General features: G+C 67.2%; 105 protein-coding genes and 4 pseudogenes (1 of these 109 running past the window's edge). 55 read left to right on the forward strand and 54 right to left on the reverse strand.

The window, feature by feature from the left end; all coding sequences use genetic code 11:
• Window positions 1-62: 62 nt before the first annotated feature.
• Window positions 63-1,136 carry an alpha/beta hydrolase-fold protein gene (locus MBA17_RS06890; RefSeq protein WP_238495435.1) on the reverse strand — a complete coding sequence of 358 codons (1,074 nt, stop codon included), beginning with the start codon at window positions 1,134-1,136 and terminating at the stop codon, window positions 63-65.
• A 337-nt stretch (window positions 1,137-1,473) separates the two neighbouring features.
• On the opposite strand from MBA17_RS06890, the gene MBA17_RS06895 reads away from it, so the two are divergent.
• The 10 genes from MBA17_RS06895 to MBA17_RS06940 all read left to right on the forward strand — a co-directional run bounded on the left by MBA17_RS06895 (window position 1,474) and on the right by MBA17_RS06940 (window position 21,441).
• Window positions 1,474-2,529, forward strand: a complete 1,056-nt coding sequence (locus MBA17_RS06895; protein ID WP_238495436.1) for a FecCD family ABC transporter permease — start codon at window positions 1,474-1,476, stop codon at window positions 2,527-2,529.
• 74 nt (window positions 2,530-2,603) lie between these two features.
• Window positions 2,604-3,596 (forward strand): FecCD family ABC transporter permease, encoded by a 993-nt coding sequence (locus MBA17_RS06900; RefSeq protein WP_238495437.1) that lies wholly within the window; start codon window positions 2,604-2,606, stop codon window positions 3,594-3,596.
• Between the two features lie 304 nt (window positions 3,597-3,900).
• Window positions 3,901-4,917, forward strand: a complete 1,017-nt coding sequence (locus MBA17_RS06905) for an iron-siderophore ABC transporter substrate-binding protein (RefSeq protein WP_238495438.1) — start codon at window positions 3,901-3,903, stop codon at window positions 4,915-4,917.
• Window positions 4,918-4,963: 46 nt separating this feature from the next.
• Window positions 4,964-6,751: an ABC transporter ATP-binding protein gene (locus tag MBA17_RS06910; RefSeq protein ID WP_238495439.1), complete on the forward strand. Its 1,788-nt coding sequence runs from the start codon at window positions 4,964-4,966 to the stop codon at window positions 6,749-6,751.
• Between the two features lie 56 nt (window positions 6,752-6,807).
• Window positions 6,808-17,727: a non-ribosomal peptide synthetase gene (locus tag MBA17_RS06915; RefSeq protein WP_238495440.1), complete on the forward strand. Its 10,920-nt coding sequence runs from the start codon at window positions 6,808-6,810 to the stop codon at window positions 17,725-17,727.
• Entirely contained in the window at window positions 17,714-19,414 is a 1,701-nt protein-coding gene (locus MBA17_RS06920) for an ABC transporter ATP-binding protein (protein WP_238495441.1), read from the forward strand. The genes MBA17_RS06915 and MBA17_RS06920 overlap by 14 nt, the downstream gene beginning before the upstream one ends.
• Window positions 19,415-19,497: 83 nt before the next feature.
• Complete coding sequence (locus MBA17_RS06925) at window positions 19,498-19,710, forward strand: MbtH family protein (protein ID WP_238495442.1); 213 nt, start codon at window positions 19,498-19,500, stop codon at window positions 19,708-19,710.
• Between the two features lie 113 nt (window positions 19,711-19,823).
• Complete coding sequence (locus MBA17_RS06930; protein ID WP_238495443.1) at window positions 19,824-20,114, forward strand: hypothetical protein; 291 nt, start codon at window positions 19,824-19,826, stop codon at window positions 20,112-20,114.
• 329 nt (window positions 20,115-20,443) lie between these two features.
• Entirely contained in the window at window positions 20,444-21,013 is a 570-nt protein-coding gene (locus tag MBA17_RS06935; RefSeq protein WP_238495444.1) for a hypothetical protein, read from the forward strand.
• Between the two features lie 128 nt (window positions 21,014-21,141).
• Window positions 21,142-21,441, forward strand: a complete 300-nt coding sequence (locus MBA17_RS06940; protein WP_238495445.1) for a UTRA domain-containing protein — start codon at window positions 21,142-21,144, stop codon at window positions 21,439-21,441.
• 178 nt (window positions 21,442-21,619) lie between these two features.
• Here MBA17_RS06940 and MBA17_RS06945 read toward each other — a convergent pair whose 3' ends face one another.
• Window positions 21,620-22,216, reverse strand: coding sequence for a TetR/AcrR family transcriptional regulator (locus tag MBA17_RS06945; protein WP_238495446.1), 597 nt, complete (start codon window positions 22,214-22,216; stop codon window positions 21,620-21,622).
• Between the two features lie 83 nt (window positions 22,217-22,299).
• On the opposite strand from MBA17_RS06945, the gene MBA17_RS06950 reads away from it, so the two are divergent.
• Window positions 22,300-22,707, forward strand: coding sequence for a RidA family protein (locus tag MBA17_RS06950; protein WP_238495447.1), 408 nt, complete (start codon window positions 22,300-22,302; stop codon window positions 22,705-22,707).
• Between the two features lie 115 nt (window positions 22,708-22,822).
• On the opposite strand, the gene MBA17_RS06955 is transcribed toward MBA17_RS06950, so the two are convergent.
• From MBA17_RS06955 to MBA17_RS06975, 5 genes are all read right to left on the reverse strand, one after another.
• Entirely contained in the window at window positions 22,823-23,638 is an 816-nt protein-coding gene (locus MBA17_RS06955) for a polysaccharide lyase family 20 protein (RefSeq protein ID WP_238495448.1), read from the reverse strand.
• A gap of 292 nt (window positions 23,639-23,930) precedes the next feature.
• Window positions 23,931-25,955: an AfsR/SARP family transcriptional regulator gene (locus MBA17_RS06960; RefSeq protein WP_238495449.1), complete on the reverse strand. Its 2,025-nt coding sequence runs from the start codon at window positions 25,953-25,955 to the stop codon at window positions 23,931-23,933.
• A 438-nt stretch (window positions 25,956-26,393) separates the two neighbouring features.
• Window positions 26,394-27,083 (reverse strand): response regulator, encoded by a 690-nt coding sequence (locus MBA17_RS06965; protein ID WP_238495450.1) that lies wholly within the window; start codon window positions 27,081-27,083, stop codon window positions 26,394-26,396.
• Window positions 27,053-28,174 carry a hypothetical protein gene (locus MBA17_RS06970; RefSeq protein WP_238495451.1) on the reverse strand — a complete coding sequence of 374 codons (1,122 nt, stop codon included), beginning with the start codon at window positions 28,172-28,174 and terminating at the stop codon, window positions 27,053-27,055. The genes MBA17_RS06965 and MBA17_RS06970 overlap by 31 nt, the downstream gene beginning before the upstream one ends.
• Window positions 28,167-29,294 carry a sensor histidine kinase gene (locus MBA17_RS06975; protein WP_238495452.1) on the reverse strand — a complete coding sequence of 376 codons (1,128 nt, stop codon included), beginning with the start codon at window positions 29,292-29,294 and terminating at the stop codon, window positions 28,167-28,169. Before MBA17_RS06975 ends, MBA17_RS06970 begins: the two co-directional genes overlap by 8 nt.
• A gap of 271 nt (window positions 29,295-29,565) precedes the next feature.
• Here MBA17_RS06975 and MBA17_RS06980 point away from each other — a divergent pair, with 271 nt between their 5' ends.
• The 3 genes from MBA17_RS06980 to MBA17_RS06990 all read left to right on the forward strand — a co-directional run bounded on the left by MBA17_RS06980 (window position 29,566) and on the right by MBA17_RS06990 (window position 32,042).
• Window positions 29,566-30,123, forward strand: coding sequence for an MFS transporter (locus tag MBA17_RS06980; protein WP_238495453.1), 558 nt, complete (start codon window positions 29,566-29,568; stop codon window positions 30,121-30,123).
• A 159-nt stretch (window positions 30,124-30,282) separates the two neighbouring features.
• Complete coding sequence (locus MBA17_RS06985; RefSeq protein ID WP_238495454.1) at window positions 30,283-30,852, forward strand: copper chaperone PCu(A)C; 570 nt, start codon at window positions 30,283-30,285, stop codon at window positions 30,850-30,852.
• Window positions 30,852-32,042, forward strand: a complete 1,191-nt coding sequence (locus tag MBA17_RS06990) for a Dyp-type peroxidase (protein ID WP_238495455.1) — start codon at window positions 30,852-30,854, stop codon at window positions 32,040-32,042. The genes MBA17_RS06985 and MBA17_RS06990 overlap by 1 nt, the downstream gene beginning before the upstream one ends.
• Before the next feature lie 111 nt (window positions 32,043-32,153).
• On the opposite strand, the gene MBA17_RS06995 is transcribed toward MBA17_RS06990, so the two are convergent.
• The 3 genes from MBA17_RS06995 to MBA17_RS07005 form a co-directional block, all read right to left on the reverse strand.
• Window positions 32,154-33,542, reverse strand: coding sequence for a PepSY-associated TM helix domain-containing protein (locus MBA17_RS06995; RefSeq protein ID WP_238495456.1), 1,389 nt, complete (start codon window positions 33,540-33,542; stop codon window positions 32,154-32,156).
• A 144-nt stretch (window positions 33,543-33,686) separates the two neighbouring features.
• The gene (locus MBA17_RS07000; protein WP_238495457.1) at window positions 33,687-34,382 is read right to left on the reverse strand and encodes a hypothetical protein; all 696 of its coding nucleotides are present in this window, start codon (window positions 34,380-34,382) and stop codon (window positions 33,687-33,689) included.
• A 413-nt stretch (window positions 34,383-34,795) separates the two neighbouring features.
• Window positions 34,796-35,806: a helix-turn-helix domain-containing protein gene (locus MBA17_RS07005; RefSeq protein ID WP_238495458.1), complete on the reverse strand. Its 1,011-nt coding sequence runs from the start codon at window positions 35,804-35,806 to the stop codon at window positions 34,796-34,798.
• Between the two features lie 169 nt (window positions 35,807-35,975).
• Between MBA17_RS07005 and MBA17_RS07010 the strand changes: the two genes are divergently transcribed.
• A complete protein-coding gene (locus tag MBA17_RS07010) occupies window positions 35,976-39,800 on the forward strand; it encodes a S8 family peptidase (RefSeq protein ID WP_238495459.1) in 3,825 nt (1,274 codons plus the stop codon).
• A gap of 307 nt (window positions 39,801-40,107) precedes the next feature.
• Here the strand turns inward: MBA17_RS07010 and MBA17_RS07015 are convergent, their stop codons facing one another.
• Window positions 40,108-41,046 (reverse strand): aldo/keto reductase, encoded by a 939-nt coding sequence (locus MBA17_RS07015; protein ID WP_238495460.1) that lies wholly within the window; start codon window positions 41,044-41,046, stop codon window positions 40,108-40,110.
• 401 nt (window positions 41,047-41,447) lie between these two features.
• Between MBA17_RS07015 and MBA17_RS07020 the strand changes: the two genes are divergently transcribed.
• The 6 genes from MBA17_RS07020 to MBA17_RS07045 all read left to right on the forward strand — a co-directional run bounded on the left by MBA17_RS07020 (window position 41,448) and on the right by MBA17_RS07045 (window position 47,070).
• Window positions 41,448-41,651, forward strand: a complete 204-nt coding sequence (locus MBA17_RS07020; RefSeq protein WP_238495461.1) for a hypothetical protein — start codon at window positions 41,448-41,450, stop codon at window positions 41,649-41,651.
• A 44-nt stretch (window positions 41,652-41,695) separates the two neighbouring features.
• Entirely contained in the window at window positions 41,696-43,219 is a 1,524-nt protein-coding gene (locus tag MBA17_RS07025; RefSeq protein ID WP_238495462.1) for a class III lanthionine synthetase LanKC N-terminal domain-containing protein, read from the forward strand.
• Window positions 43,220-43,236: 17 nt separating this feature from the next.
• On the forward strand, window positions 43,237-44,373 hold the full coding sequence (locus MBA17_RS07030; protein WP_238495463.1) for a lanthionine synthetase C family protein: 1,137 nt from the start codon (window positions 43,237-43,239) through the stop codon (window positions 44,371-44,373).
• 106 nt (window positions 44,374-44,479) lie between these two features.
• Entirely contained in the window at window positions 44,480-44,926 is a 447-nt protein-coding gene (locus MBA17_RS07035) for a DUF1801 domain-containing protein (protein WP_238495464.1), read from the forward strand.
• Window positions 44,927-45,232: 306 nt separating this feature from the next.
• Window positions 45,233-46,273: a hypothetical protein gene (locus tag MBA17_RS07040; protein ID WP_238495465.1), complete on the forward strand. Its 1,041-nt coding sequence runs from the start codon at window positions 45,233-45,235 to the stop codon at window positions 46,271-46,273.
• Window positions 46,274-46,311: 38 nt separating this feature from the next.
• Complete coding sequence (locus MBA17_RS07045) at window positions 46,312-47,070, forward strand: GntR family transcriptional regulator (RefSeq protein WP_238495466.1); 759 nt, start codon at window positions 46,312-46,314, stop codon at window positions 47,068-47,070.
• 46 nt (window positions 47,071-47,116) lie between these two features.
• Here MBA17_RS07045 and MBA17_RS07050 read toward each other — a convergent pair whose 3' ends face one another.
• Both MBA17_RS07050 and MBA17_RS07055 read right to left on the reverse strand, forming a co-directional pair.
• Complete coding sequence (locus tag MBA17_RS07050; protein WP_238495467.1) at window positions 47,117-47,548, reverse strand: cupin domain-containing protein; 432 nt, start codon at window positions 47,546-47,548, stop codon at window positions 47,117-47,119.
• Between the two features lie 13 nt (window positions 47,549-47,561).
• Window positions 47,562-48,116, reverse strand: coding sequence for an EF-hand domain-containing protein (locus tag MBA17_RS07055; RefSeq protein WP_238495468.1), 555 nt, complete (start codon window positions 48,114-48,116; stop codon window positions 47,562-47,564).
• Between the two features lie 242 nt (window positions 48,117-48,358).
• Here MBA17_RS07055 and MBA17_RS07060 point away from each other — a divergent pair, with 242 nt between their 5' ends.
• Together MBA17_RS07060 and MBA17_RS07065 are read left to right on the forward strand one after the other, a co-directional pair.
• Window positions 48,359-48,760: a WXG100 family type VII secretion target gene (locus MBA17_RS07060; RefSeq protein WP_238495469.1), complete on the forward strand. Its 402-nt coding sequence runs from the start codon at window positions 48,359-48,361 to the stop codon at window positions 48,758-48,760.
• Between the two features lie 12 nt (window positions 48,761-48,772).
• Window positions 48,773-49,726, forward strand: a complete 954-nt coding sequence (locus MBA17_RS07065; RefSeq protein ID WP_238495470.1) for a WXG100-like domain-containing protein — start codon at window positions 48,773-48,775, stop codon at window positions 49,724-49,726.
• A 38-nt stretch (window positions 49,727-49,764) separates the two neighbouring features.
• Here MBA17_RS07065 and MBA17_RS07070 read toward each other — a convergent pair whose 3' ends face one another.
• Together MBA17_RS07070 and MBA17_RS07075 are read right to left on the reverse strand one after the other, a co-directional pair.
• A complete protein-coding gene (locus MBA17_RS07070; protein ID WP_238495471.1) occupies window positions 49,765-50,109 on the reverse strand; it encodes a YbaB/EbfC family nucleoid-associated protein in 345 nt (114 codons plus the stop codon).
• Between the two features lie 140 nt (window positions 50,110-50,249).
• Window positions 50,250-51,119 (reverse strand): alpha/beta fold hydrolase, encoded by an 870-nt coding sequence (locus MBA17_RS07075; protein ID WP_238495472.1) that lies wholly within the window; start codon window positions 51,117-51,119, stop codon window positions 50,250-50,252.
• Between the two features lie 294 nt (window positions 51,120-51,413).
• Here MBA17_RS07075 and MBA17_RS07080 point away from each other — a divergent pair, with 294 nt between their 5' ends.
• Window positions 51,414-52,442 (forward strand): WD40 repeat domain-containing protein, encoded by a 1,029-nt coding sequence (locus tag MBA17_RS07080; protein WP_238495473.1) that lies wholly within the window; start codon window positions 51,414-51,416, stop codon window positions 52,440-52,442.
• Window positions 52,443-52,459: 17 nt separating this feature from the next.
• Complete coding sequence (locus MBA17_RS07085) at window positions 52,460-53,941, forward strand: WD40 repeat domain-containing protein (RefSeq protein ID WP_238495474.1); 1,482 nt, start codon at window positions 52,460-52,462, stop codon at window positions 53,939-53,941.
• Between the two features lie 123 nt (window positions 53,942-54,064).
• On the opposite strand, the gene MBA17_RS07090 is transcribed toward MBA17_RS07085, so the two are convergent.
• The 4 genes from MBA17_RS07090 to MBA17_RS07105 form a co-directional block, all read right to left on the reverse strand.
• Complete coding sequence (locus MBA17_RS07090; RefSeq protein WP_238495475.1) at window positions 54,065-54,997, reverse strand: hypothetical protein; 933 nt, start codon at window positions 54,995-54,997, stop codon at window positions 54,065-54,067.
• A 183-nt stretch (window positions 54,998-55,180) separates the two neighbouring features.
• Entirely contained in the window at window positions 55,181-56,371 is a 1,191-nt protein-coding gene (locus MBA17_RS07095) for a hypothetical protein (RefSeq protein WP_238495476.1), read from the reverse strand.
• A gap of 179 nt (window positions 56,372-56,550) precedes the next feature.
• On the reverse strand, window positions 56,551-57,006 hold the full coding sequence (locus tag MBA17_RS07100; RefSeq protein WP_238495477.1) for a hypothetical protein: 456 nt from the start codon (window positions 57,004-57,006) through the stop codon (window positions 56,551-56,553).
• A gap of 137 nt (window positions 57,007-57,143) precedes the next feature.
• Window positions 57,144-58,376 (reverse strand): alpha/beta hydrolase fold domain-containing protein, encoded by a 1,233-nt coding sequence (locus tag MBA17_RS07105; protein WP_238495478.1) that lies wholly within the window; start codon window positions 58,374-58,376, stop codon window positions 57,144-57,146.
• A 372-nt stretch (window positions 58,377-58,748) separates the two neighbouring features.
• On the opposite strand from MBA17_RS07105, the gene MBA17_RS07110 reads away from it, so the two are divergent.
• Window positions 58,749-60,164: an MFS transporter gene (locus MBA17_RS07110; protein ID WP_238495479.1), complete on the forward strand. Its 1,416-nt coding sequence runs from the start codon at window positions 58,749-58,751 to the stop codon at window positions 60,162-60,164.
• A 26-nt stretch (window positions 60,165-60,190) separates the two neighbouring features.
• Here the strand turns inward: MBA17_RS07110 and MBA17_RS07115 are convergent, their stop codons facing one another.
• Window positions 60,191-61,804 (reverse strand): MFS transporter, encoded by a 1,614-nt coding sequence (locus MBA17_RS07115; RefSeq protein ID WP_238495480.1) that lies wholly within the window; start codon window positions 61,802-61,804, stop codon window positions 60,191-60,193.
• A gap of 81 nt (window positions 61,805-61,885) precedes the next feature.
• Window positions 61,886-62,647 carry an SDR family oxidoreductase gene (locus MBA17_RS07120; protein WP_238495481.1) on the reverse strand — a complete coding sequence of 254 codons (762 nt, stop codon included), beginning with the start codon at window positions 62,645-62,647 and terminating at the stop codon, window positions 61,886-61,888.
• A gap of 503 nt (window positions 62,648-63,150) precedes the next feature.
• Here MBA17_RS07120 and MBA17_RS07125 point away from each other — a divergent pair.
• Genes MBA17_RS07125 through MBA17_RS07135 form a run of 3 tightly spaced genes read left to right on the forward strand, consistent with a single transcriptional unit; the run spans window position 63,151 to window position 64,751 of the window.
• Window positions 63,151-63,366 carry a hypothetical protein gene (locus MBA17_RS07125; protein ID WP_238495482.1) on the forward strand — a complete coding sequence of 72 codons (216 nt, stop codon included), beginning with the start codon at window positions 63,151-63,153 and terminating at the stop codon, window positions 63,364-63,366.
• Window positions 63,367-63,401: 35 nt separating this feature from the next.
• On the forward strand, window positions 63,402-64,547 hold the full coding sequence (locus MBA17_RS07130) for a hypothetical protein (RefSeq protein WP_238495483.1): 1,146 nt from the start codon (window positions 63,402-63,404) through the stop codon (window positions 64,545-64,547).
• 18 nt (window positions 64,548-64,565) lie between these two features.
• Window positions 64,566-64,751: a hypothetical protein gene (locus MBA17_RS07135; protein WP_274385023.1), complete on the forward strand. Its 186-nt coding sequence runs from the start codon at window positions 64,566-64,568 to the stop codon at window positions 64,749-64,751.
• 720 nt (window positions 64,752-65,471) lie between these two features.
• Here the strand turns inward: MBA17_RS07135 and MBA17_RS07140 are convergent.
• A complete protein-coding gene (locus MBA17_RS07140; protein WP_238495484.1) occupies window positions 65,472-66,209 on the reverse strand; it encodes an aminoglycoside phosphotransferase family protein in 738 nt (245 codons plus the stop codon).
• A 317-nt stretch (window positions 66,210-66,526) separates the two neighbouring features.
• Complete coding sequence (locus MBA17_RS07145) at window positions 66,527-67,252, reverse strand: dienelactone hydrolase family protein (protein WP_238495485.1); 726 nt, start codon at window positions 67,250-67,252, stop codon at window positions 66,527-66,529.
• A 411-nt stretch (window positions 67,253-67,663) separates the two neighbouring features.
• Here MBA17_RS07145 and MBA17_RS07150 point away from each other — a divergent pair, with 411 nt between their 5' ends.
• From MBA17_RS07150 to MBA17_RS07160, 3 genes are all read left to right on the forward strand, one after another.
• Complete coding sequence (locus tag MBA17_RS07150; protein WP_238495486.1) at window positions 67,664-67,873, forward strand: DUF4180 domain-containing protein; 210 nt, start codon at window positions 67,664-67,666, stop codon at window positions 67,871-67,873.
• Window positions 67,870-68,709, forward strand: coding sequence for an alpha/beta fold hydrolase (locus MBA17_RS07155; protein WP_238495487.1), 840 nt, complete (start codon window positions 67,870-67,872; stop codon window positions 68,707-68,709). Before MBA17_RS07150 ends, MBA17_RS07155 begins: the two co-directional genes overlap by 4 nt.
• Window positions 68,710-69,581: 872 nt before the next feature.
• Window positions 69,582-70,052 carry a hypothetical protein gene (locus tag MBA17_RS07160; RefSeq protein ID WP_238495488.1) on the forward strand — a complete coding sequence of 157 codons (471 nt, stop codon included), beginning with the start codon at window positions 69,582-69,584 and terminating at the stop codon, window positions 70,050-70,052.
• Window positions 70,053-70,336: 284 nt separating this feature from the next.
• On the opposite strand, the gene MBA17_RS07165 is transcribed toward MBA17_RS07160, so the two are convergent.
• From MBA17_RS07165 to MBA17_RS07180, 5 genes are all read right to left on the reverse strand, one after another.
• Window positions 70,337-70,816: a hypothetical protein gene (locus MBA17_RS07165; protein ID WP_238495489.1), complete on the reverse strand. Its 480-nt coding sequence runs from the start codon at window positions 70,814-70,816 to the stop codon at window positions 70,337-70,339.
• Between the two features lie 361 nt (window positions 70,817-71,177).
• Window positions 71,178-71,543 (reverse strand): hypothetical protein, encoded by a 366-nt coding sequence (locus MBA17_RS07170; protein ID WP_238495490.1) that lies wholly within the window; start codon window positions 71,541-71,543, stop codon window positions 71,178-71,180.
• 38 nt (window positions 71,544-71,581) lie between these two features.
• Entirely contained in the window at window positions 71,582-71,962 is a 381-nt protein-coding gene (locus MBA17_RS07175; RefSeq protein WP_238495491.1) for a transposase, read from the reverse strand.
• Window positions 71,869-72,102 carry a transposase gene (locus tag MBA17_RS50260; protein WP_455432715.1) on the reverse strand — a complete coding sequence of 78 codons (234 nt, stop codon included), beginning with the start codon at window positions 72,100-72,102 and terminating at the stop codon, window positions 71,869-71,871. The genes MBA17_RS07175 and MBA17_RS50260 overlap by 94 nt, the downstream gene beginning before the upstream one ends.
• Before the next feature lie 265 nt (window positions 72,103-72,367).
• Window positions 72,368-72,970, reverse strand: a complete 603-nt coding sequence (locus MBA17_RS07180) for a hypothetical protein (RefSeq protein ID WP_238495492.1) — start codon at window positions 72,968-72,970, stop codon at window positions 72,368-72,370.
• A 499-nt stretch (window positions 72,971-73,469) separates the two neighbouring features.
• Here MBA17_RS07180 and MBA17_RS07185 point away from each other — a divergent pair, with 499 nt between their 5' ends.
• Window positions 73,470-73,616, forward strand: a complete 147-nt coding sequence (locus tag MBA17_RS07185; protein WP_238495493.1) for a hypothetical protein — start codon at window positions 73,470-73,472, stop codon at window positions 73,614-73,616.
• On the opposite strand, the gene MBA17_RS07190 is transcribed toward MBA17_RS07185, so the two are convergent.
• A complete protein-coding gene (locus MBA17_RS07190; protein WP_238495494.1) occupies window positions 73,600-74,520 on the reverse strand; it encodes a serine protein kinase RIO in 921 nt (306 codons plus the stop codon). The genes MBA17_RS07185 and MBA17_RS07190 overlap by 17 nt on opposite strands.
• A 574-nt stretch (window positions 74,521-75,094) precedes the next feature.
• Between MBA17_RS07190 and MBA17_RS50265 the strand changes: the two are divergent.
• Both MBA17_RS50265 and MBA17_RS07200 read left to right on the forward strand, forming a co-directional pair.
• Window positions 75,095-75,463: pseudogene (locus tag MBA17_RS50265) on the forward strand (nuclease-related domain-containing protein); the annotation flags it as partial.
• Window positions 75,464-75,637: 174 nt separating this feature from the next.
• Window positions 75,638-77,185: a UvrD-helicase domain-containing protein gene (locus tag MBA17_RS07200; protein ID WP_238495634.1), complete on the forward strand. Its 1,548-nt coding sequence runs from the start codon at window positions 75,638-75,640 to the stop codon at window positions 77,183-77,185.
• 21 nt (window positions 77,186-77,206) lie between these two features.
• Here MBA17_RS07200 and MBA17_RS50270 read toward each other — a convergent pair whose 3' ends face one another.
• The 8 genes from MBA17_RS50270 to MBA17_RS07235 all read right to left on the reverse strand — a co-directional run bounded on the left by MBA17_RS50270 (window position 77,207) and on the right by MBA17_RS07235 (window position 86,571).
• Window positions 77,207-77,422 carry a gamma-glutamyltransferase gene (locus MBA17_RS50270; protein WP_455432708.1) on the reverse strand — a complete coding sequence of 72 codons (216 nt, stop codon included), beginning with the start codon at window positions 77,420-77,422 and terminating at the stop codon, window positions 77,207-77,209.
• The gene (locus tag MBA17_RS07205) at window positions 77,382-78,443 is read right to left on the reverse strand and encodes an ABC transporter substrate-binding protein (protein WP_238495495.1); all 1,062 of its coding nucleotides are present in this window, start codon (window positions 78,441-78,443) and stop codon (window positions 77,382-77,384) included. Before MBA17_RS07205 ends, MBA17_RS50270 begins: the two co-directional genes overlap by 41 nt.
• Window positions 78,440-79,324, reverse strand: coding sequence for an ABC transporter permease (locus MBA17_RS07210; RefSeq protein WP_238495496.1), 885 nt, complete (start codon window positions 79,322-79,324; stop codon window positions 78,440-78,442). Before MBA17_RS07210 ends, MBA17_RS07205 begins: the two co-directional genes overlap by 4 nt.
• Entirely contained in the window at window positions 79,302-80,123 is an 822-nt protein-coding gene (locus MBA17_RS07215; protein ID WP_238495497.1) for an ABC transporter ATP-binding protein, read from the reverse strand. Before MBA17_RS07215 ends, MBA17_RS07210 begins: the two co-directional genes overlap by 23 nt.
• A 247-nt stretch (window positions 80,124-80,370) precedes the next feature.
• Window positions 80,371-81,630 (reverse strand): amidohydrolase, encoded by a 1,260-nt coding sequence (locus tag MBA17_RS07220; RefSeq protein ID WP_238495498.1) that lies wholly within the window; start codon window positions 81,628-81,630, stop codon window positions 80,371-80,373.
• A 138-nt stretch (window positions 81,631-81,768) separates the two neighbouring features.
• Window positions 81,769-83,562, reverse strand: coding sequence for a gamma-glutamyltransferase family protein (locus tag MBA17_RS07225; protein ID WP_238495499.1), 1,794 nt, complete (start codon window positions 83,560-83,562; stop codon window positions 81,769-81,771).
• A gap of 73 nt (window positions 83,563-83,635) precedes the next feature.
• The gene (locus tag MBA17_RS07230; RefSeq protein ID WP_238495500.1) at window positions 83,636-84,694 is read right to left on the reverse strand and encodes an LLM class flavin-dependent oxidoreductase; all 1,059 of its coding nucleotides are present in this window, start codon (window positions 84,692-84,694) and stop codon (window positions 83,636-83,638) included.
• Window positions 84,695-86,199: 1,505 nt separating this feature from the next.
• Window positions 86,200-86,571, reverse strand: coding sequence for a hypothetical protein (locus MBA17_RS07235; RefSeq protein WP_238495501.1), 372 nt, complete (start codon window positions 86,569-86,571; stop codon window positions 86,200-86,202).
• Between the two features lie 581 nt (window positions 86,572-87,152).
• On the opposite strand from MBA17_RS07235, the gene MBA17_RS07240 reads away from it, so the two are divergent.
• Window positions 87,153-87,533: a hypothetical protein gene (locus MBA17_RS07240; RefSeq protein WP_238495502.1), complete on the forward strand. Its 381-nt coding sequence runs from the start codon at window positions 87,153-87,155 to the stop codon at window positions 87,531-87,533.
• On the opposite strand, the gene MBA17_RS07245 is transcribed toward MBA17_RS07240, so the two are convergent.
• Together MBA17_RS07245 and MBA17_RS07250 are read right to left on the reverse strand one after the other, a co-directional pair.
• Window positions 87,500-87,973: a DUF4333 domain-containing protein gene (locus MBA17_RS07245; protein WP_238495503.1), complete on the reverse strand. Its 474-nt coding sequence runs from the start codon at window positions 87,971-87,973 to the stop codon at window positions 87,500-87,502. The two genes, MBA17_RS07240 and MBA17_RS07245, sit on opposite strands and share 34 nt — an antisense overlap.
• Window positions 87,974-88,168: 195 nt before the next feature.
• The gene (locus MBA17_RS07250) at window positions 88,169-88,393 is read right to left on the reverse strand and encodes a transposase (RefSeq protein ID WP_238495639.1); all 225 of its coding nucleotides are present in this window, start codon (window positions 88,391-88,393) and stop codon (window positions 88,169-88,171) included.
• On the opposite strand from MBA17_RS07250, the pseudogene MBA17_RS07255 reads away from it, so the two are divergent.
• The 4 genes and pseudogenes from MBA17_RS07255 to MBA17_RS07270 all read left to right on the forward strand — a co-directional run.
• Window positions 88,355-88,816 (forward strand): annotated as a pseudogene (locus tag MBA17_RS07255) (ISAs1 family transposase); the annotation flags it as partial. The gene MBA17_RS07250 and the pseudogene MBA17_RS07255 overlap by 39 nt on opposite strands.
• Window positions 88,817-89,094: 278 nt before the next feature.
• Window positions 89,095-90,078: an AraC-like ligand-binding domain-containing protein gene (locus tag MBA17_RS07260; RefSeq protein ID WP_238495504.1), complete on the forward strand. Its 984-nt coding sequence runs from the start codon at window positions 89,095-89,097 to the stop codon at window positions 90,076-90,078.
• 45 nt (window positions 90,079-90,123) lie between these two features.
• Window positions 90,124-90,408, forward strand: a complete 285-nt coding sequence (locus tag MBA17_RS07265) for a hypothetical protein (protein ID WP_238495505.1) — start codon at window positions 90,124-90,126, stop codon at window positions 90,406-90,408.
• Window positions 90,409-90,693: 285 nt separating this feature from the next.
• Window positions 90,694-91,767, forward strand: a complete 1,074-nt coding sequence (locus MBA17_RS07270; RefSeq protein ID WP_238495506.1) for a hypothetical protein — start codon at window positions 90,694-90,696, stop codon at window positions 91,765-91,767.
• Window positions 91,768-91,784: 17 nt separating this feature from the next.
• Here the strand turns inward: MBA17_RS07270 and MBA17_RS07275 are convergent, their stop codons facing one another.
• The 4 genes from MBA17_RS07275 to MBA17_RS07290 all read right to left on the reverse strand — a co-directional run bounded on the left by MBA17_RS07275 (window position 91,785) and on the right by MBA17_RS07290 (window position 95,507).
• A complete protein-coding gene (locus MBA17_RS07275; RefSeq protein ID WP_238495507.1) occupies window positions 91,785-92,471 on the reverse strand; it encodes a hypothetical protein in 687 nt (228 codons plus the stop codon).
• 231 nt (window positions 92,472-92,702) lie between these two features.
• Window positions 92,703-94,034, reverse strand: a complete 1,332-nt coding sequence (locus MBA17_RS07280; RefSeq protein ID WP_238495508.1) for a WD40 repeat domain-containing protein — start codon at window positions 94,032-94,034, stop codon at window positions 92,703-92,705.
• Window positions 94,035-94,279: 245 nt separating this feature from the next.
• Complete coding sequence (locus MBA17_RS07285; RefSeq protein ID WP_455432716.1) at window positions 94,280-94,510, reverse strand: NADAR domain-containing protein; 231 nt, start codon at window positions 94,508-94,510, stop codon at window positions 94,280-94,282.
• Window positions 94,511-94,640: 130 nt separating this feature from the next.
• Entirely contained in the window at window positions 94,641-95,507 is an 867-nt protein-coding gene (locus MBA17_RS07290) for a helix-turn-helix domain-containing protein (protein ID WP_238495509.1), read from the reverse strand.
• Window positions 95,508-95,900: 393 nt separating this feature from the next.
• On the opposite strand from MBA17_RS07290, the gene MBA17_RS07295 reads away from it, so the two are divergent.
• Both MBA17_RS07295 and MBA17_RS07300 read left to right on the forward strand, forming a co-directional pair.
• Window positions 95,901-96,389, forward strand: coding sequence for a cupredoxin domain-containing protein (locus MBA17_RS07295; RefSeq protein ID WP_238495510.1), 489 nt, complete (start codon window positions 95,901-95,903; stop codon window positions 96,387-96,389).
• 33 nt (window positions 96,390-96,422) lie between these two features.
• Window positions 96,423-96,794 (forward strand): Atu4866 domain-containing protein, encoded by a 372-nt coding sequence (locus MBA17_RS07300; protein WP_238495511.1) that lies wholly within the window; start codon window positions 96,423-96,425, stop codon window positions 96,792-96,794.
• A 545-nt stretch (window positions 96,795-97,339) separates the two neighbouring features.
• Here the strand turns inward: MBA17_RS07300 and MBA17_RS07305 are convergent.
• Window positions 97,340-99,082, reverse strand: a complete 1,743-nt coding sequence (locus tag MBA17_RS07305; protein ID WP_238495512.1) for a helix-turn-helix domain-containing protein — start codon at window positions 99,080-99,082, stop codon at window positions 97,340-97,342.
• A 554-nt stretch (window positions 99,083-99,636) separates the two neighbouring features.
• On the opposite strand from MBA17_RS07305, the gene MBA17_RS07310 reads away from it, so the two are divergent.
• A complete protein-coding gene (locus MBA17_RS07310) occupies window positions 99,637-99,855 on the forward strand; it encodes a hypothetical protein (RefSeq protein WP_238495513.1) in 219 nt (72 codons plus the stop codon).
• 336 nt (window positions 99,856-100,191) lie between these two features.
• The gene (locus MBA17_RS07315; RefSeq protein ID WP_238495514.1) at window positions 100,192-100,653 is read left to right on the forward strand and encodes a hypothetical protein; all 462 of its coding nucleotides are present in this window, start codon (window positions 100,192-100,194) and stop codon (window positions 100,651-100,653) included.
• A gap of 752 nt (window positions 100,654-101,405) precedes the next feature.
• Here MBA17_RS07315 and MBA17_RS07320 read toward each other — a convergent pair.
• Window positions 101,406-101,786 carry a hypothetical protein gene (locus MBA17_RS07320; protein WP_238495515.1) on the reverse strand — a complete coding sequence of 127 codons (381 nt, stop codon included), beginning with the start codon at window positions 101,784-101,786 and terminating at the stop codon, window positions 101,406-101,408.
• Between the two features lie 127 nt (window positions 101,787-101,913).
• Here MBA17_RS07320 and MBA17_RS07325 point away from each other — a divergent pair, with 127 nt between their 5' ends.
• From MBA17_RS07325 to MBA17_RS07335, 3 genes are all read left to right on the forward strand, one after another.
• Window positions 101,914-102,294 carry a hypothetical protein gene (locus MBA17_RS07325; RefSeq protein WP_238495516.1) on the forward strand — a complete coding sequence of 127 codons (381 nt, stop codon included), beginning with the start codon at window positions 101,914-101,916 and terminating at the stop codon, window positions 102,292-102,294.
• Between the two features lie 4 nt (window positions 102,295-102,298).
• Window positions 102,299-102,577 carry a hypothetical protein gene (locus tag MBA17_RS07330; RefSeq protein WP_238495517.1) on the forward strand — a complete coding sequence of 93 codons (279 nt, stop codon included), beginning with the start codon at window positions 102,299-102,301 and terminating at the stop codon, window positions 102,575-102,577.
• 393 nt (window positions 102,578-102,970) lie between these two features.
• Window positions 102,971-103,465: a hypothetical protein gene (locus tag MBA17_RS07335; RefSeq protein WP_238495518.1), complete on the forward strand. Its 495-nt coding sequence runs from the start codon at window positions 102,971-102,973 to the stop codon at window positions 103,463-103,465.
• 440 nt (window positions 103,466-103,905) lie between these two features.
• Here the strand turns inward: MBA17_RS07335 and MBA17_RS07340 are convergent, their stop codons facing one another.
• Window positions 103,906-104,616, reverse strand: coding sequence for an AAA family ATPase (locus tag MBA17_RS07340; protein WP_238495519.1), 711 nt, complete (start codon window positions 104,614-104,616; stop codon window positions 103,906-103,908).
• A 98-nt stretch (window positions 104,617-104,714) separates the two neighbouring features.
• Here MBA17_RS07340 and MBA17_RS07345 point away from each other — a divergent pair, with 98 nt between their 5' ends.
• The gene (locus MBA17_RS07345; RefSeq protein ID WP_238495520.1) at window positions 104,715-105,197 is read left to right on the forward strand and encodes a hypothetical protein; all 483 of its coding nucleotides are present in this window, start codon (window positions 104,715-104,717) and stop codon (window positions 105,195-105,197) included.
• A gap of 69 nt (window positions 105,198-105,266) precedes the next feature.
• Here MBA17_RS07345 and MBA17_RS50275 read toward each other — a convergent pair whose 3' ends face one another.
• The 3 genes from MBA17_RS50275 to MBA17_RS07360 form a co-directional block, all read right to left on the reverse strand.
• Entirely contained in the window at window positions 105,267-105,455 is a 189-nt protein-coding gene (locus MBA17_RS50275; RefSeq protein ID WP_455432709.1) for an NADAR domain-containing protein, read from the reverse strand.
• Window positions 105,456-105,496: 41 nt separating this feature from the next.
• Window positions 105,497-105,763: a DUF7660 family protein gene (locus tag MBA17_RS07355; protein ID WP_238495521.1), complete on the reverse strand. Its 267-nt coding sequence runs from the start codon at window positions 105,761-105,763 to the stop codon at window positions 105,497-105,499.
• A gap of 257 nt (window positions 105,764-106,020) precedes the next feature.
• Complete coding sequence (locus MBA17_RS07360; protein ID WP_238495522.1) at window positions 106,021-106,176, reverse strand: hypothetical protein; 156 nt, start codon at window positions 106,174-106,176, stop codon at window positions 106,021-106,023.
• Window positions 106,177-106,347: 171 nt separating this feature from the next.
• On the opposite strand from MBA17_RS07360, the gene MBA17_RS07365 reads away from it, so the two are divergent.
• The 6 genes and pseudogenes from MBA17_RS07365 to MBA17_RS07385 all read left to right on the forward strand — a co-directional run bounded on the left by MBA17_RS07365 (window position 106,348) and on the right by MBA17_RS07385 (window position 110,697).
• On the forward strand, window positions 106,348-107,337 hold the full coding sequence (locus tag MBA17_RS07365; protein ID WP_238495523.1) for a hypothetical protein: 990 nt from the start codon (window positions 106,348-106,350) through the stop codon (window positions 107,335-107,337).
• Between the two features lie 87 nt (window positions 107,338-107,424).
• Window positions 107,425-108,174 (forward strand): class I SAM-dependent methyltransferase, encoded by a 750-nt coding sequence (locus tag MBA17_RS07370; protein WP_238495524.1) that lies wholly within the window; start codon window positions 107,425-107,427, stop codon window positions 108,172-108,174.
• Window positions 108,175-108,327: 153 nt separating this feature from the next.
• Window positions 108,328-108,579 carry a hypothetical protein gene (locus tag MBA17_RS07375; RefSeq protein ID WP_238495525.1) on the forward strand — a complete coding sequence of 84 codons (252 nt, stop codon included), beginning with the start codon at window positions 108,328-108,330 and terminating at the stop codon, window positions 108,577-108,579.
• A 48-nt stretch (window positions 108,580-108,627) separates the two neighbouring features.
• Window positions 108,628-108,762: pseudogene (locus MBA17_RS50280) on the forward strand (hypothetical protein); the annotation flags it as partial.
• A complete protein-coding gene (locus MBA17_RS07380) occupies window positions 108,760-109,419 on the forward strand; it encodes an integrase core domain-containing protein (RefSeq protein WP_455432717.1) in 660 nt (219 codons plus the stop codon). The pseudogene MBA17_RS50280 and the gene MBA17_RS07380, both read left to right, overlap by 3 nt.
• Window positions 109,420-109,512: 93 nt before the next feature.
• Window positions 109,513-110,697, forward strand: a complete 1,185-nt coding sequence (locus tag MBA17_RS07385; RefSeq protein ID WP_238495527.1) for a DUF6004 family protein — start codon at window positions 109,513-109,515, stop codon at window positions 110,695-110,697.
• A gap of 787 nt (window positions 110,698-111,484) precedes the next feature.
• Here the strand turns inward: MBA17_RS07385 and MBA17_RS07390 are convergent.
• Window positions 111,485-111,652, reverse strand: a pseudogene (locus MBA17_RS07390) (ISNCY family transposase); the annotation flags it as partial.
• Between the two features lie 301 nt (window positions 111,653-111,953).
• Here MBA17_RS07390 and MBA17_RS07395 point away from each other — a divergent pair.
• Window positions 111,954-112,475: a DUF4240 domain-containing protein gene (locus MBA17_RS07395; protein WP_238495528.1), complete on the forward strand. Its 522-nt coding sequence runs from the start codon at window positions 111,954-111,956 to the stop codon at window positions 112,473-112,475.
• A gap of 210 nt (window positions 112,476-112,685) precedes the next feature.
• Here the strand turns inward: MBA17_RS07395 and MBA17_RS50285 are convergent, their stop codons facing one another.
• The 4 genes from MBA17_RS50285 to MBA17_RS50295 form a co-directional block, all read right to left on the reverse strand.
• Complete coding sequence (locus MBA17_RS50285) at window positions 112,686-112,949, reverse strand: NADAR family protein (RefSeq protein ID WP_455432710.1); 264 nt, start codon at window positions 112,947-112,949, stop codon at window positions 112,686-112,688.
• Between the two features lie 24 nt (window positions 112,950-112,973).
• Window positions 112,974-113,156, reverse strand: a complete 183-nt coding sequence (locus MBA17_RS50290; protein WP_455432711.1) for a hypothetical protein — start codon at window positions 113,154-113,156, stop codon at window positions 112,974-112,976.
• A 445-nt stretch (window positions 113,157-113,601) separates the two neighbouring features.
• Window positions 113,602-114,069 (reverse strand): Imm26 family immunity protein, encoded by a 468-nt coding sequence (locus tag MBA17_RS07405; protein ID WP_274385029.1) that lies wholly within the window; start codon window positions 114,067-114,069, stop codon window positions 113,602-113,604.
• Window positions 114,063-115,343, reverse strand: partial view of a polymorphic toxin-type HINT domain-containing protein gene (locus tag MBA17_RS50295; RefSeq protein ID WP_238495530.1) — the end only. It continues 5,814 nt past the right edge of the window; only the last 1,281 of its 7,095 coding nucleotides appear in the window; its start codon lies off the right edge, out of view; its stop codon occupies window positions 114,063-114,065. Before MBA17_RS50295 ends, MBA17_RS07405 begins: the two co-directional genes overlap by 7 nt.

A 115,343-nucleotide genomic window follows, 5' to 3' on the forward strand; every position in this document is an offset into this window, starting at 1 on the left:
GCGCCGGGAAGCCTGCGCGCCTGTCACGCTTCCACCTGATCAAGCGGCGACCTGCCGTACATCTAGGCGAGCGCCCAGGCGACATCCCTGAGCAGGGCGTGTCGCCAGCCCGCTCGGTCGTGGCCCGAGGCCGACCGCGAAACCCGCACGGTCGCACCGGCCTGCTCGGCCAGGGTCTCGACCAGTTCGCAGTGCGGCAGCATCCGTGTCTCGTGTTCCCCCACGTCGAACGCGACCCGCAGACCGGACAGGTCGGGGCGCTCCCGCAGACGCGCGGCGATGGCACCGCCGACCGGACCGCCCAGGGGGTCGGCCAGGTCCACGTCGGCTGTCCACCAGAACGACGCCGACTGGCAGGCGACGCCGGACACCAGATCCGGGAACTCCAGCGCCGCGTACATCGCGCTCAGCCCGCCGAGGCTCTGCCCGGCGACCACCAGCCGGTCCCGGTCGGCGGGTACGCCGCTTTCGGCTACCAGCGGCAGCAGTTCGTCCCGGATCGCCTCCCACAGCTCGGGCCTGCACCCGAACTCGGCGTCCCTGGCCTGGGTGGGCAGGAAGACGAGCGTGACGGCGGGCATCTCGCCATGGGCGACGGCCGAGTCGAACGCGGTCACGGCCGGGTGCAGGTACAGCCAGTCGTCCCCGTCGAGCAGCAGGACCATCGGTCCGCCACCGCCCGCCGGGTGGACTCGCACGGTGCGCCGTCCGCCGAGCCGTTCGCTGGTCCAGCGGAAACGGGCGCGCGGGAGGGGCAGGACGTCGGCGGCGCCGATGACGGGCCAGTACGGCTGGGCGGGGGCGTCCGGGGTCGCGGCGATGGACCGGTCACCGCCCGCACCGACCGGGTTGAACGGGTCGCCGTACGCCGCGTCGTCCGTTAGGAACTGGTAGGTCACCCGCAGCCGCGCGGGCATGACCACCTCGGCGTACCAGCAGTCCGTATCGCCCCATCGGCGTAGGGGGACCGGCTCCGACCAGCTCTCGAAGCCGATGCTCGCCGGGGACCCGCGCCACAGGAACAGGGTCACCCAGCCCCCGCCGGCGGGTACCGACGCGGGCGTCCCCGCCGCCGCCCAGAACTCGTCGGTACCGGGTTCACCGGGGAACCCGAACTTGGCGAAGGTGTTCTCCATGACCCCGTCTCTACCATCGACCCAGAAGCTAAGGATAGACTTACCTAAGTTTGGCGGATCGAAAATGGCGAGGTTCGGAGAACACGCGAGCCGCAGCCGCTCGCGTGTCCCGACCGTCCGCTGTCGGCCTGGTCGTTCCCGGTCGAGGTGGCCCCGGGAGAGCGGCCGGCGGATCGCGCGGTGTCTGGACGTGAAGTCGTCTCCTCGGGATGGCCCGAGGCGATGGCGGGTGTGGTTTCTTCTCGGATGGGCGACCTGCGCTCAGGCGGAGCATGGGGTTCTTCATGAGGCTCGCGATGGTCCCTCTGGCCGTGCGATCAAGGGATAACTTACGTCGATGAGCACGACTGTGGGGATACGTCCCGCGTCCGAGGCCATAGAGGCCCGCGGGCGGCGGGTTGTGGGCTTGGGCACGCTGATGGCGATTCTCCTGGTCGCGGGGGCGGTGTCGTTGGCTGTCGGTACCCGCGCGTTGAGTCCCGTGGAGGTCTGGCACGGGTTGTTCACGGTGCCGGGCTCCGACCAACGGCTCACCGAGATCACGCTCATCATGCAGACCGTGCGGGTGCCCCGGACCGTGCTCGCGATCGTGGCGGGTCTCGCCTTGGGGGTCAGCGGGGCGTTGATCCAGGGGTACACGCGTAACCCGATCGCCGACACGGGTTTGCTGGGGGTGAACTCCGGCGCCTCGTTCGCCGTCGTAACGGTGATCCTCCTGTTCGGGCTCGCCAATCCGTACCAATACGTCTGGTTCGCCTTCCTGGGGGCAGCGGTCGCCGGTGTCATCGTGTTCGGGCTGGCGAGCCTCGGCCGGGGGGCGGGCAGCCCGTTGACGCTCGCGCTGGCCGGTCAGGGGATCGCGGTGTTCCTGACAGCGATGACCACGGCGGTCGCGCTGACCGACCAGGCGTCGCTGAACGCGCTGCGGTTCTGGAACGCGGGCTCGGTGGCCGGTGTCGGATTCGACGTCATCTGGCCGGTGGTCACGTTCATCGTGGTCGGGTTGGTGCTGGCGTTGACCACACTGCCCACCATCAACCTGCTCAACCTGGGTGACGATGTGGCGCGAGGGCTGGGGGTGAACATCACGCTGAGCCGTACCGTCGGTATCGTCGCCATCACCCTGCTGGCGGGCGCGACGACGGCGGCCTGCGGCCCCATCGCTTTTCTCGGGCTCATGGTGGCCCATGTGGCCCGCTATCTCACCGGGCCGGACTATCGCTGGCTGGTGCCGTGCGCGGGTCTGCTCGGCGCCGTCGTCCTGCTGGTCTGTGACATCGTGGGGCGCGTGGTGACGCGACCGGGCGAGTTGCAGGCAGGCGTCGTCGTCGCTCTCGTCGGCGCCCCGTTCTTCGCGGCGCTGGTGTGGCGCGGAAAGTTCAAGACAGTATGAACGAGACAGCGGTGAAGCGGTCGGTGACACCGGGCCTGCGACTCGGCCGTGCGTCGTTCGTGTGGCGACCCTGGATGGTATTCGTCACGCTGCTGCTGGCGGCGGCGACCTTTCTGGTGTTCTGCCTGTCCATCGGCGTCGGCGACTTCCCCCTCGGCCTGCCCCAGGTGATCGCCACGCTCTTCGGCCAGGGTGAACGCGTCGACGAATTCGTGATCATGGATCTGCGGATGCCCCGCGCCCTGGCCGGGCTCATCGTGGGGGTCGCGCTGGGGGTGTCCGGGGCGATCACGCAGTCCATCGCGCGCAACCCGTTGGCCAGCCCGGACATTCTGGGGATCACCGGGGGCGCGAGCGCGGTCGCGGTGTTCCTGGTGACGGTGTCGGGTGGGGCCGCCACGGCGATCGTCGACTCCGTGGGCCTGTCCGCGGCGGCGCTCGCGGGCGGTCTCGGCACCGGCCTGCTGGTGTATTTCCTGGCGTGGCGGCGGGGGATCGACGGCCTCCGGCTCATCCTCATCGGCATCTCGGTGAGCGCCGTGATGCAGGCGATCACGATCTGGCTGCTGGCCACGGCCGACATCCGGGACGTGGCCCGCGCCCAGGCGTGGCTGGTCGGCTCGCTGGACAACCGATCGTGGGGCGAGGTCTGGGTGGCGCTGTGGTGCGCGCTCGCCCTCATAGCCGTCGTGTCGTGTGTGGCGTTCCAGCTCAGGCCGCTGCACTTCGGTGACGAGGTCGCGGCGGGCCTGGGTGTCCGGTACTCCATGGTGCGGGCCGTCCTGCTGTTGTGCGCGGTGCTGCTGGCCGGCGTGGCGGTGAGCGCGGCGGGCCCGGTCCCGTTCGTCGCACTGGTGGCGCCGCAGGTGGCGCTGCGTCTGTCGCGGTACCCGACGCCGCCGCTGGTGGCCTCCGGGCTGGTGGGCGCGCTGCTGTTGATCGGTGCGGACCTGGTGGCGCGTACGGCGCTGCCGATCACTCTCCCGGTCGGCGTGGTCACCGCCGCGATCGGCGGCCCTTTCCTCGTCTACCTGCTGGTGCGGGCCAACCTCAGAAAGGGGCGATGAGGATAGGACGTTGCTGGACGAGCCGACCGCCTACCTGGACCTGGCGCACGCGATCGATGGGATCGACCTGCACGAGTCGGGGTGCACGGTGGTCCTGATGCTGCAAGGGTCGTCGACGACCGGGTGAGCGACCGGCCACTCACCGTGCTGATCGATTGCATCATTTCCAGCTCAACACAAGCAAGGTTAGGCTCACCTAATTCCTGCGTGTTACGGTTTCCCTGCTCCTCGTCAGGGTTGCAGCGGATTGCACGAAAGCAAGGGATTCTGGATGCCCCTCCAACTAACAACGGTTCCGACGACCTTGCGTCGTTTCGCAGCGGTGCTGTCCGCTGCGGCCCTCAGCGCCGGCCTCCTCGCGGGATGCGGCTCCGCCCCGGCGGAGAAGCCGGCCGCCGACACCGCGGCCACCACGGGTGGCGCGTTCCCGGTCACCGTGGAGCACGCCTTCGGGTCCACGCAGATCGCCAAGGCCCCCCAGCGGGTCGTCTCCGTCGGCTACACCGACGACCAGGCCATCCTGGCCTTCGGCATCAAGCCGGTCGGCATGGTCGACCAGTACCCGAACCCGCCGGGCAAGACTCCCGACATCAACACCCAGTGGCCCTGGGTGAAGGACAAGTGGGGCGACACCCGTCCCGAGGTCATCATGACCAACGGCGACTCCGGCCCGAACTACGAGAAGATCGCCGCCCTGCGGCCCGACCTGATCGTCGCGGTCTACTCCGAGATCGACCAGGCCGCCTACGACCGGCTCACCAAGATCGCCCCGACGGTGGGCCGCACCAAGGGTGAGAAGGAGCCGTTCAGCGCGCCGTGGCAGGACAACGCGGTGCACATCGCCAAGGCGCTCGGCAAGGCGGACGAGGGTGCCAAGCTGGTGCAGGGCATCCAGGACAAGCTCGACGCGGCCCGTGAGGCGAACCCGGAGTTCGCGGACCGAACCGCCGTCGCGGTGTCCTGGTACAAGAACTCGGTCGCGCCGTTCACCACCACCGACGTGCGCGGGCGGCTGGTGTCGGGCATCGGCTTCAAGGGCGCGACGGAGATCGACAAGATCGCGGGTGGCAGCTTCTACACCGTGCTGTCCCCCGAGCGCATCGACCTGATCGATGTCGACCGCATCTTCGTCATCGCCGACCAGGCGGACCAGGAGGCGCTGAAGAAGTTCAAGTTGTTCGCCAACCTGCCCGCGGTCAAGGACGGCAAGGTGTCATACCTGCTGGACAGTGAGGGCCCGGCGATCGGCGCGGCCATGTCGCAGGGCACCCTGCTGTCCCTGCCGTACGCGATCGACGAGCTCGTCAAGTCGGCCGGCTAGAGAGGCCCGTGAACGTGTCCTATCCCCGAACTGTCGTGGTCCGGGCGTGAGCGCTACCGACACGCGCGCCGCCTCGGCCATCCTGCGCACGGCGACCGGACGCGAGGCCACCCGATGGGTCGCAGCGCACTCCCGCGAGGTGCCCTGGCTGACGACCGCCACCGTGCTCACCACGGTGGCGGGGGCGGCGCTCCAGGTGCTGCCGGTGTTCCTGCTCGGCCAGGTGGTCGACGGGGTGGTCGGGGGCGAACCGCAGTCGATCATGATCACGATCGGGATCCTGATGGTGGCCGCCGCGCTGCTCGGCTCGGCGGCCACCGCGGCGTCGACGTACCTGATCGGGCGGCTGGGCGCGGATCTGCTCGCGCGGCTGCGGGAGGGCGCCGTCCAGGCGGTGCTGGGCATGCCGAGCGCGCGGATCGAGCAGGTCGGCCGGGGCGACGTGCTGTCCAGGGTCGGTGACGATGTGGCCGTGGTGTCCAAGGGCATCCGGACGGCCGTCCCCACGGTGTTCTCGGCGGGGGTGCTGGTCGTCATCGCCACGGCCGGCATGTTCGGGCTGGACTGGCGGCTCGGCCTGGCGGGCGCCGGCGCGCTGCCCGCGTACGCTCTGGCCCTCCGCTGGTATCTCCCGCGGTCCGCACCGCTCTACAAGCAGCAGCGGGAGGCCCAGGCCGATCGCGCGCAGGCGTTGATCAGTGGCCTGAACGGGATCGACACCGTCCGGGCGTACCGCCTTGAGGGCGCCTTCCGCGAGCAGGTCACCCGCGAGTCGTGGCGGGTGCGCGATCTCGGCGTCGAGGTGTTCCGGTTCTTCGGCCGGTTCGTAGGCAGGGAGAACCGCGCCGAGTTCATCGGGCTGGTCCTGATCATCGTGGTGGGGTACGTCCTGCTGGAGGCCGATGCCGTCACCCTGGGTGAGGCGTCGGTGGCCCCGCTGCTGTTCCACCGGCTGTTCACTCCGCTGGGCGCCGTCATGTTCACCTTCGACGAGGCGCAGAAGTCGGGCGCGAGTCTGACCCGGCTGGTCGGGGTGCTGGGCGAGGCCACGGAGGAAAGGCTGGTGGGTCGGGTTGCCGTCGCGGCGCCGGACGCCGAGCCGTACGCGGTGACGGTGGAGGGGCTGACGTTCAGCTATCCCGACTCCGAGCAGCCGGTCCTGCGGGACGTCAACCTGGTGATCCCGGCGAGCGGTTCGCTCGCGCTGGTGGGGGCGACGGGCGCGGGCAAGACGACCCTGGCCGCGCTGATCGCGGGCATCGGAACCCCGCAGGCCGGGTCGGTGCGCATCGGGTCGACCGATCTCGCCGGTCTGGACGAGGCCGGGGCGCGGGCCTTGGTGAGCATCCTGACGCAGGAGACGCACGTGTTCTCCGGTCCGCTCGCCGAGGACCTGCGACTTGCCGCGCCGAAGGCGACCGACGCCGAGCTGATGGACGCGTTGCGCACGGTCGGCGCCGATACGTGGGTCGCGGCGCTGCCCGATGGGCTGAACACCATGGTCGGCGAGAGCGGCGAACGCCTGGACGTCACCAAGGTCGCCCAGATCGCCCTGGCCCGGCTGGTACTGGGGCGATCGCCGGTAGTGGTGCTGGACGAGTCGACCGCGGAGGCGGGCAGCCAGGGTGCCGCCGAGTTGGAGCGGGCCGTGTCGGCCGCGTGCCTGGGCCGGACCACGCTGTTCGTGGCGCACCGGCTGACCCAGGCGATGGCGGCGGACCGGATCGCCGTGCTGGACGCGGGACGCGTTGTGGAGCATGGGACCCACGAGGAACTGGTGGCTCTGGGCGGCCGGTACGCGCGACTGTGGCGTGCGTGGCAAGAAGGCAGCTAGGGAATGTTAGGTTAGGCTAACCTTCATAGTTGAAAGGGACGGCTGAGTCTTCGATGATGGAACCGAGCACTCGTCTCGTACTGCTTTCTCCCGTGCACCTCGCCGACGTACGCCGGCGGACCGGCGACTATTCCGATCGGACCATCACCAAAGCGTGCGCCGTCGGGCTGGCCTACTGGGCGACCGGCCAGAGCCCCGGCGGCCTCGACCTCACCCCCGGCACGCTGTTCGCCGACGTCCTCGGATGGGTCGACAACGGCGGGGACGGGGTCGGCGGCTGGGAGGTCGGCGCGGACGACCGGACCATCACCGTCCCCGAGGGCGTCGTGCTGACCGACGCGCAGCTCGCGCTGGACGACCTGGCCGACTTCCCGGATCGGCCCATAGGCACCATCGGCCCGTCCAGCGTGACGGCACGGCTCGAAGCCCTGGCCGAGTGGAACGACAACAAGGCCGACCGGGTCCGCCCGACCATCGTGGAGATGTTCCGCGAGCAGGTTCGGGCCAGGCCGGACGCCGTCGTCATCGTCGACGAACATCGGTCGCTGACCTACCGTGAGGCGGCCGAGCTGTCCAACCAGCTGGCCCACCACCTGATCGAACGCGGACTCACCGCCGAACAGGTCGTCGGCATCTCGCTGGGTCGCTCCGCCGAGATGGTGATCGGTCTGCTCGGCGTGCTGCAGGCGGGGTGCGCGTTCGTGCCGCTCGATCCGCAGTGGCCCGCCGCGCGCAGAGCGGTCGTCATCGACGACGCCCGGGTCGTGGTGCAGCTCAACGACTCCGGCGAGCACGACGCGGGTGAACCGGAAGCCGTGGCCGTCGACCTCGACGCCTGGCGGTTCGGTTCGTATCCCATCGAGAGCACCGAGACCGTCATCCCCGGCCCCGCCCTGGCGTACGTGATCTTCACCTCCGGTTCGACCGGGCGGCCCAAGGGCGCGATGATCCGGCACGAGGCGATCAGCGAGCGCCTGCTGTGGCAGGTCAACGAGATCCTGGGCTTCGGCCCCGACGACGCGTCGCTGTTCAAGGCGCCGCTGTCGTTCGACATCTCCATCAACGAGATCTTCCTGCCGCTGGTGTGCGGCGGCAGGCTGGTGATCCTGCGGCCCGGCGGTGAACGCGACCCGCATCACCTGCTGAGCGTGATCACCGAGCAGCGCGTCACCTTCACCTACCTGGTGTCGTCCATGCTGGACGTGCTGCTGGAGATCGCGAGCGACTCCGGGCAGTTGGACAGCCTGCGGCACGTGTGGTGCGGCGGCGAGGTGCTGACCGCAGAGCTGTACGAGCGGTTCCGTGCCCGGCTCGACATCCCCATGTACCACGGGTACGGCCCGGCCGAGACGACGATCGGCGTATCGCACGTCATCTACCGGGGCGCGGCGGAACGCCTGTCGACGTCGATCGGCAAGGCCAACCCCAACACCGAGTTGTACGTGCTGGACGAGGAGTTGCGCCCGGTCCCGGTCGGTGTCGGCGGCGAACTGTACGTGGGCGGGTTCCTCCTGGGACGCGGGTACGTCAACGCGCCCGGCCTGACGGCATCCCGGTTCGTGGCGAATCCGTTCGCCGGGGACGGGTCCCGGCTGTACCGGACCGGTGACCTCGCGCGGTTCGCCCCGGACGGGTCGCTGGACTTCCTCGGCCGGGCCGACAACCAGATCAAGATCCGCGGCATGCGGCTGGAGATCGAGGACGTCGAGATCGGTCTCGCGGAGCACCCCCGGGTACGGCATACCTGCGTGGTCGCGAAGAAGAACACGGCGGGCGGCACCTACCTGGTGGGGTACGTGCTCCCGGTGGCCGATGACCTGCGGGCGGACGAGGTCAAGGCGTGGGCCGTCGAGCACATGGTCGAGTACATGGTGCCCGCGCACATCGTCGTGATGAAGGAGTTCCCGCTCACTCCGAACGGCAAGCTGGACCGGACCGCGTTGCCGGAGCCGGCGATCGAGGCGGATTCGATCATCCGGCCCACCACCGAGAACGAGCGCGTGGTGTGCGCGTCGGTCGCGTCGGTGCTACGGCTGGACGAGGTCGGGGTCGACCAGAACTTCTTCCGGCTCGGCGGAGACAGCATTCTGGCGATCTCGCTGCTGAGCGCGCTGCGCGACGCGGGCCTCTACGTTACGGCGGCGCAGATCTTCACCAGCGGCACCATGGGGGCGCTGGCGGCGGTGGCGAGCCGTGATGGTGTCTCCACGGTGGACCGCGGGGATGTCGCGACCGGTTCCGTCGCGGGGGCGCCCATCGTGCAGTGGCTCGGCGAGAACACGGACGCGATCGACGGCTTCGTGCAGTCGGTGGTGCTGAACACCCCGGCGGACCTGACCGCCGAGGCCCTCGACGAGATGCTCGCCGCCGTGGTCAGGCGGCACGACATGCTGCGCGCCAAACTGGTGCGCGGCACCCGTTGGGGCTTCGCCATCCCGAAGGCGGACCAGGCCGTCGCGGGGTGGCAGCGGAGCGACCGGCCGCTCGACGAGTGCGTGGAGCTCGCCGCCGACGGACTGGACCCGGACAACGGCGTGATGCTTTGCGCTGTCTGGCGGCGCGAGGCACGGCAACTGGTCGTGGTCGTCCATCACGTGGTGATCGACGGCGTGTCATGGCGGATCCTGATGGAGGACCTGGCCACGGCATGGCGGCAGCTCACCTCGGGCACGCCGATCGAGTTGCCTCCGGTGGGCACGTCGTTCCGGCGCTGGACACAGTTGCTGAAGCGCGCGAGGTTCGACGCGGACCGCGACTACTTCCAGCGTCCCCTGCCGGGAGCGGACGGACCGTTGGGCAGGCGTCCACTGTCCGAATCCGACACCGTCGCAGGTGAGAGGGTTCAGGCCGTCTCGGTCGACCCCGAGGTCACAGCCGCCCTGCTGGGCGAGATTCCCGCGAGGTTCCACGCGGGGGTCAACGACGTGCTGCTGACCGCGCTCGCCGTCGCCCTCGCCCGGTGGCGCCGCGGCCTCGGGCAGGATCAGACGTTCGCGCACATCGAACTCGAGGGCCACGGCCGCGAAGGGCGATTCGTGGCGGGCGCTGTCGGCTTCGAGCCGGATCTGTCGCGGACCGTGGGCTGGTTCACCACTCTCTTCCCGGTGACCGTGGACCCGGGCGCGACGGCCGACTTCACCGCCCCCGCGTACCTGTCCGCCGCGCTCAAGTCGGTCAAGGAAGACCTCGCCCGGGTGCCGAGCAACGGCGTGTCCTATGGCGTCCAGCGGTACCTGACCGGTACCGGGTTCGACGCGTCCGCCCCGCAGGTGTTGTTCAACTATCTGGGCCGCTTCGACGCGGGCGCGTCCGGGGACTGGCAGCTCGCGGGCGCCACCGGGCAGTTGGGCGAGAAGCGCGACCCGAGGATGCGCCTGCCGCGCGCCCTGGAGTTCAACGCGATCGCCGAACCCGGCTCGACCGGCGAGTACGAACTGGTCACCACCATCTCGTGGCCGGACGGAGTGTTCGCCGACGAGGACATCTCGACGATCGGCGAGTACTTCCGGGCGGCCTTGGCCGGGCTGGCCGCGCTCGACCAGGGCGGCCACTCCCCCAGCGACTTCGGCGCGGTGTCTCTCACCCAGGCCGATGTCGACGCCCTGGACGGCCCGGCGCTGCGGGACATCCTGCCGCTGACCCCGTTGCAGGAGGGCCTGTACTTCCACTCGGTCTTCGACGACGACTCGGCGGGCAGTTACGTCGAGCAGCAGATACTGACGCTGGACGGCCCAGTGGACGGCGCCGCGGACGCCGACCGGCTCGCGGCGGCGACCACCCGGCTGCTCGCGCTGTACCCGAACCTGGCCGCGCGGTTCGTGGCCCTCGCCGACGGCCGCGTGGTCTCGGTGCTGGAGAGCGGTGTGCAGGCGCCGTTCACCACGCTGGAGCGCCCCGGCATCACCGACGACGAGATCCGCGACTACGCCGAACGGGACCGCCGCGCCGGGTTCGACCTGGCCACCGGCCCGCTGATGCGGTACACCCTCATCCGCACGGGTTCCAGCAGGAACGTCCTGGTGCAGACCGTGCACCACATCGTCGCCGACGGCTGGTCGGTGCCCCCGATGCTGCGCGCGCTGCTGGCCGAGTATCACGCGCCGGGGACCGTGTACCCGCAGGGCGACTTCCCCGACTACGTGCGCCGGCTCGCCGCACGCGACGATGACGAGAGCGACCGGGTGTGGCGCGATCAGCTCGCCGGTCTGCCCGGCCCCTCGCTGGTCGCCGAGGGGCACACCCCGTCCGACCGGTTCGCCGAGACCGCTGTGCAGCCGGATGACGACATCGACGCGGCCGCCCGGTCAGCGGACGTGCCACTGAGCGTCGCCGTACACAGCGCGTGGGCGGTGACGCTGGGCGGCATCTTGCACGGCGAGGACGTGGTGTTCGGTTCCACGGTGTCCGGGCGTGACGCGGATGTGCCCGGCATCGAGGACATGGTGGGTCTGCTCATCAACACGATCCCCGTGCGCGCCCGATGGGACGGCGCCACCACGGCGCGCGAACTGCTCGCCTCGGTGCGGGAACACCAGAGCGCGGTGCTGCCGCACCAGCATGTCTCCCTGACCAGGATCGGCCGCCAGGTCGGCAGCGGTCCCCTGTTCGACACCCTGGTGGTGTTCGACGTCGCGACCGATGTGGACGGCCTGCGGAGGCCGGGCGACGAGCTCGTCATCACCGACATCGTGAACGAGGGCGTCCCGCACTACCCGTTGACGCTCGTGGTGGAGCGCGCGCTCGACGGCCGTCCGCGATTCAACCTGATCTACGACAGCGAACTGCTGCGGGAGACGCACGCCCAGGCGATCCTGCGTACGTTCACCCGGGCCCTGACCGGCCTGCTCACCCGGCCGGACGACCTGGTGCCCGACGGCGTCAGACAGTCCGCGCGGATCACCCCGACGACCTTGGGCGAGCTGTTCGACGCCGCCGCGAGCCGCGACCCGGCCGCCATCGCCGTCACCCAATGCGGGCTCGACGGCAGCACCCGGTCGCTGACCTACGGCGAACTGGCGGACGCGAAGAACGAGCTGGCCTCGGCGCTGCGCGCGGCCGGGGTCGGACCGGGCGAACGGGTCGCCGTCGCCGTCCCGCGTTCCCTTGAGCAGGTCGTCGCCCTGATCGCGATCGTCACCGCGGGCGGCGCGTACGTGCCGCTGGATCTGGCGTACCCGGACGAACGGCTGGAGTACATCCTCGCCGACGCCGCCCCGCAGGTCGTTCTCGTGGACCGGGAACAGCGGGACCGCTTCACGGAGCTGTCGGCCAGGGCGGGCGTGCCGGCCCACGTGCTCGTACCGGAGGACGGGCTGCCGCGGGACACCACCGCGCCCGAGGTCAGCTGGCACGACCCGGCGTACGTGATCTACACGTCCGGATCGACCGGCAGGCCCAAGGGTGTCGTCGTCCCGCACTCCAGCGTGCTGGCGCTGCTCGCGAACACCCGGCCTGACATGGACTTCGGTCCGCGCGACGTGTGGGTCCAGTTCCACTCCTACTCCTTCGACTTCGCGGTGTGGGAGCTGTGGGGCGCGCTGGCGCACGGCGGTGAGCTGCTGGTGCCGGAGTACGGGTTGACCCGCTCCCCCGTCGACTTCCACCGGCTGGTCCGCGAGCGCGGAGTGACCGTGCTCAACCAGACCCCGTCGGCGTTCTACCAGTTCATCGAGGCCGACCGGCAGGCCGGCGAGCCGGTCACCTCGCTACGCCGGATCATCTTCGGCGGCGAGGCACTGGATCTCGGGCGGCTGCGCGGCTGGGTCGAGCGGCACGGCACCGGCTCGCCCGAGCTGGTCAACATGTACGGCATCACCGAGACCACCGTCCACGTCACGCACCGGGTGCTGACCGACGAGGACTTCGCCATCGGCGACGACGTCAGCCCGATCGGCGGCCCGATCCCCGGCCTGGTCACCTACCTGCTCGACGACCGGCTCCGGCCGGTGCCGCCGGGCCGGGTGGGCGCCATCTACGTCGCCGGCGACCAGGTGTCGCTCGGCTACCTGGGCAGGCCGGAGCTCACCGCGGGCCGGTTCGTGGCGAACCCGTTCGCGGGCGACGGCTCCCGCATGTACCACACGGGCGACCTCGCCCGCCGTACGCTCGGCGGCGAGCTGGAGTTCGCCGGCCGCGCCGACGATCAGGTGCAGCTCAAGGGTTTCCGCATCGAGCTCGGCGAGGTGGAGTCCGCGATCAGGGAACTCCACGGCGTGGTCGATGTGGCCGTCACCGTGGCCGACAGCGGCGACCACCTGGTCGCGCACGTCGTGGGTCGGGTGCCCGACGACGTCACCGGCCTCCTCTCGACGAAGCTGCCCGCGCACATGGTGCCGGGCCGGGTGCTGCGGGTCGACGCCCTGCCGCTGACGGTCAACGGCAAGCTGGACCGGAAGGCCCTGAGCGAGCACGCCGCGCACGACGACACCCCGGTGCTCGCGAGTGATTCCACGCTCGCCGCGCTGGTCGGCATCTTCGCCGAGACGCTCCCCGGCTGCGAGGTGGACGGCGACACCGACTTCTTCAGGGCCGGAGGCGACAGCATCGTCGCCATCACCGTGGTCAACCGGGCCAGGGCGCTCGGCCTGCCGATCGCCCCACGAGACGTGTTCTTGTTCAAAACGCCACGCGCGCTCGCCGGACACCTGGGAACGCGGACGCCGCAGGCCCCGGCGTCCGCGCCCGCCCACCGCGCGGACGGCCCGCTGACACCGACGCCGATCATCCTGCGCCAACGGGAACTGGGCGGCTCCCTCGCCCGGTTCGCCCAGGCCAGGACATTGGTGGCAGCCGAGGGAACCGAGTTCGCCGACGCCGAGCGCGCCGCGAACGCCGTCGTGGCCGCACACCCGGCCCTGCGGCTGCGGCTGCGCGTCGAGCACGGGGTGTGGGCACTGCGCACCGAACCCGCCCGCGCGGTCACCGTCGTCCAGACGGACGAGATCGACGCCACGGCCGCGGCGAACGACGCCGCCGGGCGGCTCGATCCCGAGTCCGGGGAGGTGATCGCGTTCTCGTGGCTGGCGTCGAGCCGGACCCTGGTGGTCACCGTGCACCACCTCGCCGTCGACTCGGTGTCCTGGCTGGTCCTGCTGGACGACCTGGCCGCCGCCATGCGCGGGGCGGCCTTGGCACCGCCGACCACGTCCTATGCCGAGTACGCCGACGCGCTGACGACCCGGTCCGCCCAGGTGATCGACGACCTCGGGCACTGGGTCAACACGCTCGAAGCGCCCGTGCTGCTGCCCGTGATCGAAGGGCTGCGCGAGATCACTGTGGAGGTCGCGCCCGACGTGACCGCCCGCGTGACGCGTACCGCGCCCGCCGCACTCGGCGTCGGTCTCACCGAGTTGCTGTGCGGCGCGCTGCGAACCGCGCTGACGCACATCCAACCGTCGCCCGCCGATCTCGCGATCGAGTTGGAGCGGCATGGCCGGGTCCCGGTGCTCGAACACCACGACTACACCCGCACGGTCGGCTGGTTCACCTCCATCGCACCCGTGCGGCTCACGGCGCACACCGACCCCGTCGCGGCGGCGCGCGAGGTCACCGAACGCCAGCCGGACGAGCGCGGGCATATCGCCTACGGCCAGCTCAGGTACCTCAACCCGCAGACGGCACCGCTGCTGAACGCGCGCCCGCAGGTGCTGTTCAACTACCTCGGCCGGGGCACCGAGTCCCAGGCCCTGCACATCACCGGGCACAGCACCGGGCACAGCACCGGGCACAGCACCGGGCACAGCACCGGCGGCGACCAGGGCAGCCCGTACGCCGTCGAGGTCAACGCGTGGATCGACGCGGCCACCGGAAGCCTGCGCGCGGCCTTCACCCTCGCCGAAGGCATCCCCGACGAGCTCACCGAACACTGGCGGCGCGCGCTGGAGCGAATCGCGGACGCCGCCGCGACGGCCGAGTGGACGGCACCGGTGACCCCGCTCCAGAAGGGCCTGTTCTTCCAGGCCCAGCTGGCGGGCTCGACCGGACACTATGTCGCCCAGAACTACTTCACCTTCGACCGGCGTCTGGACACCGACGCCCTGGCCGAGGCGATGGCGTACGTGATCGCGCGGCACCCGGTCGTGGGCGCCGGTTTCAGCACCGACGCCGGCGGATACCCGGTCCAGGTCCTCGCAGCGGGCCGGCGGGTCGATGTCCGCACGGTCGTGCTGTCGACGGACGCGGAAGCCGAAGCCCTGTGCGCCCAGGACCGCGACACGGGCTTCGACCCGGGTGAGCCACCGCTGATCCGGTTGACCGTGGTGCGCCTGCCCGACGACCGCGACGGCCTGCTGCTGAGCTACCACCTGCTGCTGTGGGACGGCTGGTCACGCGAGATCGTGCTGCGCGACCTGTTCGACGCCTATCAGGCCGTCGTCGCGGGAGAGCCGCCGGCCCCGGCCCCGGCCACGCCGAGCTTCGAGGACTACGCCCGGGCGCTCGACGCCAAGGACTTCTCCGTGTCGGAACGCTTCTGGGCGGAGCACCTGACCGGCCTCCCAGGCCCGACGCTGCTCGCCGGACCGGCACCGTCGCTTCCGGACGACCTGCCGCACACACTCGTGCACACGCTGTCCGCCGAACAGTCGGACCTGCTGCGAGAAGCGGCCAGGACGCATGGTGTCACGCTGAACTCGGTGCTGACCGGCGCGTTCGGCCTGCTGTTGGGCGCGCACACCGGCCGGAGTGACGCCGTGTTCGGCGTGACCGTCTCCGGCCGCGAGGGCGACGGCCTGGCCGACATCGTCGGCGTGCTGCTCAACACCGTGCCCATGTGGACGCGGGCACGGCCGGACGACACGGTGCGGGAGTACCTCGCCGCCGTGCAGACGGCCAGAGTCGCGGCGATGGAACACGAGCACCTGGGGCTCGGCGAGATCCAGCGGGCCAGCGGGCACGACACCCTGTTCGACAACCTGTTCGTGCTCCAGAACTTCCTGGACATGGACGCGTTCGCCAAGATGAACGCCAGGCACGGCATCACCGCGGTGCGGGCCGATGACTCCACGCACTACCCGTTCACCTGGGTCGTCACGCCTGGCGACCGGCTCACGGTCAAGCTGGAGTATCGCGACGACAACGCGGCGCGCGCCCGCCGTCTCCTGGACGACTACCTGCGCGTGCTCGACGATCTGGCCCGCTCGACCGGGCCGGTCGGCGCGCTGCGGGGCTTGGGGCCGGAGCCTGAGCCGGCGACGCGTACGGACGTCGGCACGGACACCGTGGTCGACCGGTTCGACCAGGCGGCGGACCGCAGCCCGCAGCAGGTCGCGCTAGTCGCCCACGGGCGGACCCTGACGTTCGCCCAGCTTCGGGACCGCAGTCGCGCGGTGGCGGGTTTGCTCGCCCAGCGCGGCATCGGCCCTGAGATGATCGTGGCTCTCGCGATCCCGCGTTCTCTCGACTCGATCGTGGCGCTGTTCGCCGTGCTTCGGGTCGGCGCCGCGTATGTGCCGCTGGAGCTGGACCACCCGGACGAGCGGATCGCCGCGATCGTCGCGGACGCCCGCCCGGACGTGATCCTCACCGTGAGCGCCGTCTCTCCCCGGCTGACCGGCGACCTGATCGAGCTGGACCGCCCCCTGCCCGAGGCCGAGCCGTTCCTGACGTTCGCGCCGGACGACCCGGACCGCCTGCGGCACCCCGCGTACACTATCTACACATCCGGATCGACCGGGAAGCCCAAGGGCGTGGTGACCGAGTACGCCGGGCTCACCAACATGCTGATCAACCACCAGCGTCGCATCTTCGAGCCGGTGCTGGTGGAGCACGCCCACCGGGTCTTCCGGATCGCGCACACCGTGTCGTTCGCGTTCGACATGTCGTGGGAGGAACTGCTGTGGCTCGCCGATGGCCACGAGGTGCACATCTGCGACGAGGAACTGCGACGCGACGCGCCCCGTCTGGTCGAGTACTGCCTTGAGCACGGGATCGACGTCATCAACGTGACCCCCACCTACGCGCAGCAGCTGGTGGCCGAGGGCCTGCTCGACGACCCCGCGCGGCGACCCGCGCTGGTGCTGCTGGGCGGCGAGGCGGTCACCCCGACGTTGTGGCATCGGCTCGCCGAGACCGAGGGGACAGTCGGCTACAACCTGTACGGACCCACCGAGTACACCATCAACACCCTCGGCGTCGGCACCTTCGAGTGCCAGGACCCGGTGGTGGGCGTGGCGATCGACAACACCGACGTGTACGTGCTGGACCCGTGGCTGCGGCCCGTGCCGTACGGCGTGCCCGGTGAACTGTACGTGTCGGGTGTCGGCATCGCGCGCGGCTACCTCGGGCAGCCCGACCAGACCGCGCACCGGTTCGTCGCGTGCCCGTTCGGCGAACCTGGCGAGCGCATGTACCGCACCGGGGACCTCGTGATCCGGCGGCCCGACGGGAACCTGATGTACCTGGGCCGCACCGACCAGCAAGTCAAGATCCGGGGGCACCGGGTCGAGCTGGGCGAGGTCGAGGCCGCATTCGAGGCACACCCGGCGGTGCGGTTCGCCGCCGCGGTCGCCCAACCCGATCCGCAGGTCGACGGCGCGTACCGGCTGGCCGCGTACCTCGTACTGGGCGACTCCGACCTGGCGACGGTCGCCGCCGAGGTGGGCGCCGCGCTGCCGGACTACCTGCGCCCCACCCATTACGCCCAAGTCGATGCCATCCCGCTGACGGTGAACGGGAAAGCCGACGCCAAGGCGCTGCCGGAGGCCAAGCCGTTGGGCGCGCTGACCACATCGGGCGAGCGTGGCCCGGTGACCGAGACCGAGACCGTGGTGTGCGAGTTCTTCGCCGAGGCGCTGGACCTGGATGATGACGAGGTGAGCGCGGTGAGCGACTTCATGTCCCTCGGGGGGCACTCCATGCTGGCGGTGCGGCTGATCGGGCTGCTCCGCCGCGAGTACGGTCCCGTGGTCACCGTTCGTGATCTGTTCACCCTGCGAACCCCGGAAGCGATTGCCCGACACCTCGATGACAACTCCTGACAAGCAGAGATCCCGTACGGGGTCCGACATCCTCTGGACCGCACTGCGGCGCAACGCGGGCGCCATGACCTCGGGCACCGTCCTCATGGGCATGTACCAGGCCGGCGAGACCGCCTTCCCCATCGCACTCGGCCTGATCGTCGAATACACGATGCGGGACCGCACCCTCGGCTCGCTCGCCGTGTCGATCGCCGCGCTGGCCGTGATCATCACGACCGTGTCACTGTCGTGGCGGTTCGGGATGCGCATCCTGCAGAAGGCCAACACGACCGAGGCACACCGCTGGCGGGTGCGGGTCGCGGCCTGCGGGCTCCAACCGGTGGCCAGGGACGTCGACCTCAAGTCCGGCGAGGTCCTGACCATCGCCACCGAGGACGCCGACCAGACCGCCGACATCATCGAGGTGGTACCGCTGCTGATCAGCTCGTTGGTCGCGGTACTGATCACAGCGGTCGCGCTGGGCATGGCCAGCGTCCAGCTCGGCCTGCTGGTGATCGTGGGAACCATCGCGATCCTGTCGATCCTGAGCGTGATGTCCAAACGGATCGGCGCCAGCACCCGCGAGCAGCAGGCCCGGGTGGCGCGGGCGGGCGCGAAGGTCGCCGACCTGATCATCGGCCTGCGCCCGCTGCACGGCTTCGGCGGCAACCACGCGGCCTTCCAGGCCTACCGGAAGGTCAGCACGGAGGCGAAAAGCCAGTCGATCACCGTCGCCAAGGTGAACGGCGTGTACGCCGGCACCGCGCTGGCACTCAATGCGATCCTCGCCGCCGCTGTGACCCTGACGGCGGGCTGGCTGGCGTTCAACGGCGAGATCACCATCGGGCAGCTCGTCATGGCCGTGGGGCTGGCGCAGTTCATCATGGAACCGCTCAAGTTGTTCTCGGAGATGCCGAAGTACGTGATGATCGCGCGCGCGTCGGCCGAGCGGATGGCACTGGTGCTGGCCGCGCCTCCCGTGATGACCCCGAGGCCGGAGCGCCCGTCCGCGGGCGGTGACGTCGAGGTCGACAGCGTCCGATACGGGTCCCTGCGCGAGCTGAAGTTCCACGTGTCCGCCGGCGAGTTCGTGGCGATCGCCGTCTACCAGCCGCGCGCGGCGGCCGACCTCGCGTCGATCCTGGCCGTGAACGTCCCGCCCGACACGTATGAGGGAGTGGTGCGGGTCGGCGGACAGGAGATCGCGGATCTGTCGATCGAGGCGGTCCGCGAGCACATGCTGGTGAACCCGTACGACGGGGAGATCTTCGCGGGCACCCTCCGCACGAACATCGACCCGGCGGGCGCCGGCCGTATGGTCCCCGAGGCCGTCGAGGCGTCCATGCTGACCGACGTCGTCGCCCTCCACCGCGAAGGACTCGACTACGGCGTCCGCGACCGTGGCGCGAACCTTTCCGGCGGGCAGCGCCAACGGCTGTCCTTGGCCCGCGCCCTCGCCGCCGACGCCGACATCCTGGTTCTGCATGACCCGACGACATCAGTCGACGCGGTCACCGAACAGCTCATCGCACGCAACATCGCGGAACTGCGCCGGAACCGCACCACCATCGTGATCACCAGCAGCCCGGCCCTCCTGGACGCCGCCGACCGGGTCCTCGTCCTGGACGACGGCGCCATCACCGCAGAGGACACCCATCGGAACCTCCTCACCACGGACGAGAACTACCGCCTGGCCGTGGCCCGGTGACCTGAACAGATGATTCCCGCCGACCCAGGCTTCATCCTCGACGGCGCGCCGGCCGCCCCGTCGGACCCCGGGAGGGACCGCGCATGACCACCAACCCGTTCGACGACGCCGACGGCCGCTTCCTGGTCCTGGTCAACGCCGAGAACCAGCACTCCTTGTGGCCCTCCTTCGCCGAGGTCCCCGTCGGCTGGACCATCGCCTTCTCCGAGAACACCCGCGCCGCCTGCCTGGACTACATCGAGACGCACTGGACCGACCTGCGCCCTCGCTCTCTGGCCAAGACCATGAACGGCTGACCACCCGCAAGCCCCTCCCGGTCTTTGCAGGGCGGCGACGGCCGGCGCCGCGGCGGTGAACGCGTCGCCCTCGTCGGTGTCGCCGTCGTCCCTTCGACATACTGAACGCTAGCTTGACCATCTCCCCGCTACTTCGGCGGTATCCACTGGATGCAGCTCTCTGCAGTGACTTGCTGAGCTGGGCGTTCTCTGTCCTGGCTGTCCTCGACCTCATCCACCGGGCCAGGCAGGATGCCGAGTCCCAGGAACGCGACAGAGCAGCCGCGTCGCTGGGAACGGACAACTCCCTGATCGCCGATCGGCAGAAGATCGCAGACGAACTCCGCCACGCCACGGGAACCCTCCAGGAGAATCTCCGGCACACCGCCGAGATGATCGAACGACTTCAGAGGCTGCGCCGCTGATCGATCAGCGGCGGGACGGAGGGCAGGCGCCGACGCGGAAGCTCATCCGGCAGACCACCTGCCCGTCCCCTGTCTGACTCTCCAGAGGCTTCCGGCGGGGCTCCGAAATCATCGGAAGCGTATCGCCCAGTTTCACGTGTCGTCGACACTGGCCGAGGCATACACGGAATTCAGGCTTGTGCGAAGTTGCCTCCTGAAATATTTGCCATCGAGTCATCATAATATTAATAAAGCAACAAGGTACGGCACTTGCCATATGACTGTCGCGATTGTTTCAATTAGAGGAAACGCCCATAGTCTCAATCACCAAATAGTCAATGGAGGAAAAAATGCTGGTTGCAAACATCTCGTACGACTACGGACTCGACGGCGGCGAGCGAGTCAAGGGCGGTTCGCTCTGGACTGAAAGAAAATCGGAGACCAAGCAACCCACTTTCAATGGGTCTCAAATCAGTTGCGATCTTGAAAACGTAGACTCGATTATTCTTAATGACGGCCGCGCAGTCAAGGTCTTTTGGGATAAAGAGGTCTTCGGTGTGGGCGGCGACCCCACACTTCTACTAAGAGGACATCGAGACGTGGCATTGATCTCTACATTCGAGGGGCAAACTCTCGTGGCGCGGGCCGAACCAACCGAGGATGGACGCATTGGCATTGCCATCGAGAACGAGAATGGGAAGGCATTGTTCGTCGGAATGGGCGATCTGATTGAAATCGACCATCCAGCAAAGTTTCAATTGCTCGCCGACTTCTCTCATGTTTACCAATGGCGTAGATCGAGTCCAAGTAGTTGCGCCCATACTCATGGGTCAATTCGAGTTACCCCGACCACCCCTGGCCATGGTGTAGGCGGCCCAGCCGTACCCGATGGTGGGCCACGCGATGCGGGCCCACAGTAGTGGCTTAGATGGCCGTATTCCGTATCGCCGAGTGCTGAACGTGTGTTCGCCGATGGCGCTCCCACAGAAGCACATATGGATGCAAAAGGGTCAAATTCCTAATCAGTGGGCAGGAGCGAACTGCTAAGTTGCCGTTGTCCGTCGGCAGGCTCGTCCTCGACGAGGATCTGTCGAACGTCTCGCTTTACGGTCTGCTGGAGCGCAAGTACAGCGTGCAGTTCACGACCGGACGGCGGTCGATAGAAGCCGGCCTCGCGAGCGAGACGATGGCCAAGGCGCTGCAAGTTCTTCCAGGCGCTCCTTTGCTTATTCTGCGAAGCTTGGCGTTCGACGACGCCGGTAATCCGCTCGAGCGGTTCGCCGGGTTCCACCGCGGCGACCTCAGCCGATTCCTCGTCAACATCTACCGCCATCCCCCCACCGAATAGTGGCCGCAGCCTGTCGGATCGCAGTAGATGTCTGGACCGCGATGTTGATGCTGTCCTGGGTGGGGTCGTCGGGACCGCCTGCCTGGAACGGTGCCGGGCTGGTGAACAGGGGGTCGTTGTCGTCGAGGTGAGGCGTCCGTTGACGCCGTGTCGGAGAACTCGAAGCGGCGATCAGAGGTCAGGGGCGCCAGCCGCGTTCGACTGACCGACGGCATTGTTCGGGGTCGTCGCCTGCGCTGGTGAACAGGGCGGTCAGCAGCGGCACGCCATGGGCCAGCGCCTGATGGGGCAGGGGGCCGGTGGCGACCAGTGACGCCAGTCCATGTCCGATGGTCCAGCTCTGTATGGCCAGCGCCAGCGGGTCGATGTCGTCGCGAAAGCGGCCGGTGGCCGTGGCCCGTTCGACGGCCCGGACCAGAAAGTGCAGCGTGTCATCCGCGGCCGCGGCGTTCTCGAGTTCGAACCCGGCGTCGAACATGACCCGGTAGAGATCGGGACCGGCCATGGCGTTGGACAGGTATGCGGCGCCGAGAGCGGCCAGATCCCGTACCGGATCCTTCGATGGCGCGACCGCGGCGAGGCGGGCGGCCAGGCGGGTGAAGCCTTCCTGTCGCATCGCTGTCCACAGGCCGTCCATGCCGCCGAAGTAGGTGTAGACGGCCATGGTCGACACTCCGGTTCCGGCCACCAGTGAGCGGAGCGTGACCGGCTGCCGAGCGGCGAGCATCCGCGCGGCTCGGTCGATCAGCAGAGAGCGGACCGCAGGATCCTTCATCCTCACCATGGCACCACAATACATAACTTTGCTATGTTATTGGTGAGCACCGACCATGCTGTGCCGATGTGCAAGGAGCGGACATGACCGTGACGCTGGTCAACCCTGACGGGCTGCCGAAACCCGACGTCTACCGCCAGTTGTCGATCGCCACCGGATCGAAGCTGGTCTTCCTGGCGGGCCAGGTGGCCCGCGATGCCCAGGGCCAACCGGTCGGTGAGGGGGATCTGGCCGCTCAGGTCGAGCAGGCTTACCTCAATATCGGCACCGCCATGGCCGGGGCCGGCGGATCCTTCGATGATGTGGCCAAGCTGACCGTCTACGTCGTCGACTGGACACCCGACAAGCTGCCACTGCTGGGCGAGGGGGTCGCTCGGGCGGCGGCCAAGCTGGGGGTCGACCCGGTCAAGCCGATCACGCTGCTGGGCGTTGCGGCGCTGGGAGAACCCGATCTGCTGGTCGAGGTCGAGGCCACTGCCGTCATCGACTGAGTCGAGGCGCCTCAGATCACGCCTGCCGTCCCCCCCGGGCCGGCAGGCGTGATCACTTCAGCATGCGGGCATGGCTGAGCGAGTTCGCGTACGCGAGATCGATGATGATGAGGGCCTAGTTGACAGCGGGGTCGACCTCGCTGAAGGACTTGCCCACGGCGATGTTGTCGTGGATGACCGTGCGGCTCTCGACTTCGGTTGGCCCGGTGTTCCACGCAGGCTTATATATGCCCCATTTAAGGTAGCCGCGAGTGGACTTATCGTCGTTGAACGTATTTGGACCGGTAGCGCTCAAGACCTTGCGCCACCCAGGATTCTTGTGGGTCTGATACCAGCCGTCGACACTGCCATTGCTGTCGTGGCTCCATTTGAACTTGAAGACGAAGTCGTGCCACTGCCCCGGTTTCACATCGGCGAGGTCGAAACTGGTCTTGCGGACGGAATCCGATGTGGAGCAGGCGTTACTGTCAGAGTTGACCCGCAACCGCCACTTTCCCGAGGGTTGCACACTGAGGAAAGCGCTGGGATTCTTGTCGGATTCACACTCGTCGCGCCATGGCTTCCACTGGAACAAAATGTCTTCTCTTGAGTCGCTCTGCCAGGTGCTCATGAGGTAGACACTGAACCCATAGTAGACAGTGTCGCCGGCCCCGAAATGGCTGTTCTTGATGTTGAGCGTGTGGCTTTCCGCCCTGGCACCCCCGGCGACCATCTGGTCACCGTACTTCAGATAACTCCGGATCGCATATTTTCCGGTCCTCGGCAGGTCGTCGACCTGGATCGAGGTTCGGCAACATTCGTTGAATCCCAGTGCCGGGTTTCCCGAGGACTTCGAACCGTTCTCGTAGCCGAGCCGAAGTACGGCAGCGGATTCCGCCTCTGCGACGTACGCGGAGGCATTCGCCGCCACGGGACTGACGACGGCGAGCACGACTACCGCCGAGGACAGGACCCTGCAGCATTTAGCGTATGCCGGTTTCACAAGGGCGCGGGTAACCACTGTAGAGATCTTCCCATCGACTGGCAAAAGGCTCGATTGATCGCGGCAGAGAGAGCCCACTGAGGATCTCCGGCAGTTTAATGGGTCACCGACGGTGAGCGTCAATCCAGAGCCCGCCGCCTGACGCCGGAACATACCGGAGGCATACCCGGACAAGCGTGTCATGAGATCGGCCCGGATCCAGACCCGCTCTCATCCGGACCTGTCCGGCCGTCGAACCCGCTCATGGCACTGAGGTGCTCTTCACCATCGAGGGATTGTCGGCCCGGATACACGGGGAGCCGAACAGGGCGGCCTGTTCGCGGGCATAGAGGCGGATCAAGTCGTGCATCCGATAGCGGCCGTACTCGGCGGATTCGAGAAGGCGGGCGTCCAAGAGATGATTGAGCGCGGCTTCCACACGGTGTTCCGGCCAGTCGGTGAGAGCGGACACGGCAGGCGCCGTATGGGTGGGATTTTCCAGCAAGCCGATCAGGAGGAACGCGTGGGCGGCGTCGTGACCCGCGGGTCCTCTCAGCAGGTGCTGAAGGCTGACCGCGATGCTGGCCCGCATCGCCAGGTCGGCGTGTTCGAGGGCGTCAAGGCGGCGGTTGGGATCGGCGAGCTGATCGGCCAGATGGGTCAGCGTCCGATCGGGCCGGGCAGCCAGGCGCGCCGCCGCGATGCGCAGCGCGTGGGGAAGGCCGCTGCACTGCCGGACGATCTGCTGCGCCGCTTCCGGTTCGGCACGGACTCGGCCGGAATCCGCGATGCGGGTGAACAGCGCGGTGGCGTCGGCATCGTCGAGCCCGGTCAGACGCAGGTGGCTCGCACTGTCGAGTGACGCCATGATCCGGCGGCTGGTGACGATGACCGCGCATGAGGACCCGGCCGGAATGAGCGGCCGGACCTGGCTCGCGTCGAGCGCGTCGTCGAGGACGACGAGCAGGTTACGCGTCGAGGTAAGTGATCGGTAGCGGGCGGCGGCCTCGTCCAGGGTGGGCGGCATGGCGGTGCCGTTGAGCCCGAGTGAGCGCAGCAGCCGGCTCAGTGCCTCGAACGGCGACAGCGGCTGCAGCCCGGCGGTGGCGGCGCGCAGGTCGACGTAGAGAACGCCATCGGCGAAGCGGTCGGCGATGGCGTGCGCGGCGTGGATGGCCAGCGCGGACTTGCCGATCCCGCCAGGACCGTTTATCGCAGCGACGGCCGGCGGTCCGGGCACGGTGTCGGTGAGCGTCTTGTGCAGCCACGCGATTTCCGTGGTGCGGGCGGTGAACGCCCGGTTATCGGCGGGGAGTTCGATCGGGATGATGGGCCTGGCGAGTGCGGTTCGCTGCGCCGGAGAGGTGAGGTGGAGTGCGGGATCCCGCCGGAGCACCGCCTGCTGCAGCCGGCGCAACGCCGCTCCTGGTTCGATGCCCAGCTCATCGATCATGACGCGACGCGTCTCCTGGTACACCGCGAGAGCTTCGGACGACCGGGCGGCCCGATACAGCGCCAGCATCAGCTGGGCGCGCGGACGTTCCCGCAGCGGGTGGGCATCGGCATGGGCGGTGAGCACCGGCACCACCGCGTGATGGTCACCAGCTGCCAGGCGTAGGTCGATGTGGTCCTCCAGCGTGGCCAGGCGCTCCTCTTCCAGTCGGGCGGACTCGACCTGGGCCCATGAGGCGGTCATGCCGGCCAGCGCGTTGCCGTTGCCTCGCCACAGTGCCAGCGCCCGTTGGAACAGCTCGTCGGCCTTCGCGATCTCGCCGTGCGCTCGTGCGGCACGTGCCTGGCGTCCCAGGAGCGTGAACAGGTGGGCGTCGACGCGCTCGCACGCAAGGTTCAGCTGGTACCCGCCGGAGACGGTCGCGATGACTTCGTCGTCCTGGTGCGGCGAGAGCAAGCCGCGCAGCTTCGACACCACGATGTGCAGTTGCTTGCCTGCTGTCGTCGCTGTGCAGTGGCCCCACACCTGGGCGAGGAGTTCTTCCGCGGCGACCGGCTGCCCAGCGCTCAGTGCCAGCCTGGCCAAAACCCCGACTCGCCGCTCACCGGCCAGTCTCACCAGCTCACCGTTCGCCGTGGTCTCCCATGGCCCCAGGATTTTGATCTCCAGTCCCATCAGGGCTCTCCTTGTCATATTGGACAGCCGACGCAAGTGGAGGGAGACGCCTGCTCGTAGGGGGCGGGACAGCCAAAGCCATCCTGCCCGGCGAGTCGACGCACAACGCGAACGCCTCAAAGCGCCGCGACCCCGATCCCGACGATCACGCTGGTCCACAGCGTCTGGACGGACGACTCACACTGGAACGGGGTCCTCGCCAGGCGGCGGCGCAGTCGTCATCAACGCCGCCGACCCCCGTTTGAGTGCTGGTGCACGTCTCCGCGTTCATCCCCGAGAGAACATCGTCGGTCTGTCCGTGGCCATGTCGGCGGCTAGATCAACACCGGTCCCACTCGCCTGCGGAATGCCATCGGCTGACTCCGCGACATCGGCCAGAACTAGTCGATCACTTTCACGTACAAGTCCTCACTGAATGTGCGAGCAATCGTGAGCACGCCCGTTGCTCAAGATCAGCGGCAAGATAGGAACCTTTCCATCGCTTTCACATTCATTGCTGATACCCGCTGCCTCGTCGCAGGGGATATCCGCGCGGACTCGCCACGACTGATCGTCATTGTATGAAAGCGCAGGCCACACCGGTGTCCGGCGAACGCCCTACAACTGGGTCTCCGTCTGGTTGAGCTCGGCGAGCGTGATGAGTCCGTCGTCGAGGGCACGGCCGACGAGTTCGCTCTTGGTACGAGCGGCCCGCCCCACGTTGGCGTACTTCACCCGCACTCGTGCGATGTAGGTGTCGACGGTCTTGACCGTGATGTTGAGCTTCGCGGCGACGAGATCCTTGGACGAGGACACGAACCACGCCCGCAGCACCTCGGTTTCCCGCTGGGACAGGCGCGGCCGGCCGGGGGAATCGTCGGCGACGAGCGCCCCGGACAGGGACGGCGCGGTGTACGGCTCGCCCCGCGCGGCAGCCCGGATGGCGGCCACCAGGTGCTCGGGCCCCTCCCGCTTGGTCAGGTAGGCGAGCGCGCCGAGGTCGACGCATTTGATCACGGTCGCATCGTCGGTGTGCTGGGAATACACGATCACACGCCGGCCGCTGTCGACCAGCCTGCGAAGCTCGCCGAAGTCCGGTCGGCGCGGCACCAGTTCCAGATCGAAGATCACCACGTCGGCGACGGCGCCGGGGCCGGTCCAGACATCGGCGAGCCGGTCCCCGGCATCGATGAGATTGATCGGTGGCACGGCTTGGGAGCACCAGAAGTGCACGCCTGCGGTGATGGCCGCATGATCGTCCACGATCACCGCAGTGATCAGCTCGCCAGCTGCCGAATCGGCTGCCATCGGGCCTCCATCCAGACCGTATCGTCGTTGTTCAGCGCCTCGACCTGTACGCCGGGTGTCGCCGGGCTCGGCATGTTCAGCTCACCGCAGTCCGCGACCACACTGACCGACACCAGGTCAGCACTGCCCGTGACGGTGACCCGTGCCCGGGAGACGGTGGTGGCGAGGACGATGAGCGCCGCCTCGGTGAGATCGCGCCGAACGGCCACGGGCGGCTCGGGCCACCGGCCGCGTGCGTCCAGTTCCACCACGACGCCCTTGCGATCCGCCACGTCGATGCAGTGGCGCAGCTCGTGCAACAGGGGATTCGCGACATTGTCCGCCTCCGCGAACAGTCTCCGCATCCGGGCCGCCTCGATGGCGCAGCGCCCCTGGACCACCGGGTCCTCGGGGCGCAGCGAGCCGTCGGCGAGCCCTTCCAGGAGCGGGATCGTGGTGGCCGACAGCTCAACGAACCGTTGCTGCCTGCGGCTGTGGGACTCCGCGGCGACGACCTCGGCGATGCGTACCTGTTCGATCTCCCTGCGGGAGATCGCCGCCGCCGCGCTGAGGCCGCGCATGACGGACGCCACCACGGCCAGGCACAGCGGGAAGCCGAACACGGTCACCGAGCCGGTGGCGAACCGGGCCATGTCCCCCCGGCTGGGGTCGTCGAGCAGGAGCAGGTTGAGCAGGGCGGTGAGCTCGTGGGCCAGCAGGAACGACACGGCGGTCCGCAGTGGGCGATCGAGCAGTACGACGATGCCCACCCAGTTGGCGGCGCCGAAAATCCAATCAACGGTGGTCGACGTGCGCCCGTCCGGCAGGGTCACATACGACAGTGCGGACGCGCTGAGCACGATGACGATGGCGGGCCCACGCAACCGGTTCCACGAACGCCCTCGGACGAGCAGCGTGGCCTCAACGGCGAGCACGGCTCCCAGCGCCGCGAGGGCGGTCAGCTGCGCGAGCGGTGACTCGTATCTGTCCATGTAGCGCATCAAGTTGGTCAGTCCGAGCCCGAACACGGTGACCACGGCGACGAGCAGCGTCGCGATCCGCAGGCCGTGCCTCAACTGCGCGCGCGTCACCTCCTCGCCGGTGTCACGCATGGCCGGCCTGCCACTCCAGCCGTACGAGGGTGCCCTCGCCCACGGCGGAGGTGATCGTGGCCGTGCCGCCGACGCGGCTCATCCTGCCGCGCACGGACTCGCGTATGCCGCGCCGGGTGGCCGGCACGTCCGTCGGCGAGAACCCCTTCCCCCGATCGGCGATGTCGAGTCGCAGTGTCCTCTCGCTGCCGAGCAGCCGGACGGTCGCGCACGTCGTGCCCGCGTGGCGACGTACGTTGGTAAGGGTTTCCCGTGCCGCGTCGGCGATCGCCCTGGCGACGTCGAACGGAAGGCGCAACTGCGCGGGCGCGTCGAACTCCACGGTCAGATGCGTGGCGTCGAGGTCGGCGCGCAGCAGGTCGACGAGGTCCGCGTACGGCGGCGCCTGCCTGTTGTCGGAGCGCAGCCAGTCCAGATCGCGGCGCGCCTGCGGTGCCAGCCAGTCCGCGTCCGAACGCACCTGCCCGATGCCGACCATCAGCAGGGTCGTCGCCGCCGTGTCGTGCAACGCGTTGGCGAGCTCGCGTTCCTCCGCACGGGCTGCCTCGGCCACCAGCGACTCGCCGCGCGCGCGCACGGCCTCGGCCGCCATTCGGTCGGCCCGTTCCGCGGCGCGCTTGACGAGCACCCAAGCCGCTCTGGACAGCGCGGCCGCCGGGATCGCCCACACTGTCCCGGCGATCAGGCTCTCGTCCATGTCCGCCGCTCCCGCCGCGATGAGGAGGACCACCGCCCCGCCTCCAGCCGCCAGCGCCGCCGCGCCGCCCGCCAGCGGCCGAGTGTGCCACTGGCACGTCACACAGGCGAAAGTGACCAGAAGCCGCAGCCACCCGGTGTTCCTGTCCTCTACGGCGCCGGTCCAGAAGACGCTCGCGAACAGTCCGAGCAGGACGACCACGTCGAGGGCGACCGGCATGCTCCCCCGGCCCATCCGCAGCCACCACGCGTATCCGCAGGTCCAGGCGGCTGCGGCAGCTACCACGTACGCCGTGGCCGGCAAGTGCTCGGGAGGGGCACGGAACAGGGCGATCACGCAGATCGGAACGAGCGTCGCCAGGCGCACGGCGGCCGCGTATCGGCGGCCGAAGCGCACCAGCAGCCGCACTGCCTCCTCAGCCAACCGTCACCCTCTCAACTGACCCGCTCGCGATCTCGCTGCGACGCAGCCTAACGAGTCGCCCGGTCCATCCGAGAATGGCGGTGATTGTCGAGATTGACGCCGAGCCGAAGGTAGCAGTTTCCTCAGAGCTTCGACCGTGATCACGTGACTGGCCCTTTGAGCCATCACGACGGTCGCATACAGACTTCTTACCCTAAATAAACACACATCGGTAGATACCGAACCAGGCTGGATGCCGGAGCGCCGCCCCAGATGGGATGATTGCCGCACCATGCCCGCCTCATTGCCGTTCCGTATCGCCCGGGCCACGGTCTTCGCCGTGGTCTGCGTCGGGCTGAGCGTTACGGTGCACCTGTTCGCCGGAGGATCGGTCTCCGCGCCGAGCGCGGCGGTCGGGCTGGCGCTGGCCTTCGCCATGGCTTCGGCGGCGGCGGGACGTGAGCGTTCGCCGGCCGTGATCCTGCCGCTGCTGACCTGCCTGCAGGCCGTGCTGCATGTGCTGTTCTCCCTGGCCCACGCGCCATCTCCCGCCATGGCCGCAGAGCATGTGCACTCTGGGCTGGTGCCGGGGCTGGGCATGCTGATCATGCACGGCTGGGCGGTCGGGCTGACCGGTTTGTGGCTGGCGCGCGGTGAGTCGGTGCTGTGGACGGTGGTGCGGCGGCTGCTGGTACGGCTGCGCCGTGTCCTTCTCGTGGTCGCGGTGCCGGAAGGGCCGCCCTTCCTCGCCGTCTCCGCCGCCGAACCGGATGCGCCGCGCTCGGCGGTGCTGCGCCACGCCGTACATCGGCGGGGCCCTCCCTGGCTGGTCACCGCCACCTCCGGCTGACCGTTTCCGGTTCCGGAGGTGGTCGCGCGTCTCTGTGCCCGTGTGCACGGGCCCGCGCCGAGCCGCCGTCGCGCGGCCCGGCGGATGAAACCTGCGTGACCTCTTTCCGGCATGGCCGCCGATCGCGCGGCCCGCCGTACAGCCAGAAGGGCTTTCAGCGTGTTCTCTCGCCGTACTCTTTCCGCCGCGCTCCTCTTCGCCGCGGCGGTGACGCTCACCGGGTGCTCCTCCCCCGCCACCGGCACGGCAGTGCCGGCATCTCCCTCGCCCGCGGCGGCCTCCCCGTCGGCTTCCGCTCCGGCTCTGACGATCAGCGATCCGTGGGTGAAGACCGCCGAGAAGGGCATGTCGGCCGCGTTCGGCACCCTGGTCAACAACAGCGACAACGAGGTCAGGGTCGTCTCGGGCGCCTCCCCGCTCTCATCCAGGATCGAACTTCACGAGGTCGTGGAGGCCGAGGGCAAGATGGTGATGCGCCCCAAGGAGGGCGGATTCGTCATCCCCGCGCACGGCACGCACCGGCTTGAGCCCGGCGGTGACCACATCATGCTGATGGACATCACCGAAGAGGTGCGGCCCGGCGCGCAGATCCCGTTCACACTCACGTCGGACGGCGGCGCGACCCTGAAGTTCACCGCCACCGGCAAGGACTTCGCCGGCGGCAAGGAGGACTACCAGCCGGGCATGGACATGGGTGCGGACAAGGGCACGGACGAGAGCGCCGGCTGATGGCCGGGCCACGTCTCACCCGGCGCGGCCTGCTCGCGGGAGGCGCCGCCACCGCGGTCGGCGCCCTCGCGGCCTCCGCCCCGGAACAGGAGCCCTCCCGTACGGCGGTTTCGACGGGCGCGGCCGTCGAACCCTTCCACGGACCCCACCAGGCGGGGGTGGCCACCGTGCCACAGTCCCACGCCGTCTTCGTCGGGCTGGACCTGCAGCCCGGCGTCGACCGTGAGGCCATCGTCCGGATGATGGGGTTGCTCACCGATGACGCCCGCCGGCTGACCGGAGGCAGGGCCGCGCTCGCCGACACCGAGCCCGAACTGGCCGCCCTGCCGGCCCGGCTGACCGTCACCTTCGGGTTCGGCCCCGGCCTGTTCTCCACGGCCGGTGTCGAGCGGCAGCGGCCGGGCCCGGTACGGCCCCTGCCGTCCTTCGGTATCGACAAGCTGGAGAAACGGTGGAACGGCGGAGATCTGTTGCTGCAGATCTGCGCCGACGACGGCCTCACGCTGGCCCATGCCCTGCGCATGATCATCAAGGACGCCCGATCCTTCGCCGGGGTGAAGTGGGTCCAGCGCGGGTTCCGGCGCGGCCCCGGAGTCCAGGCCGCCGGGTCGACCCAGCGCAACGTCATGGGCCAGCTGGACGGGACCGTCAACCCCCGGCCCGGCACCGCGGACTTCGACCGGGCCGTGTGGGTGACCGACGGCCCGGACTGGCTGCGCGGCGGCACCACGCTGGTGCTCCGGCGGATCCGCGCGGAGATGGAGACCTGGGACGCCGCCGACCGGGTGGCGAAGGAGTTCACCGTGGGACGCCGGTTGGACACCGGCGCCCCGCTGACCGGGCGGCGGGAGCATGACGAGCCGGACTTCGACCGGCTCACACCCGTCGGCTTCCCCGTCATCGCCGACCAGGCCCACATCCGACGGGCCCACGTCGCCGACCCGGGAATGCGGATCTTCCGCCGGGTCTACAACTACGACGAAGGGCTCACCCCTGACGGGCACGCCGACTCCGGGCTGATCTTCGCGTCCTACCAGGCCGACATCACCCGGCAGTTCCTCCCGATCCAGCGGAAGCTGGCGGAGGCCGACCTGCTCAACGAGTGGACGACCCCCGTCGGGTCGGCCGTCTTCGCCATCCCGCCCGGCTGTGCGCCGGACGGGTGGATCGGCGAGACCCTGCTGTCCTGATCACCGCTGACCTGTGCCCGGCCATCCGCCGGGCACAGGTCTTGACGGGGGCCGAACCGGCTCCTCGGGGGACACACCCTTTCGGGCAGGACCATTCATTGAGAAGGCGGATCAGCGGAGGGCGCGAGAACGGAGCCCGAGCAGGCCGTCGAGCACGAGGAAGGCCGCCAGGGAAACGCCCAGCAGCGGAAGGAAGACCCCCACAACGCCCGCGGCCAGGGCCAGGACCGCCAGAACCGCCCAGTGCACGCCCCGCCAGGAGCCCCGGTGGTACGGCGGGCCGAACCCCCGGGTGGGACGGCGCCGCCACCACATCAGATAGCCGAGTCCGATGAGCGAGATGAGCCCGGTGGCCAGCACGGCCAGGAAGATCTGGTTGGCGAGGCCGAACAGCAGGCCCATATGGGCGTCGATGCCCCAGCGGGTGAGTTTGGCCGCAAGCGGGAAGTGCGCGAAGCGCAACTCTTCGGTCACCTGCCCGCTAGCCGGGTCGACCGCCACCTGGTCCAGCCGCTGCGGCCACAGGGTGTCAACCTCCTTGACGATATAACCGGCGCCGGGTTCGCCCGGCCAGACGATCTCCAGCGGCCCGGACAGGCCCTTGGCCGCGGCGGCCCGCGCGACCTGGTCCGCGCCGATGTCGGCGGTCGCCGCGGTGTGCTCGGGGCCGCCGGTATGGGCGGCGTGCTCGTCCCCGGAGGCGGAGATGGCCGGGGTGGACCAGCCGAGCGCGGCCCGCAGCTCCCCGACGTTCTCGCCGGCGTACTTCGACCAGGTCAGCCCGGTGGCGGAGAGGAACAACAGGCCGAGCACCGCCCACAGCCCGATCGAGCCGTGCCAGGACAGCGTGCGGCGCAGGCCGGTGGTGCCGCGTTCGGGGGCGAGCAGGCGGCGTGGCCTGCGGCTGGAACGGCGGCGGGTCAGCCACAGCAGCAGCCCGCCGAGCGCGACGATCCACAGCCAGCTGGCTGCCAGCTCGCTGTAGATCCGTCCAGGTTCGCCCAGATGCAGGGTCCGGTGGAGCCCGGAGATCCAGGCGCGCACCGGCAACGCTCCGGAACTGCCGTAGCTCTCCTGAGTGCCACGTACCTCGGCGGTATAGGGGTCGACGAAGACGGCCAGCTTCGTGCTCTCGCCCAGCCCGGGCACGTCCATCAGCACCCGGGTCGTCCGGCCGGGCTCATCGGCCGTCCGTACGGAACTGACGGTTCCGCGTGGTAGCGCGGCGCGCGCCGCGTCGACCTGGTCGGACAGCGGCACGCGGGTCGGTCCGACCGGCGCGTTCAACTCGTGCGCATAGACGACCTGTTCTATCTGGAAGGAGGCGGCGTACAGCGCGCCGGTGGAGGCGGCGACGAGCAGGAACGGGGCGATCAGGATGCCGGCGTAGAAGTGCAGGCGCAGCACCAGAGGGCGCAGGGCGCCCCAGGTCGCCTGCCGGGAGGGAGCGGCGGGATCGGCCGCCCGCTCCGCCGGCGTGACGTCAGCGGGGGAGGTCATCAGGGCGTATCTCCGTTTCACACAGGGAACGCGTACGTCGACGGGTACGCGTGTTGTGGCCATGGGCCGTTCGTTCACGGCCATCACGGACTGGACCGGGGCCGGTTTCGGGCCACGGCCGGGAGCGGGCGTCAGACGCCCGGGTCAGAGAACGGAGGGGAGCGCCGGCGGACCACGCCGGGAGACGACCGCCGCCAGCAGCGTCGAGGTGAGAGGCGCCGCGTCGGTGCGGCGGATGATCGGGACGGGCCGTTCGGTCACGATCAGCGGCGCGAGCAGCCGGACGATGAGCCGGTGCATCAAGGTGACGGCAAGGTGAAGCAGGGAGGCCAGGGCCGACTCACCCCGTTCCAGCCACCAGGCGGAACCGACCGCCGCCAACCCGTGCACCAGCAGCATGCCGAGCCCGCCGCCGTGCTGATGCGAGAGGTGACCGGCGAGGGACGAAGGCTCGGGCACGGCACCGGCGCTGAACAGGTGATGCATGCCGTACTGGCTGGTGAAGCAGGCCACCAGCAGCGCACCGCGGCCACGCTGGCGGGCGCCCAATGCGAACGCGCCTGCCCACGTCAGCGCCGTGGCCCCCATCAGGACCCCGAGCTGGACCCTGCCGCCTCCCGCCAGGCCGTGCAGCGTGGCCGACACCGCCACGCACGCCACCGCGAACACCACGGCACGCATCGCGCGCACCGGAGGCCATCCGACATGCACCCTGTGATGCTCCCAGGCAGGGGCGCCGCCCCGGCAGCCGGGAAGAAGGGCCCGGCCGGCGGCGGTATCCACCGCTGCGACACGGTGATCGCAGGTGCTGCCCGCGACGGTGTACGTGCGGGTACGCATGGCCCTCCTTCCGCCGCCGGTACTTCTCCAGACAGAGGTACGGCCGGCGGCTCCGGCATGGCTCAAATGCTCCGCATCAGATTTTCCGGCGTCAACCAGGGCGAGAACCGGCCCTTGCGGCTCCGGACGGTCGAGGCGCCGACAGTCCCCGCACCCGTCTCCCCCGCCCACGCCGCTGGGACCGCGCGATCAGGGGGCATCCGTGGAGGTCACCGAGGTGGTCGGCGAACCATCGGCCGCTTGTCCGTGGAGCCGGCACTTCACCCAGGCGATGACCGGCTCGTCGTCAGGGAAGCGCGCGAGGGACTGATAGTCGCGGGACCGTACCTGCAAGTTTCATCGGCGGGCCGATCGATTCGGGCGGCGCCGCCTACGGTTCAGGCGGTTGTGAGTGAGAGCCAGGTCACGTGGAGTCAGTCGAGGTCGCGGGTGAAGAGGTCGTTACGGGCGGCGAGGAAGCCGGCGTGGAACCGGGTGCGCGCGCCGAGTTGCTCGCACAGGGCCTGGACCCGGCGCTGCACGGTGCGCGAGCTTATCCGGAGCTGCCTGGCGATCGCGTCGTCCTTCATGCCGGTGGCCAGCAGCGTGAGCACCTCGATGTCCGAGGGCGGCGGCCGGGTGCCGGGTTCGAACTGGGGGTCGTCACCGCCAGGCAGTGGCGCCAGGTGCAGGGGGGCGGCCGAGCGCCACAGTGCCTCGAACAGCCCGAGCAGCGCGTCGAGCAGCGCCGAGGGGTGTACCACCAGCGCGTTCTCGTCAGCCTCCGCCTGTTCGGAGACCAGCGGCAGGATCGCGGTGCGCCCGTCGGCGATGGCCAGTTTGAGCGGCACCTCGCCGAAGCGCGCCTGCTCGCCGTCCTCGATCGCGCGGCGGGTGTGTTCGAGCATCTTCGGCTCGTCGAACGCGAGCGGGCCGTAGACGGCGCGCACCCGGGCTCGGCTGCGCCGGGTGCGCCGCTGGTTCTCCTCCTCATCGCTGATGTCCACCGCGTACGGCGGGTGCACCAGCACCAGGAGTTCCTCGGTGGCGTTGCGTTCGAGCTGGAGGAAGCGGCGGGCGACGGTGTCCCGCCCGGTGACCACCTCCAGCACCTCCTCCGGGTGTCCGCCGTGGTCGGAGACCTCGGTGGCCAGCAGCGCCGCCGCGGTCCTGCTCAAGGTGATCTCCTCCTGGCGGCGGGCCACCAGGATGTCGACGGCGAGGTCGGGCGGCGTCGCGATCAGCCGAAGTGGTCTGCCCGCGACCCGGGTGACCAGGCCGAGGTTCTCCATCCTCGGCAGCATCCGGCGGATCGCCGCGACCGACACCTCGGTCTCCGAGGAGAGGCTGCTCAGGGTGGACGGTCCGTGCCGGAGCAGCGCACGGTAGGTCACCTCCTCGGTGCCGCCGACTCCGAGGCCTTCCAGCAATCGCCGTTCCGTCATTTCCCCGCCCTCGTCCGGATCAGGCCAGCAGGGCCGAGCTTAGAGCCGACGCCGCCCCCTGTCTGATTCATGACATGTCCATTTGTCGCCAGCAAAGGTCGTGGACATCGATTGATCTGATGACTACGAATTGGGCAGCCTCTATTACCAATTAAGTGGGTGTTGCTACATGGGGTTCCGGCACGGAGAACGACGCTTACGCCGTCCCGCCGTCACCGTATCCGTCACGACCGTCTGCCTGGCCACAGCGGTGGCCTCCACCATGCTCACCGGGCAGGCGGTCGCGCGGACCGCCGTGCCGCAGGCCGAATTCGGCACCGCGAAGTCCAGCACCCACGACATCACCCTGATCACCGGCGACCGGGTGCACGTCACTGTGGCCCCCGACGATCGCAGCACCGCGACGGTGACCCCGGCGCCCCGCGCGAAGGGAGTCCTGCCCACCGGCTTCCACATCCAGGAACGCGGCGGGCAGGTCTACGTCTACCCCGGCGACATGCTGGACCTGATCCCGGAGCGCCTGGACCCCGAGCTGTTCAACGTCACCGCGCTTGCCGAGCAGGGCCAGGCCGACACGGCGGCGCGTTCGATCCCGCTCATCCTCACCTACCGCGAACAGGCCACCAAGGCGGCGATCCCGCAGGTCGAACAGGTACGTGCGCTGGAGAGCCTGAACGGCGCCGGCGTGTCCCTGGCCAAGGACCAGGCGGCCCGGTTCGGCGGTGCGCTGGCCCAGCTGGCCGCCGCGCCGCGTGCCCAGGCGGCGAGCCCGCTCGACGGGGTGGCGAAGATCTGGCTCGACCGGAAGGTCGAGCCGGTGCTGGACCGCAGCGTGCCGCAGATCAACGCGCCCGCCGCGTGGTCGGCCGGGTTCGACGGCGCGGGCACCACCGTGGCGATCTTGGACAGCGGGATCGACACCGGCCATCCCGACCTGACCGGGCGGGTCGCCGCCGAGCGTGACTTCAGCGGCGAAGGCTCGGCCACGGACCTGAACGGCCACGGCACCCACGTCGCCGCGACCGTGGGAGGCGCCGGCGAGCACAAGGGCGTCGCCCCCGGTGCCCGGATCGTCAACGGCCGGGTGCTGAACGCGGACGGCGTCGGGTTCTCCTCCTGGGTCATCGACGGGATGGAATGGGCGGCCGGAGAGGCCGGCGCCGAGATCGTGAACATGAGCCTGGGAAGCCCGGAGCCCGGCGGCCCGCTCACCGACGCCATCGGCGCGCTGACCGAACGGCACGGCACCCTGTTCGTCGTGGCCGCCGGCAACTACGGCTGCGCGGTGTGCGTCGGCAGCCCCGGAGACTCACCGGCGGCGCTGACCGTGGGCGCGGTGGATGCCGAGGACCGGATGGCGGAGTTCTCCAGCTACGGCCCGGTCGGCCTGGACCGCCTGATCAAGCCGGACGTGACCGCGCCCGGCGTGGGGATCGTCGCAGCCAGGGCCCGCGGCACCGAGCTCGGTGAGCCGGTGGGCGACGCCCACACCAGAATGTCGGGCACCTCGATGGCGGCCCCGCACGTCGCCGGGGCCGCCGCGCTGCTCAGGCAGGCCAGGCCGGGCATCAAGGCCACCGAGCTGAAGTCGCTGCTGATGGGTACGGCCAAGCCGACGGCGGATGTCACACCGGACCGGCAGGGCACCGGCAGGGTGGACGTCGCCGCCGCACTCGCCGGACTGGTCGTCGCCTCCTCGGGTTCCCTCGGCTTCGGAGTGGTGGTGATGCCCGACGGCGAGCCCGTCACCCGGACCGTGACGTACCGCAACCCCGGACCCGCCCAGGCCGTCCTCGACCTGGCGGCGGGCGGCGCGTTCACCGTCACCCCCGCCGAACTCTCCCTGCCCCCGGGCGGCGAGGCACAGGTGACCGTCACCCTTGACCCGGCCGAGGTCGCGGCCGGACCCCAGCGCGCCGAACTGGTCGCCACCTCGCGCGCCGGCGGGACGCTGCGGACCCTGCTGGCCGGCAACGCCGAGCCCGAGCGGCTGGAACTGCGGATGTCCTCGATCGCCAGGGACGGCCGGGCCACTCGTACCGTGGCCAACGTGGTCAACCTGGCGGACGGCGGCCTCGACGGGAAGGCCATGCCGCACGACCCCATCCCGTACTGCCCCGGGGACCGGACGGGTGAATGCCTGCTCGTCCTGCCCGGCACCTACTCGGTCCTCGGACGGGTCGAGACCATGCACCCGTCGAAGGACCCGTACGACAACAACCGCGGCAGCGTGCTGCACGGCAGCCTGGTCGGCGACCCGGAGGTGGAGGTCACCGGCGACACCGAGATCGTGCTCGACGCGCGCAAGGCCACCGAGGTGCTCGTCACGACCCCCGACCACCGCACGCACCGCAACCCGGGGGCCGCCTCCAAGCTGAGCTGGCACCGTTCCCCCGTGCAGGGGCCGGACAGCGTCGACTTCTACCTCGGCGGCGGCAACCTCGAAGAGCGGATCTTCATCCAGCCCACCGAGCGGGTCACCAAGGGCGAGTTCGGCGTCGCCAGCCGCTGGCGGCTGGAGGCACCCGAGATCACCATGAAGACCCCGGGCATCGACCTGCGCCCCGAGTACTACGACTCGGTGTGGTTCAGCGACGACTCCACCCAGTACCCGCGTCTGGACGGCACCTCGATCCTGCTCGCCGCCGACGCGAGGCGGGCCGGGGCGGAGGACCTGGCCGGGATGAATCTGCGCGGCAGGCTCGCGCTGATCCGCCGCGACCCGCAGGTCACGGTCGCGGCCCAGGCCAACGCCGCCGCCGCGGCCGGCGCCAAGATGGTCGCCGTCTACAGCGACACCCCCGGCATGGACGGCGCGTTCCCCGGCTCGGGCGAAAAGCTCGCCGTCCCGACCGTACGGCTGACGCACGAGGAGGGCAGGCGGCTGCTCGACCGGATGCGCCGCCTGCCGGTCACCATCGTCGCCACCGGCGTCGTGGCCAGCCCCTACGCCTACGACTTCTACCCACGCGAGGAGGGGCGCGTCCCCGGCAAGCTCGAATACGTCGCGCGGGCCAGATCCATGGCCAGGGTGGACATGACGTTCCGCACCCAGCAGGCCGGCAACACGGTCATCGCCGAGACGCGCACCGGCAGGCAGTCATGGGAGGACGCGGCGTACGACTTCTGGCGCCCGGTGCGGCGCACGCCCTTCACCAGGGCCGACTACATCACGGCCGATCCCGGGGTCACGTGGTCCGCGATGGTCATCACGCCGGAGCCGTACCAGAACGTGCACTGGCAGCCGCCGGAGATCTCCAGGACCCTGCTCGTGGAGACGGACGAACGCTCCTACCGGCCGGGCTCGCGGACCGCACTCGACTGGTTGAAGCAGCCGATCCTCCCGGGCCTCCCGCCGTACGACCCGGTGCGCAGGCAGGGTGACCGGATCTCGGTCAACCTGCAGGGCTTCGCGGACGCCCACGGCAACATGGGGCCCGCCTGGAGCGAGCCGTTCGAGGGCGGCACGAAGACCGGCTTCCGGCTCTACCAGGGCGACACCCTGCTCGCCGAAACCACCCGGGAAGCCGTCGGCACCATCGCGCTCCCCGAGGCCGCCGCGACCTACCGGATGGAGTACGACCTGGCACTGCACGCTCCCTGGGCGAGGCTGTCCACCCGGACGAGGACGGTGTGGACGTTCGGCTCGCAGCGCCCCGGCGGTGCCGTGACCACCACGGTCCCGTTGCTGATCGCCGACTACGACATCCCGTCCGACCTGCGCAACAGGAGCACCTCCGGCAAGCTCGGGCTCCGGCTGCGGCACCAGAAGGGGTCGGCGACGAGTGCGATCAAAGACGTGTCCGTGGAGGTCTCCTACGACGACGGCGCGACCTGGCGTGCCGCCGAACGGCTCCGCGCCAAGGGCGGCGACGCCTACGAGGCCACCCTCGGCCGCGGCACCGGCGACCACGTCTCGCTCCGCGTCAAGGCCGCCGACGGCAAGGGCGGCACGCTGACCCAGGAGGTGATCCGCGCCTTCGCCAGGCGCTGACGGCGCACGCCAACCGTCCCGGACGGCGAAGCACCAAAAGCCCTCCCGGACGGCGAAGCACCGAAAGCCCTCCCGGACGGCGGAGCACCGAAACCGGGAGCCGGGCGGGCGCCAACCGAGACCCGTCCGGCTCCCGGGAGCCGGGCGGGTCTCACCGCGCTCAGCCGAAGTGGACGCCTTCCGCCTTCTTGCGACCGAACTCGCCGGAGCCCTGTATGGCGATGCGCGTGTTCCGGGCGGCACGGCGATGGGTCACGAGGGTCCTTGACCTCGGTGCGGAAGTGGGATCGGGATTCGGCGTGCCGGGTCAGTCATCGATGGTGGAGGGCGGCGTTCCCAGCGCCTGCAACGCGGGCCAGAAGTCATCGGGAATCGTGGTGAGGCGCAACTTCTCGAGCTGAGCGATCCGTTCCGGCCGGCTCACGCCGACCACCGTGGAGTGGATCAGCGGGCAGCGCAGTGAGAAGTGCAACGCCGCCGCGGGGAGCTCGATCGACCACGAATTGCACAGCTCCCGGGCGCGGTCGACCCAGGCCAGCAACTCCGGCGACGCCTCGCGGTAGGCATAGCGGGTGCCGCCGCCGGCAAGGAGTCCGCCGCCGAACGGGGCGGCGTTGAAGATGCCCATACCGCGCGCCGCCGCCTCGGCCATCAATTCCTCTGCGCGCCGGTCGATGAGGGTGTAGCGATTGTGGGTGAGCAGCACGTCGAACGCGCCGCTGGTCACGTACCGGGTCATCAGCTTGATCTCGCCGGCGGCGACGCCGATGGCGCCGATCAGACCTTGTTCGCGAAGCTCGTTCAGGCCCTGGACCGCCCCGCCGGGCGCGAAGGCCTCCTCGACCGTGATCGAGTACGGATCGTGCAGGTGGAGCAGCGGCAACGTGTCCAGTCCCAGCCGCGCCGTACTCTCCTCGAAGGACCGCCAGACGCGATCCCGGTCGAAGCGCCCGGTCTCGGGGTCGGCGTCGGCCTTGGAGACGATGTGGTGTCCCGCCGGCAGCCCGTACGCCGCGATCGCCTGCCCGAGGGCGGATTCACTGCGTCCTTGGGCGTAGTTGTTCGAGGTGTCGATCACCGCGGACGGCGCAGAGAGCAGCGTCCGCGCCAGTTCCGCGGACTGCGGGGCAGGGGAGCCGTCCGGCTGGGCCGGGTTACCGAGTGACGAGGTGCCAAGGCTGATCGCACTCACAGGGAGGCCGGTGCCGCCGAGCGGGCGCACTTGGTCGTCATCAGAGAAAGTCATGCTGCTCATCCTCTGATACTCGACCCCGGCGGCAGCGATCCCACCCCCTCCCGATGGAAGGGCGCCGCCCGAATCGGTCATGGCCGGCGGGGACGCTCGGAAGAGTCCTGACACCGTACATCGCTAGTAAAGGTACGGCACGCATCTCCAGCGTGCTTTTCGAGAGTCGATGACTTGGATTCGCGGATTCGCTCCCGCTCCGGTCAACACACTGTTCGTGTAGAGGAAAATTCTCCCCAGTGCGCGATTCGAATCACCACGACAGGTTCGGGTCAACGCACTTCCTCGACTCACCAGATATGCGGATAAATTCCGGAAACGGCCTTGCTGGATGCGGACGGTGGGGAGCATGCTGGGGATGCAGAAGAATCTTCGTCATCTCGCGCAGGAGGCTGAAGAGCATGTCCGAGGAGTCGGAGTACGCATCGGCGAGTTCGTCTCTCCGAGAGCTCAAGAAGAAACTGGACGAGGCCGCCGACGATGTAGGCCGCGTTCTCAAGCTACAGAAGATCCGCAGCGAAGGCGGGGGCGTCGAGCAACTGGCGGGTCTGAGCTCGCAATCCAACAATTGCAGTTCCTACAGCGTGAGTTGCACCCCGGTGTGAACGAAGGGTAGCCGGGACCGGTCCCGGCAGTTTGGGGACACCGGATGGACCGTCTCACGGCCCTCCCCGCCGAGTACCTCTTCACCTTCGTGGACGCCGAGTTCTACGAACCCCTCGCTCGCCATCCGCTTTCACCGGAATACACAGACGTTCTCGCGGAACTGTTGCCGGACTCGTGGGAACAGCAGCGTGGTGACGTGTGGGTGCACGCATTGCGTCCCCGCACCTCACGGCGCGTCGCTCAGGGGTTCAAAATCCACGTTTCCTGTACGCCCGCGCACGCACTCAGGGCGCTGCGCATCATCGCGCCCGTGTGTGTGGAGAGAGGGGTGGAGTTCAAAGTAGCGGGTGATCCCGCGCTCCTGTACATCCTCAATTCGAAGCCGCAGGGACGCGGCAACTCGGGTAAATTCATGACGATTTACCCGCCGGACGAGGAGATCTTCAAGAACCTGCTGGAGGATCTGTACCAGCGGACGAAGGACGAGGAGATCGAGGGACCGTACATCCTGTCGGACCAGAGATACAAGGACAGCAGGGCTCTCTTCTACAGGTACGGTGGATTCCTTCCCGCGCGACGTCTCAACATAGACGGAACTCAGAGTACGTTTCTGGTCTCCCCGAGCGGCGAATACCTGCCCGACCAGCGGTTGCCCTACTTTCATCTGCCCGACTGGATAAAAGACCCGTTTGCCGGCCCGTTCGGCGACGTGACGAGCGGTGACCACGAGGGCGACGCCGTACTGAAGGACAGGTATCTCATCGAGGGTGCTCTCGCATTTTCGAACTGCGGCGGCATCTACCACGGCACGGACACGGCCGACGGGAAGCCTGTGATCATAAAGGAGGCGCGTCCCCTGACCAACTGCTGGAGCACCGAAACGCGATCCTGGGACGCGGTTGATTCACTCAAGCGCGAGTACGAGGTGCTTCGGCGGCTGGAGTGTCTGGATTTCATTCCCACTCCGATCGATCTGTTCCAGGACTGGGAGCACACCTTCCTGGTGGAGGAACGTCTCGACGGTGACAGTTTCAACGACTACTGGGGCAAGGAGGATGTGATCCTTGGTCCCTACATCCGGCGGGACGGCAGGATCGAACGGTTCCTTCCCAGGTTCAAGCACGTCGCCGAATCGCTGATCCCAATGGTGGCGGCGGTCCACGGCCAAGGGGTGCTTCTTGGAGATCTGTCTCCACGGAACATCCTTATAGACCCCGGGACGCTGCGCATGTGGTTCATCGACTTCGAGAGCGCGATATGGGGCGAGGGCGACGGGGAGCGGATGAGCTTCTCCGCGCAGTGGGGAACGCCTGGATTCATGCACCCGGAACGCGTCTCACGGAACTCGCTCCTGCCTGCCGACGACCTGTATGCCCTCGGCATGGTTCTTTACCATTGTGTCGTCCCGGTCAACATGCTTTTCAGGCTCAAGCCGCAGGCCGTACCGGAATTTCTCGACAGATTCATCGAGCTGGGCGTGCCGGGAGAGGTGAAGGCCGTTGTCTCCAGCCTGCTGCGTGGAGCTCCGGACGAGGCGCTGGACGTCCTCGCCGGCTGGAAGATATGAAAAGGGGCCGTCATTTGATGAGCGACGCCGGCATAGCCCGGCTCACGGCCGAGCTCGCGGGGACGGCGGAGGAGATGACCCGCTATCTCCGTGAGACCGCGGACTATGAGCGGGCCGACCGACTGTGGCCGGCCCACTACCTCGTCTTCGCCACGAATCCGCTCAGCGTCGCCTATGGGACGTGCGGCCCGGCGATGTTCCTCCGCTCCTCGTCGGGGCTCCCTGACGACGTGGTCGGCTGGATGCTGAAACAGCCGCTCAGCGTGGAGACCTACCCTCCTGGCCTGTACCTCGGCCTGGCCGGTATCGCCTGCGCGTTCCAGGAACTCGGTCTCACCGACGAGGCCGAGGCCACCATGGAGACGCTGTATCGATCGCCATTGCTCTACGAGGAACCCGGCGTCTTCCTGGGAGCGGCCGGATGGGGCCTGGTCAGCCTCCACTTCTTCGTCCGGACAGGCAGCCGGGTCTATCTGGACCAGGCCGTGCGGGCGGGGGAACACCTGTTGCGAACGGCCGAGTACGAGGGCGCGTCGTGCTTCTGGAGGTGCAACACAGACGAGAACGTGCACTACGGATTCGGATACGGGGCGAGCGGGATCGCTCTGTTCCTGCTGTATCTGCACATGCTGACGGGTAGGGCCGACTTCCGCGCGTGCGCGATCGGGGGCCTGGAGTTCGATCTAGCGAACAGGGTCGAGAACGAACTCGGCTGGCAGTGGAGGCGATTTCAGGGCGACGCCGTGCTGTACCCGTACCTGATCCATGGGAGCGCCGGAGTCGGCAGCACGGTCATTCGCTTCGCCCATGTTCTCGGGGTAGAGCGCTATGAGGCCGCGGCCCGGAAGATCGCCGACGACGTGCTGGTCAAGTACGCGTTCCTCCCCAGCCTCTTCGAAGGGCTGGCCGGCATCGGGGAGTTCATGCTTGACATGTTCCGCTTCACCGGTGAGGAGCGGTTCCGCCGTAATGCCTTCGACATAGCGGAGTCGATCCTCTGGTTCAAGATCGACAGGCCGCAGGGCGTCGCTTTCCCGGGCCGATGGCTCACTCGTATCTCCAATGACTACGCGACGGGCTCCGCGGGGATCGGCCTGTTCTTCACCCGCCTGCTGCGGCCCGGGCGGCGTCTTTTCGTCGACCTGCCGGAGTGACCACCTGGCCGAGGTGACCAGGCGAGCCCGGCCACCGCAGGAGACCGGGCCCGCGCTGGAGGAGGCCGCCACCACAATTGTCGTACCGGCGTGGGAGCCTGACTTCATGGCGACTTCGAACGAGCCGGTGACGGTCCCGACTGACGCCAGCGTGGACGATTTCCTCGCCGCAGTCCCTGGCGAACGCCGACGGACCGACGCGGAGCGCCTCCGCACGATTCTGTGCGAGGTGACCGGTGAACCTGCGGTGATGTGGGGTCCGAGCATCGTCGGTTTCGGCAGCTACCGCTACACCTACGCAAGTGGGCGCACGGGTGATTGGCCCCTGGCGGGCTTCTCGCCACGCAAGCAGCATCTTGTCGTCTACCTGGTGGGTGGGTTCGAGGAGCGGCATGCGTCAGTGCTCGCCCGGCTCGGTCCGCACGAGACCGGAAAGGGATGCCTCTACCTGAAACGGCTCGACGACGTCGACGAGCGCGCGCTGCGCGAGCTCATCGACCGCACGGTGCGCGTACACGAGGGCGTCGACCGGGCAAGCAACCGCGGACGATAGTCGTGCAGGTTCGACCGCCACCCCGGCTACGCCATGTCGGCCACCGTCGCGGCGTCGACGAACCTTCGGAGTGATCGCGTAGTTCGGTGGTGTCTCGCCCATGAGGTTTCGGACGAGGTAGTCCCATCGGCGCATCCATTACTGGGGGTCGTCGAAGGCCCACACGGCACAGGACTTCCCCCGACGCGTCAACTCCGACCTCGGTGTTCAGGCAGGGCGCCCGTTTCGAAGACGTATCTGGTATAGACCGGATACGGTTTCTCGTGGACAATCGGCGAAGCCCATAAGCCCATCGGGAGTCTTTCCATGCGTACCGTTCCGTCCATCGGGGCAGCTGCAGTCCTCTCCTTCGTTCTCGCCTTCACCGTCACCCCTGCCCGCCCTGCTGACGCCTCGGTCGCCGCCCTACCGGGCGGCAAGGCCACCTATGTCGTCTCGCAAGGTCATCTCAAGGCCGCCTCCAAGCAGAACTGGGTACGCCTGGGCAGCTATCGCTTCGCCCCCGACGGCAAGGTGACCGCGTCCCAGTACCTGTGGTGGCAACGTAACCCCGAGGCCAGGCAGCGCACCGGCATGACCCCCGACGGGGGTTGCACCACCAAGGCGGGCGGTTCCCAGTCGCGGCCCCGTACCTGCGAGGTACTCACCGCCGGAGGATTCACCGGCGCTCCCGACGAGAGCCGCACCGGGACGTACACCGTGTCCGGGAACGTGGTGAGCATCCGGTGGAAGATCGCCCAGACGTGGACGGAGCAGTGGTACGTACGGCCCTCCTCCGACGGGAAGCTGGCCCGCCTGGACCTGAAGCAGAGCACGCTGGCCACCAACGGGTACGGCTACGGCAGCAACGCCTCGCTCAGCACGCGGCGCGCGATGAGTTCGGTGAAGGCGTTCCCCGGCTCGCTCAGGCAGGATCTGACGAGCTGGGCGAACGGCAACCTCGTCACCTCCAGCAACCAGCCGTTCGGCCATTCGTCCTTCCGGAACTGCACCACCACCACCTCGTGCCTGACCTACCTGCAGCCCTCTTCCCGCGGTGCGTGCCAGAAGTCCGGCGGCTGCCCCAAGTACGGCGGCGGCACGAAGGCGAACGTGAGCTCCATCCAGTACTACCTCACGAAGATCTCCAACTCCGACCGCCGCGACACGTTGTGGCACTGGTGCACCTGCCTGGCGATGGAGCGCAGCCAGTTCTGCTACACCGGCAACTCCCACGTCAAGCCACTCATGCAGATCATCGATGACAAGGGGGCCTTCCGGGGCTGGGTCGGCGCCGAAGCCTCCTTCTCGACCGGCACCCGGGGAGCGGACATGATGGCGGTGTTCCGCATCACCGACTTCCGCTGACCGGCCGGGACTCGACCAGCTGAGGCTAGAGTCGGGCCATGGCGCGCACGCCTCATGACAGCTTCCACGATCTCGCGTTACCGGAGTCGCTCGAAGCAGACCGTAACAAGGGTGACCAGATCAGGGAGATCCTGGAATTCTTGGTGCGCGCCCTGCCGCCGGGCACCCTGCTGCCGTCCGAGCGGTCGATCGCCGAGCGCTACCAGGTGGCCCGGGGAACGGTCAGGCAGAAGGTCGATGAGCTGGTCATGCTGGGGCTGATCCGGCGCTCCAGCGGGTCGGGCACGTTCGTCGCCGAGCCGAAGCTGCAGCAGGGCACCATCATGGCCTCCTTCAGCGAGGAGATGCGGGCCAGGGGAAAGAGGCCGGCGGCCCGCATCCTGTCGGCGCGCACCCGCAGGGCCGGCGCCGCGCTCGCCGAGCGGCTCGGCATCGGCGTGGGAGGACGCGTGATCGAGCTGCGCAGGCTTCGTTCGGCAGACGGCACGCCGATCGCCATCGAGCACACCTACCTGTCCGCGCGGCGCTTCCCCGACCTGACGCGCGTGCTTCGTGATGACATGTCGTTGTACGCCACGCTGAGCGAGCGCTGGAATGTCCAGGTCGCGCGCGCCGCGCACCGGGTCTCCGCCATCGCCCTCGGCGAGGAGGAGGCGAACCTGCTCGGCGCCGCGCCGGCCCTGCCCTCCTTCCTGGTGGACAGGCAGGCCTGGGACCGGCTCGGCGCCGTGGTCGAATGGGGACGCTCCACCTACCGCGGCGACTTCTACGACGTCGTCTTCGAGGTCGGCACCTGACGGAATGCCATGCGCCACACCGGGGAGGAGCGCAGGGGGACGGCGGTCAACGAGACGGGCCGGGGCGGTGCTCCTCCAGGTGCGGCAGGAGCACGGTGCTCTCCTGCTCACGAGGGTCGGTGCGGGCCAGCACCACCTCGGCGGGCTCGCTGTCGCTGAGGTTGACGGGCATGTGCGGGGTGCTGGCGGGAATGTAGATGAACTCCCCTTGGCGTGCTTCGAGGTAGTCGGCGAGGTTTTCGCCGTACCACGCGCCCACCGCGCCCTTGATGACGTAGATCGCGGTTTCGTGGTGGTCGTGTTTGTGGGCCCGGCCGCTACCGGAGGGAGGGATGGTCTGCAGGTGCATGCAGATGTTGCGCGCGCCGACGGTCTCGGCGGAGATGCCGGCGAAGAACTGCAGGTGCTGCTTGCCTTCGTACATCAGGGCCGAGCGGATGACGTGGCAGCGGTCGTCCTCGACTGGACGGGTGTCCATGGTCCCTCCTCCTTCAGAATCGGCCGAAGATCAGATTGCCGGGCGCCTGGGGATCGGCGCTGGTGTAGAACGTCCGCTGCGCCGCATGGATGTCACTGATTTCCAGGTGGTCGCTGTTGTCGGTGTCGAGCTGGTCGAACACCGCACGGCGTTCGGTCTCGGGCAGGGAGGTGATGCCGGGGATGGTGGTGAACTCCTCGTAGGAGACCCGGCCGTCGCCGTCGGTGTCGCAGACGGTGAGCACGGCTTCGGCGATACGGCCAGCGGTCGCCGCGTAGCCGTGGGTGCGGAAGTCCTCGCTCGTGAGGTAGGCGATGAACTCTGCGCGCGTCAGACGCCCGTCGCTGTCGCCGTCGGCGCTGTGGATCAGCGCGTTCCACATGCTCGCGTAGGCGGCCAGCACGTCGCGGCCCTTCGCCGAGTCGAGCGGCACGGCGAACACCTGCAGGAATTTCACGGCTGCGGCAGTGAAGTCATCGCGGGTGAGGAGACCGTCGGCATCGGCGTCGAACAGGGTGAATCTCTTGTCGAACTTCCGGGCGAGCACTTCGGACGTGGCGGGGGGCATGGCGCTTCCTCCAGAAGGCGGGGTACGTCCCCCCCATCATCACATATTGTCATTGATTGACTACTGTAAGTTCGCAAGATGTTTGGCGGATTCCGTCAAGTGCCGCCGCGACTTCCGCACGGCAAGCGGCCCGTGAATGGCACATGGATCACACGGTGCACAACGGCAACTGCAAGGTCATCTCCTGGCAATAAACGGTTCAGAGACTGGCCGCTAAGTGACGTCTGCGGAGGGGGACCACCTTGGAGATCGACCATGCAAGCATGGAGAGCAGTGGCGAGACGATCCACACTGAGGGCGGTGAATTCGGCCAGAGCGTCAGCCGGCTCCGCGCGCAGTTGGAACCTCTCATCTCCTACTTCGGCAACCCGGCGAGCGACGAGGCGGCCCAGATTTTCCGCAGGGGCGAGGACGGTCACCCCGGCTTCGACAGCGCCTACGAGGACCTGAGCACGGCCCTGAACAACCTCGGCGAGGCGTACAAACACATCGGCTCCGCCGTCGTGGCGATGAGCACGAACGTAAAGGCGGCCGATTGGGCCGACATGGTCGACACGAACGCTTACGTGAATGACCTGATCGAGTTATCGCAGCGCGAGAACGACGAGATCAGCGTGCCCACCACCCCGGTAGAGCAGAGCTGAGAGGAGGCGGACATGCCCATCGGGCTCGCGACCAAGGTCGCCCTAGGCGGTATGGCCGGCGCAGGCCTGGCAGGGGCGCTGGCACCCGAGTTCCTGTTCGGGATCTCCTATCTCGAAGGCGATCCGGACCGGATCCGCGAGGCGGCCGACGTCCTGGACGACATCGCCGATGCGATCGACCTGCACTTCCAGGAGGCGAACGCGGCCGCCGAGGTTGTCTGGACGAAAAGCTCCGACGAAGCGGTCGACGCTTTCAAGACGTTCTGGAATGACGAATTCGGCCCGGCGGTTCTCGCTGTCTCCCTCAAGCACCGAGACGCGGCCAATGCCTGCAGGGCCTACGCCGACGTCATCGAGCAGATCAATCACGCGCTGAAGGTGCTGTGTTGGATCATGACGGTGGACATGATGTTCACCATCGGGTACCAGGTGCTCACCTGGAAGCTCTTTCAGGCGATCATGAAGAGGCAGGCGCTCCTGCTCAAGTTGACCGCGCACCGTTTCGTCCGCCTGTTATTGCCCACATTCACCTACTGGGTCGCCGACAGCGTGGCGTACGCCACGAGCCAGGTGGTGCTGCCTCTGGGGCTCAACTACCTGGGCGGGATCAAGACAGACCTGTCCGGCAACGACGTCAGGTCGGTCGACTACAACCTCACCACGTTCCGCGAGCACTTCGTGGCGAACATGGCCTTCGACGGAGTCGCCGACGGCGCGGCGGCGCTGATGGCGAAGGTGCCCGGGCTGCGGGCTGTCGCCACCAACATCCCCCTGCCGAACGGGATGGCGCTGAACACCGGGAACTTCCTCCCCCGGCTGGCCGCCTCGACCACGTACTCGATGGCCTTGGACGCGCAGCACGGGGACAATCCCCTGCCCGGCTCGGAGCACGGGCTGACCATGGAGGAGATGTATCAGAAGTTCATCATCCACGGGACGCGCAGCCTCATCCCGCGGGCCAGGTGAGCGAGGGGCCTGTGCCCGGACCGTGGGCCCCGCGCCGGCTATCGGCGCCGGCGGGGCTCACCCTGACGGTCGTCCTCGAGGTAGGGCCGCGTCACCTCCATGAGGCGCCGCGCCGCGTCCTCGGTCGCGCGGCGCGACAGGTCCATGATCACGTCGGCCAGCTCCTGCGAGCCCAACCTCATCGCCCGGGGGTCGATGTGCAGAGCGGTCAGCTGTCCCGAGGGCGAGGCCCGCACCTTGATCTTGCCATCCGAACTCGCCGCCCGGCCGACCACCTCGCCGACCATGCCGATGGCATCGGAGAACTCCCTGGAGTTCGCCTGGAACTCCGCCATGAGCCGGTCGAGTTCAAGGTCGCCGGTGTGAAGATCACGTTCCGCCATGAAGCATTATCCACCCGATAGTCATACAAATTGCAATAGGCATAAAAAAGGCAAAATGCCTGACATACGGAATTCCGGGACCGTGCGGCGGCAGTCGCAGCGCGGTCATCGACAATTAACGAGAACGTGCAAAATCACCGTCAGCCGGCGTAGTCGAGGACCTCGCGCAGCTTGCGAGCGAAGGCCTCAGGCTGCCCGGCGTAGCCGAACTCGCCACCGAGGAAGCCACCGTGGTGGCTCGGGAAGACCGTCGCCTGCTGACCGAGCAGTTCGGCTGTCGCCACCGAGGTGCGTGCGGTGAAGGTATCCAGGGATTCCTCGCCCACGGCGATCACGACCCGCGTCGGCGCCGCGGTAAGCGCGTCGACGTCGGGCCGGTAGCTGCTGACCGCCCACGACCGGTCGGAGAGCAGCGGATCGGCACGGGAGCCGTCATCCTCGGCCGGCATCCCGAACGCGGCGGGATCCGGCGCGGGCTGGGCGAAGTAGTCGTCGGTGTACTCGCCCTGCCACGAGGTCATCACCATGAAGGCCGCCATGCCGGCACCCCAGCCCTTGTCCTCGTACGCATCCCGGACGCCGGCCCGGACACGCTCGGCAGCCTGGGCATCGGGGAGCACCGGAATGAGCGGCGGCTCGTGCGCCACCAGGGTGGTCACGTCATCGGGGTACGCCGCCACGAGGGCGAGCGCGGTCACCGCACCGCCGCTGCTCGCGAACATCTCGACCGGGCCCACGCCGAGCGCCTCGATGACGGCGTGCACGTCGGCAGCCTGGATCTCGGGCACATGGTCGACCCGGCCGTCCTTGCGGGTGCTGCGACCGAGGCCGCGCGGGTCGTAGGTGACCACGGTGCGCTCGGCGAAATGCGACGCCAACGCGCCGAAGCCGCTGGCGTCCATGGGCTGGCCGATCATGACCAGCGGTGGGCGTCCGTCGGCGGCCGGCAGCGGGCCGTGGACGTCATAGGCGAGGTCGACCTCGGAAGTCTTGAGTATCTGCGTAGTCATAACGGTGTAGACCCCTTTCGTATCCAGAACTCATCGGACCCTACGCCCGCGCTCCGACATTTGACGGTCGACACTCGTCCGGGGGCAGTGTCCTGCGCTGATCGCCTCTGACCGAGGGTGAGCTGTGGGCCGCCGCCCACGCGGAGACATCGCCCTCAGCGCCGTCCGCGTGTGAGTTCGCTCGGGGGCACGCGGCCCTGGTGTCGGGGATTTCCGCGAAATCCTGCGATTGTCGGTGTTGATCCCTAGAGTCTCGGTCGTTCCGCTTGATCAACACCGCCGATCGGAGACGCCATGTCGGTGCGGCAGCTCGGTGCCCCCGAAGATCTGGAGACACTGCGTCCCCTCCCCGCGCGTTCACCCGCGCCCGAGCGGATCACCGCGATCGCGGCCACCGCGGACCTGAGCCGGGTGGCGATCGCGACGACCGCGCCTTGGTTTCGGGAGTTCTCCGAGGTGCTGCTCCTGGCGGAGGGAACTGTGGTCCGCCTCTCCGCCCCCGGTCGTCGGCGCGTCCTCGATCTCGTCTTCGACCCCGACGGATCGGCGCTGACGGCCATGGCAAGCGGCAACTCCATCCTCCGCTGGTCGTTCGACGCCCCCGGCGAGCCGTGGACGCGAGCCATGACCTGGGGCGGTGGTGCCGACGGTCCGGACCTCGCGCAAGCCGCGGGCAGCGCCGACGGCCGGTTCTTCGCCACGTCCAATGCGTTCAGCCAGAACGTCGTCGTCCGGGACGCGGCGACCCGGCACGTCGTCCACGACATCGAAGACATCTTCAAGGGCCTCGCCTACGAGGATCGAATTCAGGGCGAGGGCACCGTCGCCCTGAACGCCGACGGATCGCGGCTGGCCTTCTCCCGCGCTCGCCGGTGGTCCTCGAAGGAAGGAGTCGTCGTTCAGGAGATCGGCAGCCGCGCGTGCACCGAGTACCGCACAGGTATTCCGTGGGTGAACGGTCTGGCGTTCAGCCCGGACGGGGCCGCGCTCGCCGTCGTGGGTGCCCGGCCCGACGAAACGGTGGCCACGGTAGTCGACCTGAACGACCCAGCGGACGAACCCGAACCGGTGGTCCTGCCGACCGACGATCGGGTCGACCGGATCAACCTGCGGCCCGTGTGGTGCGGCACCGAGCCCTTCGTACCGATCGTGGACCCGCGCCGCGTCACCGTCTGGAACCTCGCCACCGCCTCCGCCCGCCTGTCAGTGGACGCCCCTGGCCTGCGGATCGCCGCCGCGCTCACCCCCGACGGCCGCACCCTGGTGATCGCTTCTCCCGACGACGGCGTGCGAGCCCACTCCCTTCCTTCCTTGACCTCCTGATGAAGAGGACCGCTGCGATGAGCTCTCTGGACGGACTCCTGAACGCGCGCCCGACCAAGGAGGTCTGGCAGGAGGTCTGCCTGCGTCTCGCCGAGCTGGACGAGGGAGAGCTGGCCGCGGTCGCGCCCCGGGTGCTGTCCTGGCCCGCGCAACAGCGGCCGATGCCGGATGACTGGTGGGCCCAGTGGACAGCGGGCGACGTACGGCCGTACCACTCGCTCGCCGGAATGCGCCGCCTCGGAACCCTCGATCACGTCGAGGCAGGGTGCACCGAGTCCGGATTCGAGGTCTCGAACGAAGACGAAGACGAAGACGAAGACGAAGACGACATCGACAGGGCGTGCTTCTACCACGGGGCGACCGCGGTGGCGGCGCCCTCCGACCTGTCCTGGATAGCGCTGGGCGCGGCAGCCGAATGGCATCACAACGGCGGGGACATCGTCGGTTGGAACACCCTTAAGAAGGATCATCTGACTTGGTTCCTCGCCGGAGCCGAGTACCACGACGAGCCCTACGACATGCAGATCAGCCCGGACGGCCGGACGGTGGTGACCTCCGTCGAGGGCCGCCGGCACGCCTGGTCCGCCGAGACTGGAGACGAACTGTGGGTCCTTCCAGAGGGCTCCAGACCGGACGAGGCCGGTGACGACGAGGACGACGAGGACGACGACGATTACGAGGACGACGACGACGACGAGGACGACGACGACGACGAGGACGAGGACGAGGACGACGACGAGGACGGCGGGAGCCTAGGGATGGATGACCTGGTCCGGGTCGGATTCAGCGGCGACAGCCGCCGGGTGGCCACCGGAACGTGCGAGTCCGGCACGGTCACGGTCGTCGAGACGGAGACCGGCCGGGTGGTGCTCAAGGTCCCGGCCGAGCAGAAGGCGTTCGGCCCCGTCGCGTTGGACGCGAGGGGGCGGCTGCTGGCGCACACGGCACCGGAGGGCCGTGTGGTGATACGCGAGGCCGACGGCGGCGCCGTGCTGGCCTCCGCCCAGACCGGGCTCACCGAAGTGAACGCCCTCGCCTTCGCCCCGGATGGCGCCGCCCTGTTCGCCGTGGGCGGCGCGGTCGAGGGCGCCCAAGCCGGCCCGGCCGCCCGGATGCTGAACCTGGATCCGGCGCCAGATCACCCGTCCCTCACGATCGGTCCGCTGGTCCGGCCGACGGAGCTCCCGGGCGTGCTCGACACGGCCTCCCCGTTCGCCGCGGCCTCGACCCGCGCGGTGTGGACCGACCGTGGCCCGTTCGCCTTCGTCGCGGCGGACCGCGGCTCTGTGCTCTTCGACTCCGCGGGGCGGACGCTGTGGGCGCACCCGAGCGGTCAGACCGTCTCGTTCACTCCCGATGGACAGGCGATGGTGACCGTCGGTGAGAGCATCGACGCGTGGTTCCTGGCCGGCCTCGCCGTACCGGAACGGACCGAGCCGGGCGCCGCCGACAGGACGAACGGCGCACCACCGGCTCCCAGCGCAACTCGTGCACCGTGATGGCCGTCATGAGCTGGTCGGGCGGGGAGGGCGCGGCGGTAACGGATCATCCTGGAGTACCCGGTGATCAGGTATATGAACCACCTACCAGGGCAATCAGGAGATCCACCCTGGACAAGGTGCTCATCGGACTGGACGCGTTTCGTTGGTCCGCTGGACCCAGCCGAGGAACACGCCGTCGGGGCAGTGCGTCGCCAGCGCCGCCGCGATCGAGCCGTGCAGGTTGGCGTCGTTGGGCAGGGCGAGGTGGTGCTCGTCCGGCTCGTCGTAGAGGGACAGGTCGAGCCGCGCCTTCGGGTACCTGCGAACCTCGGCCACGATCACCGCTTCGCCCACGTATGACAGGGCGACCGAGCGGAGCCTGGACCAGGGGTGGTCGTTGATGCCCCGCTCGGTGACGGTCAGTACGCCCATGGCCTTGGCCTGAAAGTTTATCCGGATATATCCGGCGATGCCGATGGCCACGACCAGCACCACGCCGATCATGAAGGCGATGTAGTCCGGGGCGCTCACCCCCCGGTCCTCGGGCAGCATCTCGCCGATCACGCCGACCACGATCAGTACGACCGCGGCGATGACGAGCAACAGGCAGCCGAAAATGCCCCTGTTCTGCCTGAGCACGGCGGCCCGCAGGTCGAAGGCGGTTCCGTCGGGCGGCTGGCGGAGCACCTTCACCGCGACAGTGGATTGGCTCCACCGCTTGACATCCTCGCGGCCGAGCAGCATCCCGCCGGCGATGCCGCACAGCGCGGCCGCAACCCCGATCAGCTGCGCCGGGTACACCTTGCCATCAGTGATCCCGATGGCTATGGCGGCGCCGCCGATCATGATTGGACAGATCCCGAAGAGCGCCTTGCGCATCAGCCCGATCGCCATCGGCCCGCCCAGCCAGACCCGGGCAAGCCAGAAATACCAGACCGAGCTCCAGAACACTCCCGCGAAGATCTCAAAGGGGGCGGCGTCGTTCGTCCAGACGAGCACGATGCCGCCGATGAGACCGAGCCAGAGAATGGCGAGTAGACCGACGGCCAACCCGCAGGCGAGGGGACGCTGCATGCGCGGAATCCTAGCCCTTTAGGCCAGATCGCCCCAGACGGGCAAGAATGTACGGCGCGCCGTACATTCTGGGGCGTTTCACCGCGTCGGCATCACCCAGGCGGCGCCGGTGGAGCTCCTCACCGATGCCAATCAGCCGTCCGAACCGGGTGTCAGCGGAGGAAGGCCGCCGAGCCCCCGTTCTCACCGGGTGGCCCACTCCGCCCTCTCCTTGGCGGTACGGCGAAGCCCGGGTTTGGCCCGCTGGGCGATGTGGTCCAGCTGGGCCAGCGCCGCTTCGGTGCCGATGTCCCCCAGCATCCCCGTGAGGTGCTTGGCCATGCTCGCCGGGCTGTTCAGCGCCAGTGCGCCCAGCCGTCCCACTACCTCGTCGTCCGCCAGCCAGATGAGCTGGTCGATCACCCACCCGTTGCCGAACGGCGTCCCGGCGGTCATCCAGGCGCCGAACACGGCCCAGCCGAAGGCCCCCAGCGACTCGCGGTCACACTGGTCCAGCGCGTCCTCCAGCCCCGGATAGCTCTCGGCCGGCTCGTCCCACAGCACGCCGGGGCACAGGATGAGCGCGCCGACGAGGTTCTCCACTGCCTCAGGGGGCAGCGCGCGGCCGTCCTTCAGGCGTACCTCCGGCAGCAGATTCCAGTTCAGCCACGAGACCTTCCGCGGCCGGTCCGCCGGTCCCCCGCCGTCCAGGAGCTGCTCGACGGCCACGGCGGCCTGCTCGCCGTACTGCCGGGCGGCCTCCACCACCGCCGCGTCGCCGCACCGGGACGCTATGTGGATCAGCGCCGCCGCGGCCTTGTCACGGGGCACGCCCCGCGCGCCCAGCGCGTCCGGCACCAGGTACGGCACGGCCGCCGGCCCGTGCCGGGCGAACCACGCGCGCGCATGCCGTCGCTCCGGCGGCTTACGCAGCCAGAGGGCCATCAACCGGGCCACGTCGACATCCAGGTAGGGCATCAGCGCCCAGCCGGAGCCGTGCTTCTTCGCGTTGGGGAACACCACGTGGTGGGCGTCGACCTCGAACCGCACCGTCACTGCCCTCAGAACCGAGAAGTCGGAGGTACGGCTGAGCGCCGGACGCCAGTCCGCGAGCAGTGGCCGGACGAGCTCCTCGGGCCCCTGCCCGAACAGGGAGAACACGGCAGGCTCGCGGGTGATCTGCCCGTCCTGGAACGCCCGGACGGCACCCTCCCACCCGTCCGCCCAATCGCTCACCCTGAGCAAGGCCCGGCCGGTGAGCTGCTTCCGCCACTCCTCACGCTCACCCGGCTCCCAGACCACAGCCCGTTCGGTGGGCGGCTTCAGGCCCGGAACGGACGGAGCCTTCCGTTCCCACGGCGGACTCACCAGCAACCGGGGCAACGCGTCGCGCACTTCTCGGCCTTTCCACGTCCTTGACAGTTTTCTACTGAATCGCGGTATGCCGCACGTATGCTGCGCTGCGCCGTCGTGGCATACCTCAAGCTCCCCCACCCGTCGCGCCGGCCTCCTGTGCCGCCCGGCGAGCAGCCTGCGCGCTGCTTAACGGGCGGTACGGCAGTCGAGCGGTCCGGTCAGATTGCGCGGGTCTTGAAGGTGCAGCTCGAGGTGGCGGAACCCTTCTTGTCGAACACGGCGGCGAACTTGACGTACACCCGATGCGACTTCGGCCTGTTCAGCACGATGTTCCTGACGCCCGTCTTACCGCCCTGGTAGTTGTAGGCCTTGAACACGTGGTCCGCCCCGCTCATTTCCTGCACGAAGTAGTAACGGACCGTGTTCTTACTGCCGACGTCGCCGACGATCTGCCAGGAGACCTGGTTGAAGAAGTGCTTCGTCGACGAAGTGCCGTAGCGGATGGTTACCCGCAGGGCGTAGGCGCCCTTCGAGCAGACTCCGGTGAGGTATTGCACAGCCGACGTGGACGCGGTCGCGGTCGCGGTCGCGGTCGCCGAGGCAGGCACAACCATGATCGACATAGCCGCCATCCCCATGGCGCCGGCAACGGCCGCTTTACGCATGATCTTCATGTTGTCCCTCCGTTGGTCCTCTGAGGTGGGACCTTACGGCGAGGCGGTATGGCGAAGGTATGTCCCCAACCGGACAGACATCATGGGCATCACGCGCGAACCTGTGGGGCTCAATAACGTGTCGGGGCGGGGATCGGCTAGCGCACGCCGGCCGAAGCCGACCACGGGCGTGCTGTGGCGCGAATGAAATTGCCGGCTTGGCGAAGAGCGTCTGCGGCTTCAGGGAGAAATGACCAGAATAGATGGAAAACGTGGGTGGCGGCCGGGTACAGCTCGAGCTTGGCGTCTACTCCATAGCTTTGGGCATGTTCGGTGAGCCGGAGGGCGTCCTGGCGGAGAGGGTCGTTCGTGGCCGCCTGGATGAGCATCGGTGGCAGGCCGGTCAGATCGGCCCTCAGCGGGCTGACGACCGGGTCGTCCACCGGATGCCCCGCGAGGTAGTACGCCGCGAAGCGGCGCAACTGCTCGAACGGCAGGACCGGCTGCGGTTCGGCCGCTTCGTCCGGCGTGGGGGCGTAGGTGGGATCGACCCCTGGGCAGAGCAGTACCGCGCCGCTCGGTTGCGGTAGCTCCTGCTGCTTGAGATTGATCAGGAGGGAGAGTACGAGCCCGGCGCCCACGGAGTCACCGGCCAGGATCACCTGCTGGGGTGACAGGCCGGAGGCAAGCATCGACAGGTAGGCGCGCAATGAATCCTCGAGTGCGGCCGGGAACGGATGCTCGGGCGCCAGTCGATACTCCGGGAGCAGGACGCTCGCATCCGCGGCCGCGGCGAGAGCACCGGCCAGCGGCCGATAGCCGAACGCCGAGCCGAGCACGTATCCGCCGCCGTGCAGGTAGAGCAGAGTGGGTGGTCGTTCGCATCCGGGCGTGAGCACCAACGAGGGTGTTCCGCCGGCGTTGAACGACCGCACGTTGACTTCGGGCGGTGGTGAGAAGTGCGCGTGCATCTCCTCGTTGGCGGCACGTAGCTCCTGCAGATCAGCGTCACCGGTGGTCAGATCGACGACGGGCTCCCAGAGCCGCGCGATCCGGCTGGCGATCTCCCCGCCGACCGACCGGGTTGCGGACACGGCGTCGTCCAGGTCGCTCAGGACGCCGCGAGCCCGGTCAAGGAGCGCTTCACCGGCAAGGGTGATTTCCACTCGGTGGGTCGAGCGCCGTAGCAAATCGCAGCCGATGAGCCGCTCCAACGTGCGGATCTGCCTGCTCAGCGCGGGTTGGGAAAGGTAGAGCCGGGACGCGGCTCGCCCGAAGTTGAGCTCCTCAGCGACGGCGACGAACGCTCGCAGGTGACGCAACTCGATGGCATCCGGCGCCTGAGGCAGCGGTGTCACCTTCTCGACCGACCGCTCCTGGCGCCCATCCATGTCAACGAGTATGACTTGGTCATTCGAATCGTGCACGACCGTTATGCACCATTGGCCTTTCCCATCGCCACCGTGCTGGTGCGAACGTTTCCTTTGTGACGTCAATGCCCATGGACGCGGAGTTGGCCGTGTGGCGCTCGCGGGGGAGCGCCGCTTACGACCAGGAGGAACCGCCATGGTGATGACCAGAGCAACGACGAGCAGCGCCTCGATTCGACGAACGACCAGTGAGGAGAGAGCAATGACCAAAGTCATATTGGAGTGGAGAATGTCGCTGGACGGCTGGATGTTCGAAGGCCGGTCAGAGTGACGACTCCACCGGTCCCGGATCTCCCGGCACCGGTTCGGCTGAACGAACCGGCCGGGCGGTGGGTGCTGGTCGTCACTGCCGTCGGCTCCGGGCTGGTGCTGCTCGAGGCGACGGTAGTCAATGTGGCGTTGCCGGCGCTCGAGCGAAACCTGGACGCGTCGTTGGCCGGCCTGCAGTGGACCGTCAATGCGTTCACGCTCACCCTGTCCGCGCTGATCTTGCTGGGTGGCGGCTTGGGCGACCGTTTCGGTCGCCGACGCGTGTACCTGGTGGGGCTGGCGTGGTTCGCGGTCGCTTCCTTGCTGTGCGGCATGGCGCCGACCCTGGAGTGGTTGATCGTTGGTCGCGCCTTGCAGGGCATCGGTGGTGCCCTGGTCGTGCCGGGTTCGCTCGCCCTCATCCAGTCGTCGTTTCACCCTGATGATCGAGCGCGGGCGATCGGCTGGTGGTCGGGAATGAGCGGGATGGCCGGCGCCGCGGGGCCGCTGCTCGGTGGGGCGCTGGTGGATGCGGCGGGGTGGCGATGGGTGTTTTTGATCAACGTGCCGGTCGCCGCAGTGCTCGCCCTGCTGCTGGTCGCCCATGTGCCGGAAAGTCGTGGCAGCGAGCAATCCGGCCGGTTCGATGTGGCCGGGGCGGTACTGGCGGCGGTCGGCCTCGGCGCGATGACCTTCGCGTTGATCCAGGCCGCCGATGACCCTGGCGCGGCGACGTTCGCCGGCTGCCTCGGGCTGGTGGCCTCGCTGATCTTCGTGCGGATCGAACGGCGTAGCCGTACACCCATCCTCCCGCTCGGGCTGTTCGCCGCACGCCCGTTCAGCGTCGCCAACCTCGCCGGCTTCTTCCTGTACGGCGGGCTCGCCGGGCTGTTCTTCCTGATGCCGATCCAACTGCAGGTCACCTCCGGATACAGCACGCTGGCAACCGGACTGGCGCTGCTCCCTCTCACCGTGCTGACGCTTGTCCTGTCCGCCTGGGGCGGAGCTCTCACCACGCGGATCGGTCCCCGTGTGCCTCTGGTCGCGGGTGCTCTCATCTGCGGGCTCGCGCTCCTCCTCGCAACCCGGATCGGCCCCGATGCCTCCTACCTGGCCGACGTCCTTCCTGTGGTCGGCCTCATCGGAGTCGGCATCCCGCTGATCACACCGCCCATCACCGCTACCGTCCTCGGTGCAGTTCCCGACGCGCGTGCCGGCACGGCGAGCGCGGTCAGCAACGGGGTCGCCAGGGCCGCCGGCCTGATCGTCGTCGCCGCCCTGCCCCTTCTGGCGGGTCTACCGCAAGACGCCGCGAACAACTCCGCCGCCCTCGACCGTGGGTTCGATGTCGGCATGCTGATCTGCGGGGGCCTGTTCATCCTCGGCGGCCTCATTGTCTGGTTCGGTTTACCCCACCCGCAGGCGTCCCCGCCGAGCAGATATGCCGCCACCATGAGACCGGCTGTCCACAACTCGAAATTTCACAGCGGCCCGCAGTAAGCGATGGCGATTCCTGCCGATCCCACTCAGGCCGGCTGTTCTTCTCGGCTTGAACCGTCGACCTTGAGGGGGATCGCCTCGGTGGTCTCCTCGGGCTGCGCCGCGGCCGCGTTGGTGGGGGCCACGTGGCGGAGCATGGTGAGAGCGAGGATCGTGAGTGCGATGACCAGTATCGCTCCGATGAAGGCGACGACGTTGAGGCCGGATACGAAGGCATCACGGGCGGGTGTGATGATCTGGTCGGCCATCGATCCGGGCAGGTCACGGGTGGCGTCCAGGGCCCGGGCGAGGGTGTCGCGGCTGGCGTTGGCCACCTCGGCCGGGGTGTCGGCGGGGAGTTCGTCGGCGACGCCGTTGCGGTAGACGGTGGTGCCGAGGCTGCCCAGGGCTGCGATGCCGACCGCGAGGCCCAAGTCGCTGCTGGTCTGCTGCAGGGCGGAGGCGGCACCGGCCTTCTCGGGGGGCGCGGAGCCGACGATGAGCGAGACGCTCAGACCCATCACGGGGCCGATGCCGGTGTAGATGAAGCTGAAGCCGATGATGACGTAGGCCAGTCCGTTGTCGCCGGCGTCGGCCTGGGTGAGGGTGAGGTAGCCGATGGCGGAAAGGACCAGTCCGACGGCGGTGACGTTGCCGGGGCGAAACCGGCGGGCCGCGATCGGGGCGAGCATCGATGAGGCGATCAGGAGCCCTGCGGCGGGCAGCAGCCACAGGCCCGCCTTCAGCGGCGAGAGTCCGGCGACCATCTGCAGGTACTGGGTGACGAAGAGGTAGATGCCGCCCATGGCGACGGCGGCGAAGAGCATCACGCCGAGGGCGACGCTGAAGGCGCGACTGCGGAACAGGCTCAGGTCCAGCATCGGGTTCTCGAGCCGTAGTTGGCGGCGGGTGAAGACGATGCCGAAGACCAGACCGACCACCAGGGCGATCAGGGGCGCGCTCTGCACACCGTGCTTGGCGATCTCCTTGACGCCGTAGACGGCGGGCAGGATGGCGGCGAGGGACAGGACGACGCTGAGCAGATCGATCCGGCCTGCGTTCTCGTCCTTGTACTCGGGCAGCAGCAGCGGTCCGGTGATCAGCAGCAGAGCCATCACGGGGATGGCGAGGAGGAAGACCGAGCCCCACCAGAACGCCTCCAGCATGGCTCCGCCGACGACCGGGCCGAGTGCGATACCCACGGAGAAGCTGGCGGCCCAGATCCCGATGGCGGTGCCCCGCTGCTTGGAGTCCTGGAACATGTTGCTGATCAGGGCAAGCGTGGAAGGCATGAGGGTCGCGCCCGCGATGCCGAGCAGAGCCCGGGCGACGATCAACATCTCGGGGCTGCTGGCGTAGGCGGCGAGCAGCGAGGCGGCGCCGAAGGCCAGCCCACCGCCGAGCAGCAGCTTGCGCCGGCCGATACGGTCGCCCAGGGTACCCGCGGTGACCAGGAACCCGGCGATCATGAAGGCGTAGACATCGATGATCCACAGCATCTGGGTGCTGCTGGGTGCAAGCGCCGCTCCCAGGTGCGGCACCGCCAGATGCAGGAGGGTCACGTCCAGCGACAGCAGGATGCTGGGCAAGGCCAGCATCGCGAGCCCGGCCCACTCCCGCCGACCGGCTCTCGTACTGCCCACGGCACTACTCGAAGTCATGTGTCTGACCTTTCGGTTCGTCTGTTCATGGGCAGCCGCCCGCCCATGGGCGGGGCGGCTGCCGAGGAAGCGGGGGTTACCTCAGTGAGCGCTGCTTAGGCCCTGGGCGAAGCCGCCGTCGACCGGGAATTCGGCGTTGGTGGTAAAGGTCGCGTCGGCAGCCAGGAAGAGAGCGGCCGCGGCGACCTCCTCGACGGTGCCGTTGCGCTTCAGCGGAGTGGTCTCGCTGCCCTGCCGCTCGAACTCGCGGCGTTCTTCCTCGGTCAGCCCGGCGACGCCCATGGTCGGGGTCTTGATGTAACCGGGGGCGATGGAGTTGACGCGGATCTTGCGAGGCAGGAACTCGGCCGCGAGGACGTGGGCGATCGCGCGCACCGCTTCCTTGGAGCCGGAGTAGGCGCTCAAGCCGGGGAAGATCAGATCGTTGGCAACGGTGGTGAAGACGAGCGCCCCACCATCGTTGATCAGCGGTGACAGGCTCTGCACCGTGAAGAAGGCGCCCTTGGCGTTGACGGCGAAGTGCCGGTCCCAGGAAGCCTCGGTGACCTCCTCAAGCGTCTGCACCTCGGCGATACCGTGGTTGACGAAGAGGTAATCGATCCGGCCGAGCCTGTCCTGCACGGTGTCGGCGAGGGCACGGATGTCGGCCATGCTCGCCGCGTCGGAGCGTACGACGTGCGAGGAGTCCGGCTCAAGCTCGGTGCGCGCCTCCTCGATCTTCGTCTCATTGCGACCCGTGAGGACGACCTCGGCCCCGCCGTCCAGGAGCGCCTTGACAATGGCCAGGCCCATTCCGTGGGTACCGCCCGTCACGACGGCCTTCTTGCCTGCGAACTTGCTCATCATTGACTCCCTGGTCAGACAGTGTGCGAGGTGCGTGTGGCGCACCGGTTCCCACCGGCACACAGAGAGTGCTGGCCTGGACTCGCGGTCTTCTGTCGGTCTGCTTGCGGTGCGCTGACACGCCCGGCAAAGACCACGTGGCCGTACGGTGAGTCCAGGCGTTTCGGGGGTATTGGGTCCGCTTAGCGTCTGGTCGACGGACGGTGAAGGCTTGGGAATCGAAGGTGCGCTCACTGCTCGCGGCTTTGCTGACGGCTCGGGGCAGGTGGTCTCCGCAGTCCGAGGCCCGCCTGGAGTTGGGCGACCACGGTCTTCTTCAAGCCGGTCAAACGCTTCGAACTCTCCCGCGACACCCTCTAAAAGCCGCCTTGCCCGTATTGCATGCATGTGCGATACGGGAGAGTATGCGGTTGTCAGCCGATCGATCTTGGTGTCGATGGGAGTGATTGGCGAGTGGCCCTTGCCGATGCCCTCACAGGAGAATCGACCGCGAACCCGCATATGTGGGCGCCGGCGACAAGGCCCAGAGCCTCGTCTTCCCCCGCCCGGCCGAGAAGCATGGCACCTGGTCCTGGCTACGCCCCGCGCAGGGTCAGGCCCCCTGGACGCCGTACGAGCTGACCCCCGCACTGCCGGACGCGCAATTCTTCGACAGCCCCGCCACGCTCGAAGACGGCATGCTCCGCCTGCTCACCGAACCACCAGAGCAAGAGCACTAGCCCTCACCCCATCCCCCGCGAGGAGGCCCTTACCGATGCCTGATGCCCCCCTGCTGCATTACAGCGCCAGCACCGCCCCCCTCCAGGCAGGCAGCCCCGACAACCCCGCCGCCAACACCATCGACATCACCATCGCCAGCCCGGCCGGCCGGAACATCTACTGCAACAAGATCGAAGTCGCCGTCCCGATCAGCAAACCGGGCGACGAAGGCGCGTACTTCACCGAGCAACCGACAGCCACGATCGCCGGCAAATGGAGCCCCGCGTCCGCCCAGATGAAGACCGGGCGGGAACTCGGCCTCGCCTCTGACGCGAACTACTACCACTTCCCCTTCAACGCCCCGCCCATACCCGGATTCGACCTCATCGACGAACCGCTGAAAATCACCGTCAGCGGCAACCTCGCCGCCACCCCCGGCAGCGTCCTCACCTGCCTGGTCACCGAGAACTCCGGCACGACCAGCGGCCACTACACCCTAAAGGAGACGCAGGAATTGACCTGGGACACCGCAGAGCCCGTTTTCTACCTGCACAACTTCATGGCCACCGCCCCGGACAAGCCGACCATCCCCAGAACGAAGTTCAACTCCGGTGACCACGTCCGCTTCACCTGGGAAAGCAACGGCACCTCCTTCAAGTTGTATGACGGCGACGGCACGCTCGTCTACGAGGGCACCGACACTTTCTGCGTCATCCCGAAGGACGAAGACAAGGATTACAAGATCGTCAGCGACACCACCTTCACCCTTCAGGCGTCCCAGACCTCCGGCACGCAGGAATCCGGTTACCGGTGCGCCACCATCACCATCACCATCAACAACCCAACCCTCAGCGACCTCACCGTCGCGAACAACCTCGAAGCAAGCGACGCTTGTATCACGGGCCACCTCGAAGCGAACACCACGCACAACACGGGCAGCTTCACGACCGACAGCACTCTGACCGCCGGTGGCAGCGCTACCTTAGAAGGAGGGCTGACCGTGCTGGATCAGCAACAGGTCGTAATGGCAGCAACCGCGGGTGGCATCAACTTCGACCAAAATATCCTCGCGAACTTGGTTCATGCACACTCGCTGATTGTTGCCGTCACCTCCCCTGGAAATTGGGCGATGACAGCCGACGCATACAGTGGAGTCAGGCTGTGTGAGCAGCCGACCATCGACGACAACTACCAGCCATAAATGGATTGGTGCGCCTAATTGCGCGTCGCCGCCGCCTACGAGCGCCGCGCGCTCGGCGTTGGCTCGCACCGGCCTTTCGACCAGCGGGGACGCTTCCTGCCCGAGCACACCACCGCCGTCAGCCTGCCGGACCGGCTTCTGCATCACAGCATCGTCGTGGTCACTCGAGACCGAGTCCTTCCGAGGGGTTTCCTCGAGCCGTGATGAGTCCGGCGGTCGTACTGTCCGTGGTGACATCGTGCTCGCGGTTACGGGTGTCACGGCGGATGAACTCGGTCATGGAGCGATGGGGTGCGGTCATGCCGCCGCGATCTGCTGGACCGTTGCCTGATCTGGAACGAGCGTCACCTGCGGCATGCCCTGCGCGAGTACGAACAGTTCTACAACCAGCACCGAGCCCATCAGGCCCTGGACCAAGCGGCCCCGCTGCGCGTCGTGCCGGGGCCGATCACCGATCCAGGGCGAATAGCCGCCCTGAACATACGCCGGAGAGACCGGCTCGGCGGAATCCTCAGCACGTACTCACATGCCGCTTGACCTGCACGGACGAGATTGTCGGCAGGCGCACTCTCATGTGCACCGCCAGACGGCTGCGGCCGGCAGATTGTTCGGGCCGCGCGTCGTACCGCCGATGGTGTCGTCGTCCCCGATCGTCGTGACGGAGGCGGCATCACCGAGCTGGCCCACCAGCGTTCCGTACCGCCAGACCTGGAACGGCGTGGACGTCAGGGAGGGGCGCGACAACGAACGCGGCGACGACCAGCATCGCCGCCATCACGATTCTGCCTGTCATGGCTACAGTCGATCGTGATCGACTACGGGGGCATCTCCCCGAATGCTCAGGAGCCGAAAGCGCGCCGGCAGCTGGTCGGCGAAGGTTTTCACCCCTACGGCAGTCAGGGCGTAGATGAGGTCGGCGGTGCCTCACAGCCGGGATCTCAGCACGTCGACCTCGCAGCCTGGCGCAGACGGGTCGAAGCCGTGCTCGACCAGCCAGCGGATCACCCGCAGGCTTCGCAGCGACCACCACGCGCGGATCACGTCGAGGTCGACGTCGGTACCGTAGCCGGCGACGACGTCGCCAAGGTGCTCCTCGTGTCCGAGCGTCAAGGTGGCGAGGTCGAACAGGGCATCGCCCCGGCTCGCCTCGGACCAGTCGATCACACCGGTGATCTCGTCACCGTCGACGAACACGTGGCTGATCTGCAGGTCGCCGTGCGTGAACACCGGTGTCCACGGCCGGAGCGCCGCCTCGGCAACCCGGCGGTTGTGCGTGACCAGGTCGGTGGGAAGGACGTCGTTCGTGACGAGCCACTCGCATTCGCCGTCGAGGTGCGATGCGATCTCGTCGAGGCTCCGACCGGGCCATGGCGGCAGTGGCGCGTCGTGCAGCATCCGTGCGGCGGCACCCGCCGCGGCCCACGCCGCTGACGACGCGGTCGACGGCTCGCCGAGGCGGCCGAGCGCCGTACCTGGGAGGGCGGCGAGCGCGAGCACGGGCGGCTTCCGCCACAGGACCTCCGGAGTCGGGATCGGCGCCATGGCCATGGCCTCGACCTCGACGTCGGTGCGCGTCTGATCGGCGTCGATCTTCAGGAACACGTCACCGACGCGCAAGGTCGCGCGCTCGTGATGGGCGACGACGACCTCGACCTTTTCCACGTCGGCGATTATCGCGGGGATGACCACCGACGTCACCGGGTTTATCGCGTGCGACCGCGCGGCTGACCGCGTCCCGCTGCCCGGCGGCCTCGTGCACGACACCGACCACTGACGGATCGAGCAGCGAGGTATTTTCCAATCTGAAGGCGCTGGTCGGATCCCCCGGCTTACCGACTCCTACCGCCTTGCCCAAACCCGAGCCAGAGCCGAACAAGCCAGCTGACCACACTCACAGGGGTGGGACCGGGATACGCCAAAACCTGCCGTGGTGACCGGTAAGCGCTGGTCAGCGGGTGGCCAAGCTTGGACTGACCAGATCACTCCGTCACGGGCAGGCACTCGGCGAGCAGGTCGACGACGTCGCGCCAGGCTCGCTGCGCGTGCCGTGGGTGGTAGCCGACGCCGGGGAGCACGGTCTGGTCGACCGGCGGGTGGTGGAAGGCGTGCAAGGCGCCGCCGTAGACCACGAGGCGCCAGTCGACGCCCGCGGCCTGCATCTCGGCGGTGAACGCGTCCCGTTGCGCGGGCGGCATGATCGGGTCTTCCGACCCGACCCCGGCCCACACCGGGCAGCGAATGCGCGCCGCCTCGCCCGGTCTGCCCGTGATCAGTGCGTTGACTGTCCCGATCGCGCGCAAGTTGACGCCGTCGCGCCCGAGTTCCAGCACGATTGCGCCCCCGGTGCCGTAGCCGACGGCGGCGATCCGATCGGGGTCGGTCCGCGGTTCGGCTCGCAACACGTCGAGCGCCGCGTGGCCGATGCCCCGCATCCGGTCGGGGTCGGCGAGCAGCGGCATGCAACGGGCCAGCATCTCCTCGGGGTCGGTGAACCAGCGCCCGCCGTGGATGTCGAAGGCCAGGGCCACGTATCCCAGCTCGGCGAGCGCATCGGCTCGGTGGCGGTCGACGTCGCTGAGCCCCGGCCCCTCGGGCCCGACCAGGACCGCGGGCCGGCGGTCGGCACCGGCGGGGAGCGCAAGGTGCCCGATCATCGTTAGGCCGTCGGCCCGGTACTCGACCGTGCGCGTGGTAATCGTCGTCATGAGACCGGACTGTAGTGATCGTCGAGCCCGGTCGGACCGGTGTTTCACCGCTGGCAGAGTTCACCGCTGGCAGAACCGCGCGGGTGTGCCTCTGAAATGCGCGATTGCTGCGAATGGCGCGTTGGCTGGCGCAGAATGCCGGACAGCCGGCTGATGTGGCCGCTGAGGTGCGCCACCGCATCGACACATTGCGCACTGACGGGCCGTTCGACGCCTGGCACGCGACAGCGCTTGTAGGTCTGCGGAGGCGTGGGGCGCTGGGCTGTGTTGATGAGAAGTGACAGCGCTCGTTTTGGTTGCGTGAGACACCGAACTCGGTAGGCAAGAGGATGCCTGGTGATCTCGCGGCGTGACCCCACTTGACCTTGACACGGTGACAAGGCCTTCACTGTCGCCAAGGAGGTGGTCCCAATGCCCATGCTGAAACAGGACGGGGTGGCGGTGCCCGCGGCCCGCCTGGAAGAGCGGTTCTTCTCGCTGGGCTCCCGTTTCGCGGGCGAGCCCATGCAGAAGGTCGTCAACTACCGACTGAAGCCTGCGGTCGGCGGCAAGTCGAACAGATCCGACCACATGTGGTTCGTTCCTGATCTCGACGCGCTACTGGGGGTGCGGTCGTCATGACCATGATCTACAAGTCCGAGGCCGGTGGACGCGAGCTCCGCGACCACTACCGGCAGGTGCTGGACGCCTGGCCGGTTCCCGCCGAACACGTACGGGTGCCGACTCGCGAGGGCGAGACCTTCGTCCTCGCCTCCGGCCCGCAGGACGCGGCGCCCCTGGTGTTGCTGCACGGCTCGGGCGCGAACACGTCGATGTGGCGAGGAGATATCGTCACCTGGTCTCAGCACTTCCGCACGTACGCCGTCGACCTCGTCGGCGAGCCTGGCCTGAGCGCGCCCTCGCGCCCCGCCCTGGACTCCGACGCCTTGTCCCTCTGGCTGGACGACGTACTGGAAGGCCTCGGGGTCACCAACGCCGCGTTCGTCGGCACGTCCCTCGGCGGCTGGACGGTCCTGGACTACGCCATCCGCCGTCCAGAACGAGTGACCCGCCTGGCCCTGATATGCCCCGGCGGCGTGGGACGGCAGAAGGTCGGCTGGATTTTCAAGGCCCTACTGACCCGCCCGTTCCGACGCGGCGGACTGCGCGAGTCGGCGATGGCTGTCGCAGGACTGGACGGGGAGAAGGACCGGCAGGCGCTCGACGCCGTCGTCCTGACGTTCACGCACTTCAACCCGCGCAGGGAGAAGCTCCCGGTATTCCCCGACGACGCGTTGCGCGGCCTCACCATGCCCGTACTCGTCATCGTCGGTGGCGATGACGCCATGTTCGACTCCCACCAGACCGCGCGGCGCGTCCGTGAGTGCATCCCGCACTCGACCGTGAACCTGCTCCCCGGGGTCGGTCACGCCATCTTCGGCCAGGCCGAGCCAATCACCGAGTTCCTCCGGGCCTGAGGTGAAAGCGGCAAGGGCACGTTCTTCCTCGGCCGCCAGTTCGGCCATCCTCTCTGCGTGCTCCCGCGCCCACAGGTCGGTGTAGTTGCCTTCGTACGGGTCGAGTTCACGTTCCGGCTTGGGCTTGGGCGCGAGGGTGAGCCCCGGCAATACGTTGGGGGTGAGCAGGGCGCTGGCGTGCTCGGCGTGCTTGGCGTGGCGCAACTCGGCCAGGAGGGCTTTGCGCCAGGCGAGGAGCTTCATCAGGTTCTTGTTCGGCGTGACGATGATGTCGATGAACGCCTGGACGCCCCGCGCTGCAGCCGCGCGGGACGGCGCGTCGGTGCGCTGGTGGAACTTGTTCACGCTGCACTCCCCCGAGAACGACAGTGTTTATTGGTACGAACCGTAGGGTTCGCGCCAGACGCATATGACATATCATTCGCGCCAATCGCGCGGCTATGGGGGCTACACCGGCTCTTACGAGCGCGCGAGATCCCTTCATCGCCGGTCGCAACCCGCGGGCGGGACGGCCGGGCCGGGACCGCCGCTGCGCGATGACGCGACACCTGCTGCGCGCAGGTCTGCCCCGCTCTCAGCTGGACGTGGGGGCTGATTCTGCGCCCAGACCGGCGCTTTGCAGTATATTCTCTGATGTAATACCAGACGTAATCCTTAGGCGGTATTTTCGTGACGATCTGAGACTCTTTTGGCGCCCCGAATGCTCCCAAGGAAGGCTGTGCGAGTTGCAGAATTTTATGGAACAACTCCCCGCGCTCATCGGTGTCCTACTGGGCGCGGTCGGAACGTACAGCGTTACCGCACTAACTGAACACAAGAGGTGGAAACGGCAGCTTGCCACAAGATGGGACGAGCGGCGCGTAATTGCTTACATGGAATATGCGCATACCATAAAGAAGACTATCTCGATCTGCGTCAAGCTGGCATCCCAGCGAGGCGTGGGCGTCGATCTAAACTTCTTGGCCCCAGAATACTCCGATGCAGACCTAGCTGCGGCAGAGGAAGACCGAACCGTGAACTGGGAGGCAGTGCTGCTTTTCGGTAGCGACGAAGCCATCATCGCCGGAAGGAAGTGGCACGAGTCCGTTTTTCGTTTGGAATTGATTGCCAGCGGGCAAGAGGCGGATCTATCTTGGGATCTTTCCATAAAGGCGACGAGTCGTGCACGCGGGGAATTCTATAAAGTCGTCAAGCGTGAGATCGGCATGAGGGAGACAGGGACGCCCGGAACCTACGATTGGCAGCTCAACACTTTTTTGGGCAAGCGTCCAGGCCCTGAAGCAGCCGAAAGCCTCCCGGCGCATGAAAGTCGGCCCATGCTGGACCGTTCAGGTGATGCGTAGTCCCTCACTCCACTGGCCGAGCGGATCTCGGCAGTGTGAGCACAAGAGATCACCGACCCGCTCCCATTCATGCCGTTACGTACGGCTACGCCATCCCCTTCGTTGTTGCCAGATGCCACCTACGGATGTTTTTGTCGTGGGACATCCGAGCCCGCAACGAGCCCGCACACGACCGCTGGTTGCCCAAGCCATCAGATTCCGAACATATGCGCCACCTCTGCCCACACCAGGTTGTTCGGGCACGCTATGGGCGAGGCGGCCAGGGAGAGGTCGCCGCCGTCACCTCAATCGAAAGGCCAGAACTGAATAATGTAAGATTCCAACTCCTCCCTGATGCTCTCGGGAAAACATCCCTGCGGCATCAATGCCCTGCGGTGCGCTCGGACATGCCATCTCTGTCCGAGCGGGCCGAGCTCGAATGAGTCGTGGTCGTCGTCTCCGAGCATCTCGTCGATGACGATAGAGCCGCTACTGGAATAGAATGACGTGGTTATCTCATCGACTTCGGGAGATTGCTGAGAGTTCGATCCCGGATCGACGTCCCACAGCTCGAACCGGATCCGTACCCGATGCGTGGCATACGCGCTGTTGATCATAAGAAGGTTGTCTGAGCCGGCCAACCAATCACCGGTGACGTCCCTGTCTTCCCATGATTGAGCGAATGGTTTTGCTACGGGATCCTCAACTTCGCCGTCATCGATAATAGTAAACTCGTTGTATTCGACGAGAGTCGAATCATCCATAATCCGGATGATGGCTGCCATTGACGCCCCCGTTTTCGTATCGTGAAACAGGTCTTATTCGCGCTGCTGTCCATTGCAGCCGCGAGTCGGATGGAGGGAAGCTCCACAGGGGAACTCCCCTCCAAGTGTTTGGCACGCCACCCGAACGCACCGCTCCGGCTTCTCGTCCAGCATGTCGATCGCCCGACCGGCCAGCCGACACCCGATCATCACGGAGCAGTCCGTTCCAATGAACCTTTTTCATCCTCACGCGGCCTGGGCGACGCGATGGTATTGAAGGACGGCGATGGCCTTGCACCAGGAGCTTCTTCACGTCACCGGCCGAACACCGGCATCGCGATCATGCTGTGACCAGGGCCCCCGCTCGGGAGGCCGAAAGGGTTCACTGGTGCGCGTCGTCCCGGAATTTGTACCAAGGACCCTCCACATGCAGGACATCGCCCGGCCGGCGCGCGGGGCTCCAGACATAGCCGTAGCCGTCCCCGCCCCAGCCCTTTCCTCGGTAGAAGTAGACCAGGTCGTCCTCCTGCCGGACGAACTCGAACGAGAGGCTTCCGATGCTTTGATCCCTGAGTTCGGCGCCCTCCCCCAGCGTGCGGGCGACCGCCTCCATATTCCCTGCCGAGTGGGCGAAGCGCAGATCTTCAGCCCAGGTCAGGGCCACGACAAGGACGGCGGCCAAGAGCGCCGCTCCCAAGTACGCGGCTCTGCGTAACGCAGGCTTTTCCACGCGGATCGTTTCGGTCATGTGGTCATCTTCACATGTGCTAGAGCAGAACTAAGAGGTCACGCGAGGATGAAAAGGTTCAATGTGCCCATAGCGATCAACGCCGAAGCAGCTCGCCACGATCCGGCACCGCGACACTGCGCCTGTCGAAATCTGTGGCACGTCGCGTGCCCAGGCGAGCAGGCGTCCGGCGTAGCCGCCCACACCAGCGCGATGGTGGAGAACTTCTCCCGCAGCCGGGCCAACAACGGGTGTGCGCCGTCACGGTCTTGAACCGACGCCGCGGTGACGATCACGCACAGGAGCAGTCCGAGTGTGTCGACCGCGATATGCCGCTTCTGCCCCTTCACCTTCTTGCCCCCGTCAAAACCGCAGGCCGCAGCCCCGACGTTCTCGGCCGCCTTGACCGTCTGGGAATCGATGCACCCGGCCGTCGGCAACTCGCCGCCTCGTGTGGCGGGAAGTCGACCGGCAGGGCCCGCCGCTCGATCCCGCACCTGGTCACATAGTTGATCGCGTCCAGCACCGCCCGCAGGTCATGGACCATCGGCCTGCCCGTGGTCGCGACCAGCTCGGCCATCACCGCCCGCGCCTCGCCTTCCAGCACCGCCCACTCGGCATCTGTCAGATCCGACGGATACGACGGCTTGCGGCCATGACATCGGCACCCCGGTGAAGCACAACCACTGGCGCCCACGGACGTGGGCGTGTAAGCAGACAACCACGGGCTCCTGGCCGCCGAGATGCGTAGACAACACCTCAGCTAGCAGGAGCCCGCTCCTGTCTGCGGGCGTATCACTCGAAGATGGGAGTGGTTCCTTCTCGGGGACTTGGCCGAGCTGGGGTTAGGTGTCGTCATCCAGACCTCGGGCAAGCGCTTCGGCCATCTCTCGTAGCACCTCCACCTCATCGGTTTCGGCGATCGTCTCCAGCTGCGGCTGGAACTGCGGGTACAGCGCCATCGTGACCGCCCATATCCCGCCCTCGCGCACGCGCGGGTCGCAATGTCGCAGGGCGTCGTCGATCACAGCGAAGAAACGCTCATCGAACTCCAGCGGCGCTGCAAAACCTGCCCGCTCCACCGCCTTCGCTCGATCCTCGGGATCGGAAGCGCTACGCGCCTCGGCAACGAGCTCGTCCAGCGACCAGGCGTCCAAACACGCCTCGGCCCTCTCGAACGCATCAGCCACCTCCCCGGCGTCCACTCCGGTGATGATCAGATAGGAAAACCGGACGTCGAAGTCTTCGTAGTAGTGCAGCGCCATCGGCAGGTCGTCGTCCCACCACGAAACGTGTAGAGGCTCCTCGAACGGGTCCGGAGCAGAAACGCTCACCGCACGCTGCGGCCAGCCCCACGCTTGTGCAAGACCCTCCACCGGATCAATGTCCCGCCAGCCCCGCGATGGCCGCAACATCAACCGTCGCGAACCCACCACATCCACACCCATCACCGTCCCCACAGATCCAGCTGGTCGGACGCATCACGCTATCGCGGCGATCCACTCACCTACGTTCCACGCTCAGCCACCCGCTGACCATGGGGCAAGGTCCTTCCAGAAGAACTACACCCCTCGAAGATGGCCTCGACCAGGGCATCCTGTTCCCGGCCTCAGCGCCCAAATCCTTTGTCAGCAGGCTCTTAGATATGACCACCTGAGGAAAGGCGAAAGCGTTGGACACAGACCCCCGCTTCGTCGACTTCGTCGCCGGCCGCGGGGACGCCCTGCTGCGCTACGCCTACCTGCTCACCGGTGACCCGCACGACGCTGCCGATCCACACGTCCACAGTGCACGTTGCCGACACGGCGATACGGTCATCTGCGAGGCGTCCCGCCTCCGGCAGCCGACGTGCAAGATCTGTACGCGCGAGCCCGCTAGGAGCCCGCAGCCCCTAGAACTTACGACAGCCTGCTTCCGATCGCCCAGGGCTCGGATGTCAACTGCGAGATGATCAAGCAGGCCGGGCGGGGGCGGATGTATATCTACCAGCGGGTCGAGGCAGGTAATCACGTCGACGGTCTCGTCGACACCTACCCCGACCAGCTGGTCCCGCTCGTTCCCCTGCTGCAGAAGGCGATCAGAACACCATCGTGAGCAGGTCGGCGAACAGCTCCTGTTCGTCGATCTCGAGCCCGCGGTTCGTGAACCACGTGGCCATGTTGTGGCAGTCGCGCATCAGGAAGTCCATGCCCTTCGGGTTGCCGACGATGTCGACGACCTGGGGCAGGTCGATCATCACGATCCGCTCGGCCTGCGCGAGGACGTTGAACGGCGAGAGGTCGCCGTGCGCGAGCCCCGCGCGGGCCAGTTCACGCATGCCGTTGCGGAGCTGCTCGAAGTACACACCGAGCAGCTCCTTCGACGGCCGGACCTGGGCAAGCCGGGGCGCGGCACCGCCCTCGCCGTCGTCGATGAACTCCATCAGCAGTTCGGTGCCGTCCACCTGCACCGGATATGGCACCGGGACGCCGGCCTTCCACAACCGGTTGAGGGCGTCCCATTCGGCGTACGCCCACTGACCGGCCGCGACGCTGCGGCCGTGCGAGGTCTTCTTCGCCATCGCCCGGCTGTCGCGGCTGTTGCGGGTACGGCGGCCTTCGACGTACGACGTACTGCGGTGGAAGGACCGGTGTTCCTCGGTGCGGTACCGTTTCGCGGCCAGCAGCGAGGACTTCGCCGGGTTGTCGCCGATGGCTTCGACGGCCCGTTCGAGCAGGAAGACGTCGGCTTCCTTGCCGGTTTTGAGGACGCCGAGCTCGGTGTCGATCGCAGCCTGTTCCGTCACGACCCACGAGGGGCGTGGTTCCGGGCCGCGAGAACCGCGCTCGACGTCCAGCCAGGTGGACCACCGCTGATCCGGGCCCAGCTCCTCGTCGACCGAATGGAACTTGAAGGCGAAGGCGTCGGCCGGAGCTGATCGGGACTCGTCACTGGTGAAATCAGACCGGCGGGAGTCGAGGTCGGAGTAGGTATCAGAGAGTTCGTACTCGGAAGACAACGGGTGTGCTCCTGAACAAAGAGGTGGGACTGATGCGGACATGTCGCAGCACAGTGATGGCCATCCGTCAGCCCTCCTTAGTCCAGGCAGCGTTCGCCGCCGCTCGGTCAACCCAGCATCCCCGCCCGTTCCCGACCCCGCAACGTATTTACCGGGGCTGGGACCGCGCGGCGTACGTGCAGCGACGGGCCCCGGAGTCCTGCCCACCACTGGGACCGGCCCTCAGGCGTCGCCAGCCCCCTGAGCCCTCCGAGTACCGCCAGCCCCTGAACCAACGGATTTCCTTTGAATAATGCCATCTCAGTCGTTTGAAGGAGTTTCGGGAATGCTGAAGCTGGATCTGTAAAGGCGAGAAATTCGGGGATGAGGCTGGGGGTAGTGCGGGATCTGCGTTAGACACGTGCTCCGGCCGGGCCTGAAGAAGTGGTGGCGTTCGAGACCGACGCGCCGCCCAGCCCGGCGTAATAGTGGTCCAGCGGCCCGGCCCTGAGCTCTTCGAAGCTTCGGGCATTGACTCACCGCGTTTCTTGCTATGTGTTTGAGGTGGTGATCCAGACGTGGGCCGAGGGGGAACATGAGTGCTGGCGGGTCAGCGAGAGCAAGAGGAAAGCTAGCGCGTGAATACGCCATTGAGCTCTGGCGCCGGTACCGGGAAGCCTACGAACTGGCCGGACGCTACGAGGCGGCAGCCGACTCCGAGCGCAAGGTCGCCGCGATACTGCTCACCCTGACCACCCGGGGGTGGCGGTTGCTGGTCGATCGCCGCTGGCCAGGGACACGGTCGGCGAACGTCGACATGATCCTCATCGGGCCGGGCGGGGTGTTCGTCATCGATATCAAGAAGTGGCGGGACAGGCCGGCCGCCGCTGACGGCCACCTGATGGCCGCGGATCAGCGGCGCGACACCGAGATCGGCAAGTTGCTGGCCATGACGCACACGGCCGAGCATCATCTGGCGTTGCTCGGGATGTCACCCATCGCCATACGGCCCGTCATGGTCTTCGCCGGTCACCGTCTGGACACCACCCTCGGGCGGGTCCGCCTGCTGGGTGACCAGGAAGTGTTACCCGCGCTGGTGTCAGAACCGACGCGGTTGACGGCGGCGACCGTCCGAGCCGTGACCACGCACCTGGAAGAGGTATTCCCCGCATACGATGCCCCCGCCCTCCCAGACGCGATCACCACAGGCTCGCAAGCCGGGCAAGATGCGGATCCGTTGTTCGACGTCAAGGAGGTGGAGGCGGCGGCGCTGCGATCGGCGCTCAGCGCTCCGATCGAACGCTGGATGACCTTCCTCCATTCCGATCAGGTCGCCATGACGCGGCGCCACTGCAACGGGCCTGCTCGAATCAGCGGCCCGGCGGGAACGGGTAAGACGGTGGTGGGTCTGCATCGAGCGGCGTATCTGGCCGAGCGGAGCACCGGCCGGATCCTGTATGTCACCTTTGCCAATAATCTGCCCCGCGTGCAGGGACAGCTGTTTCGGCGGCTCTCGCCGGCGACCGCGGCGCGGGTGGAGTTCACCAGCCTGCACGCATGGGCGCAGACGTTCCTGGCCGAGCACGACGTGCGGCTCTCCGTGAGCCGGGAACGCGCCGAAACCGCCTTCTCGCGGGCCTGGTCCCGCGCGGGCAGGGACAGCGTGCTGGTGGACGTGGACCCCTCCCCTGCCTATTGGAAGGAGGAAATCGACTACGTCATCAAGGGCCGCGGGCTGACCTCGCTCGACCAATACCGTGGCATATCACGATACGGACGACGCTCAGCGCTGCGCTCCGCGCATCGAGAGGCCGCCTGGTTGCTGTACGAGGAGTACGAGTTGCTGCGCACGATGCGCGGCGTCCACGACTTCAACGACGTCCTTCTGATGGCCCTGGACAAGCTGCGTGACACGCCCGCGGACCCGCCGTACACCTCGGTGATCGTGGACGAGGTTCAGGACCTCACCCTCATCGGGGTGAAGCTCCTGCACACCCTTGTCGGCGATGCCCCCAACGGGCTGCTGCTGATCGGAGACGGACAACAGGCCGTCTACCCGGGCGGCTTCCGGCTCTCCGACGCCGGCATCGCGATCAAAGGACGCGGCGGTGTGCTGCACACCAACTACCGCAACGCCACCCCGATCATCGACACCGCTCTCGCCGTGATCTCCAATGATCCGTTCGAGGACCTGGAAGAGAGCAACCCCAACGGACACCGCACCATGGAACTGACCTACCACGACGGCCAGGTGATCAAGGCGAACGCCGACGACGAGGCACAGCACGACCGCCTGCTGGTCGAAGCGCTCCAGGACCTGGCCGCGCGCAGTACCGACGATCCGCCTGCCGGGAGGCTGTGCGACGCGGCGGTCCTGTGCGCCACCCGACGGCAGATCGCTCACTACCAGCGGCTGCTCAACCACGCCGGCATCCCAGTGCTCCGGCTGGAACAGTACGACGGACAACCCGTGCACGCCGTGAAACTCGGAACCTACCGGCGTGCCAAGGGACTGGAATTCAAGTACGTCTACCTACCGCGCCACGATATGTCGACCAGCAGCATCACCGGTGACAAGGCCACCGACCACGAACGCGCGGTAATCATTCGACGGCAGCTGTTCGTCGCCATGACCCGCGCCCGCGACCTCCTGTGGCTCGGATCGATTGCACCCCACCGCAAATAACGTTCAGAGCTCCGCCTTCCATCAGCGACTCATATGCCGCTTGAACTGCACGATGGTTGGGGCCATGTTCCCACGCGGCCGCTTTCCGGGTGCCGCAACATTGGGGTCGCCCTCGAAGAGCGGCCGGGCGTTGAAGTTCCCCAGCTCGTTGTTGAACAGGAATCCGTAATCCTTGACGGCCAGCCCACGCCCGCTGTCAGGATCCGTTCTCTCCCTTGATCGTGTCGAACACGACATCACGCCAGTCGGCCGGCGTCTTCTTGAGGACGCCAACCTCCTTCATGAAGGCGCTGAGCTTCAGCAGACCATGCGGGGTCGTGGTGAATTCGATGCCCTTGTAGGTCAAGTACTCCTGGTACTTGGCCGGGGAGATCTTTCCCTTCTCGGCCTGCGAGAGGATTTGCGCGGCTTCGGCCGGAGTATTGGTGATGAGGTCGTTGGCGCGCGTAATGTTCTTGTAGACGGAATTTATGACGTCCGTGTTCTTCGCCGCGTACTCCTCGGTCGTCACCATCACGTTGAAGCCGTGCTGGCCGAAGAGGTCATAGCTGTCAACCAGCTTGCGCGCCCCCTGTTCCAGGGCCTGGAACTGGAACGGCGGGGACGTGTAGGCGCCCGCGAGTTGCCCGCCGATCAGCGCCTGCAGGGCCTCCGGGTGTGCCATGGCCGCGATGTTCTTGTCCAGCGCGTGGGCGTCGCCGAGTTGCTGCTGCGCGGCCTTCTGCACCATGACCGACTGGATTGAGCCGGGCGAGACGGCGGCGATCTGGTCCTTCGGCCCGAAGTCCTTCAGGCTGCGGAACCTCGGGTCCTTGGCCACCAGCCACAGCGGCATGTCGTTCAGCGAGGAGACGACCTTCCAGGGGACGCCGGCGTCCCAGCCGATCAGGTACGGGCCGAGACCGCTGACGCCCAGGTGGAGGCTGCCCGACACGATCCCGTCCCGGGTGGCCGCACCGCCGCTCACGGTCTTCCAGCTGATCTTGCGTCCGGGGAGGTCCTGCTCGAGCCAGCCCTTGGCCTGGATGATGATGAGGGCTGCATAGCTGATCCCGGAGCCCTGCGAGATGTTGATCTCCTCGCCGGAGCCGCCAGAGCCGCCGGAGTCACCGGAGCCGCCGCACGCGGCGGTCATCGCCAACAGGCCGGCGCCGGTCGCGCCGAAGCGCAAGGCGTCACGACGGCTGTAGGAACGCGGCCCGGCGGATGAGGCGAGGCGATCCCCAACGGCACCAGAAGATTTCGGCGTCCAGGTCATGACGTTCCTTCTTTCATTCCCCAGCGGGTCACCGTGTGCCGTTCGACCAGATTGAAGACCAGGTCGAGGGCGATGCCGATCAGGGCGATCGTCACAAGTCCGGCGAACACGTCAGGGATCTGCGCGTAGTAGCGGGAGTTATTGATGAAGAATCCGAGCCCGCCGTCCGTGCCGGCGGTGCCGAACACCAGCTCGGCGGCGATGATCGTGCGCCAGCCGAAGGCCCAGCCGGTCTTCAGGCCGGCGATGGCGTGCGGCAGCGCGGCGGGCATCATCACGTCGCGGGTCAACCGCCAGCCACTCAGGCCCAGGTTCCGGCCGACCATGACGAGCGTGGTGGGGGTGGTGCGCAGGCCCATGCTGACGTTGACGGTCATGGGCCACAGGACGGCGTTGGCCGTCACGAAGATCAACGCCGTGTCGGTCAGCCCGAACCAGAGCATCGCCAGCGGCAGAATGGCCACCGACGGCAGCGGGTTGAGCATGGACGACACCAGGGTCAGTGCATCGTTCCCGATCGTTGTGGTGGCGGCCAGCACGGTGAGCACCAGGGTGAGCACGATCCCGATGCCCATCCCGGCGGCCAGCATCCGCAGGGTGGTCAGGGTGGAGACGGCCATCTCGCCGCTGGCCCAGCCCTCGACGAACGCTTTGGCCACGTCCCAGGGTCCGGAGAACACGAACGAGTTCACCCCGGACAGGGATGTGTATGCCTGCCAGATTCCGATCAGTGCGGCGAGCACGATGGTGCGCCGCAACCAGGTGGGCAGGCGCGCCCAGGGGCTCGCCGTCCGGCGCGGCGCGACCGGTCCGGGCGACTGCGCGTCGGCGGGCCGTACGGCCGGAGCCACTGCGCTGCTATTCGAAGACGGCGCCGTCAAGGTTCTCCCCCTCCTCCGCGAGCAGGGCGCGCAGTTGGTGCCGGGCCTGAGCGAACTCGGGAGCGTCCGGGGTGTCCAGGCCTGAGACGTCGACGATCTCCTCGACATGCGACGGACGACCGCCGAGCACGACCACGCGGTCGCCGAGCAGCACCGCCTCGTCGATGCTGTGGGTGACGAACAGCAGGGTCACCTGGGTGCGTGCCGCGATTTCGGCCAGTTCGCGCTGGAGCCGTCCCCTGGTCTGCGCGTCCAGGGCGCCGAACGGCTCGTCCATCAGGAGCATCAGCGGATCGATGGCCAGCGCCCGCGCGATGGCGACCCGCTGCTTCATGCCACCCGACAACTGGTGCGGGTAGCTGTCGAGCGAGTCCTTGAGACCCATGAGCTCCAAATGCTCGACGGCCTGCCGCCGGGCGCGGGCCCGGTCGACGCCGGTCACCCGCAGCGGGTAGACGACGTTGCCGAGGACCGTGCGCCACGGGAACAGCTGGTCGAATTCCTGGAACACGAAGGCGCGGTCGGGGCCGGGCTCGGGTGTGTCCTTGCCGCCGATGACGATGCGGCCCGCCGTGGGGCGGAGATACCCCCCGACCGCCTTGAGAATGGTGGACTTGCCCGACCCTGAGGGGCCAAGCAGCATGATCTTTTCGCCGCGCCGTACTTCGAAGGTCGCATCCGCGACCGCCGGTACATGGCGGCCCTGCCGCTGGTAGCCGATCGCCACCCGGTCGACGAGCAGCAGCGGGCCGTCGTCCGTCGTGCCGCGGCGTGGGCCGGCGACCGTCGGCGCGGCCACGGCAGTTTCCTTCGGCGCTTCCGCTCTCGCCACTGGTCTCCTCGGGGTCAGCACTATAAGTCCATAAAAGCTACCAATAATGTAGGAAAATTGGTGAATCGTACCGTGGCGATCTCGGAGAGGCCGATCCCGTCTGCCGCCGGACTCGGGACCGCCGGTCAGGTGAGCTGCCGTCTCAGCCGGTGCATCCAGGCTCCGCAACGGCCGCTGGGATGAAGCTCCCTTGTCGCTCTTCCGGTACCCGCGTTCACACTGCGGGATCTTCGGCCGTGCCACGGACGGCGCGTTCGAGCACGTCCGCGGCGATGCCGAGACAGGCTTCGTCGATGTCGAACTCCGGGCTGTGATGCGGGGCCGGGCTGGACGCGCCGACCACCACGTACGTCGCCGTCCCGCCATTGGCCTGGACCGCGCGCATCAACAGGGTGGCGTCGTCGCTGGCACCGAACCGGTAGTTCTCGTGAACCCCGGTCACCTCGGGCAGCGACCGTACGGCACGGGCCACCGTCCGGACCGCCGCGGGATCGCACCTGGCCGTCGTGGCCCCGCCGATCTGCTCGATCCGCACCGCCACCTCGCCCGCCGCCCCCGCCGCAGTCAGTACGTTGCGAGCCCGGCGCTCCAACTCGTCGCAGACTTCGCCGCTGGTGGCGCGCAGTTCCAGGCCCAGCTCCGCCGTGCCGGCGACGATGTTGGGGGCCGTACCCGCATGCAGCACTCCCACGTTCACCCTGGTGTCGGCGGTCGCGAACCGCGGCAGCGCGTACAGCCCCACGGTCGCCTGGGCGGCTGCGAGCAGCGCGTTGCGACCTTCCTCGGGAGCCGCGGCGGCGTGAGATGGACGACCGGTGAAGACCGCTCGCAGTTTGGAGTTCGCGAAGAACCCGTGGGTGCCCGCGGCGACATCGCCGACCGGCAGGCCGAGCCCGAGATGGAGCGCGTACAGCCGGTCGACGCCCGCGAGCACGTCGGCGCCGAGCATCGCGCGGGCGCCTCGCCCGCCCTCCTCGGCGGGCTGGAAGAGCAGCCGGACGCGGCCGGCGAAGTCGCCCGCCGACAGCCGTCGCGCGAGTTCGAGCCCGACGGCGATGTGCCCGTCGTGGCCGCAGGCGTGCATGGCCTCTCGATCGAGCGCGGCGAACCCCTCCCGGGCGGGTAGGTGCCCGGAGGAGGTGGACTCCGGCAGAGGCAGCGCGTCGATGTCGACGCGTACCGCGACCGTGGGGCCGGGGGCCGCACCTTCGAGGTCCGCGACCACCGCCGTGTGCCCCGCCAGCACCGCCCGCAGGTCGTCTTCGCCGGCTCCCCACGCCCGGGCGCGATCGGCCGCCTGCGCCAGATCCGCGGGACCGGGCAGCGCCGGGACCTGCGACAGATCGATGGCCTCCGGTCCAGTGCGCACCCGGAGGCCGAGACGGCGCAGCTCCGCAGCGATCGTGACCGAGGTCCAGAACTCGGTGAACGCCGTCTCCGGGCGTGCGTGGAACACCCGGCGCTGTCGGATCACGTATCGATCCACGCGACAAACTCCACTGTTCACACCTACAGATCATCACGAGTTGTACGGTTCAGGGTGGGGCGGCCCGCCACCGGCGCCCCTGGGCGATGCCCGGTACGTCGGCGGCGAGCGTGCTCAGGCCCCCTGTCAGTCGGCCGGGCTCACGACGCGGGCGTCTCCGCTGGCTCCGGCCGCCCGGCGTGTGTCGGACACGGCGACGAGTCGTCCGTCGGGGTCGATCGAGATGCCCTGTGCCACGGCGATCGAGGCGCCGCCGGTGGTGAACTGGTGGCCGAAGCGGGCGGCCAGCTCAGGGGCGTATGAGTCCCGGAAGGCGGCCTCTGCCTGCGTCACCGCCGTGTTGCGCTGCGACACGCGGCCGGTGGCGAGCGCCTCGGGGAGCGACTGCCCGAAGTCCAGGTGGCCGACCAGAATGCCGAGCGCCGTGGTCTGGATCGTCTGCCCACCGGCGACGCCCAGAGTGAGCACCGGCCGCCCGTCACGGACCACGATGGTGGGCGCCATGTTGCCGCGAGGACGCTTGCCGCCCTCCGCGAGGTTCGGGTCGCCGGGGTAGAGGGGCGCCGCGTTGAAGTTGGTCAGCTCGTTGTTGAGCATGAACCCGTACCCGGGCACCGTGACGCCGCTGCCGCCGCTGGAGACCAGGGTGCCCGTGTAGCTGACCGCGTTGCCCCACTGGTCGACGACGGAGAAGTGATGGGTCGAGTGCTCGTCCCCGGGCTCGCTGACTCCGGGCTCGACGGCGGAGCACTTCTTGTCGTACGGCGGCTTCGGATCGCCGTACGCCACCGGTCCCGGCAGTGCGGTGTCGCCGATCAGGCAGCCGCGCTCGTCGGCGAAGCCCTGCGACAGCAGTCCGGAAAGCGGGACATCGACGAACCGCGGGTCACCGACGTAGCGGGCGCGGTCGGCGTAGGCGAGCTTGGACGCCTCCAGGACCCGGTGCAGCGCGAGGACGCGATCGGGACCGGAGAGGTCATACCGTTCGAGGATGTTGAGCGCCTCGCTGACCGTCGTACCGCCGCTCTCGGGCAGCGGGCTGGAGTAGATGTGGTAGTCCCGATATTTGATCTTGGTTGCCGGTGGCGTCCGCTGGCGGTAGTCCTCGATGTCGGAGCTCTCGAGCTTGCCCGCGCGCAGCGCCGCGGCCGTCACGTAGCTGCTCGCGTCGTCGACCAGTGGCGGGCGTTGGACCGTGTCGACGATCGCCTGGCCGATCGGGCCGTGATAGAGCGCGTCGACGCCCTTCTCGGTGATCAGTTCGTACGTCGCGGCGAGGTCGGGGTTGCGGAAGGTCGCTCCGACCGGCGGGGGCTGGAGGTTGTCGTTCAGGAACAGCTTCCGGCTGGAGCTGAACGCCTTGAAGTTGCGCGAATTGGCGAGCTGCTGGAAGTTGGCGTCGACCACGAAGCCCGCACGGGCGACGCGGATCGCGGGCTGCAGCGCCTCGCTAAGGGAGATCGTGCCGTAGCGGTCGAGCGCCTTCTGCCAGCTGACGAGTGTGGTCGGCACGCCGACCGACATCGCGCCGGAGCCGGCCAGGCCGACGCGGTCGGCCTGGCCGAACGTCTTCGGCGCAGGAGTACGGTCGCCGATCACGCCGGCCTCCTGCTTCCGCCGATCATAGAACGTCAGGTAACTCACGCCGCCGATGCTCTCGACCCCGGGCTCGGTGACGCTCAGCACCGCCGCGACTGTGACGGCGGCGTCGACCGCGTTGCCACCCTTGCGCAGGACGTCGATGCCGGCCTGACTGGCGGCCGGATCGATCGTCGCCACCGCGCCGCCGGTGCCGATCGCCACCGTTTTCGACTCGGGGGCCTGGTCGTCGGCGCCGGCCCGCGGCGTGACGGTCACCGCTGCGACGGCGGCCAGCATCGCCGCACCGGCTGTGAGCCGGATCGAGCGCATGGGTCTCATACGATCTCCCTTGATTTACAAGTATCTAGATAGGAATCGCCGGTCCCTGTGCCATGGCAGGTCGCGCCGGCGCTCATCCGCGCAACAGTGGTAGGAGCTGGTCGCCCTGACGCTTGATCTCCGGCAGGTAGGGGGTGTCGGAGAGCACGAAGTGGGTGATGCCGAGGGCCTGGTATTTGCGCAGTGACTGCGCCACATCCTCGGCCGAGCCGACCAGCCAGGTGGTGCCCGCGCCGCCGCCGCCGAACTTGCCGGGAGTGGTGTAGAGGTTGTCGTCGAGCACCTCTCCCCGCGCGGCCAGGTCGAGCAGCCGCTGCTGACCGACGGCGGTGTGCCAGTTCGGGTCGCGCGAGATGCTGCCTTTCGCCATCTCCTCGACCTTGGCCTCGGCGTCGGCCCACGCCTGTTCGGTGGTGTCACGCACCAGCGTGGTGATCCGCAGCCCGAACTCCAGTGGAGGGTGCTCGCGTCCGAGTTTCTCGCTGAGTTGCTTGAGCCGCTCGATCCGCTCGCCGACGCCGGCGAGTGGTTCGCCCCAGAAGAGCTGGACGTCGGCCTCAGTGGCGGCCACCTCTTCGGCGGCTTCGGAGGCGCCGCCGAAGTAGAGCCGGGGGTGCCGGCGTTCGCCCCGGACGACTGTTCGCGGTGCCACGGTGGAGTCGGTGACGCTGAAGTGCTCGCCGTGGTAGGTGACGTTCTCCTCGGTCCAGAGCTTGCGCACGATCCGGATGAACTCTTTGGTGCGGGCGTAGCGGTGGGTCCGGTCGCCTTCGCTGTCACCGTAGGCCGCCAGGTCGTCCTTGCCTGACACGATGTTGATCAGTACCCGTCCGCCGGTGAGATGGTCCAGGGTCGCGGCGGCGGAGGCGAAGTTGGCCGGGTGCCAGTAGCCGGGCCGGATCGCGATCAGCGGCTGGAACGTCGTCGTCTGCGCGGCCAGTGCGGTGGCGACCGTGAAGGTGTCGGGCCGTCCCCAGCCGGTGCCGATGAGCGCCCCGCTCCACCCGTGCTCCTCGAGGGCCTTGGCGTGGCCGGTAAGGGTCTGCAGGTCGTTGTGGTTCGAGACGACGGCGTCGCCGCGATGCCCGGGCTGCACCTGGTTCGGGATGTACCAGAGGAACTGGAGGCTCATCAGTGGGTCTTCCTGTTCTGTTTTCGGTGAGCGGTGAGCGGTGAGCGGTGCGTGAGTGCTTGAGCTTGGCCTCGCGGACGGCGGTCGACTGGCCCTGGACCAAGATGAAGCGTTCAGATGGGCGGTGTCGCCGCTGGGGAAGCCGTGCCCGGACCGGGCGACCACCAGAGCGCGGCTGACGGTGACGACGCCGAGCTGCAGCCGGCCGGCGCGCGGGTCGCTGGTCAGGAAAGCGCCGCACGTGACCTGACCCCGGCGCCGGGCAGTCGCTGGTCGCGCAGCACCTTCTCGGCCGGCTGTTGAAGCATGCCTCCGCGAGGATCTCGCGCATCCGCCGGTCCGATCGCTGTCATCGTCCCCCTCTGCTCCGACCCGACCCGGTTCCGCTCTCACGGCCGGTCGTTCACTGCTGCGGCTACGCTGCGCCTAAAACCTAGTTTACATATAGGTAAAGCATAGATTGTGGCCAGGTCTCTTCGTACACTCCAGGCGCGAGATTGAGAGCCGTAGACGTCAGGGCCGGCGCAGGGGCGCTGGCCAGTGGGCGGGGTCGGGGCCGCAGTGGGACAGGATCCAGTGGTGGTGGCGCCGAGCCGGTCGACCGCGTCGAGGTCCGGTGGAACGTGGTAGCAGGCGACCACGTAGCCGGGCCGACTCCCAGGGGATGAGGTGGGTGGCTCTCCCCTCGTACCGTAGAGACCTGACCCAAGAAGGGCTGGGCGTGGGAGAGTGCGCCTGCCGGAAATCACATCCATGCAGTTCAAGCTGCATGCGAGTATTCATTGAGCACGACCTGGATACCAGCCGAGGATCTCGTCCATTAGGGCTGGGAACTTCGCATCCCGATCTCGGATCAGATAGCGGGCCCCGCATCCTCCAGATCCATCACCGGATTCCTTATCGCCTGGATGACCCAGCTCGCGCTCGGGTGGGCGGTGGTGCCGAATACGCGGACGCGCCTGGTGGCAGGATCGATGACAGCCAGGATGTATTGGCGCTGCCCGTTCAAGGTGACGGTGTACCCGCCGATATCCCCCTGCGTCTGGTTCTCGCGAACCAGACGCAGGATGAGGACACGGATAGAGCGGACCGTGGGCGGGCGCCCCGCCTGTCACCAGGCCAAACTCATACACCACTTCCGTGGACGCAACCGGGGCCGGAGCTCGCGCACGCCACGAAGCCACACATGACCATGACCTGGGTGGATGCACTTATCGGCAGGCGCACAGTTGTAAAGGGGGTTGTCCGGGGTGACGAGTGAAGTTCCCCCCGAGGTGAGGACACTGCGCCTGCAGATCGAGCACTTTTAGGTGGTACGGCGTTGCCGTACATCGGGTGACGTTCAGTCCCACCGGTCCGTGAAAGTGCCGCCGTCCCGGCATCCAGGGATCAATCGAGCCGGCCCTACGCAACCCGGCGGCACTTCATAGGCCGCGGCCATTGAACTTCATAGGGCTCAACGATGGGCGGCAGGAGAGGTGTCCTCCGCCGCCCACCGCCTGGCGTCAGAAGCGCTTCGTGTAGCGGGTGCCCCGGTAGTAGATCTTCACGCCGTCGGGCTCGGAGGCACCGTGCCCGAAGGAGAACTTGCCGATGTAGCGGCTGTGGGCCTTACCGGAAGCGACCTCCACGTAGCCGAAGTCGGACTGCTGGTCGCGCACGACCGCGTACTTGATTCTGCTGGCGCAGCGGTTGGAGACCGCGACCTGCCACTTGGGATCAGACCAACCACTGTTGTTTAGCTTGGTGCGGCCGGCTTTTACACAGGAGGGCCAGGCGGCGGCCGCCTCAGCGCTCGCAACCGTTGCCAGGTCGGCGGCCGAGCCGGTGGTGGCCTGCGCGGTCAATGGGGCGGCAAAGAAAAGAGTGGTGCCCACAGCCAGGAGAGTGAGGACTCGCATCTGGTTCCTTCCGGAGTAGTGAGTTCCGCCGTGGTGCGGCGTACAAGATGAGGATCTATCCTCCACCAGATTGGCCCAGCCTGGGGCATTAATCCTTACTTGTCCCAATTTATGGACACATACCACCTACTGATGTCCTGTCGCGGGACATCCGAGCCCGCAACGAGCCCGCACGTCGCCGCTGGTTGCCCAGGACAGATGAACGCCTCCCGGCAGGGTCTGACCCGCCAACTGACAGAGCGGGTTGGAAACTCTGCGCCTGCCGATAATTACATCCGCCCAGGTCATGGTCATGTAGGGCCTGGACGTCCACCCACGGTCCGCTCCATCCGCGCTCTCATCCTGCGCCTGGTCCGGGAGAACCCGGGCTGGGGCTATCGGCGGGTGCACGGAGAGCTCGCCACGCTCGGCATCAAGGTCGCGCCGTCCACGGTCGGGGAGATCCTCAAGCAGGAAGGGCTTGACCCGGCACCCAGCGGGCGACCATCACCGGGGCCGACTTCCTACGTTCGCAAGCCGACGCGCTACTGGCCCGCGACTTCATCGAGACCGTCACCTTGAATGGGCAGCGCCAATACATCCTGGCTGTCATCGAGCACGCCACCAGGCGCGTCCGCGTGCTGGGCACCACCACTCACCCGATCCCGAACTGGGTCATCCAGGCCATGAAGAATCTCGTGATGGACCTGGACGATGCGGGCTGCCGGGCACGCTATCTGATCCGAGACCGGGATACGAAGTTCCCAGCCCTCATGGACGGCATCCTCGCCGACGCAGGTATCCAGACCGTGCTCACCGGCATCCGGATGCCGCGGATGAACTCGATCATGGAGAGGTCCCCCGAAAGGACCGGATCTCCGACCCGGGCCTTTCGTTTCCCGAACGGGTCGCGCGGGCTCTGTGTTCACTCGACGTTGTTGTCGACCTTGAAGTTGTAATTGACCCGGTTGCCGTTGACCGAGGTGGCAGCGACGGTGACACCGAGGGTGTCGCTGCCGGCAGTGAGCTCGCAGCGGATCGTGGCGCCGACCCGGGCCGGGAGGTGCGCAGGACAGGTGACCCTGTCGGGACGCTTGCCGGTGTCCGCGGCGAGCTTGTCGGAGATCGTCTGCGCGACTCGGGCCTTGTGGACGGCCCCGCCCTCGCTGACGCCCGTGTTCTTGGGCTCTGCGGGGTCGTCACCGACTGGCGTCTCCTCGGCCGTCGGCTGCTTCTCGGCCGGGTCCACCTCGACAGAGGTTGGTTCCTCGCTGGCCGTCACCTCATTCCTCTTCTCCACGTCGCCAAAACTGAAGGTGCATCCGGTGGCGAGAAGCACCGTCAGTGCGCCCAGCGCCGCCGCGGCCGCAATCCTCTTGTTACGCCCCGTGTACCACATTATGTCCCCCTGTTTTTGGGTGATGAGAAAAAGATCAGGATGCGCAATCGACTGAATCGGTTCCGCGCATAAGCGGTTTGAGTTGGACTTTTACATGATCGACGCCTTCTGCTCCGCCGAGCGACCCCCTGTCGGCCCCACGTGAACATCCAGGGATGACGGGCCGTCTGTGGATCAAGGCTCAATGATCAAGAACTACAGCTGCTGGGGCTGGGGTGTCGGGGTTGCGTTGGACGATTCGAGATCGATGCCGCGGGTGGCTGCGTGCTCGATGGCTTTGTTCTTGTAGCCGTTGTCGGCCGAGGCTTTGGTGAGGGTGGGGTGGTGGGCTGCGAGGTGGTCGAGGAGGTGGGCGCCGGCTGCGGAGTCGTGAACGCTGGCGGCGGTGACGAGGACGGTCAGGAGGAAGCGGCGGCGCACCAGGCGACGGCTAAAGCTCCGCTTGACGCCGTAGACGCCAGGCGATCGCGTCGGTGGACGGCAAGTACCTGCGCGGCGCTCGACGTCCCAACGACAGTCGGGTCGTCGTGCTCTCCGCGGTCCGCCACGATCACGGCAATCACCTTGGCTTCCTACGAGATCGGCGCGACAACAAACGGAATTCTGAGTTCCAGCCCCTGCTCGACCAGATCGACAACGCAGACCTCACCTGAGTCGTCACCACCGATGCTGTCCACGTCCAGCGCTCTCACGTCGCCCACTTGCACGAACGCGGCGCCCACTACCTCCTCACGCTCAGGAACAGCCAGCGCGGTCAGGCCCGCCGACCCCATAAGCTGCCCTGGAACGAGGTCCTCGTGATCCACCGTGATGACGCTCGACCACGGCCGCCACGAGCAGCGCCACGCAACTCTCCCCTCTCTGGCCTCGTCCAAAGACCTTAGGGTTATCGTGGGTTTCGGACTTTGTCATTCATGCTGGGAACTTTGTCAGTGGTGCACAGCTTCAGGCGCCGTATCAGGCGAGGGCCCTGCGTGTGCCCGTCGAAGGCCGTTGTACAGCGAGAGGCGATCCCGACAAACTGATGTCGGGAACCGGCCGTGCCAGGGGGATCTTGTGGGGGAACGGGCCGAGGTACTGCCGGGCCGGCTCTGTGACCGACGCGGACGAAGGCCCGCCTCATGAGCCCGGTCCTGGACACCGCGTTCATACCGCCACGGGACCGGGAGGAAGTGGTCCGGAACGCGGTGTGGGAATCCATGGTGGCAGTCGACATCGACCACGGTCCGCCGGCTGAGGACATCGCCGTTCGCATAGGGCTCGGCGCCGTCGGGCCACTCAGGATCTGTTCGGCGCGGGCGACCGCGGTCACGATCCGTCGGACGGAGCGGCTCGCCCGGGAGGATGAGGAGCCGGCCGTCACTCTGGGTGTTCAGATGACGGGCAGCAGCATGGTGGTGCAGAACGGTCGCGAGTGCCTGCTGGGGCCGGGAGACTGCGCCGTCTTCGAGTCGGTCGCTCCCTACACACTTCTCTTCGACGAGGGAGTCGACCACCGCTTCATCCGTTTCCCCCGCGCGGCACTCGCGCTCCCCGACCGGTTGCTGCGAGACATCACCGCGGTCCCCCTGGGATCCGACAACCCCATCGCGCGTCTCGCCTTCACCTACTTCTCCCAACTGGCCGTCACCGACGAATTGCACCAGGGTGTGCACGCCGACGTCGCCGTGCAACCCAGCGTCGAACTCCTCCGTGCCGTCCTGACGTCCCAGCACGGCAACTCCGGCCTGGCCAGGGCGCCGTTGGAGGCGACGCTCAGCCTGCGGGTCACTCATTACATCCGTGAGCATCTGGCTGATCGGGATCTGTCGGCGGCGCGGATAGCCGCCGCGCACGACATCTCCGTACGCCATCTCTACGCTGTGCTGTCCCGCTCGGGAATCAGCCTCGGAGACTGGATCCGTACGCGCCGTCTGGCCGAATGCAGGCGGGAACTGGCCGGCCCGAACGGGCGGCTGCGGACCATCGCGGCGATAGGGCGGAGCTGGGGCTTCGCGGACGCGACCCACTTCAGCAAGATGTTCAAACAGACGTACGGAATCTCACCGCGGGCCTGGCGCGAACAGAACCTGTACCGCGTCAAAACGCAACCACGACGGCTCTGACCTGCGATTTGACGGGGTTCGTACCCGCAGGAAAGATCGTGGCTTGTGCCTATTCGCCTGCTCTATCTGATCATGCTTCGGGTGTTCGGCTGGCTGATGTTGCTGGGCCGCGGCCAGGCGTCGAAGGACGTAGAGATCATGGTGTTGCGTCATGAGGTGGCGGTGCCGCGGCGGCAGGTCGGACGGCCGAAGCCGGACTGGGCCGATCGGGCCGTCCTTGCGGCGTTGGCTCGGTGGTTGCCGGCGGTGCTGCGCAGTCATCGGCTGGTCACTCCGGCAACATTGCTGGCATGGCATCGTCGCTTGTTGCGCCGAGCCTGGACCTTGTAGGGCGTCAAAACCTGCTCGTGTGGTTTGAGCTGGGGTTTCTCCGAGCAAGTTACACGGCTCGGCGGTGCTCGTCGATCACCCCTCCGAGTGTTTCGTGGGGCTCGATCCGACCTTCCATCGGCACCATCACATGCTCATCGTGATCGGGTGGACACTGCTCACGAGTTACGGGTGGCCTTCTCAAACACCACCTCCCTGGGCGCGGCCATGAGGTGACACGATATACGGCATCGACAGGTGGTCATATCCATGACAACGCCGCCCTTTCGCGCTCACAATCAGGGTGTGGAGGCCATCGAAATCGAGCGCGCACTGGCGGACTTACCCGGCCTGCAGATCACGCGGTCGCAAGGCCGGCTCCAGGTCCGCATCCCGGCGATCCAGGACGAGATATGGCTGACGCCAGAGGCTGTCCTCCAGCTGAAGCCGATCTTCGGACCGCGTGGGGAGAGAGCTTTGGAAATTGCGCTGGGCGACGGCGACGAGGTCCAACCGCTCATCGTCACTGCCGACGACGTGGTCTTCGAGCCGGCGGCGGAGAGTTCGGTGCTCGACACCCAGATCGCGGTGACCGTAAGCAATATGCCGCATCTGATGGCGTACTCCGAGATGGAGCGTGATAGCAAAGCGCTCGCCGTCCGCTGCCAGGAGTCGGCAGAGCTCAATTTGGCCGGGCTCGGCGGAACCGTGTTGCTGCTTCGATGCGCGATCGCGGGTGCGATGAAGCTTGGCATGCGACCGACGATCTCGGTGGCGTGCTGGCACAGCGTCTGGACGGAATTCGACGAGGATCTCTTACTTCCACCGTTCCGAGCCGATCCGCGCTGGGACGAGATCCTCGAGGAGGCCCGCTCGATCCCGCTCACCGCCACCCCCGCGGCCGCCCCTGCGCACTTCGATTCAGCGAGCCTGACGCAGAGCGATTTCTCCGTACCGCGTGTGAGTTTCGGCCGAATCGACGAGGACCTGGTGGAAGCCTGGCGACAGTGGATCCGGGTCAGTCCAGAAGTCTTCGCTGAGTGCCTGCTCGACGGGCTGCCTGACGCCGAGGCCCTGGTGGCGATCTATCCGGATGGCGGCGGTGAGGCGAGTCTGCGGATCTACGCCGACGAGGCCCCGGTGGGGCTGCTGCAGGTGGGCTTCTCCTTCCCCAACAACGACTTCAACCTGGACGAAATACGCATCGCCGACCCTGCTAAGGGCTCCGGCCTGTTTCAGCGACTGCTCTTCAACACCGAACGCCTCGGCGAGCTCCTCGGCTTCGACCAGCTCCGCGTGCACGCCACCGGCATAGGCAGCTATGCCCTGGCCGCTCTCGGCTATCCGAGGACCCCCGAGCTGAGGAGGAGAACCAAATAGATAGGCGTGAGTGAACGTTAGCGCGCGAGATCGCGGCGCAGCCGGGCGAGCGCCTCCGCACCCAGAGCCTGCTCCATGCTCTCCAAAAGAGAGCGGCAGAGCTTTCTCGCTCCGTCGAGCCTGGTGCGGGCCGCGCCGATCTCAGGGCCCAGCTCGGCGCCGGACACCCTGCGGATGTCACGTATCTCGGTGGCGCGCACCTGCGCCAGCCGCTCAGCCAGGAAGAACAGGTAATCGGACCGGTCGAGTCCCATGCCCTGAGCGTTGGCGTAAGAGCGTCCGCTCTCCAGAGCCGCACTCAGATGCTCCGACGGTAGGAAGAACAGGGTGGTCGTGGAATAGGCACTGCGCGTGGCCTGCTGGGTCCACCTCTTCAGCAATCCTGACTTGACGTCGATGAAGACAACGAGGTCGAGGTAGAACTCGACGTCGATCGTCGTCAGCAGGGCCCGGGCGTCCTCCAGCTTCGCCCGAAGCGCTTCGAGGCCGTCGACCTGCCGCTTCAGTGCATCGGCGAACTCCTTGTCCGGGTCTTCGGCCAGGAATAGGATCCGCTCCCCTCGTGCGACCAGTTCCTGGAGGGTCAGAATGACGTCGAGTAAGCACTGGGCGACTCTGGCGTCCTTGGCGCCCCGTCTGCCCGTGAAGTATTGCTGGCCGTAGGACGAGAAGATCTCCGCAAGCTTCGACAGCAGCTCGAACATCTGACGCTCCTCACTGCGTCGCGAGAAAGTTGGTGGGGCTTGAACGCACGATCTACTAAGCGGAAACTGACCTACTGGACAGTAGCTCAGTTACGGGCGATGTGATGTAGCGCAGGTCCTGATCCCGGAAGAAGCTGCGAACAATCTCAGGTGGCTAGCCCAAAATAACCATTGGCAAGCCCGGAATACAGTTGCAATCACCCGAGGCAAACCGCCCAAAAGCCTGATCATCTATGAGACCAAGGTGGTCGAACTGCCGTACTCGATAACCGGGGCGAAGCGTATCGCGAGGATTCCCGCGGTCAGGCCCACGGCCAGGAAGTCACCTGTCCAGGCCAGCGCGGCGGCCGGGTGATGGACGGGGACCACCAGTGATCGATGCCGCAAAGTATCCCAAATACGGATCGTACGGTCGTAACTGCAGGTCACAAGCAGGGGAGATCCTCCATCACGAGGAAGGGCACACATCGCGGTGATCGTGCTGGTGTGCCCTCGCATGATCGAATGGCAGGCGCCGGTGCTGGGGTCCCAGATGCGGACAGTGCGGTCATCGCTTCCCGTGGCCAGCAGCGTCGGCACCTGAGGCTGTGGAAGGGCGCACATTGCGGAGATCGAATCGGTGTGGCCGATGAGAGCCCTTCTGGTGGTTCTGCTGGACGGCTCGCGGACAACTATCGTCCCGTCCACGTGGCCCGTGGCTAGATACATCGCGCCGCCCGGTCCGGGAAGGCCACACATGGCGGAGACACCGCTGGCCGCCGACTTGTCTTTGCCGAGATCCCACAAGTGCTCCTCCCTTTCCCGGGTGAGATCCCATAGGTCGATGATGCGCTCCCCGGTGGTGGTGGCCAGTAGCACTGTCCCATCGGGCCGGGAGATCACCGACATGACGCTGATCTCGCCGATGCCGTGGACAAGGTCGAGCGGCGCCTCTCGGGTGGCCGGGTCGTAGATGTTGATGAGCGCCTCGCCGTTCGGGGTGACGGTTCCGACGGCGAGGACTGCGGAGCCGTCGTTTGTGGGTACGGCGTGCAGCGTGGTGATCTCGCGACCGGCATCCGGGATGCGATCGACCTCCTCGCCGGTGGCCATAGTGCGCAACTGCACGGGCCCCAGATATCCGCTGGTGGCGAGTACGGCCCGGTCGCTCAAGGGCAGCACGCACATCGCGGTGACCGCCAGGTCATGCCAGTCGTCGGTCTCCATAGTGCCGGAGGCCATGCCGATGTCCCAGATGCGCACCGTGCAGCCGAGGCCGCCGGTGGCGAGAAGCCGACTGCCGTCCGGCTGAGGCACAGCGCACATGGCGGTGATCGAGGTGGCGTGGCCCTCCAGGACGAGGTGCTCCTCACCCGTCTCGGTGTCTCGGATACACAGGGTGCCGTCGTAGAAGCCGATTGCCAGGAGCGGATCACTGTTGCCCCGGGCCAGCGTGCACATCGCGGTGATGTCCTCGCCCGCCTGCAGCGTGCGATCCCTGAAATCCAGGCCAGCGACCTGCAGTGGCCCCGACGCACCCGCGACGACGAGGGCGTCGCCGTCGGATTGGGGGAGCACGGCCATGGCAGTGACTCCGCCCGGGCGGTAGGTCAGGGTGTCGACAGTTATCGGGACCGTGGGCGCCCAGCACCTCGAAGATCACGGCATCGGGTTCAGCGGGCGAAGTCCGCCGGGCATCTCCGGGAGTTGGAAGGAGTAGCGGCCCATCCCTCACCCACCAACCCACGGCGAGCGCGTCGCGCGCGGCCATCAGAGCGAAGCCGAGCAGGTTCAAACCCTGCCAAGTCGACGGGGGTGCGGCACGCTCATCAGGAGCGGTCAGGGCCGATCCCCCAGATCCGATCGTGTGGGCCGGCCTCGACCAGAACCCGCCTCCCGGTGGCAAGCGGGAACCGCTTCAAAACGGGATCATGGCCGAACTTGGCGCGGACCACGATCTCGAAACGGCGGGCCCGCCACGTCTGCTCGTCGAAGTTCCGTACGGCATGGCCGAGCGCTTTGGCTCGCTGCGGTGCGGCGGCCGGCAGGTCGGCTCGCAGGCGTAATAGGCGACGTCACGGCGGGTCTTGCCGTGCATCCGGCGGTCGCAGATCTCGCACAGCGCCTATAAGCGCAGCCGGTAGCGGCGGCAAGGTGAGCCATCCCCGAACCATCGGCCAGGCCGGGTGGCTACGCCGGCGTGTCCGAACGGTGGTCGGCGGCGGTGCCGGCGCTCCAGCTCGACAGGAAGTTCAGCGCCTCCTCCGACGGTGAGCCGGCCTCGGCGGTGTAGGCCACCAGCACCTGTTCGGAGTCGGAGGGCAGCCGCAGCGTCTCGAAGTCGAGCACCAGCTCGCCCGCGACCGGGTGGTGAAGGTGCTTGCGCCCGTGCGCCTTGTCCCGTACCTCGTGGCTTGCCCACCAGTGCCGGAAGTCCTTGCTCTTCACCGAGAGCTCACCGACCAGCGCGGCCAGTTCGGGGTCGTCGGGGTGGCTGCCGGCCTGCATGCGCAGGTACGCCACGGTCTCGCGGGCCTTGATGGTCCAGTCTTCGAAGAGCGCCTGGATCCCCAGTTCCAGGAAGATCATGCGGCCCCAGTTACGCAGTTCTGGCGGGCGCGCGCCGAAATCCGTGAACAGCAGGCAGGCCAGGCGGTTCCAGGCGAGCACGTCCAGCCGCCGCCCCACCACGTACGCCGGGACGCCATCGCTCATGTCGAGCAGGCGCTGGAGCCCCGGCCGCACCCGTTCCGGGCGCGTGGGGCGGCGCCGCGACGCCACCGGCTTGGCGATGTTGCGCAGGTAGGCCCGCTCGTCCTCGTCCAGGAGCAACGCGCGCGCGACGGCGTCCAGCACGGCGGTGGAGACGTTGCGCGTACGACCCTGTTCGAGCCGTACGTAGTAGTCGACGCTGACCCCCGCGAGCAGGGCGAGTTCCTCTCTGCGCAGGCCGGGCACCCGGCGCTTCCCGACCACCGGCGGCAGACCCACGTCCTCGGGACGCAGACGGGCGCGCCGGGACCGGAGAAACTCGCTGAGCTCGGTTCGCTGGTCCATTAGTCCAGTGTCACCCCTTTACCCTTCTTCGAGCCTGGCCCTGCTGGACCTAGGCAACTGAGTCATAGGGAGGTCAGAACACTGGGTAACAACTCGCCCAAGGCGCATGATCTAGCCATGCACCAGCGAGATGATCGGTTCCTGCCGATCCCGGCGGTGTCCCCCGCGCCAAGACCGGCGGATGTAGACGCTGTGCGGGGTGTCGGCTTCTCCCCGGCATCCCGCACATCCGGCGGCAAGGACTGTGCGGCCCGCGGAGGGTGGTTCCGCCAGTCCTAGGTAGCCGAGACCCCAGGCGAAACAGAACCTGTGCACCCACGGCGCGGCACCACAAGATGGAGATCATCAGACGATCGAACCGCGGCCGGCGACACCGACAGGAAGCCACCACCGATGACGACCTCCACCGCGTGCGGCAAAGTGATCGCCGGCGCCGCGCTCTGCGCCGCGGTCGCCCTGGTGGCGAACGGGTGCGCCGGATCGCCGGACGGCGTCGGCCCGCACCCGGGCCATGGGGCGAGCGGCTCCGGCGGCAGCCCGACCAGTCCCGTAGGCGGCCGCGTCGGCGACGACGCGGCCACCGCCGACGCGCCGGTGTTCCTGCTCGCCGCCCAGCCCGACGGCTCGCACGCCTTCGACCACAACCGGCACACCACCTCCGGCGAAAAGATCCTCCTGCGCTTCCAGAACGACTCCGGGATCCCGCACGACATGGTGCTGGAACGCGACGGCCGGATCGTGGGGCGGACCCCGGTGATCACCCGCGGGGAGACCCGCGCCCTGGTCACCGGGCTCACTCCCGGCCGTTACACCTTCTTCTGCTCGATCGGCGGGCACCGGAGCGACGGCATGGAGGGCGTTCTGGAGATGGCCGGCAACTGATCCGCACACCGACCGCACACAAGGAGCCATGACATGCCCAGGATGACCTCTCTTGGTCTCGGCACCGTGCTCGCCACGGCACTGATCATCACATCGGCCTGCTCAGGCGACGGGGACGACCCCAACGCAGCGCCCCCGGCTGCCGCGTCCTCATCGGCCGCGTCCTCGTCGGCCGCGAACCTGGTCGGAACGTGGGCGAACGACGACGGCAGCCTGAAGCTGGAGCTCCGCGCCGACGGCACGTTCAGCGAGGACCTCGGTGACCGCAAGGCCGCCTACGCCGGCCAGTACACCGTCAAGGGCACGACGCTGACGCTGAACGACAAGACCGGCGTCACCGCCGACGGCACCATCAACGGCGACTCGATCTCGCTCAGCGGATCGACGCTGAAGAAGACGGGCTGACCAGGAACGCCGACCACGGAACCAAGGACGGGAGAGACAATAGCCCGCCGCACCCTTGATCTGGGCCAACAGGCTCTGGACAAGGCCAAGATCGCAGACGTCCCCCAGGTGGCCGCCGCCATCATGCACGCGCCCGTTTCGGAGAGTCTTTCTGAGGTGGAACCTCCTGGGCAGGAGAGTGTTTCGCGGTAGCCCTGGCACCGACAGTCAGAGACCGAATCCGAGCAAGATCATCTGCCCGCTCAGGCGATCAGGAGCAGGCGATAACCTACTGATGTCCTGTCGCGGGACATCCGAGCCCGCGGCGAGCCCGCACGAATCGCCGGCATCCCCCTTGGGACCCTGCTCTCCTCGGAGGCCGGGCTGGCCCTCGGGGCCTTCCGGTCCGGTGGGTCCTTCAGGCCCTTCGGCAGCCCATGCAACGTGGGCTTCGGTGGGGAGACACGAGCCCGCCGAGCCGACGATGCGGACGAGACGGGTCACTTTACCGACACATGCATGGACTTCCGGTGAGACCGACGAGGCGGTGGCCACGCCACCAACCATCAGCGCACTCTTTCGGGCGAGTATTCGATGAAGATCGGTTCTTCGCCAACCGTGATGGTGTCTCCAGGACGGACGCGCCGGGACGTGCCGTCGAGCCGACGCACTTCCGCGGCCTGCCTCACCGTGGTCCCCGCCGTACCAGTGATCGTCCAGATAACGGCCGCCGGCCGCGTCGTACCACGGTCACCCGAGATCGTGAGCTCGCACTGCCAGACGTTGTCTGGAAGGTTGATGGCGTTCCCATGGCCGCACGACCGACTATGGGCGTGGGCGAGCCAGCGCTGTAGTTGCTCGGCGGCCAGCGCTGCCGCTGTTGGCACGCCGCCCTCACCCTGCAGGACAAGGGGGATCTTCGTGCTGCCCCAGTTGTAGAAGTACATGCGTTCCAGGTTCAGATCACGCGCATAGAGGCCGACGAGGAAGTAGCGCACGGCGTAGTCGCGGGCAGTGACGGCATCGAGCGGATCTTGCAGCGGAATCGTGTAGGTGGTGCCCGTACTCCAGAGCCGCGGATGCACTCCGGCTGCGTGCAGCACGCGGTTGGCAAGAGCCGCCAGCTCCAGCATCGTCTCCGGAGGATCGGAGGCGGTACGCTGATGAAGTTTGACGCTGGCCACATCGCAGGAGGTGTAGCCGCCAAGCTCTGCGAACCTCCGCATCACGCCCCGGCCGTCGCTTGTCCACAGTCGGCCCATTCCTGGGCATACCACGTTGGCCTGCGGATCGACCGCTTTGATGATCCGGCTCGCACGGCGGGTCATCTCCACCAGCGTGCCGACGTCTCCCGTGTAGAAGCGGTGGTCGTTGCCCAGAGCCCACAGCTCGTAGGCTTCGATGCGCCCGGCATAGCGGCGAACCATCGCCCTGACAAAGGCATCCCAGTCGGCGAGGTTGTCGGGAGGAGCGGCGCGGGCGCCGTCAGGGTAAGGCGCCGGAGGGCCGCCGGGGCTGGCCCAACCGGGCGTGCCCCCGAAGACGAAAAGTACCGGCAGTCCCGCACGCTCTGCGCCTTCCACCTGGCGGTCGAGCGTCGACCAGTCAAACTCGCCGCGCCGCTGCTGGATCTGCGACCATCGCGTCGCGCTGTCCCACAGCCGGACGGCGCCTACCCGAAAGGACGGCATGGCACCTGTGGCACTGTTGATGGTGACCCCAAAGAGGGTGCCCGGCACGGGGGCCGACGGCAGAACCCAGCTCGGGCCCGTTATCCGCTGCGCCTCACCTCGGGGCACCATCAAAGTAGACGACGCGCTTGCCGTCAGCATCAGGAAGCACGCGATGACCACTCCCGCGCTCGAAAACGTTACTGCGCGCCATCTCCACTGAACCCGCGCCCGTCCCGTCGGGGCGTCCCGCACACTATCCGAGGACTCTCGCCGAGTCGTCTCGGGCCCGTCCGGCTGCGGCGTCTTGGACGGCATCTCCATGGCAGGCTCCACGCCCGGCAGCGGATCGGCGACCTCCGGCCCGGCGACGGCCCGTATCCACAGCTGGTGAAGGCGAACCATGTCTTCACGGTCGGCCCGGCACGCCACCGCGATCTGCTCGATAATTGCGAAAGTCGGCGGAACGCCATCGCCGGAACAATACCGATGAACGGCCGATTTACTGGCGTTGGCCTTGCGGCCGATCCATTCATAACTGCGGCCGCTACGCTCCTTGATCTCCCTTAGAAGCTGCCCCAACTCCTCGGAGTGCGATGTTCTGGCCACGGGCTTCCCCAAGCTTTCGCGACGGCGCATCTCACCACGCTACACGCAGAATATGAACATATCCCGGGACGAACCATCTGTGTTGATCACGGTTGCGGAGAAAACGGCGATCATCCTTCTGTAGCATTTGCCTAATGCCACTCACTCTAAGTTGATCAGGAGGTAAGGGCGAGCTCGGGAAGGTTCGCGAGGTTGACCGTGGCAGGTCCGTCGTGCCGTACCCCGACATCGCCAGGCTTCTTGACGCGGTACGGGTTGTGGCGGGCGCGCTTCACTTCCCTCTCTGTCAGTCTCGTGTGAGACATGGGACGACCCCAGGCACAAGGCCGAACGCGGGCTGCTCATCCAGTCTGCCGCTTACACCGCCGCCCGAGGCGGTGACCGAAGCACGATGCGCGAACTCGCCGGCGAGGCAGTGGACATCGCGGCCCGGCTCGGAGGCACCACACTCCTACGCGATCACGGCGGCGGTTTCAGCCCGACACCCGTTCAGCTGCACCGAATCTCCGCCGAACAAACAGCAGGAGAAGCCGGCGAGGCCATCACCGCCCGCCCACCAGATATCACCCGGCAAACTGCCCACTGTGGAGCGCCGCACCCGCTACTACACCGACGCCGTACGCGCCTACGGCCAGTGGGACAAGCGCGAGGAATGCGTCCGAGCCCTGCTTAGCGCCGAACGGCGGGCCCCCGAGGAGACCCACGCCCGTCCCGCCGTACGCGATTTGGTATCAGGACTCCTGGTGTCCGGGCGGACCACTCCCGAGCTTCGAGGACTCGCTCTACGCTGTGGCAATACCTGACCAACTCCGCGCGGCTGAGCACGACGTGCCTCCACGCACCCTTGAGCACCGATCGGCTACGCATATGCCTGCATCCATAGATGGATGCAGGCATGCGCACACATCGACGCACGCGCTGTCGTCTTACCCTCACAGGCCGCCGTGCCCCAAGGGCCATCCCATGACGGGCTGAAACAGCAGCTCACGGCGCCTGTTTCGTCCCACTGTCCCAGGTTCCTCCCATTCCATGGCAAAGCGTGCGAGGCGTTGGCAGGATTGCCGCCACCGGCCTGGACCACGCGTCGCAGCGACGAATCCGGGTTCGGTCGTTCACTCAATTACGAAGGAGTAGCGGAAATGCATGGAAGAAAAGCAGCGGCTTCCGTACCGGCGCGCGTATCCGCCGCCGTCGCGGGAATGGTGACCCTGTTCGTCTGTTTCATGGCTGCGCCACCCGCCCACGCCGAGCCGGCGCCCCCGAAGGACACCATCGTGATGTCCGACACACCGCCCCCAGGCGAGGTGGCTCCCCTCGGCGCGAGCTGCGGAGGACTGACCAACCCCTGCGGGATCGCCTACAACCGCACGGGCAGCACCCTGCAACTCAGCCGCGACGCCAACAGCCGTCTCTACTGCGGCGCGGTCGGCCCCTACCGCAACCTGCCCAGCGGCCGAAACTCCAACGCCTACGGCCCGACGCACTGGCCCGACGTCGACTGCGTCCGTTCGAACAGCAGATGGATCGTCACCAACGGCCGGGTCTACCCGCCCGGGGAGTGGATCAGGATCTGGACCTCCAAGTGGTTCTACGGCGCCTGATCCGGCGGGACGTCCCCTTGGCGTTCCGGGGGCCCGGCCCCACCGGATGAAGGAACCGGTACGGCTCGCACGCGCGATCGTCTGAGCTCAGCCGACGGCGGCTCCGGGAGCGATCCGTCATCCGCTGACGCCGCACCACAACAGGGCCCCCGCGTGATCCGCGCGGGGACCCTGTGCACTTCCCAGCTTCCGGGTCGGGAATGCCCCGGTAGGCACCCTGTCCCGCTCGGAAACCCGGTTTAGTGCCGTGAGCTGGGGTTTCGCTGCACGATCAGCAGCGTTGGTGGGACCATATCGAGGTGTTGTCGCTGCTCTACCGGTTGATGAGATGTCTGCTCGGCTTGCTTGCGATGCTGGTTCGGTCTGATCTGTCCAAGGACATCGAACTCCTGGTGCTGCGTCACGAGAAGTAGGTGCTGCGCCGTCAGCTGCGTGGTCGGCCACGGTGGGACCACGCCGACCGGCTCTGGCTTACGGCGTTGTCCGGGCTGGTGAACCGCCGCCGCTGGGCGGAGATCTTCCCGGTGACCCGGCCACGATCCTGCACTGGCACCGTCACATGGTCGCCCGCAAGTGGACCTACCCTCAAACAAAGGGTCCGCCAGCTGACCTCCGACAACCGCACCCTCGACGAGCGGCTCAAAGCCGCCCGATCCAACCTCCGCTTCCAGGACCGGCGCGTCGCCGACCTCGAAACCAGATCACCGACCCCGCGGCAAGCCGGCTCCGTCACACCAACCCGTCGCCTCCAATCACGGACCGGACGCGAGCCGGATTCCCTCGACTCGCGGCAGGCTGGTGGGCATCTCGTCGGTGACCCAGGCGTATTCCAGTCCCGCCAGGGCCGCACCGTCCTCGACCCATACGAGCAACTCGCCGACGTACTCGCCGCACTCGTTCAGCACTTGCGCGTCCACCGGTACGAGATTGCTGACCAGTGAAGCTCGCTGCACGGGCTCACGCACTCTCAGGTCGATGCTCACCGATCTGGGCGTCCAGGTGGCGATGACCTCTGCCTGATTGATTTGGCTCCGTAGTTCTGACGCGCCGACGAAGTTGCTGGTCAGGATGTGTTCCAGCACGGCTTTCTCAGCGGCGTTCAGCGGGCGCGGAACTATGGGAACTGGTGGCATGCCCCCATGATGCCCTGGCCACCTCCCGGGCTACCTGCCCGTTCCCTGACGATCGTGCTTCGCCCATGTCGCTGACACGGGCGAAGCACGATCGGTCCTTGTCACAGGCGCGTCCTATCGTGAGTGGGTGATGAAGTGGCTCCGCTGTTACTGGGACGAAGAGGATATCTGGTTCTACTTCGAGCTTGACCCCGATGGACAGGTGATCCGGCAGGTCGCGCTCCAAGAGTCCGAGCGGACTCCTCTGAACGCGGCGGCACTCGACGAGTGGCAGCGCGCCGAGGAGATCGGCCGCCTGGCGGAGTACGAAGCCGAGTACGGACTGACCGCAGAGCTGCCCTTCCAGCAATGGGAGGGTCACGATCCGGAGTGGCTGTCGGCCGACGAGTTCGAAGGCGTCTGGACGACCGCCCGCCAGCAGATCACGGCTCGTCCCACTGATCCTTTCGACGTCAGCCCGACCAATCACGGACACCGTGATACGGATGCTGTCAGCGAAAGGGACTGATTCCATGCCAGACGAGCCGCAACGGCCGCTCAGCGAACTCCACCCCGGCGATCGCATCCAAGCGACAATCACCAGCCATCAACCATGGGGCCTCACGGCCAAGATCAACGGATACGAACCCGTCGGCGCATCGCTGGACGCTATCCGCCGTGGCAGCGAGCCAGGAGTGCGGCGACTGACCCAAGACCTCCCGCCGGTGGGGATAACCATCGAGCTGATCGTCGGTGAAGTGCGCTCATGGCACTACGAGCCGTGGGTATGGGTGGATCTCACGAGCCCCTAGTACTACAGCCAAACTTCCACGTTCCCGCAGGTCAGCGGCACCGTCGAAGGCACTCGAATCTGACGATTGATCAGATTCGAGTGCCTTCGCGCCGCGCTCACCAGAAGGAATCCTGGCCTGACAGTCCAGGTGAGCGTGCTGCCGAAAGTGATCCGAGCGAAGTCCGGCTGTAGTGCTAGCTGGGCCGGAGCTCGCCCTCAGCCTGCCCTTCCAAGTCACTCGGTTCAATGACAGGCGTCACCGCCCAGGCGACGCGGTCGAGAACCACTCCAGGCGATGGCGATGAACCGTAACGGACATGTAGTCTATGAATCGCTGCAGTTCAGAGCCGGTATCCGAGCTCCTGCGGTCGGTAAACACGGCAACCACGCCCGGCCGCACCAGGCGCTGAACATGGCCACCCCAGCCAGCCGGTTCCGCCCGCACGGCCCTGCCCGCGACGAGGCCGCGCCCGCCCGATCACACCAGCCGGAGCCCGGACTGGTGGTGACCGAGCCACCACCGCCCTCGACCGCAGCAGCGGTGGAGTTCGATATCCGTGTCCGGCCCAGCGGAGAGATCAACCTGGTGCCCGGCCGGCAGCGCGTCGGGGTGAGCCAAGGACTCACCGGCCGGACCCTGACCGTCTGGGCCGGCCTGCGCAGTATCCACCTGATGCTGGACGGGCACCTGGTGCGCACCGTGGCCAGCCGTCTCCTGCCCGAACATCTGGCCTACCTGGCCATGCGCGGGGCCCGCCCGGCGGGAGAGGAACCCGCCGCCGCGGCACTGCCACGGCTCAATGGACGGCCGATGCTGGCTTCGGGCCAAGCCGTCGAGGTCACCCATCACTCGTCTCTACGTCCGCGGCAAGGACACCCAGCCGAGCTGACGTCAAGCATGTCCTGATGCCGGAGCGTCAAGCATGTCTTGAGACCTCACATTGACAAGGGCTGGGTGGTCGGCTCAGCAGGTGTGCGATCTGAGCACAGTGAGAGCTGCGCCCACACCGCGTGACCACAGCCCGGATCTCCAGCCACTCCCACCTTGACCGACAGCGCGACCACCCCGAGCAGCCCTCTTCCACCCTCACGGAGATCGCCGACATACCGAGGGTCAGCTCGGGGATCACTTTGGCCCGCCATGCCGAAGTCAGGTACTCCGCCGCCACCCAGGTCGTAGACGACGATCCGGAACGCCTGCAGGCCCCGCAGCACCTCCATCACGAAGAAGCCGCCCGCCGCGCCCGAGCGTTTCCTCTCACGCTTCCAACCGAGTAGGGACTGGACCAGCATCGCTGCGAGCCACCGCAATCGGAGCGTAGAAGCAGCCGAGGCTGCTCGAACGGATCAGGCCTCCGGTACCGGCTCAGCGCGAGCCAATCCGGACTGGTGGAGGATCAGCTCAACCGTCTCCGTCAGGGTGCTGTCCTGGCCGATAACCGCCTCCGCGACCCTGGCGAGGAGATCCCGCTCGCGATACCAGTCACGCATCTCCGCCTCCCCGAACTGGCCATGTTGTGGCCGGAGGGCGTGTCGTCGGAGCGTCTCTCCGAACGGCACATCCAAGTAGAAGAAGCAGGTACGGCCGGCGTGATCACGGTGGAGCCCGGCCAGCATCTCCTCGTAACGGGAAGCGGTGAGAATGCCTTCCAGAATGACGTGATAACCATGGTCGAGGGCGTGCCGGGTGATGGTGTCGAGCAGGCCGATGTTCACCCCGCCAGGGACATCCAGCTCGCGCAGGAGCTCTCGCCGGATGACGTCCTGACTGACCAACGCCAGTCCGCGCCGACCATGAGTTTCTCGTACGGATCGCGCCACGCTGGTCTTACCCGACCCCGAATTCCCTCGAATCACGATCAACCGGGTCTCTGCTGCGCCTGCCTTCACCCGGGCAGGATAGTGAAATCGGTGGACGAGACGGTGGAGGTGCCGGTCGCTGTCCCTCGTCGATTTCGGCTGCCCGGACACCCAGCCGGGCAACGCTTCGCGGTACGCCAGCACGTCCTGGCCGTCATCGAGGACGCCACCAGGCGCGTCCGCGTACCCGGGCTCCACGGCCCACCCCGACCGCCAGTGCCGCGTCAAAACGCAGCCATGATGGCTCTTGACCTGTGGTCTGACGGAAACCGCCCCCGCAGACAAGATCGCGTCTTGTGCTTGTCCACCTGCTCTATCTCATCACGCTGCGGATGTTCGGCTGGCTGATGTTGCTGGGCCGTAGCCAAGCGTCGAAGAACGTGGAAACCATGGTGCTGCGTCACGAAGTGGCAGTGCTACGGCGCCAGGTCGAACGCCCCAAGCCGGACTGGGCCGATCGAGCCGTCCTGACAGCGTTGGCCCGGTGGCTGCCGGCGGCACTGCGGGCATCTCCGGTGAGTACGCTGACCCGCCCGGCGGTGTCCTGCCGTACGGCGTGCACGAGGTTGGCGCAGGCGAACCGCGCCCAGCACTCCTTGTACTCGGCCCCCCGAGCGACCTTCGGACCGGCAATCGGGCTGCCGACTCACCATGGCGCGTCCGGCATCCGTTGCCGACACGGCGATGTGGGCGGTGGCGAGGCACCCGTCTCAGGCGTCGCCGTCACAGGGCCGAACCCGCAACGAGCCCGCACCCAACCGCTGACCCACATTGTGTGATCCTCATAACGACGATCTGACCGTGCGCGCAGAAACACCTCCGGCCCTCACCCGCCCACGGCGAGCGCGTCACGGGCAGCCATCAGAGCGAAACAGCCCCAGGTCGAAGGGATGCGGCATGCTCATCAGCGGCGGCCAGGCCGACCCCCAAATCCGATCACGCGGGCTGGCCTCGACCAGAACCCGCCTCCCGGTGGCAAGCAGGAACCGCTTCAAATCAGGATCACGGCCGAACTTGGCGATACTACAACGGACCACGATCTCGAAACTCCGGGCTACGCCCCATCATCAATGGCCTATCATTCGTAAATCGCAGCGGCGATCAGAATTTCCGCAATGAACTGCCAAGACGGGCCACTCGTTACGATCTCACTAGGCAGATCTGAATCGTGCAGCCAAGCAGACATTGCCTCCAAATAATTATCTAGAGTCAAATTCTCCCAAGAATCCGGCTCCCCTGTCATGCTTTCACGAAGCTCGAGGATGAAATCCGACAAATCTTCCTTTGAGTGCACTCCCAGTAGAACTTCTTCGAGACTGTCCTTGTCGTCATTATTGGCCGCCAATTAAAGCTTCTCCTCACAGGCCCAGAAGCCATACCAAGGCTTCGCCATCGAAGTAATACTAACGCCGCCCGAATGCGAATCGACTTGCCTTCGTTCTCAGCACTGAACTTCCTCTTGAACCCTCTTGGCCCACCTCCCCTGAGCACGGTTATCGGAACCGTTGGAGTCCAGCACCTCGAAGATCACGGCATCGGGTTCAGTTGGCGACGTCCGCCGGGCATCTCCCGGAGTTGGAAGGAGTACGGCCCATCCCTCGCTCACCCACCCACGGCGAGCGCGACGTGCTCGCCGACCAGTCCGCTCAGGTCACAGCGCTCGGCCAGCCGCATCGCCGAGGCCAGCCCGCCATACGCGATCATGTGCTCATCGTCGATGATCGCACGGGTCTTGGCGGAGGCATGAACCAATCGCACGTGGAGAGTGTCCTTTCGAACTGGTTGCTGGAAGCCTCAAGAACTCCCATCATCCCAGGCCAGAGGGCACTCTCTTCATTTGTTGAGCATTCGACTCAGAATCGGCTCCCTGGATCCAGGCTGAGCATTCAGGGAGATGCCCCCCGCAGTCGATCACGATCGACTGTAGCCATGACAGGCAGAATCGTGATGGCGGCGATGCTGGTCGTCGCCGCGTTCGTTGTCGCGCCCCAGGCAGCGGCGGCGCGATCGGCATGCACCTGGCGGATGCAGGCGCTCCAGGCGCCCACCGGCGCGACACAGCACCAGGTCGACGCCACCGACCACAACGGCGGCTACTCCGGCAGAGCCTACTTCTCCGACACCGGCTGGCGGATCATCTACTGGAAGAACGGCCGGGTCATCGACTACGGATCGTCCGGCCACGGCACCGACCGGGTTGTGGCCCAGAACAGCAGCGGGACCATCGCGGGAACGTCCGTGACGGGCCTGGGAGCGTCCGCGATCTCCTTCCGCATCCGCGACGGCCAGCGGGAGAGACTGACCCCGCTGCCCGGCGCGGAGCTGAACAGCAGGGCCATCGGGATCACCGAGAACGGCGACGTCTACGGCAACGCCGTGGTCTGGCAGGGCACCACCACCGTTGCCGTGGTGGTGCGCTGGCCACACGACCGGCCGGGCGTCGTCGAGCAGGTGACGGATATACCCGAGGGCATGAGGGTGTTCGACGTGGACCACGACGGCACCTTGCTGGTGGGGACGGAAACGACCTATCCGTGGCCGCACCTGTGGCGCGACGGCCGGCTCACCCGCCTGCCGGAGGCGCCGGACATGCAGCACGGGTACGCCCGGACCATCACCGATGGGCTGGTGGCCGGATCGCTCCGGCTGGGCTCCGACCCGAACCGGCCGGCGTACTGGGACCGGAACGGGCAGCCGCACGTGCTGCCCCAGAGCTCGCTGGCCGCGCACATCAACAGGAACGGGCTCATCGTCAGCTCCCTGACGTCCACGCCGTTCCAGGTCTGGCGGTACGGAACGCTGGTGGGCCAGCTCAGCGATGCCGCCTCCGTCACGACGATCGGGGACGACGACACCATCGGCGGTACGACGCGCGGCCCGAACAATCAGCCGGCCGCAGCCGTCTGGCGGTGCACATGAGAGGGCATTTGATTTGAGTAAATTGCACCTTGTGTTCTGGAAGAGCCAGGTTTCGTGATAAACACCCCAAATTAGGACTGGAGGAACGTGCACGAGATACCTCAACCCCACCCTGCGTTCGAGGCCGACTATGACCTGTTCTGGCGCCGTTACCGTTCCGAGAAGGCCGAGGCCCAGGAGCTCGACACTATTGAGCAGCTGGGTGCCCTGCGCCCCGGTATGCGTGTGCTCGACCTGGCTTGCGGCTTCGGGCGTATTTCGAATGGCCTCGCGGCCCGCGGCCTGGAGATTGTCGGGATCGACTCGAGCACCCACCTTCTCGAGATCGCTCGCAAGGAGGGGCACCCTGCGGCGACCTATGTGCACGGCGACATGCGAAATCCGCAGGTAGATGAGGGCTTTGAGGTCGTATTGGTGTGGTCGACGTCGCTGGGTTACTACGAGGAATCCGACGACGAGGCGACCTTGTCATCAGCCTTGCAGGCCCTCGTTCCAGGCGGTCGGCTGCTCGTCGAGAGCCGTCACTGGGACGCCTTCGGCCGTACCTTCGACCCTTACACCGAGAAGCGCTATGACGGCGACGTCCTGCGCGAGTGGCACCGCTATGACCCGCTTCTGGGACGGCAGATCACCGAGCAAGAAGTCGTCATCGACGGGCGCTGCACCCAGCGCAGCTACCACGTTCGGCGCTACGGCATTCCCGAGTTGCGGTCGTTCATCCTTCGCCTGGGATATGACCGGGTCACAGCGCACGATGAGTGTGGTCGACCGCTGACGCCGACGAGCGAGCGAGCCGTGTTGAGGGCTTACCGACCGCTAATCGGCGACGAACACTAGACCAGGACCGCTGCCCGGCTAAGTGCCCGTGTACAAACCGATCCTGTGGGGCTCAAGAACTCGAATCACTTCCAGCGCAGAGCCCTTCGTCCGGTGAACGGAAGGACTCAGGGGCGCCGAATGGCCGGTCCAGATCGCCTGCGATCATGTTTCGTGATCTTGTCTACGGTGTACGCCGTCACCCGGCGTCTGTTGTCTTCGCCCGCGCTGCTGCTACAAAGGAGTGTCTCCAAGGAGGCGGAACTGCTGGTGCTTCGGCATCAGAATGCGGTCCTGCGCCGTCAGGTCCCGCGGGTGCGTTACGAGCCGGCCGACCGCCTGTGGTTCGCGGCGCTCTCGCACCTGATACCCCGCCGCCACTGGCGGAGGATCTTCCCGATAACCCCAGCCACGTTGCTGGCCTGACACCGCAAACTCGCGGCGAAGAAGTGGGACTACAGCAACCGTCGCAGTCCCGGACGACCGCCCACCGCCGCTGCGATCAAGGCCCTCATCCTGCGCATGGCCACGGAGAACCCTCGCTGGGGCCACCGGCGCATCCACGGCGAACTGACCCGCCTCGGCCACCAGATCTCGGCTTCTACCATGTGGAACATCCTCAACCGGGCCGGGATCGACCCCACCCCGCGCCGCAGCGGGCCGACATGGAAGCAGTTCCTGACCGCCCAGGCCGAGCACATCGTCGCCGTCGACTTCCTGCACGTAGACACCGCTAACCTCACACGCCAGCACGCCCTGATCATGCTCAAACACGGCAGCCGCCGCGCCCACCTGCTCGGCGCCACCACCAACCCCACCGGCCCATGGACCGCCCAGGCCGCCCGTAACTTCCTGATGAACACCGACACCGGCACCGACATGAGGAAGCTGAAGTTCCTGATCCGCGCACGCGGCGGCCAATTCACCGATGCCTTCGACACGGTCTTCGCCGACGCCGGCCTACGGGTCATCAAGAGCCCACCGCAGGCCCCGAAAGCGAACGCCCACTGCGAAAGGATCATCGGCACCCTACGCCGCGAACTCCTGGACAGAGTGCTCATCCTCAACGAGCAGCATCTGCGCCGAACACTCACCCGCTACCTGGCGCACTACAACACGGCCCGACCTCACCGCGGCATGGGGCAGTTGTCCCCATCGCAAGCCGAAACAACAAGCCCACCAACCCCAATTGACCTGGCCGACCACCGAGTCCACCGCAGAGCCATCCTCGGCGGCCTCATCAACGAGTACCGGATCGCCAGCTGACACCATCAAGAAACCGCAGGTCGGGCACCGAATCCAATTATCGAGCCCCACAGCCGTAGATCTTCACGCACAACTCGGCGATACCGTGACGATATGACTACTTTTCGAGAGACTTATGAGTCTCTCAACCTCGAGCCCAAACCGATCCGGGCACACCTCCTTGCCTGCACCACCGTAGTGTTCGGCGACGACTACTACGCGGGCCGCCGCGAGACGATCAACCTCTCCGGGTTAGTTCAGATCAACACGTGGCCGATGCCCGGCTTCGAGACCCGCGTGGACGACAGTGGCTACGCCGAGCTTGAGCAGGAGCTGATCAGCTCTCCCGAGACGGGCGTCAAGGGCTTCAGCTACGAACTCGACGACCGTATCCAACTGCTGTCCAACCCGCTCCTGTCCAGCATCGGGCTCGTGCGGCAGATCGCGCCGGGCAAGAATTTCCCGGCGCAGATGCACATCCGCCGCTTCGGCATCCTGGAGACCAGCACCCTGCGCCTGGTGCACCGCAACGCCATCGACACGTACGCCGTCATCGACAACGTCCCCCCATACAAGAAGCCGCTCACCGGGGCCTACCACGGCGCCCCACGCGGCGACGGCCCGTTCGACATCGCCCACGCGCCGAACGTGCTGCGCGCCACCACCCTGCCCGAGGCGTGGTATCCGGCCGACGACGACAACGAGCCGACCGGCATCACGCCCACGCTGTTCTTCGCCCCGAGCGCGGCCCCGTTCATGTCGATGCTCGTCGACCCCTCCATGATCATGCAGGTGTCGATGGAAGGCACCGTCGGCGTCGAGATCAACGGCAAGACCGAGCGCATCGACCTGGCCGGCGACTACCTCAATGCGGCGGGCGCCGAGATCTTGCTGTTCGGGCCCGACAAGCATGATGGCGGTGCCGGCGTGCAGGCCCAGATGTCGCGCCTGGCCATGGTCGGTCACAGCGACGCCCTCGGCGGCCGCGTGATGCTGCGCGCCAGCTGGCCGCGGCCGTCCGGCGGCACCCTCGGCGAGGGGAACGAGGACAGCCTGAGCCGGGTGCGGTTCGCCAGCGATCTGCACCTGGACGCCGAGTTCGAGATCGTCACCCCGGCCGGCACCCTGTATGCGGCCAACCCGGTACGCCTCGGCGGCAAGCTCAAGGACCTTGAGCCCGCCGGCAGCGAACTGGCCATGGACAGCGTGGACATACCGATCCTCAGCGCCGACGGGACGGCCAAGGCGCGTCTGACCGGCGTGCGGTTCACCATGCGGGACGCGTCCGTCGGCGAGTAGGCATACGTCAACGGCTGATGGCCCGCCGAGGAGGGAAGGCAATCCGGGCGGACCGAACCGATAGCGGCTGTCGACGTCAGCCACGCTCAGGCACCGAACGAAGACGCCGCGATACTCGCGGAAGGCAGCGCTCACATCGCTCTTTTCGTATAGGTCGAACAGCCGGGCTGGCGAGGACGTTGACCAGCTGACTTCGCGTCTCGTGTGACCGCTGCGCGACATTCGGCACCCGCAATCAGGCTTCCGACTCACCACGGTGCATCCGACATCCGGTGCCGGCACGGCGATGTGGGCGGTGGCGAGGCGCCCGTCTCGGGCGTCGCAGGGCGCGTCTTCACGGGTCGATGTACAAGATCTGTACGCGCGAGCCCGCTAGGAGCCCGCAGCCCCTAGAAAAAAATTCCAAAAGGCCGCTGACCCGCGCGTTTGCGCAGGTCAGCGGCCTGAGGTGCGGTGCGCCGCCAGGGACTCGAACCACGGACCCGCTGATTAAGAGTGCACTGGACCGCCTGCCACACCATGCCGCGACATATCATCCCGCCCCGATTCATGCCGTTACGTACAGCTACGCCATCCCCTCGTGCTGCCAGATGCCACCTACTGATGCCCCGTCGCGGGACATCCGAGCCCGCAACGAGCCCGCACACGACCGCTGGTTGCCCAAGCCCTCAGACTCAGGACATATGCGTCACCTCTGCCCTGCTCCCCTTTTCGTATCGTGAAACAGGTCTTACTCGCGCTGCTGTCCATTGCAGCCGTGAGCCGGATGGAGGGGAGCTCCACAGGGGAGCTGGTAGCGATGTTTGAGGTACAGCAATCGGATTAGGGAACGGTGCATGAACCGCTCGCCATCCAGGTAGGCATCGATACACGCCAGCTCTGGCGGCAGCCGCCTCACCTCCTCCGGCAGCAGCGTCTCCCACAAGGCGACCTGTCGTCCCGAGACCTGTAACACCGGCCACCACCTCCGGCGGGAAGGACACCGACGTCATTCTCCGCCGGCGAGCCGTTGAGCCCTGTGATCGCCGTCGGGTGTGTCCAGTTAACAAACACCGTACAGTCCCTCGCCGTCCGAAACCCTTAACTTGAGCGACTTCTTCAGGAGCAGGTAGTCGGCCTGGCGACCGTCGTCGCTGACCTGGGGTTGGACCTTAAGACCGGGATCAAGGCTGCCGCGCAGAACTGTCGCCTGGTTGGATGAGTGTCGGGCGCCGGGTCGGCGGTGATGTGGAGCAACGAGTGCGAAGGACTGTCAGGTGGAGGACGAAGCGCGGCTGTGGGCGTTGGTAGAGGCTGCATGGGCGCCCCTGGGGATGGAGGTCAACCAGGCGCGGCAAGCGCTGGCACGCCGAACGCCGGTGCCGGATGAGGAGTTGGATGGTGTGCCAGCCTTCTCCCTTGTGGACGATGCGCTGGAGGACTTCTTGAGCAACCTCACCGTCAGCAGCGAGAATCTGTCGGCCGAGGAGTTGACCAGTCTTGATCGAGCGGTCGAACGCCTGCTCTACGAGATCGACCGCGCCGACGTCCATGAAGTGGCCGATGGCTCGGCTGACGGCTTCCTGTACGCGCGCGGCTTCATCGTTGCGCTGGGCCGAGACTTCTACACCGCCGTGACCCGTAATCCGCAGATGGCGGTGCTGGACGCCAGGTGCGAGGAGATGTGCTATTTCTTCGCGCACGTGCATGACCAGAAGTTCGGGGACTTCCCAGACACCGGTTTGGGCATCTCCCGTGAATCCGGCTGCAATCCCCAAGGGTGGCCCTCCTCCCCCTGAGCACAGTTATCGGGACCGTGGGCGCCCAGCACCTCGAAGATCACGGCATCGGGTTCAGCGGGCGAAGTCCGCCGGGCATCTCCGGGAGTTGGAAGGAGTAGCGGCCCATCCCCCACCCACCAACCCACGGCGAGCACGTCGCGCGCGGCCATCAGAGCGAAGCCGAGCAGGTTCAAACCCTGCCAAGTCGACGGGGATGCGGCACGCTCATCAGGAGCGGTCAGGGCCGATCCCCCAGATCCGATCGCGCGGGCCGGCCTCGACCAGAACCCGCCTCCCGGTGGCAAGCCGGAACCGCTTCAAATCGGGATCATGGCCGAACTTGGCGATGCTGCCACGAACCACGATCTCGAAACGGCGGGCCCGCCACGTCTGCTCGTCGAAGTCCCATACGGCACGGCCGAGCGCCTTGGCCTCACCGGGATGACTCGCCGCCAGGAACTTGACAGCAGTCTGGTGATCCTCGAAAGCCACGCCATGTACGCCAGCATGTAATGCTCAGCGGAGGCGAAGGTGTGACCGTCCTGGGCGAAGGAGACCGGCCACCTGCGAAAGGCAACCGGAGCCGATACCGCCGTCGCGGGCGGGCTTGTGGCCCCAGAAGAACAAGAAGCGCAATAGACGACCCGCCTGCTCGACGGCGATCGCCTCGGCCACGGTCATGGGCAGCGGATCGGACACGACAGCAACCGTGCCACACACGACCTGAACCCGGCCAGCGGATATCGCAGCGGTCCGAGCACGCAGAAATCGCTTGACCATGAACGTATTTCACTCTACTTCGCGGGTCTGGAGAACGAAGATGGCTTTGATGATTTGACCTGCGCGAAGGGACAACAGCGGGATGAGAGTGGTGGCGATTCCACCCAGTCGTTGAAGCTACGATCAGGTAAACGTTTATGGTTTCGCCAACACTTTCTTGGCGATCCGAGCAAACGGTTAAGTGGAGACGAGACCAGCTATATCAAAACCCGATGGTAGTACAGGACGGGTTCGCTCAGGGGGAACGGTCAAACACTGCTGAAGCCCAGCCGCAAGCTGACCGTTAGAAAGGAGAGGGAGGCTGTGTGGCAGGGCTTCGGAGCAGCGAGTTCATACGGCATCATCGCCAAATCCGATCTACGGGTCAGAATGTCAGCTCATCAAAAACCTTGTGCCAGGGGCCAAGTCCATGAAATCCACGGAGGGCCGCTTCGAAGACAGCAGGAGAGTACGATTTTTGGTTCTTCATCCCACTCGCCTGCTCTGGAGAAATCGAGGCTCCCAGATTTCCGCGAATATCCGTAATACGGTATTCTCCAGGCGGCACAACCCAGACCTTGTATTCGGGAGCAGTAATTCCTTTGAATACTTCTCGATTCCCAATTATCGGCCAGACGCCGTCCGTGATTCGAATATCCATTGTCTCCGCAAGGAAGAGTGGCTCATCGAGTTCGAGCGACTTAATATCACAAGAGCCATCGGCATCCAGGAGTTCAGAGAACACTGCCAGCAGGACATCGCCATCCATTTTCTCGACGACCTGAGCCAGAGCAATCTTCTCGTCGGTCACCGAGATAGAGAGAACATCACCCTTCCTATATTTCTTTAGCATACAGTCCCTCCAGCAGACTTGTAGCGGGGGCCACTCATCTGTACTCGCTTGTTCTCGAGAACGCTTCCCGGCACTGACTTCTTTCCGCCGCCAGCACGAATCCAGTCTTCTTCGAGGACATTAAGGTCTTTCCCTGGATTTGCCCTGCCGAGCACTTCATAACCGAACGTCCTACCAGGGTAATCCCTCGCGTGCTCTCGCCTGCGCGCCTTAAACCGACTCGCACTCTTTGCCTGACCGACATATTCCTCCCCAGTAATCAAATCAGTCCGCAAGTATATGATACCCGGGGGAAGGGGTGCCGTATTGTGTACAAGAATGGGGGTATCGCCCGCCAGCACATAGTACGTGTGGGTGTCGGCGATGGTGAGGTTGTGAACACGCTGGTCCTGTGACGTCCACTTGCCGATGGCCGCGACCTGGACGTATACACCTGCGCTGGTGCGCAGGAAGGCCCCGGGTCGTAGTTGGCCGGCGTCTGTCCATGTCCGCTGGTCCGGCGACCAGAAGGGGTGGGTTTCGGTGGCGATCAGGGACTTGGCGGCGTCGCCTTGGTTGTCACCAGTGCCTACCGTGATCCGGACGAGGTTCTTCGCGCCCTCGCTGCCGATCAGGGCGGTGACGGGTTTTGCTGTGCTCTTGCCGGTTTTCGGGTCGGTTGCGGTTACCTTGTCGCCGACCTTGATGTCCTGGATGGGCTTGTAGGCGCCGTTGGCCATCAGCACCTTGGTGCCGGGAATGAAACTGTTGCAATTGCTTGATCTGAAGCTTTTCTTAATGCTATCGGGAACACGTACTACGATGCGGTCCATGCGGGGGATATGTATCCCGGGCACAGCCAAGCCCTTTTCGCCAAGAGGCCAATGCTCATTAGCGGTTTTGCGGTCCATCTCCCGCTGCTTGTTCAAGGCGACCTCGCGGTCACGTTTCCACGCCGCTTCTCGTTGGCGAGCCGCCTCCTCCCGCTTCTTTTTTCTTTCGATTGTCTTCTCGCGAGCCTTCTCTTGCTTGTCGATTCGCTCTTTGTGAATCTTCCTTTCGCGTTTGGTTTTCTTCTTGCCGCTGGGATGGTGGGTTTCGGCGAAGTTCTGGTTGGCGTTGGGCCGCTTCTTGTCGCGGGAGTAGCCGTTGCTGGTGTCGGAGCTCCCGCCGCCTGCGTCGACACGCAGGCCGTCGGGGTCGGACAGGTCGATGGGGTTGTTGGCTGCGTAGGAGTAGGGGTTGGCCCACTCGGGGGTGCGCAGATCGAGCTCGGGGTCGGTGGAGATGAATTT

Origin of the sequence: Dolomitihabitans soli (genome assembly GCF_022213955.1) — a bacterium.
Classification (GTDB): Bacteria; Actinomycetota; Actinomycetes; order Streptosporangiales; family Streptosporangiaceae; genus Streptosporangium_A; species Streptosporangium_A soli.

Bases quoted from the DNA above. Each gene is read 5' to 3' on its own strand.
- MBA17_RS06990 (WP_238495455.1), top strand. From the start codon at position 30,852: ATGGCCGGGCCACGTCTCACCCGGCGCGGCCTGCTCGCGGGAGGCGCC.
- MBA17_RS06890 (WP_238495435.1), bottom strand. From the start codon at position 1,136: ATGGAGAACACCTTCGCCAAGTTCGGGTTCCCCGGTGAACCCGGTACC.
- MBA17_RS07075 (WP_238495472.1), bottom strand. From the start codon at position 51,119: ATGACTACGCAGATACTCAAGACTTCCGAGGTCGACCTCGCCTATGAC.
- MBA17_RS07290 (WP_238495509.1), bottom strand. From the start codon at position 95,507: ATGGACCAGCGAACCGAGCTCAGCGAGTTTCTCCGGTCCCGGCGCGCC.
- MBA17_RS07365 (WP_238495523.1), top strand. From the start codon at position 106,348: ATGACAGGCAGAATCGTGATGGCGGCGATGCTGGTCGTCGCCGCGTTC.
- MBA17_RS07330 (WP_238495517.1), top strand. From the start codon at position 102,299: ATGCCAGACGAGCCGCAACGGCCGCTCAGCGAACTCCACCCCGGCGAT.
- MBA17_RS07405 (WP_274385029.1), bottom strand. From the start codon at position 114,069: ATGCTAAAGAAATATAGGAAGGGTGATGTTCTCTCTATCTCGGTGACC.
- MBA17_RS07260 (WP_238495504.1), top strand. From the start codon at position 89,095: ATGAGCCCGGTCCTGGACACCGCGTTCATACCGCCACGGGACCGGGAG.
- MBA17_RS06915 (WP_238495440.1), top strand. From the start codon at position 6,808: ATGGAACCGAGCACTCGTCTCGTACTGCTTTCTCCCGTGCACCTCGCC.
- MBA17_RS07160 (WP_238495488.1), top strand. From the start codon at position 69,582: ATGGAATATGCGCATACCATAAAGAAGACTATCTCGATCTGCGTCAAG.
- MBA17_RS06935 (WP_238495444.1), top strand. From the start codon at position 20,444: ATGCTGGTTGCAAACATCTCGTACGACTACGGACTCGACGGCGGCGAG.
- MBA17_RS07275 (WP_238495507.1), bottom strand. From the start codon at position 92,471: ATGTTCGAGCTGCTGTCGAAGCTTGCGGAGATCTTCTCGTCCTACGGC.
- MBA17_RS50270 (WP_455432708.1), bottom strand. From the start codon at position 77,422: ATGTCGTGTTCGACACGATCAAGGGAGAGAACGGATCCTGACAGCGGG.
- MBA17_RS07055 (WP_238495468.1), bottom strand. From the start codon at position 48,116: ATGCCCCCCGCCACGTCCGAAGTGCTCGCCCGGAAGTTCGACAAGAGA.
- MBA17_RS06970 (WP_238495451.1), bottom strand. From the start codon at position 28,174: ATGCGTGACACCGGCGAGGAGGTGACGCGCGCGCAGTTGAGGCACGGC.
- MBA17_RS07115 (WP_238495480.1), bottom strand. From the start codon at position 61,804: ATGACTTCGAGTAGTGCCGTGGGCAGTACGAGAGCCGGTCGGCGGGAG.
- MBA17_RS07295 (WP_238495510.1), top strand. From the start codon at position 95,901: ATGACGACCTCCACCGCGTGCGGCAAAGTGATCGCCGGCGCCGCGCTC.
- MBA17_RS07040 (WP_238495465.1), top strand. From the start codon at position 45,233: ATGCGTACCGTTCCGTCCATCGGGGCAGCTGCAGTCCTCTCCTTCGTT.
- MBA17_RS07065 (WP_238495470.1), top strand. From the start codon at position 48,773: ATGCCCATCGGGCTCGCGACCAAGGTCGCCCTAGGCGGTATGGCCGGC.
- MBA17_RS06945 (WP_238495446.1), bottom strand. From the start codon at position 22,216: ATGAAGGATCCTGCGGTCCGCTCTCTGCTGATCGACCGAGCCGCGCGG.
- MBA17_RS07185 (WP_238495493.1), top strand. From the start codon at position 73,470: ATGATCAAGCAGGCCGGGCGGGGGCGGATGTATATCTACCAGCGGGTC.
- MBA17_RS07010 (WP_238495459.1), top strand. From the start codon at position 35,976: ATGGGGTTCCGGCACGGAGAACGACGCTTACGCCGTCCCGCCGTCACC.
- MBA17_RS07155 (WP_238495487.1), top strand. From the start codon at position 67,870: ATGACCATGATCTACAAGTCCGAGGCCGGTGGACGCGAGCTCCGCGAC.
- MBA17_RS07170 (WP_238495490.1), bottom strand. From the start codon at position 71,543: ATGACCGAAACGATCCGCGTGGAAAAGCCTGCGTTACGCAGAGCCGCG.
- MBA17_RS06920 (WP_238495441.1), top strand. From the start codon at position 17,714: ATGACAACTCCTGACAAGCAGAGATCCCGTACGGGGTCCGACATCCTC.
- MBA17_RS07020 (WP_238495461.1), top strand. From the start codon at position 41,448: ATGTCCGAGGAGTCGGAGTACGCATCGGCGAGTTCGTCTCTCCGAGAG.
- MBA17_RS07035 (WP_238495464.1), top strand. From the start codon at position 44,480: ATGGCGACTTCGAACGAGCCGGTGACGGTCCCGACTGACGCCAGCGTG.
- MBA17_RS07070 (WP_238495471.1), bottom strand. From the start codon at position 50,109: ATGGCGGAACGTGATCTTCACACCGGCGACCTTGAACTCGACCGGCTC.
- MBA17_RS07080 (WP_238495473.1), top strand. From the start codon at position 51,414: ATGTCGGTGCGGCAGCTCGGTGCCCCCGAAGATCTGGAGACACTGCGT.
- MBA17_RS07105 (WP_238495478.1), bottom strand. From the start codon at position 58,376: ATGGATGGGCGCCAGGAGCGGTCGGTCGAGAAGGTGACACCGCTGCCT.
- MBA17_RS50260 (WP_455432715.1), bottom strand. From the start codon at position 72,102: ATGGCCGAGCTGGTCGCGACCACGGGCAGGCCGATGGTCCATGACCTG.
- MBA17_RS07280 (WP_238495508.1), bottom strand. From the start codon at position 94,034: ATGGCCGTGCTCCCCCAATCCGACGGCGACGCCCTCGTCGTCGCGGGT.
- MBA17_RS07050 (WP_238495467.1), bottom strand. From the start codon at position 47,548: ATGGACACCCGTCCAGTCGAGGACGACCGCTGCCACGTCATCCGCTCG.
- MBA17_RS06950 (WP_238495447.1), top strand. From the start codon at position 22,300: ATGACCGTGACGCTGGTCAACCCTGACGGGCTGCCGAAACCCGACGTC.
- MBA17_RS07025 (WP_238495462.1), top strand. From the start codon at position 41,696: ATGGACCGTCTCACGGCCCTCCCCGCCGAGTACCTCTTCACCTTCGTG.
- MBA17_RS07165 (WP_238495489.1), bottom strand. From the start codon at position 70,816: ATGGCAGCCATCATCCGGATTATGGATGATTCGACTCTCGTCGAATAC.
- MBA17_RS07005 (WP_238495458.1), bottom strand. From the start codon at position 35,806: ATGACGGAACGGCGATTGCTGGAAGGCCTCGGAGTCGGCGGCACCGAG.
- MBA17_RS07150 (WP_238495486.1), top strand. From the start codon at position 67,664: ATGCCCATGCTGAAACAGGACGGGGTGGCGGTGCCCGCGGCCCGCCTG.
- MBA17_RS07100 (WP_238495477.1), bottom strand. From the start codon at position 57,006: ATGAAGATCATGCGTAAAGCGGCCGTTGCCGGCGCCATGGGGATGGCG.
- MBA17_RS07380 (WP_455432717.1), top strand. From the start codon at position 108,760: ATGTGGAACATCCTCAACCGGGCCGGGATCGACCCCACCCCGCGCCGC.
- MBA17_RS07090 (WP_238495475.1), bottom strand. From the start codon at position 54,997: ATGCAGCGTCCCCTCGCCTGCGGGTTGGCCGTCGGTCTACTCGCCATT.
- MBA17_RS07130 (WP_238495483.1), top strand. From the start codon at position 63,402: ATGCCTGATGCCCCCCTGCTGCATTACAGCGCCAGCACCGCCCCCCTC.
- MBA17_RS07385 (WP_238495527.1), top strand. From the start codon at position 109,513: ATGACTACTTTTCGAGAGACTTATGAGTCTCTCAACCTCGAGCCCAAA.
- MBA17_RS07120 (WP_238495481.1), bottom strand. From the start codon at position 62,647: ATGAGCAAGTTCGCAGGCAAGAAGGCCGTCGTGACGGGCGGTACCCAC.
- MBA17_RS07180 (WP_238495492.1), bottom strand. From the start codon at position 72,970: ATGGGTGTGGATGTGGTGGGTTCGCGACGGTTGATGTTGCGGCCATCG.
- MBA17_RS07145 (WP_238495485.1), bottom strand. From the start codon at position 67,252: ATGACGACGATTACCACGCGCACGGTCGAGTACCGGGCCGACGGCCTA.
- MBA17_RS07085 (WP_238495474.1), top strand. From the start codon at position 52,460: ATGAGCTCTCTGGACGGACTCCTGAACGCGCGCCCGACCAAGGAGGTC.
- MBA17_RS07015 (WP_238495460.1), bottom strand. From the start codon at position 41,046: ATGACTTTCTCTGATGACGACCAAGTGCGCCCGCTCGGCGGCACCGGC.
- MBA17_RS06980 (WP_238495453.1), top strand. From the start codon at position 29,566: ATGCCCGCCTCATTGCCGTTCCGTATCGCCCGGGCCACGGTCTTCGCC.
- MBA17_RS07225 (WP_238495499.1), bottom strand. From the start codon at position 83,562: ATGAGACCCATGCGCTCGATCCGGCTCACAGCCGGTGCGGCGATGCTG.
- MBA17_RS07205 (WP_238495495.1), bottom strand. From the start codon at position 78,443: ATGACCTGGACGCCGAAATCTTCTGGTGCCGTTGGGGATCGCCTCGCC.
- MBA17_RS07305 (WP_238495512.1), bottom strand. From the start codon at position 99,082: ATGCGCCGTCGCGAAAGCTTGGGGAAGCCCGTGGCCAGAACATCGCAC.
- MBA17_RS07245 (WP_238495503.1), bottom strand. From the start codon at position 87,973: ATGTGGTACACGGGGCGTAACAAGAGGATTGCGGCCGCGGCGGCGCTG.
- MBA17_RS06900 (WP_238495437.1), top strand. From the start codon at position 2,604: ATGGTATTCGTCACGCTGCTGCTGGCGGCGGCGACCTTTCTGGTGTTC.
- MBA17_RS07320 (WP_238495515.1), bottom strand. From the start codon at position 101,786: ATGCCACCAGTTCCCATAGTTCCGCGCCCGCTGAACGCCGCTGAGAAA.
- MBA17_RS06965 (WP_238495450.1), bottom strand. From the start codon at position 27,083: ATGGCAGCCGATTCGGCAGCTGGCGAGCTGATCACTGCGGTGATCGTG.
- MBA17_RS07030 (WP_238495463.1), top strand. From the start codon at position 43,237: ATGAGCGACGCCGGCATAGCCCGGCTCACGGCCGAGCTCGCGGGGACG.
- MBA17_RS06895 (WP_238495436.1), top strand. From the start codon at position 1,474: ATGAGCACGACTGTGGGGATACGTCCCGCGTCCGAGGCCATAGAGGCC.
- MBA17_RS06925 (WP_238495442.1), top strand. From the start codon at position 19,498: ATGACCACCAACCCGTTCGACGACGCCGACGGCCGCTTCCTGGTCCTG.
- MBA17_RS07045 (WP_238495466.1), top strand. From the start codon at position 46,312: ATGGCGCGCACGCCTCATGACAGCTTCCACGATCTCGCGTTACCGGAG.
- MBA17_RS06995 (WP_238495456.1), bottom strand. From the start codon at position 33,542: ATGACCTCCCCCGCTGACGTCACGCCGGCGGAGCGGGCGGCCGATCCC.
- MBA17_RS07230 (WP_238495500.1), bottom strand. From the start codon at position 84,694: ATGAGCCTCCAGTTCCTCTGGTACATCCCGAACCAGGTGCAGCCCGGG.
- MBA17_RS07000 (WP_238495457.1), bottom strand. From the start codon at position 34,382: ATGCGTACCCGCACGTACACCGTCGCGGGCAGCACCTGCGATCACCGT.
- MBA17_RS07335 (WP_238495518.1), top strand. From the start codon at position 102,971: ATGGCCACCCCAGCCAGCCGGTTCCGCCCGCACGGCCCTGCCCGCGAC.
- MBA17_RS07315 (WP_238495514.1), top strand. From the start codon at position 100,192: ATGCATGGAAGAAAAGCAGCGGCTTCCGTACCGGCGCGCGTATCCGCC.
- MBA17_RS07300 (WP_238495511.1), top strand. From the start codon at position 96,423: ATGCCCAGGATGACCTCTCTTGGTCTCGGCACCGTGCTCGCCACGGCA.